Here is a 114762-nt window from a genome sequence, read left to right as displayed (position 1 = left end):
AGCTGAACGTCGCGATCCCCGTCATGGGCACCGCGCTCCTCGAGTCGATCCGCCTGCTCGCGAACAGCTCGCGGGTGCTGGCCGACAAGACCATCGACGGGCTCGAGGCGAACCTCGACCGGGCACGGTCCTTCGCCGAGTCGTCGCCGTCGATCGTCACGCCGCTCAACCGCGTCATCGGCTACGAGGCCGCGGCGAAGGTCGCGAAGTTCGCCGTCGCCGAGGGGCTCACTGTGCGCGAGGCCGTGATCGCACTCGGCCACGTCGAGCGCGGCGAGGTCACCGAGGAGCAGCTCGACAGCGCCCTCGACGTCCTCAGCATGACGCACCCGAACTGACGCCGGCCCCTCGCACAACCGAAGTCACCCCGAGCCGCGAAAACACACGGCTCGGGGTGACTTTCGTTGTGCAGCGGGACCGCAGCGCGAGCGAACGACCGCAGCGCGACCGCAGCGGGACCGCAGCGCGAACGACCGCGCAGCGCTCTACACGAGGTCGGGCGAGTCCAGCATCTCGGTGACGAGCGCCGCGATCGCCGAGCGCTCCGACCGGGTCAGCGTCACGTGCGCGAACAGCGGGTGGCCCTTGAGCCGCTCGATGACCGACGCGACCCCGTCGTGCCGCCCCACCCGGAGGTTGTCGCGCTGGGCGACGTCGTGCGTGAGCACCACGCGGGAGTTCTGCCCGATGCGGGAGAGCATCGTGAGCAGCACGTTGCGCTCGAGCGACTGCGCCTCGTCCACGATCACGAACGCGTCGTGCAGCGAACGGCCACGGATGTGCGTCAGCGGGAGCACCTCGAGCATTCCCCGCTCGACGACCTCGTCGAGGACGTTCTCCGACACCAGGGCGCCGAGCGTGTCGTAGACCGCCTGCGCCCACGGGTTCATCTTCTCGCTGGCGTCACCCGGCAGGAAGCCGAGCTCCTGGCCGCCCACGGCGTACAGCGGGCGGAACACCATGATCTTCTTGTGCTGCTGTCGTTCGAGCACGGCCTCGAGCCCGGCGCAGAGCGCGAGCGCCGACTTGCCCGTGCCTGCGCTGCCGCCGAGGGACACGATGCCGATCTCCGGGTCGAGCAGCGCGTCAATGGCGAGCCGCTGTTCGGCGGAGCGGCCGCGGAGGCCGAAGACCTCGCGGTCGCCGCGGACGAGGGCCACGGATCCCCCGGAGATCACCCGGCCGAGCGCCGACCCGCGTTCCGAGTGGATCACGACGCCGGTGTTCACCGGGATCCCCTCGAGCGAGGCGGTGCGGATCTCCTCCTTCTCGTAGAGGTCGGACATCTGCTCACCGGACACCTGGAGTTCGGCGACACCGGTGTAGCCGCTGTCGACGGCGAGTTCGGCGCGGTACTCCTCCGCCGCCATGCCGATCGACGACGCCTTCACGCGGAGCGGTAGGTCCTTCGAGACGACGACGACGTCGAGTCCGTCGTTCTTGAGGTTCGACGCGACCGCCAGGATCCGCGAGTCGTTGTCCCCGAGCTGCAGCCCGGAGGGGAGCACGGACTGGTTGGAGTGGTTCAGCTCGACCCGGAACGACCCGCCGTCGCCGATCGCGATCGGGAAGTCGAGCCGTTCGTGTTCGATCCGCAGTTCGTCGAGCAGCCGGAGCGCCTGCCGGGCGAAGTACCCGATCTCCGGGTCGTTGCGCTTGGACTCCAGCTCGCTGACGACCACGACGGGCAGGACGACCGCGTGCTCCGCGAAGCGGAACAGTGCCCGCGGATCGCTGAGGAGCACCGAGGTGTCGAGCACGTACGTGCGCTGGGCGACCGATGTGGACGAGTCCGCGGTGTGCTGGTGCTGCGTTCCGCGAGAGACGTTCTGAGAGGTCACGACCCACTCCATCCCCGGGCCGCGATCGGCCCGGTCCATGTCCTCGAACGCGGCCACTGGAGCGGTCCCGAAGCACCGACTGTGGCCGCTTCGATCGGGCGCGGTGCCCGATGGGGCCAAGCTACGTCCGACCTCCGACACGTCGCCACCGACACGCGGTTCCGCGCGTTACGGTCACGTGAACAACGTGACCAGGAGACGGACTGGAGGCGCGGTGCGGGCCCGCACCGCGCCTCCAGTCCGAAGACGGAGCCGCTCTACTGCATCGTCGCGTACGACAGGCAGGCGTCGCGGAACATGTCCAGCGTCTCGTCCGTCGTGGAGGCGAACACCGACACGCGCGCGACGCCGAGCCGCGTCGTCGCGGTGACCCCGTGGTTGTGGAACGCGGCCGACAGCGCCGTGAGGCGCCCCTGCGGCGGACGGAGGACGACGATGCCGGCGCGCTCGCGCGGGTCACGGCTCGACTCCACCGACAGCCCGAACTCGTCGGCGATGTCGAAGACCCGCTCGACCCGGTCGGTGACGCGCTCCTGCACGGCGGCGACGCCGACGGCGGTGAGCCGGTCGAGGGACACGGCCATCCGGGCCTGCGCGACCGGGTCGGTGCGCGTCATCTGGAAGCCGGCGGCCCCGGGGCGGACGGAGGGGACCTCAGTGGGCCACCCGGTCGTGCCGTGCGGGCCGGACAGTGCCGGGCGGAGACGGTTCAGGGCACGGTCACTGAAGGCGGTGAACCCGGTGCCCCATCCGGCGTGCAGCCACTTCTGTCCGCCGGTCGCGACGACGTCGGCGACCTCGTACGGGGCGTCCACGACGCCGAAGCCCTGGATCGCGTCGACGATGAGGAGGCGGTCGCCGATGACCTCGCGGATGCCGGCGAGGTCGGCGAGGTAGCCCGTCTGCCAGTCGACGAGGGACACGGCGACCGCGGTGACGTCGTCGGTCAGGCGCGACTCGATGAGCGCGGGCGTCACCCATCCGGCACCGGACTCGATGACGACCGGCTGCACGCGACCGCCGGTGGCCGAGGCGGCGCTGGCGAGGGCGAGGGGCAGCGACGGGTACTCGTCGGCGGAGACGAGCACCCCGCCGGTCAGGCCGAACGCGGTGTGCAGCAGGCCGGGCGTGGTGGCGGTCTGCGAGACGACCTGGTCCTCGCGGCGGCCGACGAGTCGTGCGGCGACGGTGCGGACGCGGACGTCCTGCTCGTCGAGCGTCTCCATGGCGCCGAAGCGCATGTGCTCCTGGATCGTCCCGAGGACGCGCTGTTCCTCGAGGACCGCGGTCTGCACGGGGCCGAACGCGGCGTGGTCGAGGTAGCCGGGCTCTTCGGCGAAGCCGTCGGCGTACTCGGCGATGTTCACAGGGGCAACCTTCCGTGGGACGAAAACCCTGTGAGTCTACTGGGATGCCCGAGACCGAGCGAACCCAGACCGTTGTGCGCACCGCGCGGCGCGCGGCCCGCGTGCCCGGCGACTGCGCACCGGGGGCCGCGCTGCGCGCTGCGCGCTGCGCGCTGCGCGCTGCGCGCTGCGCTGTCTCAGCCGCCGAAGCGACGGGACCGCAGCCCGAAGTCACGCACCGCGCGGAGGAAGTCGACCTCGCGCAGGTCGGGGTAGAACGCCTCGACGAAGTAGAACTCGCTGTGCGCGCTCTGCCACAGCATGAAGTCGGACAGCCGCTGCTCGCCCGAGGTCCGGATCACGAGGTCCGGGTCGGGCTGCCCCTGCGTGTACAGGTGGTCGCCGATGAGCTCCGGCGTGAGGACCTCGGCCAGGGTGTCGAGCGTCCCGCCGCCCTCGCCGTGCGCCCGCACGATGCTGCGCATGGCGTCCGCGATCTCGCGCCGACCGCCGTACCCGACCGCGAGGTTGACGTGCAGCCCCGTGTGGTCGGCCGTGCGCTGCTCGGCCTGCTCGAGCGCGGCCACGAGTGCCGCGGGGAGCCCTTCGTTCGCGCCGACGTGCTGCACCCGCCAGTCCCGGTGGTCGGCGAGGGTGCCGGCCAGGTCGGCGATGATGCCGACGAGCTGCTCGAGCTCCTCGCCACCGCGGCCCGTGAGGTTGTCGGACGACAACAGGTAGAGCGTCACGACCTCGATCCCGAGGTCGTCGCACCACGTCAGGAACTCGGGGATCTTCGCGGCGCCGGCGCGGTGTCCGTGGGCGGCGGACTCGAGGCCGAGCTGCTTCGCCCAGCGACGGTTGCCGTCCACGATCATGGCGACGTGCTTCGGCTTGACCGCGTCGTCGATCTGGCGGCGGATGCGGCTCTGGTAGGCGCGGTAGAGAATCCCTCGTCCTGCCCACCCGACCTTGCCGCTCACGCGTCGAACATAGTGCACACGGCCTCGGAAGCACCCTCGGCATTCGTTCGGCATCTGCCCATACGGTCGGACCATGCACGCCGAGCACGACACCGGGACACTCCCCCACGTCCCCTTCACCGAAGAGGCCACGAGCACCCCGCCCGAGACGCGTCCCGCCTGGCGCGGCTGGATCCACCTCGGGGCGTTCCCGTTCGCCGTCGCGATGGGCATCGTGCTCATCTCCCTCGCCGGCTCCCCGGCGGCGAAGGTCGGCAGTGCGGTGTTCATGGCGACGTCGCTCGCGATGTTCGGCGTCTCGGCGACCTACCACCGCTTCCCGTGGGGACCGACGGTGAAGCGGGTCCTGAAGCGCATCGACCACACGAACATCCTGCTGCTCATCGCCGGTACCTACACGCCCGTCGCGATCTGCGCCCTGCCGCACACGCTCATGGTCGTGGTGCTGTGGGTGATGTGGTCCGGCGCAGCGCTCGGCATCGCATTCCGGGTGCTCTGGATCGGCGCACCGCGGTGGCTGTACGTGCCGATCTACCTCGTGCTCGGGTGCGCGGCGCTCGGGCTGCTGCCGCAGTTCTTCGCCGCGAGCGTGCCGATGACCGTGCTCATCCTGTCCGGCGGCGTGGCGTACATCGTCGGTGCGCTGGTCTACGCCTTCAAGCGGCCGAACCCGTCACCGACGCTGTTCGGGTTCCACGAGGTCTTCCACGCGCTCACGGTCGTGGCCTTCGCCGCGCAGTGGGCCGGCGTCCTGCTCGTGGCGCTGCACCCCGTGCGCTGACTGCGCGCACGCACACCCGCGCGTTCCTGCCCATCACGGTGCGCGTTCCTGCCCATCACGCGTGCAGTAGGAAGCGCTTCCGCGCATGGTGAGCAGGAAATTCCTGCCTCCTACGAGCGATTCCGCTTCCTACGCGCGATTCCGCCCACTACGAGCGATTTCGCCCCCGCAGCGCGATGCAGCCCCGCCGCGCGGTGTGGTCGTGTCAGCCGCGCTCGGTGTCGTCGCCGACGTCGGCTCGGCCGTCCTCGGCAGCGCGCCGGTTCGGCTCGTCCGTGGCGACCCCGTCGCCGACCCTGCCCCCGACTCCGTCGCCGTGGCCGTCCGGCGCCGTGCCGTTCGCCTCGGCCTCCAGGCGCTCCCGGATCTCGGAGCGGTAGCGGGTGCGGCGGATGCGCCGGGTCATGTCGATGACGAGCAGGATCGTCACGACGGCGACGAGCGCGATCGCGATGAAGCCCGCGACGCCGGGCGTCACGTCCACGTCGGGGACGGTCGAGGTCGGGCTCGGGCTGGGGGTGGCGGCGAGTACTGCCGCGATGGTGCTCACGCGTTCGTGTCCTTGTCGACAGGGATCCCCGCGAACAGGTCGGACTCGGGGAGCTCGGTGGGCACACGGGCCTCGACGAGCTGGTAGTCCTCGGTCGGCCACACCGTCGCGAGGAGGTCGTTCGGCCAGTAGAAGAAGGGGCTGTCCGGCGGCACCTGGCTGGCGTGGGCGCGGAGGGCCGCGTCGCGCGCGTCGAAGTACTCGTGCACGTCGACGTGGCTGGTGGCCAGGTCGGGCCGGTCGGCGAACCGTTCGACCCACTCGCGGAGCTGCTCCACGAGCGGGCTCTCCGGGTCCCGCTCGCGCAGGGCGTCGTAGAACGCGCGGAAGCGGCGGGGGTTCATCGTGCGCTCGTAGTAGAGCTTCGAGACCGACCAGGCGGGCCCGGCGTCCGGGTACTTCGTCGGGTCGGCGGCGTCACGCCAGGCGGCGACGGAGACCTCGTGGGTGCGGATGTGGTCGGGGTGCGGGTAGCCGCCGTTCTCGTCGTAGGTGACGAGCACGTGCGGGCGGAACCGGCGGATCACGCGGACGAGTGCCTCGGTCGAGTACTCCAGCGGCACGGTGGAGAACGTCCCCGGTCGCACCGTCTCGCCCTTCTCGGCGTCCGGCAGACCCGAGTCGTGGTAGCCGAGCCACACGTGGTCGATGCCGAGTGCTGCCTGCGCCGCCGCCATCTCGGTGCGGCGGTACCCGGCCATGTCACGGTGCGCCCGGCTGGTGGCGGGTTCACCGAGGTGCTCGTTGAGGATGTCTCCGGCCTCGCCCCCGGTGCAGGAGACCACGAGGACGTCGTTGCCCTCGGCCGCGTACTTCGCCGCCGTCGCCGCTCCCTTGCTCGACTCGTCGTCGGGGTGGGCGTGGACGGCCATCAGGCGGTACGGCACAGGACTTCCTCACTGCGGGTGAGACGGGGTGTGGATCGAGCGCAGGTGCGGGGACGAGCGCGGGCAGCACACAGCCAGGCGTGAACTACCCTGGGATCAGGATAATCACCCCGGGAGCCCCGAACTGTCCGAACCGCAGCACCCATCGGCACCTCAGCCGTCCGCCGGCACCACCGCGACGCTGGACGACCGCTACGGCCGCACCCCCGGCCGCGCACGTCGGACGCGCTTCATCGGCATCGTCGCCGCTGCCGCCGTCGCGCTGGTGTTCCTCGTCTGGGTCATCTGGGCGGGTCCCGGGCAGACGAGCCACGGCCTCGACACCGACGACGTCGGCTACCAGGTCGTGTCCGATCACGAGACCGTCGTGCACAGTCAGGTCTCCCTCGACCCGGGCACCGCAGCGAAGTGCGCCGTCCAGGTCCTCGACAAGTCGTTCACGATCGTCGGGTGGAAGGAGATCCGGATCACAGCGTCGGATCAGCGCACCCGGAGCGTCAACACTCCTGTGAACACGGTGTCCCGCGGCGTCACCGGCTTGATCCACGACTGCTGGGTTCCCTAGACTGCCCTGATTCGCGGACAAGACCGGCCACTCCGGCCGGTCTTGTTCTTTGCTGAAGGGAATCACGATGAGCAACGACACGCAGGTCACCTGGCTGACCCAGGAGGCGCACGATCGCCTCACCGCCGAGCTCGCGCAGCTGTCCGGGCCGGCACGTCAGGAGATCGCGAACCGCATCGAAGCCGCTCGCGAAGAGGGCGACCTCAAGGAGAACGGCGGCTACCACGCCGCCAAGGACGAGCAGGGCAAGATCGAGGCCCGCATCCGACAGCTCACCGAGCTCCTCAAGCACGCCACCGTGAGCGAAGCGGTCTTCGACGGCACCGTCGAGCCCGGCACGGTCGTCACCGCGGTCATCGCCGGCGACGAGTCGACGTTCCTGGTCGGCAACCGCGAGATCGTCGCCGAGGGCTCGGCCCTCACCGTCTACAGCCCGGTCAGCCCGGTCGGCGCCGCCATCGTCGGCCTGCGCGCCGGCGACAAGGCCACCTACACGGCACCGAACGGCAAGGAGATCGCCGTCGAGGTCACGAAGGTCGAGCGCTACGAGCCGTAGCGCGCACGCGCACCTGCGTTCACGCGAGCGCACGCGCGCTTCGTGAGCAGGAATGGTCGGGTCCCGAGACGGGACCCGACCATTTCTGCTCACCATGGTGGGACAGGTGCGGACGCACCGGCCTGGAGGCGCGTGGCGGCGCCGCCACGCGCCTCCAGGCCGTGCTGCAGACCGTCTAGTGCTCCAGCAGCTCCGGGCGGAAGCCGACCTCGCGGAGGCGGTGGATGACCTCCTGCGCGTGCTCCGGCCCGCGCGCCTCGATCGACAGGTCGAGGGCGACCTCGTTGATGACGAGCCCTTGGCCGTGCCGCGTGTGCAGCACCTCGACGACGTTCGCGCCGGCGTCGGAGATGACCTGCGACACCCGTGCGAGCTGTCCGGGGCGGTCCGGCAGCATGATCCGGATGCCGATGTAGCGCGACGCGGCGACGAGACCGCGGGTGATGACGCGCTCCATCATGAGCGGGTCGATGTTGCCGCCGCTCAGCAGCACGACGGTGCGGCCGGTGTCGCGCACGGCCCCGGACATGATCGCGGCGACGCCGACGGCCCCGGCCGGCTCGACGACGAGCTTGGCGCGCTCGAGCAGCACCAGCAGCGCACGGGCGACGTCGTCGTCGGACACCGTGACGATCTGGTCCACCAGGTCGCGGATGATCGGGAAGTTGAGGTCGCCGGGTCGGGCCACCGCGATGCCGTCCGCGATCGTCGGCTTCGTGGTGACGGTGACGGGCTCGCCGGCCTCGATCGAGCTCGGGTAGGCGGCGGCGTTCTCGGCCTGCACGCCGACGACCCGGATCGAGCGGCCGAGGCGCTCGGACATGCCCTTCACGGCGAGGGCGATGCCGGCGATGACGCCACCGCCACCGATCGGCACGACCACGGTGTCGGCGTCGGGGACCTGGTCGAGGATCTCGAGGCCGAGGGTGCCCTGCCCCGCGATGACGGCGGGGTGGTCGAACGGCGGGATGAAGACGGCGCCGGTGCGGTGAGCGAAGTCCTTGGCGGCGCTCAGGGCCTCTTCGACGGAGTGGCCACGGAGCACGACCTCGGCGCCGTAGTGCCGCGTCGCCTGCAGCTTCGGCAGGGCGACGCCCACGGGCGTGAAGATCGTCGCCGGGATGCCGAGCTCACGTGCGGCCAGGGCGACCCCCTGCGCGTGGTTGCCCGCGCTGGCGGCGACGACGCCCGCTGCGCGCTGCTCCGGCGTCAGCGAGACGAGCCGGTTGTAGGCACCGCGGACCTTGTACGCGCCGGTCCGCTGCAGGTTCTCGCACTTGAGGTGCACCGGCGAGCCGAGCACCTCGGCGAGGAACTGCGAGGTCTCCATCGGGGTGACGCGAGCCACCCCGGCGATCGTCTCGCGCGCCTTCTCGATGTCGTCGAGTGTGGGGATCAGCGTCGCAGTGGAGTCGGTCACGGTCCCATCATCGTCGGTCCAGCCGCTCCTGACGAACCCGTGACGCTCAGTTCGTGCTGGCGGTGCCCTCGGCCGCGGTCGGCTCCGGCTTGGTGCCCGGCGCCGGGACGTCGTCGCCGATCTTGTGCCGACGCCGCCGCATCAACTGCAGCTGCCCGTGCTGGCCGTGCTTCGGGGTCGCCTCGAGCACGTGGTCGGAGTCGAGCCCCCGCCAGCGACCGGTCGAGATCGTCGTCACCATGGCGTTCAGGGTGGCGATGAGCGGTACGGCGAAGAACGCACCGGCGATGCCCGCGAGCCCGGACGCGGCGGTGACGCCGAGCACCACCGCGAGGGGGTGCACCTTGACCGCGTTGCCCATCACGAGCGGCTGCAGGATGTGCCCCTCGATCTGCTGCACGAGCAGGACGACACCGAGCACGAGGACGGCGGCCAGCGGGCCGTTGAAGATGAGGGCGACGAACACGGCGAGGAAGCCGGTGACGATCGCACCCACGACGGGGATGAACGCGCCGAGGAAGACGAAGGCCGCGATCGGGATCACCAGCGGCATCCCACCGAAGAAGAGCCCGACGATGAACGCACCGAGGCCGATGCCGACCGCGTCCACGAACGCGACGAAGATCTGCACGCGGATGAAGCTCGTCAGCGTGATCCAGCCGGCGACCCCGGCGCCGTCGACCGCCGCGCGGGCCTTCCGCGGGAAGAGCCGGACCGTCCAGCGCCAGACGTTCTTGCCGTCGACCAGCAGGAAGATCGTCGTGAACAGGATGATGAAGAGCGCCTCGAAGACGTGCGTGGCGCCGGATCCCGCGCTCGCGACCCCGGAGAGGATCGACGCCGAGTTGTCCTGCAGCCACTTCGTGCCGTCGTCGAGCCAGCCGTTGACGTCGCCCTGGGTGATGCCGAGACCCGAGTTCAGGACGAGGTCCTTGATGTTCGAGTACTGGTCCACCGTGCGGTCACGGAGCGACGGGTACGACGCGATGATCTGGTCGACGACGAGCCAGACGAGTCCGCCGAGGGCCGCGAGACCGCCGAGCAGGCTGATCACGATGGCTGCCCACTTCGGCACGTGGTGTCGCTGCATCCAGTTCGAGATCGGGACGAGCAACGCCGAGATCACGATGCCGACGAGGAACGGGATGAGGATCTGGCTGAAGATCGTCATCAGCCAGATGAAGACCGCGATCACACCGACGACGGCGAGCACCCGCCACGACCAGGCGCCGGCGATGCGCACACCCGTCGGGACGCTCTCCTCGACCACGGGGTCGGGATGCGTCGGCTGCTGCTTTCTGCCCCATGCCATGCCGCGAGTGTATCGATGTGCCTCCTGACAGGTACCAGATACGGCATACACCGGGGTACGCGGCTGTCGGCGGCGATCGGTACCGTCGATCCCATGGTCAGGACCACGCTCTCCGCCGCCGAGGCCCGACGGGTCGCCCTGGCCGCCCAGGGCTTCGGGCAGCCGCCTGCCGATGCCGTCTCGACGCGCTCGCTGAAGGCCGCGTTCGGTCGGCTGGGGCTGCTGCAGATCGACTCGGTCAACGTCTTCGAGCGCAGTCACTACCTCCCGCTCTTCGCCCGTCTCGGTGCCTACGACAAGGCGACGCTCGACCGGCTCACCCTGACGGCGCGTGGTCCCTGGACCGAGTACTGGGCGCACGAGGCGGCCTTCATCGACCGCGACGACCTCCCGCTGTTCCGGTGGCGGATGGACGCCCTGCGGGAGCGCGACGCCGGTCCGACCCGGATCGACTCGGTCACCCGGACCGAGGGCGTCCGCCACGAGCTCCGCGCCCTGCTCCGTGCCGAGGGGCCGATGCCGGCGAGCGCGGTGGAGCACGAGTCGAACGTCCGGCGTGGACCGTGGTGGGGGTGGAGCGACGTCAAGCTCGGCCTCGAGCAGATGTTCCGCTGGGGCGACGTCGTGACGGCGGGGCGCTCCGGCTTCGAGCGGGTGTACGCCCTGCCCGAGCAGGTGCTGCCGGCGGGCACGCTCGAGACCGCACCCGCACGCCCGGCGGCGGTCCTCCGACTGGTCCGGCACGCCACCCGTGCACTCGGCATCGGGACCCGGGCGGACGTCGCCGACTACTTCCGGCTGCGCTCCGACGACACGGCCGCGGCGATCGCCGAGTTGACGGCCGCCGGGGAACTCGTCCCCGTGCAGGTCGAGGGGTGGGGCGAGCAGGCGTGGCTCCACGCCGAGGCCCGCGTCCCCCGACGGCTGACCGCCGACGCCGTCCTCAGTCCCTTCGACCCGGTGGTGTGGTTCCGGCGGCGAGCCGAGCGGATGTACGGGTTCCACTACCGGATCGAGATCTACACGCCCGCCCCGAAGCGGGTGTTCGGCTACTACGTCCTGCCGGTGCTGCAGGACGACCGGCTCGTCGGGCGGATCGACCTCAAGAGCGATCGGCAGCGCGGGGTGCTGCGGGTCCGGACCGCGTGGCAGGAGCCGGGCGAACGGCTCGACGCCGACCGGCTGGCCGAGACGCTTCGGCGGACGGCCGCCTGGCAGGGGCTCGACGGGATCGAGGTCACGGACCGCGGTACGGCCGCTGCGGCCGTCGCTGCGGCACTCGGTGTGCCGCTCCTCCCGCACGAGGCGGCCGACGACGCGGACGCGACTGCGGCTCTCGACCCAGCCGTCTGACGGCCTGGAGGCACGTGGCGGGCCTGGCCCGCGCCTCCCGTCCGTCACCGGTCGCGTCTCCCGTCCGTCACCGGTCGCGTCTGCCGTCCGTCACCGGTCGCGTCTCGGGCCGGCGCCACGCCGGCGGGTCAGAAGCGGTCGAGACTCCCGCGCAGGCGCGCGATGCGGTCCGGCAGCGGCGGGTGCGTCGAGAACAGACGGTCCATCAGGCCGGGACGCATCGGGTCCGCGATCCAGAGGTGCGCCATCGACGAGTTCTGCGTCTGCATCGGCCGCCCGTACGCGCCGAGCTTCTCGAGCGCGCGGGCCAGTCCCTCCGGGTGCCGCGTGGTCATCGCGCCCGTGGCGTCCGCGAGGTACTCCCGCTGCCGCGACACCGCCGCCTGGACGCCCGCGGCGGCGATCGGCGCGACGACGACCGCGACGATGCCGGCGATGAGCAGGATCGGGTTGCCGCCCCCGCCGCTGTCGTTGTTCCGGTTGCGTCCGCCGGAGAGCCCGCTGAAGATCGAGATCCGGAGCAGGACGTCGGCGATGAGGCCCACCGCCACGACGAGACCGAACACCATCGTCGAGACCCGGATGTCGTAGTTCCGCACGTGCCCGAGCTCGTGCGCCATCACGCCCTGGAGCTCCTGGTCGTCCATGATCGCGAGGAGCCCAGTCGTGGCGGCGACGATGGCGTGGTCGGGGTCACGGCCGGTGGCGAAGGCGTTCGGCGACGGGTCCTGGATCACGAAGACGCGCGGCATGGGCATCCCCGTGGCGATCGCGAGGTTCTCGACCGTGCGCCAGAGCCGCGGCTCCGTGGCCCGGTCGATCTCGACGCCACCGGAGATCGCGGTCGCCTGCCGTGCGGCGAGGAAGTACTGCAGGACGGCGTACCCGATCGCGACGACGAGCACGATGACACCGATCGAGACGTTGCCGGCGAGGTACCCGCCGAGGAACCCGAGCGCGCCGATGATCAGCAGGAACACCAGGACGATGAGGACGGTGTTGCGCTTGTTCCGCGCGATCGCGCTGTACACGTCAGGCCGAGGCCGGGTGGGTCAGAACTGGACGCGCGGCGGTTCCGCGATCGCGGCGGGCTCAGTGGTCTCGAAGAACGACGCCTCGGAGAAGCCGCGGCTCTTCGCGAACGACGAGTTCGGGAAGACCCGGATCTTCGTGTTGAGCTCGCGGACGCCGCCGTTGTAGAAGCGTCGGGCCGACTGGATCTTGTCCTCGGTGTCGACGAGCTCGGACTGCAACTGCAGGAAGTTCTGGCTGGACTGCAGCTGCGGGTACCCCTCGGCCACGGCGAACACGCTCTTCAGCGCCTTCTGCATGTGCCCCTCTGCAGTGGAGGCGGACGACGCGTCCCCGGCGCTCAGGGTCTCGGAGCGCGCTCTGGTGACGGCCTCGAAGACGCCCTTCTCGTGCGTCGCGTAGCCCTTGACCGTGTCCACGATCGTGGGGATGAGGTCGGCGCGGCGCTTCAGCTGGACGGAGATGTCGCTCCACGCCTCGTCGACCCGGAGCTTCAGGGTGACCAGCGCGTTGTACGTGACCCAGAGGTAGATCCCGATGACCACGAGGAGGACCACCACCACTCCGACGACGATCAGCGTCGTGATGAGTCCGGTGTCCATGCGGGCGTACTCCTTCGCGCATCGGGATCCTGCGCTTCGGGATCCGCGGTGGTTCTGTGTTCTCTGGTGCTGGGGTGCTTCGGTGCTTCGGTGCTGCGGTGCTGCGGTGCTTCGGTGCTTCGGTGCTGCGGTGCTGCGATCTCGTGGCCACAACCAGCCGGAACCGGCCGCAACGGGCCGGGTTCGGCAGCCGGAACGGCCGGGACTGATTGTACCGAGGCACGACCACTGCTCCCGTCCGTCGATGGTGTTCACGGCCGATTCCCGAGTCGCACACACCGGGCGTCCGGCCTCGTCGGCGTGTCGCCCGTTCGGCGGACATCATCCGTTCGACGTATTGACCGCGGCGGCTCCATCACGTGGGATGGAGCCGGATGAACACGCACGGGGAGTACGTGGACGAGGCGGTGGTCGGGGGCGACCGCCCCGTCCGGCGAACCCGGTTCGTCGTGCTCGCCGCCGGGGTCATCGCCCTCGTCGCCGCACTGCTCGGCGCCGTCGCCGCACCGGCGGCGGCTGCCACCTCCGTCACCTCCGGCGCCGCCGCCTCGTCCGCCCCGGCGCTCGCCGCCCCGTCCCCCTCGGGCACGTCGACACCGGTTCCGCAGAACCAGCTCTCCCCCAGCCCCGGGAACCCGACGACGTCGCCCGTCGGGCGTCCGGTGCAGCCGACGATCGCGGACCCCGGGGACATCACGAGCGGCACCGTCCGGTTCAGCGGCAGAGGCACGGCCGGGCACGCGGTCCGGGTGACCGGTCCGGCGTCGACCGGATCCGGCGGGTGTTCCGCGACGGTGCAGGACGCCGGCGCGTGGTCGTGCTTCGCCCCCGTCCGGTCCGGACCCGGGCAGGTGTTCACCGTCAGCGACCGCACGGCGCCGGACCTCGGCTCGTCGCGGGCGCCGGCCTCGGACGTCATCGTGCCGCCCACCGTGACGACCTCCCGCCCGACCACCGGTCCGGTCAGCGGCACGGGTCTCGCCGGGTCCACCGTCACGCTCTCGGTGTCCGGATCGACCACGGACCACACCGCGACCGTCGGTCGGGACGGCCGGTGGACGGTGTCCCTCGGCGGCGCGGCGGCCGGCAACGGTGACGCCCGGCTCGCGGTCACGGCCACCCAGACCGCGAGCACGGCGAACGGCTTCCGGTCCGACCTCCGGAGCGCCGCGTCGGCACCAGTCACGATCACGCTCGACCGCACCGCGCCGGCCGCTCCCCGCATCACCTCCCCGGGTGCTGGCGACCGGGTGCGCACCCAGGCGTCGACGGTGTCCGGCACCGGCGAGCCGCGTGCGGTGCTGACCGTCTACGTCGACCGCGCGCCCGTGTGCCGTGTCGACGTCCCGGCATCCGGCCGGTGGTCCTGCACGGCGGCCGGGGCGACCCTGCTGCCCGGCTCGCGGACGATGAGCGCGACGCAGCAGGACGCGGCCGGCAACTTCTCGCGGTCCTCGGCCGACGTCGTGGTCCGGGTGGGGCAGCCCTCGGCAGCCCCCTCCGGCGTGGCGACCGGCGCGACGGGCAGCGGCACGCCGAGCGGCCCGGGCACCGCCACCGCCGGCGCGAGCGGGAGCGGCCACGGGACGGCGGGCGCCCACGGCGGCGCCGGCAGCAGCGGCACCGGTGGCTCCACCGGGAGCACCAGCAGCGGAAGCGGCGGCAGCGGAAACGGCGGCGGGACGGCCGGGGCGGGGACCGGTGACGGCGGCCGGCCCGATCCGCGCGGCCTCGGATGGTCCGGACCCGCGGGTGACTGGACCGCCTCCACCGCGTACGACACCACCGTGCCGACCATCCAAGCCGCCTTCTCGTGGCGCACCGTCCTCGTCGCCACCGCGGTCGCCGCCGGGTTCCTCCTGCTCATCGCCGGCCCGCTCGCGCTCGTCGGTGCTGCGGCCCGCGGTCGGCTCCGCAACCCCTTCTCCGCCCTGCTGGGACGCAACCGCCCGCACGCCGAACGACGTCGCGCCGACGACCTGCTCCCCACCTGGGCGTCCATCACCGTGGCCGTCCTGGTCGTCGGCCTGTGCACGGTGCTCGGCGTGGGCGTCTCGCTCGAGGCCCGCTACGTCCGCCTGGCGATCGCCGTCCTGCTCGGCGCCGCGGTGCTCGCGACGACGATCGTGCTGTCGAGCCGCTGGGCCGCCGGCGCCGACCGGGACACGATCGGGTTCCGGGTGTCACCGTGGCTGGTGCTCGCAGCGCTGGTGGCCTGCGGCGTCACCCGCTCCTTCGACCTCTCCCCCGCCGTCATCGTCGGCGCGGTCCTGGTACCGGTCGGTCGTCCGCACGCCGACACCGCGTCGCTCCGGCTCGGCCGAGCGATCGCCGCCGGCGCGAGGAGCGCGACCTGGCGTTCGGTCGCCCTGCTCGTCGTCGCGGCGGTCGGCTGGGTACTGCACTCCCTCACGCCGGGGTCCGGGTTCTGGGGCTCGTTCGTGTCCGAGTTCGCCATCACCCTCTGCGTGGGCGGCCTCGGTGCCGTGGTCACGACGTTGCTGCCGCTCGCGGGTTCCGCCGGGCAGTCGCTGCACGAGCAGTCCCGCGGCCGGTACGCAGCGATCGCCGCCGTGGCCGTGGCACTCGCCGCCGCCGTCTACTCGGGGGCGGCCGGCACGCACGTCTCCCCCGTCGTCCTGACGGCCGTCGCCGCCGGGTGCACGGCGGCTGCGGTCGCGAGCACCGTCTGGCTGCGCGTCCGGCGCGACCAGACCGCCTGAACACGAGAACTTCTCCGCATCGCCGGATCCCGGGCCGCCCGCCGGATACGCTGACGAACGGTGCTCCACGGCACCACGACCGGCCCAGGGAGCGACGATGACCGAGACCCGATCCGACTACGACCCCACCCGCTTCCGCGAGGTCTTCGAGGGCAGCTACACGTACGCGAACGGCTTCGCCCGGAACACGCACCGCTTCGCGGACCGACCCGCGCTCCGCGAGCCGGACACCGACCGGTCGTGGACGTACGCGCAACTCGGCGCCGACGTCGACCGGATCGCCGGCTGGCTGGTGCGGCACGGCGCCGGTCGGGGCACGGTCGTCATGGTCGAGCTGTTCAACTCCCCCGAGTTCGCGATGCTGTACCTGGCGTGCCACCGCATCGGCGCGGTGTTCTCCCCCACGAACTTCCGGCTCGCCCCCGACGAGGTCGCGTTCATCATCGAGGACTCGGCCCCCGTTGTCCTGGTGTACGACGCCGCGCGCACCACCGACGTCGTCGCCGCACTCCGCACCGCCCCGCACACCCCCGACCACGTCGTCGTGGTCGGAGCGACCGAGCAGGACCACACCCCGTTCACCGACCTCCTCGCCGCCGAGCCCGTCACCGCCGACGAGCTCGCCGCGGCCGAACCGCGCAGCACCTACGACGAGACCACGCGGCTCTACACGTCGGGGACGACGGGCCGCCCGAAGCCGGTCCCCCTGCCGAGCCTCGTCGAGGTGCTCAGCGCGCACGACGTCATCATGCACTTCCCGCTCAGCCCGTTCGACAAGACGCTCAACATGTCGCCGCTGTTCCACCGCGGCGGCCTGTACTCGGGCGGCCCGAACCCGGTGTTCTACGTCGGTGCCGAGCTGACGACGCTCCGGCACTTCGATGCCGGCCGCGTGCTCGACCTCGTCGAGTCCGAACGGATCACGTTCCTGATCGGGGCCCCGCCGAACCTCGTGCAGCTCGCGAACGCGCAGGAGGCCCGCCCCCGCGACCTGTCCTCGCTGCACGGCATCGTGACGATGGGTGCCCCGCTCGACCGTGCCGCGGCGCTCCGCTACCAGGAGCTCCTGTCACCGCGGATCTTCAACGGGTACGGCACGACCGAGACGTTCTGGAACACGTTCCTCCGCCCTGAGGACTTCCCGGACGGTGCCGGATCGACCGGCCGTGCCTCCACCGACGACGACGTCGCCGTGGTCCGTGTGTACGCGGACCGGCTCGCCGAACCCGCCGACACCGTGCCCAAGGACGGGTCCGAGATCGGCGAGTTCGCGGTCCGCACGGTGAAGTCCGGGTACTCGTACCGGAACCCCGGGCTCGAGGCGGAGAAGTTCGCCAACGGCTGGTTCTACCCGGGCGACCTCGCCACGTGGGACGAGCACGAGCGTGTGACGATCGTCGGGCGCAAGGACGACATGATCATCTCCGGTGGCGAGAACGTCCACCCGGTGCAGGTCGAGGGTGCCCTGCAGGAGCACCCGGGCGTCGCGGACTCGATCGTGGTCGGCGTGCCGGACGAGCGCTGGGGCGAGGTCGTCACGGCGTACATCGTTCGTGCTCCGGGTCGGCTGCCGGAGGACGACGACGAGGCTGCGGCCGCCCTCGAGGACTGGACCGCCTCGCACCCGGGCCTCGCCCGCTTCAAGCGTCCGCGCCGGTACCGCTTCGTCACCGAACTGCCCTACAACGCCACCGGCAAGAAGGTCCACTACCTCGCCAAGGCGAGCGCGGCGGACGACCAGGCGGCCGGCCTGCTCATCGAGCCGTAGCGCCCGTCACGTGACCGGTCGAGGGACTGGAGGCGCGGGGCGGGCCCGCCCCGCGCCTCCAGGCCCGCTGCTGGTCGGGCCCCACGGAACCGGCACCGACGTGGCGGACCGCTACTCCGCGCGGCGCGGTGCGTTCCGGGCGAACAGCCCGGGGAGCAGGCCGCCGATCTTCGTCCCGATGCACAGACTGACGAAGGTCGCGAGCGGCGTCGCGAGGGACTCCGGGTCGAACGTCGCGACCGCGACGAGGCCGACCGTCCCCGGCACGAGCAGGAGGAACGCCGGGAAGAACGACACCGACGCCGGGATCGCCGGCACGAGCCGCTCCAGCAGACGCGTCGCCACGAAGAGCAGTGCGGCGGTGGCCCCCGTCGCGACGACGCTGCCCCACAGGGGCGTCGTGCCGCTCACGAGCGCGTAGGCGGTGACCATGACCGCCACCGAGACGAGCGTCAGGCGCCATCCGGAGCGGAACACCAGGCCGAGCCCGATCGCCAGGACCACCACGGCGACCCACGAGACCCAGTAGGACGGGACGGCCTCCCAGCCACCGCGCTCGGTGCCGACGCCGGCGACCTCGCCCACGAGCGCCGCCGAGGACGGGTCGACGTGCAACCCGGTCAGTGCACTGCCCGCGGCGATCCCGGCGGCCATGAACCCGAGCATGATCAGCCCCTGCACGAGGCGTGAGGACCCGGTCACGATGTCGGCCGCGGTGAGCTCGAGCAGGGCGTTCGTGATGAGCGCACCGGGCACGAACACCGCCACCGGAGCGCACACCGCGAAGAGCGGGACGTGGTCGAACCCGGTGCCGGCGGCCACGAGGCCGACGACCGCCGTCGACATGAAGGCCGCGAGGAACGGGATGATGGCCACGGCCTCGCGGAAGCGCCGGAGCAGGAGCCCGATCACCCCGACGAGTGCCCCGACCCCGAGCGCGACGAGGATCGCCCACCACGGACAGCGGAACACGACCGCGAGGCCGGCAGAGGTCAGGGCGTTGCCGAGGACCCACGGCAGAGCGGGCGGCGGGACCGTTCCCGCGCGGATGGCCCGGACGCGTGCGGGGATCTCGGCGAGGGCGATCGATCCGCTCTCGAGGCCGAGGACGAGACGGTTCGCACGGGCCGCCTGCCGGGACGACAGCTCCACCCCCTCGGCGTTGACGATGGTCGCGGCACCGGTCGACGTCTCGCTCACCATCACGAGCGCGGGGAGCACCCCGACAGCGAGGGTCGGTCCGACCCCGCCGGCGTCGCGGGCCTTCTCGAGCGCCGAACGGACGTCGGTGACGGAGCTGCCCGCGTCGAGCAGCAGGGCGCCGAGCGTACCGAGCAGCATGCCGACCGGGAGGGTCTCGCCGTCGACGACCTCGACGTGTGCCTCGGGTCGGCCGAGGGCGTTCCGCAGGTTGGCGAGCGCGCTTCCGAAACCGACCACGCGACGATGGTACTGGCGCGGGCGGAGTCGGCCATGCCAGCCAGGCACGGTCGTACACGAGACTCGGCTGGGCGGACACTTTCACGGCGGTCGGGCCGCAACACTGTCCGCCGGGCCGAGTCTCGGCGTGGGCGGAGGTACCCCCGGTGGGACTCGAACCCACAACTCGGCGATTTTAAGTCGCATGCCTCTACCGATTGGGCCACGGGGGCGGGCCGCAACAGCCTACCGACGCACGGAGGCGGTCACCCCGTCGGGGTGACCGCCTCCGTGTCGAGCGTGTCGCTACTTGGCGTCGGCTTCCGCCTTCACCGGCTCGGCGTCGTTCGAGACGTCCTTCGCCGGCTCGCCGTACGCGGGGCCTGCGGCACCGGCGGGCTTGCCCTCTTCCGGAGCGGTCGTCGGCTTGGCGGCCTCGGCCGGGGCGGCGGGCGCCTCGGCAGCGGGCTTCGGACGCGACGCGAACGCCTCGAACGCGGCGCGCGGGGTCTCGCGGTCATCGAGCGACGCGATGTCGCGGCCGAGGAAGAAGCCACCGACCCAGTCGCCGACGACGCGCCACTTGCGCTCCCACGACGGCATCGCCATGCCGTGGTAGCCGCGGTGGGCGCCCCATGCGAGGAAGCCCTTCATCGCGAACTTGCCCGACTGGAAGACGCCGATGCCGAGACCGAGGCCGGCGACGGCGCCGAGGTTCTCGTGCTTGTAGTCGTTCGTCGCCTCGCCGCGGATCGTCGCGACGAGGTTCTTCGCGAGCTGCTTCGCCTGACGGACCGCGTGCTGGGCGTTCGGCACGCAGAACCCGCCGACGCCACCGCCCGTGAGGTCCGGGACGGCCGCGACGTCGCCGCAGGCCCACGCATCGGCGATCACGCCGTTGTCGTCGACCACGCGGAGGTCGGGCTGCACGCGGATGCGGCCGCGCTGCTCGAGCGGGAGGTCGGTGCCCTTGACCATCGGGTTCGCCATCACGCCGGCGGTCCAGATGATGAGGTCGGACTCGATCGCCTCGATCGCGCCGTCGCTGGTCTTGAGCTCGCACACGCCGCCCACGGCCGAGGCCAGCTGCGTCTCGAGGTGCACCGTGGCCCCGCGCTGCGCGAGGTTCTTGAGCACCCAGTGCGAGGTCTCGAGCGAGACCTCGGGCATGATGCGGCCCATCGCCTCGACGAGGTGGAAGTGCGTGTCGTCGAAGGACAGCTGCGGGTAGCTCTTCAGCAGGTCGGTGACGAACGAGCGGAGCTCGGCGAACACCTCGATGCCCGCGAAGCCGCCACCGACGACGACGACGGTCAGCAGACGGTCGCGCTGCGGGCCGGCCGGCAGGTTCGCGGCCTTGTGGAAGTTCGTGAGGATCTTGTCGCGGATCGCCGCGGCCTCTTCGATGGTCTTGAGGCCGATCGCCTCGTCCGCGACGCCCGGGATCGGGAACGTGCGCGAGACGGCACCGGCGGTCATGACGATCTGGTCGTAGGACTCCTCCCACGCCTCGCCCTCGGCCGGGGTGATCGTCGCCGTCTTCGTGGCGTGGTCGACCTTCGTGACCTTGGCCGTGACGACGCGCGTCTTCTTGAGGTGACGGCGGTGCGAGACGACCGCGTGGCGCGGTTCGATGGAACCGGCGGCGACCTCCGGGAGGAACGGCTGGTACGTCATGTACGGCAGCGGGTCCACCATCACGACCTCTGCTTCGCCCGGGCGAAGGTGCTTCTCGAGCTTCCAGGCGGTGTAGAAACCGGCGTAACCGCCGCCGACGACGAGGATCTTGGGCACGGGGAATGATCTCCTTGGGTGGGGGTTGGCCGGGAGTCGAGTCAGACTTCGCCGCCACCCGCCCCGACTCCAGCGTCTGCACCGTCATCATACGCCCGGCACTCACACCGGGAGGGCGACCAGCTCGCGCGCTCGAGCGCGAGGTCGCCGATGGGGTTGACACCGGGTCCGGCGGCGAGGGCGTGGCCGACGAGGGCGTGCAGGCACTTCACGCGGGTGGGCATGCCACCGGCGCTGATCCCGACGATCTCGTCGACGTGCTCGATCGACTCACGATCGGCCAGGTAGGACTCGTGCGCCGCGCGGTACTGCGCGGCGACTTCTGGGTCCTCGAGCAGGGCAGCCAGCTCTGGCATGACCTGGTTGGCCTCGAGGGTGCTGATCGCGGCGGTGGCCGCGGGGTGGCACAGGTAGTACAGCGTCGGGAACGGGGTGCCGTTCGACAGCCGGGGCTTCGTGGACACGACCGTGGGGTTGCCACAGACGCAGCGAGCCGCGATCCCGATGACGTCGCGAGCCGGTCGGCCGAGCTGCGCCGAGACGACCTGGATGTCGCGTTCGGAGGGCGGGTCGAAGGGAGGGGTCGTCACGGGTACGTGAGCCTACCGGAGTCCCGGGGCCCGTCCTACTTCGTGTCGCCGGTGCCCGTCGTGTCGCCGGTCCCGGACACGTCCGGCGCGACGAGGTCCTGCGTGGTCTGCTCGGTGAGCCCGGAGGTGAGCACCGACGACAGCATCGCCTGCACCCAGTCGACCTTCGGCGTCTGCACCGTCGAGCTCACGGGCGTGCCGGAGTCCGTCGTCGGTGTGCTGTCGGCCTTCGTGCTCTCCGTGCCCATGACGAGGTAGCTCTCCTCGCCCGGGTACACGTACAGCAGCCGGTCGCGTGCCTGCGCCTCGATGTAGGCGGGGTCGTCCCAGCGGGCGACGTCCTTCTTCTTCTGCGAGACGTCGGCCTTCTGGCTGGCGACCTCCCGCTGCTGCTGCGCGATCTGCTCCTGCTGCTGGATGAGGGTCCGGAGCGACGGCGCGAGCACGACGACGAACAGCACGATGATCGCGAGCATGAGGAGGCTGAACCCGGAGAAGCGGATCGAGCGGAACCAGGGGTGCTCGGACGTACCGCTCTCCGGCATGGCCACGGGGACGCGGCGGACGCGGGGCTTCTGGCTGGGCACGGCTCGACGATAACCCGGGCGCGGTGGTGCGAGCGGTCGGCACGCGGCTGTTCGGCGCCCTCCCAGCGTCGCCGCAGCGTCGCCGCACTGTCACCGCAGCGTCGCCGACCCGTCACCGACCCTGGAGGCGCGACTCGCCGAGATCGCGTTTCCGCGCGTTTCCGAGATGGCGGACGCCCACGAAGTGCGATCTCGGCAGGCGCAGGCGCAGCGGCGGATGCCCACCGGGGACGACGAGACGCCGCCCTCCCGGAGGAGGACGGCGTCTCGTGTGGTGTTCGGGTTACAGCGCGGCGGAACGCGGGAACGCCGAGCGACCGGCGTACACCGCGGCGTCGCCGAGCTCTTCCTCGATGCGGAGCAGCTGGTTGTACTTCGCGACACGGTCCGAGCGAGCCGGGGCGCCGGTCTTGATCTGACCGCCGTCGACCGCGACCGCGATGTCCGCGATCGTGGTGTCCTCGGTCTCACCCGAACGGTGCGACAGGATCGAGGTGAGCCCGTGACGGTGCGCGAGCGACACGGCGTCGAGCGTCTCGGTGAGCGTGCCGATCTGGTTCACCTTCACGAGGATCGAGTTGGCGGCCTTCTCGTCGATGCCCCGCTGCAGACGCTTCGGGTTCGTGACGAACAGGTCGTCGCCGACGATCTGCACCTTGTCCCCGAGCTCGGCGGTGAGGTGGGTCCAGCCGGCCCAGTCATCCTCGGCCAGCGGGTCCTCGATCGTGGCGAGCGGGTAGTCGCGGACGAGCTCGGCGAAGTAGGCGGTGAACTCCTCGCCCGAGAGCTGCTTGCCCTCGAAGGAGTACTTGCCGTCGTGGAAGAACTCGGTCGAGGCAACGTCGAGCCCGAGCGCGATGTCCTTGCCCGGCGTGAAGCCGGCCTTCTCGATCGCGGCGAGCAGGAAGTCGAGCGCGGCGCGGTTCGACGCGAGCTCCGGCGCGAAACCGCCCTCGTCGCCGAGGCCGGTCGCGAGACCCTGCTTCTTCAGCTCGCCCTTGAGGGCGTGGTACGTCTCGACACCCCAGCGGAGCGCCTCGGAGAAGGACTCGGCGCCGTACGGCACCAGGAAGAACTCCTGGATGTCGACGTTGGTGTCGGCGTGCGCGCCACCGTTGACGACGTTCATCAGCGGCACCGGCAGCGTGTGCGCGTTCGGGCCACCGAGGTAGCGGAACAGCGGCAGGTCGGCCGAGTCGGCGGCGGCACGAGCGACGGCGAGCGAGGCGCCGAGGATCGAGTTCGCCCCGAGGCGGGACTTGTTCTCGGTGCCGTCGAGCTCGATGAGCGCGGCGTCGACGAGGCGCTGGTCGGTGGCGTCGAAGCCCTCGAGCGCCGGGCCGATCTCGTCGAGCACGGCGTCGACGGCCTTCAGGACGCCCTTGCCGCCGTAACGGGAGGAGTCGCCGTCACGGAGTTCGTACGCCTCGAACGCACCGGTGGAGGCACCGGAGGGGACGAGCGCACGGGACACGACGCCGTCGTCGAGGAGGACCTCGACCTCGACCGTCGGGTTGCCTCGGGAATCGAGGACTTCGCGTGCTCCTACGGCATCGATCACGGCCACGGGGTACTCCCTACACGTTCGGTTGGTGATTGCGGAGTCGATCCTACCGATGACCGGTGAACAGCCGGCGCGCATGACGCCCGCTGTGCAGAACTCGCGGCGAGCCCTGCCGCGGACTCAGGCGAGCGGACGGAACTCGACGCCCTCGAGGGACTCCGTGTCCGCCGTGATCGTGGCGAAGGCGTCGAAGCCCTGCGCGACCAGTCCGGCGAGCAGGTTCTTCGTGTTCTTCGTGCGGCGCTCGAGCCGCACGCGACGGTGCGACTCGAGCGCCTCGGACTTGAGCGCCGCGAGCCGGACCGGGTCGACGTCCTTGTCATACACGAGCACGACGGCGTCGGACTCGGCGGACTCGGGCAGCGTGACGAGGTCGACGAGCCGCTCGAACCCGAGCGAGAACCCGACCGCCGGCACGTCCTGCCCGAGGAACCGCCCGATCATGCCGTCGTAGCGACCGCCACCGCCCAGGCTGTAGCCGAAGTCGGGGTGCGCGACCTCGAAGATCGTGCCCGTGTAGTAGCCCATGCCACGGACGAGGGTCGGGTCGAAGCGCAGGTCGACGCCCGGCAGCGCCGCACGGAGTCGGAGCAGGTCCTCGAACGCCTCGCCGTCGAGCCACGCGGCGCCCGCGACGGACTCCCAGTCGGCGGACTCGAGCGCGCGGATCGTGTCCTCGAGTCCTGGAAGCTCGGCGCCGACCGTGTCGCGGAGTTCGGCGGCCACGCCGTCCGGCCCGATCTTGTCGAGCTTGTCGATCGTGATGAGTGCCCGATCGGCGGCACCCGAGTCGGCGATCCCCCACGAGGCGAGCAGCGCCAGGAGGATCCTGCGGTCGTTGATCCGGATCGTCGTGCCGGTGATCCCGAGCGCGTCGAGGGCCGCGGACGTCGCACGGATGAGCTCGATCTCGGCGAGCTGCCCGGGCTCACCGAGGATGTCGATGTCGCACTGCACGAACTGCCGGTAGCGCCCCTTCTGCGGGCGCTCGGCTCGCCAGACCGGAGCGATCTGCACGGCCCGGAACACCGACGGCAGCTCGGCGCGGTGCGAGGCGTAGAAGCGGGCGAGCGGCACCGTCAGGTCGAACCGGAGGCCGAGGTCGGCCAGGTCGAGCGGCGTTTCGGCGTGCTGCAGGTCCTCGGTCGAGAGGCCCCGCTTCATCACGGCGAACGCGAGCTTCTCGTTGTCGCCGCCGAGTCCGGAGTGCAGGCGCGCGGCGTCCTCGACGACCGGGGTCTCGATCTCGTCGAAGCCGTGTCGCGCGTACACACCCCGGATCACACCGAGCACGTGCTCACGCCGGGCCTTGTCCGCGGGGAGGAAGTCACGCATGCCACGGGGTGCCGTCACGGTCGATGCCATGCGGCCAATTCTGACAGACGGGCGACTTCTGGTTGCACGACGTCCAACCTGCTGGTATGCTACATCCAGAACCTCGGTTCGACACACGCCTGATCCGTGTGGTGAACCGATCGCGTGGGCAACGTGCTGCAGTGTGCCCCGCGGTTCGAGCGGGCATTCCGGACGACACCTCTCCCTGGTGGTGACGTCTGCCCGCTCGCGGGCGTCCTCCTTTTTTCGGGTTGGGGGGACGCCCGCACTCTCGCAGTACCCGCACGCTCGGATGTCGGCGCGCCCACAGCGCCCGACCTCTCGCCGGGCCCGAATGTCCGCACGCCCGCAGCGCCCGCACTCTCGCCGCGCCCACGCCCCGCAGCACCCACACGTCCGGAGCGCTCGCACATTCGGGTCCCGACGGCATCACTCCTCGGCGCGACCCGCTGCCTCCAGGTCGGCGACCGCGGCACGCAGGCTCGCGATGGGGTCGATGCCGGTGTTCCTGGCCTCCGCGACGGACGCGAGCACCGCCGCTCCCCACGCACGGTCCACCGCACCCGAGCCCGCACCCGAGCCAGCACCCGGATCCGTATCCGGATCCGTATCCGTAACCGCACCCGGATCCGCACCCGGATCCGTATCCGTAACCGCACCCGCACCCGCACCCGCATCCGCACCCGACGACCTGGGCGCACCCGCGACGACGGACGCGACGACCGCGTCGGCGTCCCCACGTTCCTCCAGGCGTTCGAGCAGTTTCACCGCGCGCTCGAGCGGCGGCATCGCCCTCGGCACCCCGTCGAACAGACTGCGCCGGCCGGACTTCTCCGCAGCCTTCGCCGCACGCCAGACCCGGACGACGTCCTCCACGGTGTCGGCCCGCTCGTCTCCGAAGACGTGCGGGTGGCGTCGGACCATCTTGTCGCGGGCATCGGCGGCGGCGTCCTCGAGGTCGAACGACTCCGCCAGCCCGGCGTGCAGCACGACCTGGTAGAGCACGTCTCCGAGTTCCTCGCGGAGCTCGTCGTCGTCCCCGGAGTCGATCGCGTCGACGAGCTCGTACGACTCCTCGACCGCGTAGCGAGCCAGCGAGGCATGGGTCTGCGCGCGGTTCCAGACGCAGCCCTCGGCGGGGTCCAGCAGGCGGTCGACGACGGCGACGAGGTCGGTTACGGCGGTCATGTCGTCATCGTGCCACGCCGGCCCACCTGGACGGCCGCCGCGGGCAACCGGTATGCTGTACGTGGCGTGTCGGGAAGTCTGGTCGACGGACCATCACCCGATCCCAATTCCCGGAGCTCCATGTCGGCACTCGTCCGTTCCCCCCGCTTCAGCGCCATCGCCCTGCTCACCGCGGCCGTCCTCGGTCTCGTCGTGGCGAACTCACCGCTCGGCCCCGGTCTCGAGGACCTCCTGCACGTGCACGCCCCGTGGGGCTCCGTGGGGCTCGACCTCTCGGTGTCGCACTGGATCAGCGACGGCCTGCTCGCGGTCTTCTTCCTGCTCGTCGCGATCGAGCTGAAGCACGAACTCGTCGCCGGGGAGCTCTCCAACCCGAAGACCGCGATCATCCCGGCCATCGCAGCGGTCGGTGGCGTGGTCGTCCCCGCCGGCGTGTACCTCGCGGTGACGGCGGGCACCGCGTACGGCCACGGCTGGCCGATCCCGACCGCGACGGACATCGCCTTCGCGCTCGGCGTCCTCGCGATGTTCGGCCGGGGCCTGCCCTCGACGCTCCGGGTGTTCCTGCTCGCCCTCGCCGTGCTCGACGACCTCATCGCGATCATCATCATCGCCGTCGTGTTCGCGCACGACACCGACTTCTGGGCGCTCGGCGGCGCCGTCGTGGTGCTCGCCCTGTTCTGGCTGCTCGGCAAGGCGCTCCGCCCCGGGCGATCCGGTCAGGGATGGGTCATCGCCGGCATGGTCGTGCTCGGGCTCCTCACGTGGTGGCTCGTCTACCACTCGGGCGTGCACGCGACGATCGCCGGCGTGGCCCTCGGCCTGGTGCTGCCCCGCCGGCCCGGGCACACCCTGCACGAGAACGTCGAGCCGTGGTCGAACGCGATCGTGCTGCCCGTGTTCGCGTTCGCGTCGGCCGCGGTCGTCGTCCCCTCGGTCGGGATCGGCGAGCTCTCCCCCACGTTCTGGGCGGTCGTCCTCGCACTGCCGGTCGGCAAGGTCATCGGCATCACGCTGTTCGGGTCGGTCGCGACGCGGATCTTCCGGGCTCCTGGGCGCTCGACGCTGTCGTTCTGGTCGATCGTCACGGTGGGCGTGCTCGGTGGCATCGGCTTCACGGTGTCGCTGCTCATGAACGAGCTCGCGTTCGCCCGCAACGAGGAGATCCTCGACGAGGGGGTCCTCGCCGTGCTCGTCGGATCCGGGATCGCGATCGTCGCCTCCGCCGTGGTCGTCAGTCTGCGGGCGCGTCGGTACCGCGCGCGGCGGGAGCTCTCCGAGGTCGAGGCGACGGAGTAGCGCCCCGCGCCGTCCCGCCCGCGTGAGCCGCAAGCGCATGGTGCGACATCCCACGCGTCGAACGACAGGTGGAACGTCGGAAGATGCACACGCACCTGCTGCGTGCGCATGGTGCGACATCCCACGCGTCGAACGACAGGTGGAACGTCGGACGATGCGAGGGCATCTTCTGACGGAGGAGATCCGGCAGCGGATTGCGACCCACCGGACGACACGACGTGCAGTGGACGGCACCACCGACGGCCGGGAGGCGCGGTGCGGGCCCGCATCGCGCCTCCAGGCCGACGGCGCGCACCTGCAGAGCGCGGTGACGGTCGGCCACGACGCCCGCGCTACGCGGCCGGCGTCTCCGCCGGCGCCTTCGACGCCCCGTACACGGCCGTCAGGATGCTCTCGACCCACTCGATGAGCGCGTCGTCCGGCAGGGTCTCGCCGTGCGGCTTCGGCAGCGGGATGCTCGCAGCGTCCTGCTGCGGGAACCACCGGGCACCCGGGTACATCCGCTTGAGCCGGACCTGCGCCGAGTCGGCGAGTTCCTTGCCCGCGACCCGCAGGTTCGACCCCATGACGACGACGTCGGACAGCCCGACCTGCTGCGCCATCCGGCGGAGGCGGGACACCTCGACCAGGGTGAGCACCGGCTGCGGCGGCTGACCGTAGCGGTCGGTGAGCTCGTCGAGGACCATGTCGATGCCCTCGGCCTGGGCCGCGGGGGCCGAGGCGGCGGAGAGCTTCTGGTACGCCTCGAGTCGGAGCCGCTCGGACTCGACGTAGTCCTCGGGGATGTGCGCGTCGACGGGGATCTCGAGCCGGAGTTCGGTCTGCCCCTCGGCGACGTCCCCGCGGAACTGCGAGACGGCCTCACCGATCATGCGGAGGTACAGGTCGAAGCCGACGCCCGCGATGTGTCCGGACTGCTCGCCGCCGAGCAGGTTGCCGGCCCCACGGAGCTCGAGGTCCTTCATCGCGACCTGCATGCCGGCACCGAGCTCGTTGTTCGCGGCGATCGTTTCGAGGCGGTCCTGCGCGGTCTCGGAGAGCGGCTTCTCGGGGTCGTACAGGAAGTACGCGTAGCCGCGCTCCCGACCACGGCCGACGCGACCGCGCAGCTGGTGGAGCTGCGACAGCCCGTACTTGTCGGCCTTGTCGATGATGAGCGTGTTCGCGTTGGCGATGTCGAGGCCGGTCTCGATGATGGTCGTCGACACGAGGACGTCGAAGCGTCGCTCCCAGAAGTCGACCATCACCTGCTCGAGGGTGCTCTCCGACATCTGCCCGTGTGCGACGGCGATGCGGGCGTCCGGCACGATCTCGGCGAGGTGCGCTGCGACGCCCTGGATGTCCCGCACACGGTTGTGCACGTAGAAGACCTGGCCCTCGCGCAGCAGCTCGCGCCGGATCGCGGCGGCGACCTGCAGGTCGGACTGGGGGCCGACGAACGTGAGGATCGGGTGCCGGTCCTCGGGTGGGGTCGCGAGCGTGGACATCTCGCGGATGCCGGTGACCGCCATCTCGAGCGATCGCGGGATCGGCGTCGCGGACATCGCGAGCACGTCGACGTTGGTCTTGAGCTTCTTCAGCTGGTCCTTGTGCTCGACGCCGAACCGCTGCTCCTCGTCGATGATGACGAGGCCGACGTCCTTGAACTGGATGCCCTGGGACAGGATGCGGTGCGTGCCGATGACGATGTCGACGGTGCCGTCGGCGAGCCCGGCGACGGTCTCCTTCGACTCCTTCTCGCTCTGGAACCGGCTGAGCGCGCGGAGGTGCACGGGGAAGCCGGCGAAGCGCTCCTGGAAGGTCTCCATGTGCTGGCGGACGAGCAGGGTCGTCGGCACGAGGACGGCGACCTGCTTGCCGTCCTGCACGGCCTTGAACGCGGCGCGGATCGCGACCTCGGTCTTGCCGTAGCCGACGTCGCCGGAGAGCAGCCGGTCCATCGGGATCGGGCTCTCCATGTCGCGCTTGATCTCGTCGATGGTGGTGAGCTGGTCGGCCGTCTCGGCGAACGGGAAGGCCTCTTCGAGTTCGCGCTGCCACGGGGTGTCCGGGCCGAACGCGTGCCCCTTCGACGCCATCCGCGCCGAGTAGAGCTTCACGAGGTCGACGGCGATGTCACGGACGGCCTTCCGCGCCTTCGACTTCGCGGCCGACCAGTCCGAGCCGCCCATCTTCGACAGGGTCGGGTTCTCGCCGCCGACGTACCGGGAGAGCTGGTCGAGCTGGTCGGTCGGGACGAAGAGCTTGTCGCCCGGGTAGTTCCGCTTCGAGGGCGCGTACTCGAGCACGAGGTACTCGCGCTGCTGCTTCACGGCGTTGCGGCCGCCGGAGCTCACCTCTCTGCTGACGAGCTCGACGAACTTGGCGATGCCGTGCGTCGCGTGCACGACGACGTCGCCCGGACGGAGCTGCAGCGGGTCGACGACGTTCTTCCGTCGGCTCGCGAGCTTCTTCACGGTGCGGGCACCCTGCTGGACGCTCCGACCGTAGAACTCCGCCTCGCTGAGGACCGCGATGCGCGGATCCGGGGTGGCGAAGCCCGCCTCGACGGTGGCGGTCGTCACGATGGCGACACCCGGTTCGGGAGGCGCGGTGAGGCTCTCGGCACGGGCTGCGACCCCGGCGTCGGCGAGCACCTGCACCGCCCGCTCGACCAGTCCCTGGCCCTGGGCGGTCACCACGACCGCCCATCCGTCGTCGGTGAGCTCCTTGACGTGCGCGATCGCCCCGTCGGCGCTGCCGGCGAAGCTCGGGACCGCTTCGGCGCGGACGCGGATGTACTCCCCCGCCTCGGCCGCGGCTTCGGCATCGGTGAGCACGCGCTCGGTGTCGCCTTCGTCGAGGCCGGAGTCGAACGGCGAGACCGTCCACCAGGTGCGCTGCCCGCGGCCGTTCTTGAGCTGCTGCACGGAGAGGAAGTTGCCGGCGTCGAGGTCGATCGGCGCCTGGGCCCCGGCGACGGCGGCGCTCCACGCGGCCTGCAGGAACTCGGTGTTCGTCTCGGCGAGGCTGTGGGCTCGACCGCTCACGCGCTCCGGCGAGAACACCGCGATCACGGCGTCGGTCGGCAGGTAGTGGGTGACCGGCACGAGGTCCTGCACGAGCGCGGGTGCGAGGGACTCCATTCCCTCGACCGGGATCCCCTCGGCGATCTTCGCGAGCATCTGGGAGAGGTTCGGGAACTCGTGGAGCATCTCGCGCGCTCGCTGCCGGACGTCGTCGCTGAGCAGGAGTTCGCGTGAGGCCGTGAGCTCGACCGAGCCGAGGTCGTCTTCGGTGGTGCGCTGGTCGGCGACGGAGAAGGCCTTGATCGCCTCGATCTCGTCGCCGAAGAAGTCGACACGGACCGGGTGGTCGGCCGCCGGCGGGAAGACGTCGAGGATCCCACCGCGGACGGCGAACTCACCACGGCGGGTGACGAGGTCGACGCGGGCGTACGCCATGTCGACGAGCTGCCCGGCGATCACGCCGAGGTCGTTGCCGCGCGAGTCGGTCCGCAGGACGATCGGCGCGAGCGAGGTGAGGTTGCCCGCGAGGGGCTGCAGCGCGGCGCGGACGCTCGCCACGACGACGGTCGTGCGGCGGTCGGCTGCCGGTGTGTCCTGCCACACCGCGAGCTTCCGGAGCGTCGCGATGCGGGTGCCGACGGTCTGCGCGCTGGGGCTGAGCCGTTCGTGCGGCAGGGTCTCCCACGCGGGGAACTCGAGGACTTCGGCGTCGGGGAGGTAGGAGCCGACGGACCCGCGGATCGCTTCGGCTTCACGCCCGGTGGCGGTGATCACGAAGACGCACTGCGGCCCGTTCCGCTCGGCGAGGAGCGCGCCGAGCAACGGCACGCGGAGGCCGTCGACCACCGAGAAGTCGGCGTCACGAGGAGCTGCGCGGAGGACGCGATCGAACGCGGAGGCGCGCGAGAGCGCTGGGATGATGCCCGAGATCGTCACTCAGGACATGGTACCGGCGACCCCCGACAGCGGACGCACCGTGCGCGACGGGCGAACGGGCGTGCGTCAGGACGGCGCGTGCACGCGCTGCTGCGCGGCGACGAGCCCGAGCTCCACGATCGCCTCGACCGCGTCGGCACCGTCGGCCAGCAGGTTCGGCAGCGTCTTCTTCTCCGTCGGGGAGAAGTCGCGGAGGACGTAGTCGGCCGGGTCCTGTCGGCCGGGGGGTCGGCCGATGCCGATCCGCACGCGGGAGAACTCGTTCGTCCCCGTCGCCTTGATGATGTCGCGGAGGCCGTTGTGGCCGCCGTGCCCACCGTTGCCCTTGAGCCGCACCGTGTCGAACGGCAGGTCGAGCTCGTCGTGCACGACGATGAGCGACTCCGGCGTGGCGCTGTAGAACCCGAGCACCGAGGAGACGGGGCCCCCGGAGGTGTTCATGAACGACGCCGGCTTGGCGAGCACCAGACGGGGTCCGCCGGGAACGAGGCGCCCCTCGGCGACCTGGTTCGGGGTCTTGTGCTTCTTGAACGTCGCGCCCATGCGGACGGCGAGTTCGTCGAGGACCATCTGGCCGACGTTGTGGCGGTTGCCGGCGTAACCGGGCCCGGGGTTCCCGAGCCCGATCACGACGAATGACTGATCGGTCATCAGCACAGCACCATCAACGTCGACCAGCGGTCCGCGGAGGGGTGTTACTCGGCAGCGCCGTCGGCGCCCGACTCGGCACCGGCCTCGGCCGAAGCGGCGTCGGCAGCGTCGTCGTCAGCGGTGCCACGCGGGGTGACGATCGCGACGACGAGCGCCTCGGGGTCGGTCTCGAGCTCGGCGCCCTCGGGGAGCTCGAGCTGCGCAGCGTGGATCTGCACGCCGTCCTGGAGGTCCTGGACGTTGACGGACACGTGCTCCGGGATGTCGGTCGCGAGCACCAGGAGCGAGACCGAGGAGAGGTCCTGCACGTGGATGGTGCCCGAGAAGGACTCACCCTCGATGACGACGGGGACGTCGACGGTGACCTTCTCGCCGCGGCGCAGGACCACGAGGTCGATGTGCTCGATGATCTGGCGCACCGGGTCACGCTGGACGTCCTTGACGAGGGCGAGCTGCGCCGCACCCTCGATGTCGAGGTCGACGACCGCGTTGGCGGTACGGACGAGGAGCATCGTCTCGTGGCCCGGCAGCGAGATGTGCTGCGGCTCGGTGCCGTGGCCGTAGACGACGGCGGGGATCTTGTCGGCCGCGCGGAGCTTGCGAGCAGCGCCCTTGCCGAACTTGGTGCGGACTTCCGCTGCGAGCTTGGTGTAGTCGGCCATGGTGTCTCCTGGTCTCGGGGACGACACCGGGGTGCCGGCATCGTGGGGGTCTGTGGTGTTGCAACTCGAACGCGTGCACGCGTGAGGAACGCTCCCAGGACGGGCCGGCTCTCCCACTGCGTCGATCACGGCCGCGCATGCGCGGCCCTCGCCGAAGTCAGTCACCGAGTCTAGCAGCACCCGGCCGGGCGTGTCGGACGCCTCCGTGCCGGGACGGGTCAGCGACCGACGTCGCGACGGTGTCGCTGAGCGGCGGCCAGGAGGTCCCGCGCGCGGTCGCTCGCCGCCTCGGCCTCGTCGCGGACGTGCTCGAGGCGCTCGACCTCGGCGGTCGCGTCGGCCAGCTGTCGTTCGAGTTCGGCACGGCGTTCCTCACCGGCCTCGAGGTCGTTCTCGGCGGAGTCGAGTGCGGCATCGGCCTCGCGGGACTCGGTGCGCGCCGCCGTCTCGGCCTGGCGCGCGGCTCGGCGTTCGGCAGCCGGGTCCGTCTTCGGCGCACGCTCCTGCTTCGGGGCCGGCGTCCGCTTCGCGGCCGGCGCAGGATCCGGCTGGGGTGCCGGGTCCGGCTGGGGTTCCGGGTCCGACTGCGGCTCCGGCTCGGGCTGTGGTTCCGGTTCGGGCTGCCTGGAGGCGCGACTCGCCTTGCGTGCCCGTCTCGCCTGGTCGATGGGGATGGGTGGGGCATCGCTGCCCGACCAGGCGTCCGGGACGGCGTCCGGATCGGCGAGGGCGCCGTCGAGGTCGACGTCGTCGAACCCCGCGCTCTCGAGCGGCCGGACGAGCAGCCCCGACCGGACGGCGGCGCCTGCGTGCGGATCCGCCATGGCCGCCTCGATGGTGGCGCGGACCTGGTCGAGCACCGCCGGGGTCGCCGGGTGTCCGGCATCGGACGCGAGGTCGGCCCCGGCCTGCGCGAGCGCCTCGACCACCTCGGCGCGCTGCTTCCGGAGCCGACGGATCGCGTCGGGGTCGGCGGTCGACTGGGCCTCGCGGATCGCGGGACCGAGGTCGACGGCCTCGTCGAGCGCCCCCTCGTGCGCGAGCAGGTCGATCACCCACGCGGCCGGAGTGGGCTTCCGGAGGCCGCCGATCGCCGTCGCGAGGGCACGGTCGTCCTTCCGGACCGATCGCTGCCGTGCGGTGCGTTCGGCGACGAAGTCCGCGGGCGCGACGAGGAGCAGTTCCCTCGCCACGTCCGCGAACTCCATGCCGACCAGCTTGCCCGCTACCAGTCGTGGACGGTGCCGTCGGCGAGTCGGTTGAAGGGCAGGTAGGCCTGCTCGTACGGGTACTTCCCCGCCTCGTCGACGTCGAGGCTGACGCCGAGGCCGGGCTCGTCGCCGGGGTGCAGGTAGCCGTCGGTGAACGTGAAGGTCTGGTGGAAGACCTGGTTCGTCTTCGGGCCGTGCTGCATGTACTCCTGGATGCCGAAGTTGTGGATCGCCAGCCCGAGGTGCATCTGCGCCGCGAGTCCCACCGGCGAGATGTCGGTCGGCCCGTGGAACCCGGACTTGATCTGGTACATCGCCGCGTAGTCCATCGTCTTCCTCAGCGGGGAGATGCCGCCCATGTGCGTGACGGCACCGCGCACGTAGTCGATGAGCTGGTCGCGGATGATGTCCTTGAAGTCCCAGATCGTGTTGAAGACCTCACCGATCGCGAGCGGCGTCGTGGTGTGCTGGCGGACGAGGCGCAGGGCTTCCTGGTTCTCGGCGGGGGTGCAGTCCTCGAGCCAGAACAGGTCGTAGGGCTCGAGCGACTTGCCGAGCTTCGCGGCCTGCAGCGGTGTCATCCGGTGGTGCCCGTCGTGCAGCAGCGGCAGCTCCGGGCCGAACTCGTTGCGGACCGCTTCGAACACCGTCGGGAGGTGGCGCATGTACGCCCGGGTGTCCCAGTCCTCCATCGCCGGGAACGCGCCACGCTGCGCCGGCTCGAAGTCGTAGCGGACACCACTGTTGCCCTCGGTGGTCTTGTTCGACGCGATGCCGTAGATCGACTCGAGGCCGGGCACACCGGTCTGCACGCGGATCGACCGGTAGCCCTCGGACTGGTGCTCGCGGATGGAGTCGAACAGCTCGGGGAGTTCCTTGCCCGAGGCGTGGCCGTAGGCCATCAGCCCGGTGCGGGAGGCACCGCCGAGCAACTGGTAGACGGGCATCCCCGCGACCTTGCCCTTGATGTCCCAGAGCGCCATGTCGACCGCGGCGATGGCGGCCATGGTCACCGGTCCGCGACGCCAGTACGACGAACGGTACAGGAACTGCCAGGCGTCCTCGATGCGGCTGGCGTCACGCCCGACGAGGAGCGGCACGACGTGCTCGGAGAGGTACGTGGCGACGGCGAGCTCGCGGCCGTTGAGGGTCGCGTCGCCGAGCCCGGTGACGCCGTCGGCGGTCGTGAGCTTCAGCGTGACGAAGTTGCGGTTCGGGCTGGTGACGATGACCTCGGCCCGGTCGATCAGCTGACCGCGGTCCTCCGAGGCCCAGGTGTCCGGACGGCCCGATGTCGGATCGGTCGCCGACCCGCCGTCGGTCGCGCCGGGCACGGGGGCGGCGGGGTTCGTGGTGCTGGTGTCGGTCATGCGTGGACTCCTTCGTCGGAGGGCTCGCGGGCTGCTGCCGCGGCGGTGCGGATGCGGTCGGCCGCGGCGCTCACGGCCGCGACCACGGGTGGGGTGTCGAGGTCGGGGGCGATGACGGCCAGGACGTCGTGCACGTCCGAGTCTGGCCCGGGAGCACCGGCGTCGCTCACGAGGCCCGGCTGCGTCGTCACGTGCAGCCACCACGCGGCGACCGCCGTCGCGGCTCCGGGGCCGATGCCCGCGGCCGGGTCTCGTGCCAGTCGGTGCCGCAGCACGTCGACGACCCGGACGGGCAGCTTCTCGGAGCCGCCCGAGGCGATCTGCCGCAGGGTGTGCTTGATGCGCGGGTTCGCGAACCGCTCGACCAGGGCGGCACGGGCCTCGGTGACCTCGGCGGCGGGCAGCGGGAGCTCGGCCGCGGCCTCGTCCCAGAGCTGGTCGACGGCGGCGCGGCACACCGGGTCGTCCATCGCCTCGGCGACGGTCTCGTGGCCGAGCAACAGGCCGGTGTAGGCGAGGAGCGAGTGCGATCCGTTGAGGAGCCAGAGCTTCCGCTGCTCGTACGGGGTGACGTCGTCGACGATGCGGACGCCGGCGGTCTCCCACGCCGGCCGCTCGATGCCGTCGAAGGCGTCCTGGAGCACCCACTCTGCGAACGGCTCGGTGACGACCGGCACACGGTCCTCGGTCAGGGCTCCGTCGAGGTCGGCGAGCGCCTCGACGTCGGCGTCGGTGGTGGCCGGGGTGATCCGGTCAACCATCGAGCTCGGGAACGCGACGTTCGCCTTGATCCACGTTCGGAGGCCGTCGTCGTCGACCGCCGCGAGCACGGCGTCCCGCAGGACGTCGCCGTTGTGGGTCAGGTTGTCGAGACTGACCAGCGCGATGCGACCGGCGCCGGCCCGTCGCCGGGCATCGAGCCCGGCGACCAGCCTGGCCGGCACGTCGGAGCCGGACCGGTAGCCGTTCTCGGTGACCGTCAGCGTCACGATCGACGTCTCCGGGGACGCGACCGCGTGCCTCCAGGTCGTGTCGTCGCTACCCGGGTGGGCCGCCACGATCGTGTCGACCATCTCGGCGGAGTCGCCGGTGGCGGCACGGGTGACGAGCGTGTACCGGCATTCCTGGGCGGTCAGCGCGTCGGCCGCGGCGGGCGAGCGCCCGGTGAACGCGGTGATCCCCCACGCCGGACCGGAGGCGTGCTGCGTGTACCAGGCGAGGTGGGCGCGCGCGAACGCCCCCATCCCGAGGTGCACGATGCCGGGACGTCGATCGGTCATGCCGACACCGGCACCAGGGACCGCAGGTAGGCCAGGTTGTCGGCGGTGCGGGCCTCGAGCGGGAGATCGGTCGAGAAGTCCTCGATGGTGACCCAGCCGTCGTAGCCGACCTGGCCGAGGGCGTCGAGGTACTCGGACACGGAGGCCTGTCCGGTGCGCAGCGGTGCCCACTCGTTCTGCCAGATCGCGCTGCCGTCGGCCCGCGTGCCCCCGGTGTCGACCCACCGCGCGTTCTTCACGTGGGCGTGGGCGAGGTACGGGCCGAGGAGCTCGAACGCGGCGAGGTGGTCCTCGTGTCCCTCGATCACGAGGTTGCCGAGGTCGTGGATGACCCCGATGTGCGCCGGGTCGAGACCGTCGATCAACCGGAGCGCCGCCGAGGCCGACGGGGTGATCGTCATGTGGTGCAGTTCGACGAGGGCCTTCACCCCGAGTTCGGTCGCGCGGGACACCGCCCACTCGAGGTCGGCGCGGGTGCGGTCGAAGATCTGCGTGTAGGTCTCCCCCGTGCGTTCCTTCTCCTGCCGGTACATCGGCATCGAGACCCGCACCTGGCGGGCACCGAGTTCGCTCGTGACGCGGAGCATCGTGTCCACGCCGTCGTGGTCCGACGCCTGCTGGTAGCCGCCGATGCCGGAGTACTCGAGCCCGGCGCCGTCGGTGATCCGGGCGATCTCACCGACGTGGTCCTCGATGCCGGTGAACTGCCACGTCGACTTGTTGCCCGCCCAGAAGGAGCGGCCGGCCGGCACTTCGGCGCCGTCGGCGGGACGGTCGTCGACGATGCGCCACTCGACGCCGTCCCAGCCCTGTTCGGCGAGGGACTCGGCCGCCTGCGACGGGGTCCAGTCGGGGGTGGACGCGGTGAAGACGGAGAACTTCATCGGGTGGCTCCTTCGTTCGCGGTGTCGGCGGTTGCATGGGCACCGACGACCGGCACCACGTCGTCGTACTTGCCCTGGATGACGTCGTCGATGCGGACCGGCTGCCCGAGGGTCGCGCTGACGTAGAGCCCGCGCACGGTGGCGAGGGACACGAGCGCGTCGTCGACGCCGACCGCCGGGTCCCCGCCGCCACGGATGGCCGCGACGATGTCCGTGTACTGGCGACCGTGGCCGGCGGCGAAGTGGTCCGGCTCGGCCGGCCCGCCGACGACGTGCTCCGGCGGGACGACGTCGTCCTTCTGGTCGACGGCACCGGCGACCGCGGTGGCGTTCGAGGTGGTGGACGCCGACTCGAGCGTCGCGGCGTCCGGCGCGATGTGGAAGTAGGCGAGCCGGTCGTCGTCGACGATCGCGGAACCGTGCGTGCCGTAGACGGCGTAGCGGGCGGAGAGGCCCGGGTAGGCCGCCGTGGTGCAGTGGATGACCCCGAGTGCGCCGTTCTCGAACCGGACCGTCGCGACCGCCGTGTCCTCCACCTCGATGCGGTCGTGGGCGAGCAACCCGGTCTGCGCCGAGATCTCGACCGGACGACCGAGCACCCACACGAGGAGGTCGACGGTGTGCACGCCCTGGTTCATCACCGCGCCGCCGCCGTCGAGCTCCCAGGTGCCGCGCCAGTCACCGGAGTCGTAGTAGCCCTGCGACCGGTACCAGGCGACGCTCGCGACCCCCGAGGTGACGGTGCCGAAGCCCCCGCCGTGCGCCGCGTTCGCCACGACGACGGACGCCGGGTCGAACCGGTGCTGGCTGATGACGCTCGTGACGAGTCCGCGCGCACGGCCGGCTGCGGCGAGCGCCGCGATCGACCGTGCCCGGGGCATCGTGGTGTCGAGCGGCTTCTCGATGACGACGTGCTTGCCCGCGGCGAGCGCCGCTTCGGCGAGTTGCACGTGCATGCCGGACGGCGAGCAGATCGCGACGACGTCGATGTCGGTCTCGGCGATGGCCTGTTCGATGGTCTCGGTGGTGATCGGGCGGTCGACGCCCATCGCCTCGATCTCGTCGGCGGCGCTGGTGGCCGCGGCGGGGATCGCGTCGACGAGGGCGACGACCTGCAGGTCCGGGTGGTGCACGGCGACCTTGGCGTGGTGGCGTCCGATGACGCCGGCGCCGACGACGGCGAGGCGGAGTGGGCTGGCTTCGAGTGGGGTGGTCATCGCAGGGTGACTCCGATCTGGTCGGTGAGCGTCCGGAAGGCGCGGCCGGCGCGGCCGAACGCCGCGGGGCCGGAGAACCCGCCGAGGTGGGTGAAGTCGCTGAGGTGGGGTTCGAGGGACGCGTACCCGGTGTACCCGGCGTCGCGCAGGGCGGTGAGGGTCTCGACGAGCTCGCCGTCGCCGTCGCCGGCGGGGACGACGGACGAGTCGGCGGCGACGGCGTCCTTCACCTGCAGGTAGTCGACGTAGGGGCTGAGCTGGGCCCAGCCGTCGGTGAAGGGCCGGACGCCGCACTGGACGTAGTTCGCGTTGTCCCAGGCGAGCCGGAGCGCGGAGGAGCCGACGCTCTCGACGATGTCGAGCACGCGCGAGGGGACGTCGCCGTAGATGTCCTTCTCGTTCTCGTGCAGGAGGGTGATGCCTTCGCGCTCGGCGAGGTCGGCGAGGGCCCGCATCCGGACGAGCACGTCGTCGCGGACGGCTTCCGGCTGGCGACCCTCGAAGTAGAACGAGAAGATCCGGATGTTCGTCGTGCCGAGGGCGTGCGCCGCGGCGATGGCACGCGCGAGCCGCGAGACCTCGTGCTCGACGGGCTCGTCGACGGACACCTTGCCGATCGGCGAGGCGATGGCGGACACGGTCTGTCCGCGCTCCTCGAACAGGCGGTGGAGTCCGGCGAGCTGGTCCTCGTCGAGGTCGACGACGTTCACGCCCCATGCACTGCGGACCTCGATGGCGCTGGCCCCCAGCGCCTGGAGGACCGCCACCTGGATGGCGGGGTCGGCGTCGATCTCGTCACCGAAACCGGACAGTTCCCAACTGAGCTGGGTCATTGCATTCCCTTTCGTTGTCGTCTGCGGGGCCCCGCCGCCGGTACCGGTCGGACGCGCCAGCGGCCGACCGGCCGTGTCGGTGGGGTGAGGGGCGGGGCGGGCTGGCACCGCGCCTCCAGTCGGTCTGTGGACAAGTCGGCAGACTGCACAGCGCTACTTGACCGACCCGGCCGTGAGGCCGCCCACCAGGTAGCGCTGGAAGATGAGGTACAGGGCGACGACCGGCACGGCGCAGACGATCGAGGCGGCCATCATCTGGCCGTAGATCGGGACGGCTCCGCCCTCTTGAGCGGTGCCGAGCACCTGCAGGACCACGGCGACGGTGCGCGTGTTCGGGGTCGTCATGATCGTGGAGAACAGGACGTCGTTCCACCCGAGCAGGAAGGCGAAGATGGCCGACACGACGATCCCCGGCCACGACAGCGGCAGGACGATCTTCGTGAGGATCTTCGTCGACGAGGCACCGTCGATGCGGGCGGCCTCCTCGAGTTCCTTCGGCAGGCCGCGGAGGTACGTGACCATCACCCAGGTGGAGAACGGCAGGGCGAACGTCAGGTAGGTGACGAAGAGACCCCAGCGGGTGCCGATGATCTGGACGCCCGTCGCGCTGGCGATGTTCGAGAAGACCACGAACACGGGCAGGAGCAGGAGCGTGCCGGGGATCGACTGCAGGGCGAGGAGCCCGCGGAGGATCGTCAGGCGGCCGAGGAACCGGAAGCGGACGAGGACGTACGCGGTGGACACGGCGAGCGCGGCACTCGCGACGGCCACGGCCCCGGCGGTGAGCATCGAGTTCACGAGCCCCTCGCCGAGGGCGACCGTCGACCAGATGTCCACGTAGTTCGACAGTGTGAACTCGGACGGGAAGTACTCACCGCGGGCGACCGCGACGTCGGAGTTCACCGAGCCGAACAGGATGTAGAGCACCGGGACTGCGATGAACGCGATGATCACGGCGATGACGACGATGAGCAGCCAGCGCGGCAGGAGCCGGGTGACGTCGGTGTCGTACGGACGCTTGTGGCGCCGTCCGCGGTCGCCGGTCGTGATGCTCTCGGTGAGCGTCGCGGTGGGGCGGGTGGTGGTGGTGAACGCGCTCATGCTCGTGCTCCGTCGATGTCGGCGGCGATCGGGGCGGTGGCGAGCGTCGCACGGTCGGCGCGGCGCTGCTTCCGGTTGGGGCCCGCGTCGTCCCCGGTGTCGAGCTTGACCGCTCGGAGGTAGACGAACAGCGGGATGGCGACGATCACGAGCGAGCAGATCGCCATCGCCGCGGACAGACCGAAGCGGAACGACTGGAAGCTGGCGATGTACGTCAGGACGGGCATCACCTCGACGCTCGACGGCAACGGGATGCCGAAGAGGACGAACGGCAGCGTGAAGTTGTTGATGTTGTGCAGGATCGAGATGATCACCGCGAGGCTGAGGGGGCCGCGCAGGTACGGGAAGATGATGTACCGCAGCTTCGCCCACCAGGTCACCCCGTCGAGCGCCGCGGCCTCGTGCACCTCGTTGTCCACGGCCTGCAGCCCGGCGAGGGACAGCAGGTAGACGAACGGCCAGCTCGTCCAGATCATCACGCCGGCGAGCGCCCAGTACGAGGCCGAACCGTTCAGCCAGAGGACGTCGGTGTGCAGGATCGAGTTCACGACGCCCTGCGGCTGGAGCATCGTGCGGAAGAACGTGCCGACGACGAACGCCGGGAGCACGTACGGGATCAGGTAGATCGAACGGACGAGTCCGCGGCCGGGAAACCGGTTCTGCGTGGAGATCGCCGCGGCGACGCCGATCGGCACGGTCACTGCGGTGACGAGCACCGACAGGGACACCGAGATCCAGATCGAGTGGAGCAGCGGCGAGTCGGTGAAGGCCTCGGCGAAGTTCGCGAACCCGACGAAGGGGGCGCTGAACCACTGCCGGAGCGTGTACTGGTCGAGGTCGAGCATCGCGATGAACAGGCCCACCAGGAGCGGGACCACGATGACGGCGAGCATGAGGACGCCACCGGGCAGGAGCATCCAGAGGGGACGCTCCCGCTTGTACAGGGGCGTCTTGCCGTGCGGGCGGACGGGCCGCCCCGGCGCCGCCTCGGTGTCGGGCCTGGTCTGCGTGGTGGTCATCACAGACCTCCGTTCTTCTGACGGTCGAGCGTGGACTGGGCGTCCTTCTGGGCGTCCTGCAGGCGCTTCCGGAGCTGGTCGTCGGTGACCTCGCCGCTCTTGAGCGACGGGATGGACTGCACGACGACGTCCACGAGCGAGAGCTGGATGTCCGACCACGCACCGGTGAAGGCGGTCGGCTTCGAGAGCTTCCCGGCGTCGATGATCGGCTTGAGTTGCGGGTTCTGCGCCGCGAGCTCGGCAGCGGCATCGGCGTTCGTCGGCAGGTTGCCGAACAGGTCGTAGTACTCGCGCTGCGCCTTCGGGGCGCTGAGCTGCTTGATGAAGTCGAACGACAGGTCCTGCTTCTTGCCGTAGTCGGCGACGACCCAGTTGTCACCGGACAGGATGCTCGCCGCCTGGATGCCGTCGGCGGGACGTTCGGTCGCTCCCGGCGGCACGGTGGGCAGCAGGGCGAACTCGTACTTGCCGTCGACCTTCGTCCCCGCGAACGAGTTGATCGCGGTGGTGGTCGTCATCGGGAAGAACGCGGCCTTGCCGTCGGTGAACTGCGCGAGGGCCTGGGCGTTGTTCCACCCGATGGCGGCCTTGTCGACGACCCCGTCCTTCGTCACCCAGTCGAAGTAGGTGCGGTAGGCGTTCGCGACGGCGTCGCTGTCGATCTCGGCCTTGCCGGACCCCGACACGATCGTGTTGCCGGCGTTCTGCGCCATGCCCCAGACGAACTTCCACGGGTCGAAGCCGTCGGCGTAGGCGACCGCCAGGCCGTGGCGGTCACCGGTCGTGGTGGCCTTCGCGTCGGCGGTCAGTTCGTCCCAGGTGGTGGGCATCTCGTCGATGCCGGCCTGGGCAAGCAGGTCCTTGTTCACCGCCATCACGAACGGGCGGCTGGCGAACGGGATGCCGATCTGCTTCGAGGAGCTCGGTCCGGAGATGCCGAACGACGCCGGGTCGAACTGGTCCTTCCCGCCGATGGCCTTCCACTCCTTCGCGCCCATCTCGACGAAGGCGCCGGTGGCGTAGGCCGTCGGGGTGAAGGTGGTGCCGATCGCGTAGACGTCGGGACCCTGCCCGGAGATGACGCTCGTCTGGATCGCGGTGAGTTCCTCCTGCGCGGAGGAGTAGGTCTCCCACTGGATGTCGGCCCCGGTGGTCCGCTTGAACGCGGCGGCGGTGTCCTGCTGCCACTGCTTGCGTTCCTTCGGGTAGGTGGTGTCCGCGCCCATCATGACGCGGAGGGTGTTCGGGTCGTCGCCGCTGCCGTTCACCACGGCGCATCCCTGCAGGGACAGCGCGGTGAGGGCGACCACGGCCACGGCACCGATCAGGGTGCGTGTCCTGAGTCTGCCTGTGCTCATGCGGGGGTTTCCTCCTCGAGACCTCCACCCGGGAGCGACGCTGCGTCCCGGGTGCCGGGTGGTCCTGCCCCGGCGTGGTGACCACTGTTCCCCGCGTGGCAACATCCGGCAACCGGTTGCCACTTGTTGCCAGAGCGGCATACGTTCGGCCTCGTGAGCAGCACAGACATCGACGTCAGCGCCGGTTCCGGGGTGGGCGCCGGTCCCGGCGCGGACGCGTCGCGACGCGTCACCATCCGGGACATCGCCGACGCGACCGGGGTGGCGCCGTCCACCGTCTCCCGTGCGCTCTCGCTCCCCGACCGGGTGAACCACACGACGCAGCAGCGCATCCAACAGGCCGCCCGGGAGCTCGGCTACGTCCCGAACTCGCAGGCCCGCGCGCTCACGTCCGGTCGCACCCGCGCGGTCGCGGTCCTCGTCTCGGACATCACCAACCCCTTCTACTTCGACGTCATCCGCGGCACGCAGCACCAGCTCTCCGGCGCCGGGTGGACGCAGCTGCTCGTCGACACCGAGGAGTCCGCCGACGCCGAGATGGCCGCCCTCAGCGCGATCGCCGGCAAGGCCGACGGCGCCGTCCTCACGGCGTCACGACTGTCCGACGCGCAGATCGCCCGGTTCGCCGAGCGCACCCCGCTCGTCGTCGTGAACCGTCGCCCCGCCGGGGTCCCCTCGGTCCTCATCGACACCCCCGGAGGGGTCGAACAGGCCGTGCAGCACCTCGTGTCGCTCGGACACCGCGACATCCTCTACGTCGCCGGCCCGGACAGCTCGTGGTCGAACGAACGCCGGTGGAAGGCCCTCGTGCGCGTCGCCAAACGACTCGGCGTCCGGGTCGCCCGGATCGGCCCGCACGCCCCCTTCGTCGACTCCGGCGCGGCCGCCGCCGACGCCGCCGTGCACGCCGGAGCCACCGCGTGCATCGCGTTCAACGACCTCATCGCGATCGGCATGCTCACCCGGCTGCGGGAACGCGGCGTCCGCGTCCCCGAGGACATGAGCGTCGTCGGCTGCGACGACATCTTCGGCGCCGACTTCTGCAACCCGCCCCTCACCACCATGACCTCCCCCATCGAACGGGCCGGCCGCGTGGCGATCCGGATGCTCCTCGGTCGCCTCGGCGCGATCCCCGCCGACGAACTGCCCGGCGAGCACATGACCGACGCGGTCGCGCTGCCCACCCACCTCACCGTCCGCGAGTCGACCGGCCCCGCGCCCGCCTCGTCCCACCGTCCGTCCTGAAGGAGTCGACGATGACCCGCACCAGCACCGCCACCCCGCTCGCGCCGCACCCCGACCGGCTCTTCGCCGCCGACCCGGGAGCGCGCGCCGTCGCACGGACCGTCTACGCCGCCGTCGCCGACGCGCCGATCATCTCCCCGCACGGACACGTCGACGCGGCTCTCATCGCCGACGACCAGCCGTTCGCCGACCCCGCCTCGCTGCTCATCACGCCCGACCACTACGTGCTGCGGCTCCTGCACGCGAACGGTGTCGGACTGGAGGCGCTGGGTCGCGCCGACCTGTCGGGAACCGGCACCGTGCCTCCAGGCCGCACCATGTGGCGGCAGCTCGCGGAGCACTGGGACGACTTCCTCGCCACCCCCGTCCGCTATTGGTTCGAGACGGAGCTGCACGACGTCTTCGGGCTGACGGAGCAGCCGTCGGCCGCGAACGCGGACCAGCAGTACGACCACATCGCCGCCCTGCTGCAGCAGCCGCAGATGCGGCCGCGCGCCCTGTTCGACGCCTTCGGCATCGAGGTCCTCGCCACCACCGACGACCCCACCGCCGACCTCGCCGCGCACGCGCGGCTCGCCGCCGACCCCACGTTCACCGGCCGGGTGCTCCCCACGTTCCGCGCGGACGCCGTGTTCGACCCCTCACGGTCGGACTGGAGGCACGTGGTCACGTCGATCGGTGAGGCCGCCGGCGTCGACACGGGAACCCACGAGGGCCTGCTGGCAGCACTCCGCGCACGTCGCCGCTTCTTCATCGAACACGGCGCGACCGCCACGGACACCGGGGTGCTCGACGCCGGCTCGACACCGCTGTCGTCGTCGGAGCGCTCGCGCATCCATGCGGCCGCGATGCGGGGACCGTCCGGTGTGACCGCTGCCGAAGCCGTCGCGTACCGGCGCGACATGCTCTACCGGTGGGCCGAGATGAGCGTCGAGGACGGCCTCGTCATGCAGCTGCACCCCGGCGTGATCCGGAACCACCACACCCCCACGCTCGAGCGGTTCGGGCCCGACACCGGACACGACCTGCCCGCCGTCGGGTCCTTCACCGAGCCGTTGCGGCCGCTACTCGAGTCGTTCGGGACCGCGCCCGGCTTCCACCTCGTGCTCTTCACCGTCGACGAGACCGTGTTCTCGCGGGAGATCGGCCCCCTCGCCGGGTTCTACCCCGCGGTGTACGCCGGGGCGCCCTGGTGGTTCATCGACACGCCGGCGGCGATCGGGCGCTACCGGTCGGCGATCACCGACTCGGTGTCGTTCACGAAGACCTCCGGGTTCATCGACGACACCCGGGCGTACTGCTCCATCCCGGCACGGCACGACATGGCGCGGCGGGCGGACGCGGCGTACCTGGCGTCGCTCGTGGTCACGCACGAGCTCTCGGAGGAGGACGCGGTGCGGACGGCTCGGCGCATCGTGTCGGACATCCCGAAGGCGACGTTCAAGCTCTGAGGGGGGCCTCGCACCGTGCGAGGGCGCTGGGGCTTCCCGCTCAGTGGTTCCCGCTCGGTCGTTCTTGCTCGGTGGTTCTCGCTCGGTGGTTCCCGCTCGGTAGTTGCCGCGCGGTGCGAGGTTCCGTACTCCGTGCGAGGCCCGCGGCCTCGCACGGAGTGGGGAACCTGGCACCGTTCGACGTCTGGGCGCCTGACCTCGCACGGTGCGAAGTGAAGGGTCGCCGCGGCTCGCACGGTGCGAGGGCGGGATCGGTCAGACGGTCGTCGACTGGGCCGCGCGGAGGCGGTCGAGGCTGCGGCGCATCTCCACCCCGGCGACGGCGGGGTCCGGCGACCACCGGCACTCGAGCGAGACCGAGCCGCGGTACCCGCCGCCGTGCACGACGTCGAGGAAGTCCCGCCAGACGTCGTCGACCACGCCGGGCGGGTTCCGGTCGGGATCGCTCACGTGGACGTGCCCGATCCGGTCGCCGTGCGCCCGGATCACCTCGAGCGGCTCGGCCTCGTTCCGGATGTGGAACAGGTCCGCGACGACGTCGACCCCGTCGATCCCCGCAGCGTCGAGGAACGCGACGGTCTCGGCGACGGTGTTGAGCAGGTTGGTCTCGGAGCGGCTCAGCGGCTCGAGGACGATGCGGAGGTCGTTCTCGGCAGCGACGTCACGCGCGGTCCGGACGACGTCGGCGAACCGGTGCCGTGCCTCGTCCGCCGGCATCCCGTCCGGCGCGGTGCGTGCGGTTCCGGAGCCGAACACGATCTTCGCCCCGGGCTCGGCGACGGACCGGACGATCGGCAGGACCGCGGCGAAGTAGGCCGTGACGACCACGGGATCGGCCGTCAGGAGCGGGAGGTCACCCGGGACGAGCACCGCGAACGACGGGAAGCGCTCACCCGCGTAGGACTCTGCCAACGCCCACCCGGTGCCGTCGCGGACGACGAGGTTGCCCGCGATCGCAGGCTCGACGTGGTCGGCGCCGGCTCGTCGTGCGGTCTCGGTCAGTTCTGCGCCGGCGACGACGCCGAATCCCGTGAACGACATGGCCCCATGCAACTCGGTGTCCGTCGGCGCTGCTGGTGTTGCCACGCGTTGCCATCCGCTGCCATCCGCCGCCGTCGGTCAGGCGGGTGGCGGTACCACGGGCTGGGTTCGCAGCATGGTCACGCCTGCCAGCCCGGGGTGACGAGTCCGGTCTCGTAGGCGAAGACGACGAGCTGGGCACGGTCTCTGGCACCGAGTTTGATCATCGCCCGGGAGACGTGGGTCTTCGTGGTCATCGGACTGACGAAGAGGCGCTCCGCGATCTCGGCGTTCGTGAGACCGATCGCGACCAGCTGCATCACCTGGCGTTCGCGGTCCGTGAGGACGTCGAGTCCGGGTGCGAGGGAGCTCGGCTTGGCGTGGGTCGCGTACGCCTCGATCAGGGAGCGGGTGGCCCGGGGCGACAGCAGGGATTCGCCCGCGACGACCGTGCGGACGGCCCGGAGGAGCTCGGCCGGTTCGGTGTCCTTCACGAGGAAGCCGGCCGCGCCGCCGCGGATCGCCTCGAAGACGTAGTCGTCCTCCTCGAAGGTGGTGAGGATCACCACGTGCACGTCGTGGAGCTCGGGATCGGCGGAGATGCGCTGCGTGGCGGCGAGGCCGTCGGTGCCGGGCATCCGGATGTCCATGAGCACGACGTCCGGACGTTCGGCACGGGCGGCCTCGACCGCGGCATCGCCGTCTCCGGCCTCGCCCACGACCGTCATGCCCGGTTCGGCGTCGACGAGTGCGCGGAGCCCGGCGCGCACCAGCACCTGGTCGTCGACGAGGAGCACCCGGATCGGGTCGGGAGCATCGGTGGGCAGGGTCATGCTGTGTCCTCTGTCGTTCCGTGCGTCGTGGCGCCTGCACGGGCGTCGGGGTCCGCCGTGATGACGGGGAGCCGGGCCGCCACGCGCCAACCACCGTCCGTGGTCGGACCGGCACGCAGCTCGCCGCGGACCGCGTTCGCGCGCTCACGCATGCCGATGATGCCGTTGCCGGTCGGTCCGATGTGCTGGTCCCCGCTGCCCGCGAGGCGCCCTGGGCCGCCGGGGTGGTCCTCGACGATCAGGTCGACCACTTCCGGTCCGATCGTCACCGACACCTCGGCGCGGTGACCGGGTGCGTGCTTCATCACGTTCGTCACCGATTCCTGGACGATGCGGAACGCGTTGCGGTCGGTCACGCCGCTGATGGCCGCGGGGTCGCCGTCGATCGATGCCCGGATGTCGATCCCGGCCGCACGCGCACGTTCCACGAGGGCGAGCACACGATCGAGCCCTGGCGTCGGGTTCCGCTCCGAGGTGCCGACGACGGCCTGCGTGTCACCGTCGTGTCCGCCGTCGGGCGGCGCGTCCACGGCGCGGAGGACGCCGAGGATCGTCCGGAGCTCGACGAGCGCATCGCGGCTGGAGTCGCGGATGTTCGACAGCGACTCGCGGGTCTGCTCGGGCAGTTCCGAGCCGAGGTGCAACGCGACCCCGGCCTGCAGGTTGATGAGCGACATGCTGTGCGCGACCGAGTCGTGGAGTTCGCGGGCGATCCGGACGCGTTCGTCCGACGCGCGCCGGCGTTCGGCCTCGGCTCGCTGGCGCCGGCGCTCGGCGACGCGCTCCAGCCGGACCCGGACGAGCTCGGACACCGCGATCGTCACCGTGGCCCAGGCGATGCAGAGCAGCACCGCGCTGAGGTCGAGGAGCGACGATCGACCGAGGACGGTGTCGGCCGTCGGGAACACGACGCTGCTCAGCCCGGCCGCCGCAAGGACCCACGCCCGGTGTCCCCGGAGCCACGCGTTCGCCAGTGCCATCGTGAGGGCGGCGACGAACGGCCCACGCGGGCTCACGACCAGGGCGTAGCCGATCGTCGTGGCGAGGGTGACGAGCAGCACCCCGCGTGGCCATCGCCACCGCCACGGGAGGACCACGACCCCGGCGACGAGCAGCGCGACGGCGAGTGGACCGAGCTGGACGGCGTCCACGCCGGCCCCCGGGCCGAGCGTGTGCCGTGCCCACGGTGGTCCGCCGACCGTGCCCGCCGAGCCGGCGCCGGTCGCGAAGCCCGAGGCCACGAGCGTGCCGACGATCTGCACGACGGCCACCGGCAGCACCCGGCCGATGCGCGCGAACCGACGGCGACCGCTCCAGCGGGCGTCGGTCGGCATCGCATCGGCGGCCGTCGGTCGGGTGTCCATGCAGCGAGCCTAGGGTCGGCACCCGCCCGCGTCATCGGGCGGCAGCACGACCTGTGGACTACTCCCACCGGAGTAGTCGCCTGTGGAGGAGGCACCGCTGTACGACCGCGGGAGCAGGCGGAAGTGGGGCTCCCTGGCGGACGCGTGACGCGCCTCCAGGCCCGACGCTGGAAGGGTCGCGACAGCGGCACCGATCCGACCTCAGGAGGTCCCCATGCTCACCACCATCGCAGCGACCGCGCCGTACTGGCACGGCGGCGGGTTCCCGTTCTTCGTGTTCCCCGCGTTCTTCTTCTTCGCGTTCCTGGTCGTCTTCGTCGTGTTCGGGGTGCTCCGTCGGGGCAGCTGGCGCGCCCGGTCGGACGCGCGCTCGGTGCTCGCCGACCGGTTCGCCCGCGGCGACATCGACGCCGAGGAGTACCGCTCGCGGCTGTCCGAGCTCAGCCGGAAGTGACCGACAGCGCGGCGAGGATCGTCGCCACCGTGTCGTCGACCGAACCCTCGATCGACACGTCGACGGCGGCCTCGTCCGGCTGCGGACGCTCCAGGGTGGCGAACTGCGAGTCGAGCAGGGAGGTCGGCATGTACTCGTGGTGCCGGTGCGACTGACGCTCGGCGATGCGCTCGCGCGAACCGTCGAGGAACGCGATGACGAGGCCGGGAGCGTCCTCACGGAGACGGTCGCGGTAGACGCGCTTGAGCGCCGAGTTGGCCATCACGCACCGGCTCCCCGACGCCTCGACCTCGGCGATCCGGTCCGCGCAGGCGACGAGCCACGGCCAGCGGTCCTCGTCGTCGAGCGGGATGCCCTGCCGCATCTTCTCCTTGTTCGCGGCGGGGTGCAGATCGTCGGCGTCGACGAACACGCTCGGTTCACCCTGCGCGGCGAGCGCATCGGCGAGGGCCCGCCCGATCGTGGACTTGCCGGAGCCGGAGACCCCCATCACGAGCACGGGCGGGAGGACAACGCTCTCGGTCATCCCTCCACAGTATTGGTCTGCTGAACACTCATCCCCAGTTGTTGTAACACCCGTGCGGTTCCAGGCCGCCGACCGTAGGTTGAGGTCCAGACGTCAGGACGAAGGAGACCCACGTGGCAGACAACAACGGTCAGGCGAACATCGGGGTGGTGGGTCTGGCGGTGATGGGCTCGAACCTCGCCCGGAACCTCGCATCGCGTGAAGGCAACACGGTCGCGGTCTACAACCGCACCTACGCCCGCACCGAGGAACTCATCAAGGAACACGGCGACGCCGGGTTCATCGCATCGGAGGACATCGACGACTTCGTCGCGTCCCTCACGAAGCCGCGCACCGCGATCATCATGGTCCAGGCCGGCAAGGGCACCGACGCCGTGATCTCGCAGCTCGCCGAGAAGTTCGAACCCGGAGACATCATCGTCGACGGCGGCAACGCGAACTTCCACGACACCATCCGCCGTGAGCACGACCTCCGCGAGAAGGGGCTCAACTTCGTCGGCACCGGCATCTCCGGCGGTGAAGAGGGCGCGCTGAAGGGCCCATCGATCATGCCGGGCGGTTCGAAGGAGGCCTGGGAAACCCTCGGCCCGATCCTGAAGTCGATCGCCGCGGTCGCCGAGGGTGAACCGTGTGTGACGCACATCGGTACCGACGGTGCCGGCCACTTCGTGAAGATGGTCCACAACGGCATCGAGTACGCCGACATGCAGCTCATCGCCGAGTCGTACGACCTCCTCCGTCGCGTCGGCGGGCTCTCCGTCGAGGACCTGGTGCAGGTGTTCGACGAGTGGAACAAGGGCGACCTCGAGTCGTACCTCATCGAGATCACCGGCGAGATCCTCAAGCAGCAGGACGCCGAGACCGGCAAGCCGCTCGTCGACGTCATCCGCGACGAAGCCGGGTCCAAGGGCACCGGCGTGTGGACCGTGCAGAACGCCGTCGGGCTCGGCATCCCCGTCTCCGGCATCGGCGAGGCGGTCTTCGCCCGCGCGGTCTCGTCGAAGCCGACCCAGCGCGCCGCGGTCCAGAAGTCCGTGCAGTCGCGGCCCTCGATCGCCGAGGTGCCCGAGACGTTCGCCGACGACATCCGCGCCGCGCTCTACGCGTCCAAGGTCGTCGCGTACGCGCAGGGCTTCGACCTCATCATCGCGGGGGCGAAGGAGTACGGCTGGGACATCGACCTCGGCAACGTCGCGAAGATCTGGCGCGGCGGCTGCATCATCCGCGCCCAGTTCCTCAACCGCATCGTCGAGGCGTACGACAAGAACCCCACCCTCGAGTCGCTGCTGGTCGACCCGTACTTCGCGAACGCCGTCGCCGAGGGCGAAGCCGCCTGGCGCCGCATCGTCGGGATCGCAGCCGCGTCCGGGATCCCGGCGCCCGGGTTCTCGTCGGCGCTGTCGTACTTCGACTCGCTCGCCTCCGACCGCCTGCCCGCAGCGCTCATCCAGGGCCAGCGTGACTTCTTCGGCGCGCACACCTACCAGCGCATCGACAAGGACGGCACGTTCCACACCCTGTGGTCCGACGACGACCGCCGCGAGGTCGAACAGGAACCGTCCACGCACTGACGCCGCGTCGACCGCGCCCGGAAGGCCTCGCCGATCGGCGGGGCCTTCCGCCGTCGCTCCCGCCGTCGGCGTCGCTCCCGCCGTCGGCGTCGCTCCGCCGTCGGCGTCGCTCCGGCGTTGCGCCGCCGTTGCGCCGCCGTCAGGCGACGATGCGCTCGCGTGCCAGGTCGGCGACGAGCCGTTCGAGCCGGGGGCCACGGCGGAGCATCCGGCGGGAGCCCGGTGCCGAACGGACGAAGAAGGTCGCGACGGCCGCCGAGTCGTCCGGCCGGACGTAGTGCAAGGCGATCGCCCAGGACCGACCGTCGCCCTGCACGTCCTCGAGCCCGACGTGCACCATGCGGCTCCACCGGATGACGAGCAGCCGGGTGGCACGGCGGTCCTCGAGTTCCCACAGGGACGCCTCGGTCGCACCGAACGCCCAGGTCACGCGGTGCCCGAGCGAGACCCCCGGGCGCACGGACTCGATCGATGTCCGGAGTTCCGCCGTCGGTGCTGCCGGGACCAGCCAGACGGTCGGGTCGACACGGCGGATCGCCATCGCGAGCGCTTCGTCCTCACGGCGCCGGCGGACGGACTGCGCACGGACGACGGCGACTCCGATGACGACGAACCCCAGGGTGATCGAGGCGACCTCGGCGACCCCGAAGTACGTCAGGTCCGCGCCGGGTGACAGCGAGACGACGATGATGCGCGCGGTGAGGAGCGCCACCCAGACCCCGACGATGACCCATCGCAGGACGGCGAGGCGACGAGCGGGTGACCACGGCTGACGCTCCTGCCGCCGCGCACGACCGGGGCGCGGAACACGATCGGGACGCCTCAGCACACCCCGATCCTCGCACGGCCCGCCGGTGAACTGCTGGCGCGGCCCGGTGAACGCCGACCGAACCGCCCTCCACGACCTCCGGGACGGTTCGCCGTCCACAGAATCCATGGTTGTCAGCCCGCGCCGGTCCCCGCGACCTACGCTCAGCCTGTGACCACTGACCAGCAGACCGAGGCGACGCCGACGGACCACCAGAACGCCCTCCCGGCGGCACGGTGGTTCGCCGCAGCCGCCGGGCTCGTCGCCGCCGCGTCCTTCTTCGCTGCCGCCGAGCTCGGTGCCCTCGTCCTCGGTGGCGCCGGCAGCCCGCTCATCGCCGTCGGCTCCGCCGTGATCGACCTCGCCCCGCATGGTGCGAAGGACCTGATGGTGTCGCTGTTCGGCACGGGCGACAAGGTCGCGCTCTTCGTGCTGATGGGCGTCATCGTCGTCGTGGTCAGCGCCGCCGCCGGCATCCTCGAGCGGGTGCGTCCGCCGTTCGGAGCGCTGGTGTTCGCGGTCGGGGGTGTCCTGTCGCTCATCGCGGTGAGCACCCGGTCCGGCAGCGGCACCTTCGACGGTGCGCCGTCCGTGCTCGGTGTCGCCGCGGCGATCATCGTGCTCCGTGTCCTCGCACAGCGACTCCGGCGGTGGGAAGCCGCCGCTGCCGTGCCCTCCGTCGCGCCTCGACCGGCGTCGACCGAGCGCCGGGCCTTCCTCGCGTGGGGCATCGCGGCTGCCGCGGTCGCCGTGGTCGTGGGGACCGCGTCGCGGCTGGGCTCATCAGCGATGCAGGCAACAGCAGCTGCGCGCCGAGCGATCCGGCTGCCGTCCCCGGCGACCTCGGCACCGGCCGTCCCCGCGGGCGCCTCCCTCGACGTCGCCGGCATCACGCCGTACGTGACGCCGAACGCCGACTTCTACCGGATCGACACCGCACTCCGCGTACCGTCCGTCGACACGGCGGACTGGCGACTCCGCATCCACGGTGCCGTCGACCACGAGGTGGAGCTCACCTGGGACGACCTGCTCGCGCTGCCGATGGAGGAACACCACGCCACGCTGAGCTGCGTCTCGAACGAGGTCGGCGGCGACCTGATCGGGAACGCCCTCTGGCTCGGGTACCCGATCCGCCACCTGCTCGAGCGAGCCGGACCCCACGCCGGCGCCGACATGGTGCTGTCCCGGAGCGTCGACGGGTTCTCCGCGGGGACGCCGCTCGACGTGCTGCAGGACGACGGGACGGCCGCGCTCCTCGCCGTCGGGATGAACGGGGAACCGCTGCCCCCGGAGCACGGGTTCCCGGTGCGGATGGTGGTCCCCGGGCTGTACGGGTACGTCTCCGCGACGAAGTGGGTCGTCGAACTCGAGGTCACCCGGTTCGCGGACGCGCAGGGTTACTGGACGCCCCGGGGTTGGTCGGAGCGCGGTCCCGTCAAGGTCGAGTCCCGCATCGACACCCCACGCGCAGGGTCCACCGTGAAGGCCGGCTCGCCGGTCGCGATCGCGGGGGTCGCATGGCAGCCGCACACCGGGGTGAAGGGTGTCCAGGTCCGGATCGGCGACGGCTCGTGGCAGGACGCGACCCTCGCGGACTCGGTCTCCGCCGACACCTGGCGGCAGTGGGTGTACCGGTGGACGCCGACGAAGGGGTCACACCGCATCCAGGTGCGTGCCACGAGTGCCGATGGCGAGGTCCAGACGAGTGTCGAGCGGCCGCCGGCGCCGAACGGGGCGTCGGGGTGGCACACGGTCGAGGTGCGCGCGTCCTGACGGGCGGGTGCTGCGTCGGCAGGCTGCTCCGGGCGGGCCGCTTCGGGAGCGCGCGGGCGGCCGGCCGGGGGCGCGAGGCATCGCGTCGGCCGCGAGGTGCCGTGTCGGGTGCGAGGCACCGCCGGATCGCACGGTGTCTCGGCGGCCGCGCGGTGTCCCGGCAGCGTGACGGTGTCCCGGCAGCGTGACGGTGTCCCGGCAGCGTGACGGCGTCTCGGCAGCGTGACGGCCGCTCGGCAGCGCGAGGCGTCTCGGCTGCGCGGGCGCCGGCGCCGGCGGTCAGTCCGCGCGGGTCGCCACGACGCAGGTGCCGTCGACGTCGTCGTCGGACTCCACCGACGCGGCGAACCCGGATGCCTCGAACACCGCAACGGACTCGGCAGCCTGGGCCACCGACACCTCGATCACGACGGAGCCGCCCCGCCGGAGCCACTCCCCCGCACCCGCGGCGATGCGCCGGTGCAGATCGAGCCCGTCGGAGCCGCCGTCGAGCGCGACCCGGTGTTCGTGGTCACGAGCTTCGGACGGCATCATCGCGATCGACGACGTGGGCACGTACGGCGCGTTCACGGCGATGACGTCCACCACGCCACGGAACCGATCCGGCAGGGGCGCGAACAGATCACCCTCGACGACGATGCCGCGGTCGCCGATGTTCTCCGCCGCGGCGCTCACCGCGTCCGGGTCGATGTCGGACGCCACGAGGTCGAGGGCTCCGACGCGACCGAGCAACGCCACCGAGATCGCTCCCGCCCCGCAACAGAGGTCGACGACGCGGTCGTACCGCTGCAGTCGGCGAGCAGCCTGGTCGACGACGACGGTCGTCCGGGCACGTGGCACGAAGACACCGGGCGTCACGCGGATGCGGTGCCCGTCGAACGCCGCCCATCCGAGGACGTACTCGAGGGGTTCGCCGCCCAGGCGTCGTTGCACGAGCGAGCGAAGGCGTGCCGGATCCCCGTCGCCGGCTTCGAGCAGGAGGTCTGCCTCGTCCTCGGCGAAGACGCTGCCCGCGGCCCGGAGCCGGGCCGCGAGCGCGTCACGCGCGGGTGAGGTCAAGCAGCACCGTCGAACATCGACGTCACGGAGCCGTCGTCGAAGACCTCGTGGATGGCGCGGGCGATGAGCGGAGCGATCGGCAGGACCTCGAGCCGGTCCCAGCGCTTGTCCTCCGGCACGGGCAGCGTGTCCGTGACGACGACCCGGTCGATGAACTCGCTCTGCAGCAGCTCGGTCGCGGGGTCCGAGAACACGGCGTGCGTCGCGGCGACGACGACGCCGGTGGCGCCGGCTTCCTTGAGCGCTTCCGCCGCCTTCGCGATGGTGCGGCCGGTGTCGATGAGGTCGTCGACGAGCAGGCACACGCGACCGGAGACGTCACCGACGATCTCGTGCACGGTCACCTGGTTCGGGACGAGCGGGTCGCGACGCTTGTGGATGATGGCGAGGGGCGCGCCGAGCTTCTCGGACCAGATGTCGGCGACCCGCACGCGGCCCATGTCCGGCGAGACGACGGTGAGCGTCGAGGGGTCGAGGATCTCTTGGAAGTGCTGGAGCAGCACGGGCATCGCGAACAGGTGATCGACGGGGCCGTCGAAGAAACCCTGGATCTGCGCGGCGTGCAGGTCGACGCTCATGATGCGGTGGGCACCGGCGGCCTTGAACAGGTCGGCGACGAGACGGGCCGAGATCGGCTCACGCCCGCGGCCCTTCTTGTCCTGACGGGCGTACGGGTAGAACGGCGCGACGACGGTGATGCGCTTCGCCGAGGCGCGCTTCAGGGCGTCGACGATGATGAGCTGCTCCATGAGCCACTCGTTGATCGGCGCCGTGTGCGACTGGATGACGAACGCGTCGCAGCCGCGGACCGACTCGTCGAAGCGGGTGTAGAGCTCACCGTTCGCGAAGGTCCGGGCATCGGTCGGGACGAGCTCGACACCGAGTTCTTCGGCGATCTCGGCGGAGAGCGCCGGGTGTGCTCGCCCTGAGACGAGGACGAGTCGTTTCTGGCCGGTCGTTTTGATTCCGGACAAGTGCGGTGCTCACTCCCTGACCCGCGCGGGGTCGATGTCGGCGACGGGTGGTCGCCGTGTTCTATTCGCCGTTCGCGCGCCGAGCAGCCTCGGCCGCCGGCGAACCGGGCCGGTGTTGCTCGACCCATCCGTCGGTGTTGCGCTGTGGGGCGTAGCTGATGGCCAGCGACCCGGCCGGTACGTCCTTGCGGACGGTCGTACCCGCGCCGGTGTACGCCCCGTCACCAATCCTAACCGGGGCGACGAACACGTTGTGCGAGCCTGTACGGACGTTCGACCCGACCTCGGTCCGGTGCTTGTTGACGCCGTCGTAGTTCGCGGTGATCGTGTTCGCCCCGATGTTCGAGTCCTCACCCACCTCGGTGTCGCCGATGTAGGACAGGTGGGGAACCTTGCTGCCCCGGCCGATCTTCGCGTTCTTCGTCTCGACGAAGGTGCCGATCTTGCCCTGGTCGCCCAGGATCGTGCCCGGCCGCAGGTAGGCGAACGGCCCCACGGAGGCGCCGTCGCCGATCACGGCGAGTGTGGCGTCGACGCGGTTCACGACGGCTCCGGCACCGACCTCGGTGTCGCGGAGGGTGGTGTCCGGACCGACGACGGCACCGGCTGCGATCGCGGTGGCGCCGATGAGCTGCGTTCCGGGGAGGATCTCGGCGTCGGGCTCGATCGACACGTCGAGGTCGATCCACGTCGTGGCCGGGTCCTGCACGGTGACACCGGCGAGCTGGTGACGGCGGACGATGCGGGCGTTGAGCTCCCGTGCGGCATCGGAGAGCTGCGCGCGGTCGTTGATCCCCGCGACGAGCCACGGATCGGTCAGCGTGACCACGTCGACCAGGCCGCCGCGGCCGGCGATGAGGCTCGGCGCGTCGGTGATGTACTTCTCGCCCTGGGCGTTCGCCGTGGTCAACGACGGCAGCACCGCGCGGAGCTGCGTGACGTCGAACGCGTAGATGCCTGCGTTCGTCTCGGTGATGCCGAGCTGCTCGGCGGTGGCGTCCTTGTGCTCGACGACGCCGACGAACGCACCGTCGACACCGCGCACGACCCGGCCGAGACCGGTGGGGTCCGGAGCGATGGCGCTGACGAGCGTGACGGCGTGTGCACCGCCGACGTGCGCGTCAACGAGGCGACGGAGCGAGTCGGCGTCGAGCAGCGGGACGTCGCCGGAGAGCACCACGACGGCACCGTCGAAGTCGGCGGGAAGTGCCTGGACGGCGACCTCGACCGCACGACCGGTGCCGGCGATGTCGTCCTGGTCGACGACGATCGCGTCGGGCGCGCGCTCGACGACCTCGGCCGCGACCCGCTCGCGCTCGTGCCGGACGACGACCGCGACGTGCTCCGGGCTGAGGGACGACGCCGTCCGCAGCACGTGGGCGATGAGCGGCAGGCCGGCGAGGCGGTGCAGCACCTTCGGGGTGGACGACTTCATGCGTGTGCCCTGCCCGGCGGCGAGGACGACGACGGCGATCCGCTGGTCGGTCATGGGTCCATCCTGGCGCACGCGACCGGGTGGAGACGGACCGAACCACGGCCCTGTGCGCAACCGTGCGCAGAACCGCACCTGTGGAGGGGAAGACGAGCCGCGCCTCCAGGCCGGAGGGACGCGGAACGGACGGACTGGCGGACCGTCGGACTGGCGGAGCAGGTGGGCAAGCGATCTTGCCCATCACGACCGAAGTGGAAGGCAGATTCGCGCATAGGGGGTCGGGAAGAACGACCTCCTACGAGCGATTCGACCTCCTACGAGCGATTCGGCCTCCTATGCGCGGAACGACAACCTACGCGCGGAACGACACCCGACGCGCGGAACCGCTCCCTACGCGCGGAACGGCCCCGCGGCGGCCGGCTCCCGCGGCACGAACGCCATGAGCACCAGCCCCGCGACGAGCACGACCACCACGCCGATGATCCCGAACCGTGTCGAGCCGCCGATCGTCACGGCGACGCCGAACAGCGCCGGCGCGAGGAACGACGCCGCCCGACCGGTGGTGGCGTAGAGGCCGAAGAGCTCTCCCTCGCGGCCGGGCGTCGCGAGCCGGCTGAGGTACGCCCGCGACGACGCCTGCACCGGCCCGACGAACACCGCGAGCGTGAGACCGAGGATCCAGAAGCCCTCGGTCGCCGTGCCGATCAGGAACACGCCGAGCCCGGTGAGCACGAGCCCGACCAGCGACACCGTGATGATCGCCCGGGAACCGAACCGGTCGTCGAGCCACCCGGACACGAAGGTCGCGACGCCCGCGACGACGTTCGCGGCGATGGCGAACAGGATCACCTGCGAGGGGCTGAAGCCGAACACCTGCGCGGCGATGATCCCGCCGAAGGTGAACACGGCGCCGACACCGTCACGGAACACCGCGCTCGCGAGCAGGAACGCGAGGACGTTCCGTCGCTCCCGCCACAGCCGTGCGATGTCCCGCCCGAGGTCCGCGTAGGCGGCGAAGACGCCTCCGGTGCGGGTGCGGACCCGCGCGGCCTCGGGCACGGTGACGAACAGCGGGATCGAGCTGATCGCCATCCACACGGCGGCGATGCCGATCGCGATGCGGACGTCCCACTGCCCGGACGCCACGGTCGCGGGGAGCTGCAGGAGCCCGGCGACCCCGGGGACGCCGAAGTCCTGGATGCAGAGGAGCAGGAGCACGACGAGCAGCACGATCCCGCCGAAGTAGCCGGCCGCCCAGCCGATGGCGGACACCCGCCCCTTCTGTTCGCCGGGTGCGACCTGGCCGAGCATGGCGTTGTAGCCGACGCTCGCGATCTCGTACGCGACGGTGCCGATGCCGAGGAGGGCGGCTCCGAGCAGCAGGTACGGCTGGCTCGGCGCGACGAACACCATGCCGCCGATGGACAGGGTGACACCGATGGTCGCGATGAGGACGGACCGGCGGCGGTGTCCGGAGGAGTCCGCGAGGCGGCCGATCGCGGGGGCGACGAGGGCGACGACGATGCCGGCGATGGTCAGCGCGGTGGAGACGACGGCCGCGTTGTGCGCGAGTTCGCGCTCCACGAGTGCCGTCCCGGCGGCGGAGGTGTCGGCGACGAGGGAGGGGTCGACGAACGCCCGGCTCGCCAGGTAGGTGCTGAAGACGAAGGTGGTGACGACCGCGTTGAACGCTGCGGAACCCCAGTCCCACAGCGCCCAGGACACGAGCGCGCGCCGGTCGGTGCGCTGCGGCACTGCAGCCGAGAGTGGAGCCGTCATGCGCGAACCGTAGCGCGTCCGGGTGACGCGCCGGTGGCCCCGTTCCGGGGCACGTGTCGGACTGGAGGCCCGTGGCGGGGTCACCACGGGCCTCCAGTCCGACAACGGTGCGGGGTTCCGGGCACGGTGCGAGCCCCGCAGGCCGCCACCGGTTCCGGAACCTCGCACCGTTCGTCCGCGGGCACCGCGTCCGCGGGCACCGCGTCCGCGGGCACGGCGCGCGCGCCCCGTGCCGCTCGGGCGTCAGGCGGGGACGCCGCCGGGGTAGACGACCGACTTGAGGGAGGCCGGGTCGGTGTCGCTCTCGAGGGCGTCGCGGACGTCGTCGAGGCCGAAGCGTCCCGTGACGAGCGAGTCGAGGTCGATCTGCCCGGAAGCGACCAGCTCGATCGCGACCGGCCACGTGTTCGTGTACCGGAAGATGCCGGTGACGGTGACCTCGAGGTTCTGGATGTGCTCGACGGGCAGCGTCATCTCGGAGTTCCCGAGGCCGACGAGGACCGCAGCACCCGCCGGGCCGACCGCCTTGATGCCGTCGGAGACCGCACGGGGTGCACCGCTGGCGTCGATGAACGCGTCCACCGGCACGAGGTCGGACGCGACCGACACCACGGTGGGGTCGACGACCTCGGTGGCCCCGTACTGCAGGGCGCGCTCGCGGCGTTCCGCGACGAGGTCGCTCACGACGATCCGGGACGCGCCGAACGCCCTCGCCGCCTGCGCGCAGATGATGCCGATCGGCCCGGCGCCGGCGATGAGGACCGACGATCCGGGGACGATGCGCGCCTTGCGGACGGCGGCGATCCCGACCGAGAGCGGCTCGAGGAGCGCACCCGCCTCGAACGAGACGGCGTCGGGCAGCGTGTGCGCGAACTCGGACTCGATGGTGACGAACTCCGCGAAGGCACCGTCGATCGGCGGCGTCGCGTAGAAGCGCATGTGCGGGCAGAGGTTGTAGCGGCCGGCCAGGCACTGGGCGCAGCGGTGGCAGGGCCGCTGCGGTTCGACGGCGACGCGCTCGCCCACCCGGGCCTCGTCGACACCGTCCCCGACGGCGACGATCGTGCCGGAGAGCTCGTGGCCGAGGACGAGGGGCTCCTCGACGACGAAGTCCCCGATGCGGCCGTGCCGGTAGTAGTGCACGTCGGAGCCGCACACGCCGACGGCGGCGACCCGGACGAGCACGTCGCCGGGGTCGACCTCGGGGACGGGGCGGTCCTCGACGGTGAGGTCCTGGGTGCCGAGCAGCACGCTGACGCGCTGGCGCTGGATGGAGGTCATGCGGGTCTCGCTTCCTCGGCCGCAGCGGCGCGGCCGGACGTGGTGGTGGCCGCGGCGCGGCCGGACGTGGTGGTGGTGGCCGCGGCGCGGCCGGACGTGTTGGTGGCCGCGGCGCGGCCGGACGTGTTGGTACTGATGGTGGTGGGGTCGCGGAGCAGGTCGCGGAACCCGATCTCGGCGGCACCGCGGAGCAGGACGTCGGCGCCGAGTGCGGCCGGCGCGATGCGGAGCCGCTCGGTCATCGCCGACATCGACTGTTCCCGGACGGCCGTCTCGATACGGTCCCCGACGTGGTCGAACAGGACACCGAGGAACCCGCCGAGGACGACCACCTCGGGGTTCACGGTGTGGATCGCGTTCCGGAGGGCGGTGGCGAGCGCGGCGACCTGCCGGTCCACGACCCGCTCGACCTCGGGCCGTCGTTCGGCGAGGACCGCGGCGAGCGCCTCCGGGTCGTCCGCCGCGACCCCGGTCACCCGCACCAGGTCGTCCCGCGAGGCCTCGGTCTCGAGACACCCGACGGCACCGCAGTGGCAGCGGATCCCGTTCGCGGCGACGAAGGTGTGCCCGAGCTCGCCCGCGTAGCCGGCTGCGCCGCTGAGGGGCCGGGCGGCGCTGATGACGCCGCCACCGATGCCGCTCGCGCCGCCGTTGAGGTAGATGAGGTCGTCGACGCCCCGGCCGCTGCCGTAGAGGCGTTCGGCCCAGGCTCCGGTGTTCGCGTCGTTCGTCGCGCGGACGGGCAGACCGGTGCGTGCGGCGAGCGGGCCGGCGACGGGTTCGTCGTGCCAGCCGAGGTGCGGGGCGTAGCGGACGACGCCGTCCTCGACGCGGACGGTGCCGGGGACCGCGACGCCGATGCCGACGACCCGGAGTCCTCCGCTGCCGGCGGACACCAGGCGGTCGAGGAGCACAGCGATGGTCTCGACGGCCTCGGCCGCGGTCGGCGGCCCGTCGGAGGTCGCGACGGCTCGGTCGCGGACACTGCCGTCGAGCCCGACGAGGGCGACCGTGACGGCGTCGACCTCGACGGTCACTGCCACCGCGACGACGTCGGCGGACGCCCGGACGACGGGGCTGGGACGGCCGACCGAGGCGGCGGAGTGCCCCGCTGCGGCGGACGGCCCGGCGCCCGAGGCACTGGTCCCGGCGGGCGGCCCGGCGGACAGCCCGGTGGACGGGCCGGTGCCGGCGGCTTCCTCGTGCACGAGCCCGCGCTCGACGAGCTCACCGACGATGGCGAGCGTCGTCGACCGGTTGAGGCCGGTGCGTCGGGTGAGTTCGGCACGGGTGATGGGGCCGTCCTCGTGCACGAGCCGGAGGACCCGCGCGGTGTTGTTCCGGACGGCCGGCGGCCGGACGGCGCCCGCGCGCCCCACCGCCGCGTCGCGCCCCGCCGCGTCGCCCCCGCGCCCCACCGCCTCGGTCACCGGGACCGCGAGAACGCCGCGTCGAACGACGCCTCGGGTGGTGCGATCGTGCCGAGCTTCCGGACGAACGCCAGCGCCTCCGGGGCACCGACGAGCCGGTCCATGCCGGCGTCCTCCCACTCGACGCTCGTCGGTCCGGCGTACCCGATGTGGTTCAGCACGCGGAACACCCGCTCCCACGGCACGTCCCCGTGCCCCGCGGTGACGAAGTCCCAGCCACGGCGGGGGTCGCCCCAAGGCAGGTGCGACGACAGCCGGCCGTTGCGCCCGTCGAGCTGCTTCACCGACTCCTTGCAGTGCACGTGGTACACCCGGTCGGCGAAGTCGAGCAGGAACGCCGCGGGGTCGAGGTCCTGCCAGACGAAGTGCGACGGGTCGAAGTTGAACCCGAACGCCGGGCGGTCCGCGAAGACCTCCAGCGTGCGCTTCGCCGTCCAGTAGTCGTAGGCGATCTCGGACGGGTGCACCTCGAGCGCGAAGCGGACGCCGACCTCCTCGAACACGTCGAGGATCGGCGACCAGCGGTCGTGGAAGTCCTGGTAGCCGGCGTCGATCATCCCGGGCGGCACGGGCGGGAAGCCCGCGACGGTCTTCCAGATGGACGATCCGGAGAAGCCGGTGACGGTGTCGACGCCGAGCGCTGCGGCCGCACGCGCGGTCCACTGCAGTTCCTCCGCGGCACGCTGCCGGACGCCCTCGGGGTCCCCGTCGCCCCACACGCGCGGCGGCACGATGTCCTCGTGCCGCTGGTCGATGGGGTCGTCGCACACGGCCTGCCCGACGAGGTGGTTCGCGATGGTCCAGACCTGCAGGCCGTTGCGCTCGAGGACCGCGCGGCGGTCCGCCACGTACGCCGGGTCCGTCGCGGCGCGCCGGACGTCGAGGTGGTCGCCCCAGCAGGCGATCTCGAGGCCGTCGTACCCCCACTCGCCCGCCAGGCGTGCGACCTCCTCGAAGGGCAGGTCCGCCCACTGGCCGGTGAACAGGGTGACCGGCCGGGTCGGCGTCGTCGGGTTCGTCGTCGGGTCCGTCGTCGGACTGGAGGCACGGGTCGTCTCCGTCATGCTGCTTCCTTCCTCCTGTGGCCGGGTCGGCCCACGCGGCTCCCGTGGCCGGGCCGGCCGCCGCGGCGGGTCACCACGACTCCGGTCGCGCGCCGGACGGCACGGTCGCCGGTCGTTCGACGGTGGACTCGACCGTGACGACGGTGTGGTCGCGGGCCGCGGTCGCGACCGCCTCCATCACCTCGAGCACGTGGTACGCCAGGGCCCCGGACGCCCGGTGCGGACGGTCCGTCGCGATCGCCCGCGCCATGTCGGCGAGGCCGTAGCCGCGTCCGGCGTCGGCGTACCCGGCGGACACCGGCAGCTCCCGCCACTCGCGGTCGTCGGCGGTGGCGATCGACACCGGGTCGGAGAACCGGTTCGGGTCGGGAACGCCGAGGGTGCCGGCGGTGCCGTACACCTCGAAGAGCGGACTGCGCGTGGCCCAGACCTCGAACGAGACCGTCACGGTGGAGACCACGCCGCTCTCGTGCTCGAGGATCGCGACGACGTGGGTGTCGATGTCCACGGGGAGCACCGTGCCGGCGGCGGGACCGGTGGCGATCGTGCGCTCGCGGGTGGACCGTGTGCCGCTGCCGCTGACCCGGACGACCGGTCCGAAGAACGACACGAGGCTCGTGAGGTAGTACGGCCCCATGTCGAGCAGGGGGCCGCCGCCGGGCTGGTAGTAGAAGGCGGGGGCCGGGTGCCAGAGCTCGTGGCCGGGTGCGCTCCACGACACCGCAGCGGCGACGGGGGTGCCGATCGCACCGTCGTCGATCGCGGCGCGCGCGGTCTGGATGCCCGTCCCGAGCACGGTGTCCGGCGCGCTGCCGACCCGGAGCCCGGCCCGCTGTGCGAGGTCGAGGACCGGGGCCGCCTCGGCGGTGGACATCGCGAGCGGCTTCTCGCCGTACACGTGCTTGCCGGCGGCGAGCGCCCGGGTGGCGACGTCGGCGTGGGCTGCGGGGATCGTCAGGTTGAGCACGACGTCGACGTCGTCGGCGGCGAGGAGGTCCTCGACGGAGGAGCCCCGCACCCCCTGGGCGGCGCCGACGGTCCGGGCACGGTCGACGTCGATGTCGGCGACCGCGACGAGTTCGAGGTCGGGCAGGGCCGGGAAGTGCTCGAAGTACTGCTGGCTGATCACCCCGACACCGATCACCCCGACGCGGAGCGGCGTGGCGGCTGCGTCGTCACGCGTCGGCTGCGCGCTCATCGTGCTGCCCACAGGAGTCCGCGTTCGATGATCGTGCGGACCGGCTGCGACTCGACGATCTCGATCCGGTGTCCGGGTGCCGAGACGAAGATCCGTCCCTTCCCCCACTGCCGGGTCCAGATCGCCGGCGCGGTGACCGGCCGGTTCCAGGCGTCCCACTCGCGGGCCTCCTGCGTGGTGGTGGCGAGGACGTCGTCGTACTCGTCGCTGAGGACCCAGTACTGCTCGGTGACGAGGTCGAAGTCCTCGATCCCCTGGGTGATGGGGTGCTCGTGCCCGAGGCCCGTGATGTGCACCGTGTAGGGGACGTAGTTGTCGGACTGCTCCCCGATCCGCTCGGACGGGTGCTTGCCCGCGTGGTGCGCGAACTGCCCGCCGATCATGTGGAGGTAGTCGGCGTTGTCGCGGTACGAGTCCGCGATGCCGCCGTGCCACCCGGCCAGGCCGGTGCCGTTCAGCACCGCGCGCTGCAGGCCGGCGAACTCCTCGGCCGCGATCGTGGTCATGGTGTTGACCTGCACGATCAGGTCGACGGTGTCCATGTACTCCTGGTCGGCGTACACGGCGGGCGAGCCCTCGACCCGGACCTCGAACCCGTGGTCCTGCAGGAACGGGATGAACAGGTCGGTGGTCTCGACGGGCTGGTGCCCGTCCCAGCCGCCGCGGACGACGAGTGCCTGACGCGTGGCCATTCAGATCACCGTCCAGGTGCTGCCGTCGGCGGCGCTGCGTTCGACGGCGTCGAGCACCCGCTGCACGTGCAGCCCGTCGTCGAAGGACGGTGACGGGTCGGTGCCGGCGACGATCGCGTTGACGAAGTCCTTCACCTCGTGACTGAAGGTGTGCTCGTAGCCGATGAGGTGCCCGCTCGGCCACCACGCGGCCATGTAGGGGTGCTCGGGTTCGGTCACGAGGATGCGCTGGAAGCCCTGCTCGCCGGCCGGGGCCGTGGCGTCGTAGAAGCGCAGTTCGTTCATCGACTCGAGGTCGAACTGGATCGCGCCCGCCGAGCCGCTGATCTCGAGTGTCAGGCCGTTCTTCCGGCCGGTGGCGTACCGGGTGGCCTCGAAGGACCCGATCGCACCGTCCGCGGCACCGCCGCCGAGTCGACCGAGGAAGAACGCGGCGTCGTCGACGGTCACCTGTCCGCGCTCGCTCGACGCGGTGCCGGACAGTCCGACGCCGTCGGCGAGGAGGGGACGCTCGGGCACGAAGGTCTCGAGCGTGCCGGACACGGTCGTGAGGTGCGCGCCGGTGACGTGCTCGACCAGGTCGATGGCGTGCGCCCCGATGTCACCGAGCGAGCCGGACCCGGCGAGCGACTTGTCGAGCCGCCACGTCATCGGGCCGTCCTCGTCGGCGAGCCAGTCCTGCAGGTAGAGCGCGCGGACCTGCCGGACGGTCCCGAGCCGGCCGGCCTCGACCAGCTGTTTCGCCAGCGCGATCGCGGGCACCCGGCGGTAACTGAACCCGACCATCGCGCGGACGCCGTTCGCCCGCGCGGCCGATGCCGCGGCGGTCATGGCCTCGGCTTCGGCGACGGTGTTGGCGAGGGGCTTCTCGCAGAGCACGTGCTTGCCCGCCTCGAGCGCGGCGATCGCGACCTCGACGTGGGACGAACCCGGCGAGCAGATGTCGACGACGTCGATGTCCGGGTCGGTGACCACGGCCCGCCAGTCGGTGGATGCGGCCTGCCAGCCGTACTGCTTCCGAGCGGCCTCGGTCCGCTCGGGATCACGCCCGACGACGACCGCCATCTCCGGCTCCGCCCCCAGGTCGAAGAACCGCGGTGCGGTCCGCCACGCCTGTGAGTGCGCGGCTCCCATGAACCCGTGTCCGACCATCGCGACCCGCAGCCGTTGCTGCACGCGTCGTTCTTCCGCCATCCGCTCGCTCCTTTGCGATCACGTCCTTGCCACAGCCAACACTACCGCTTATGTTGGGCGCGGCAACATTTTGTTTCGACGACGAACGGTGACCACCATGGCAACGACGCCCACCCGTGCAGACAAGTTCTCCTTCGGTCTCTGGACCATCGGCTACAACGGATCCGACCCCTTCGGCGGGCCGACCCGGCCCGCGCTCGACGTGGTCGAGGGGGTCGAGAAGCTCGACGAGCTCGGCGCCTACGGCCTGACCTTCCACGACGACGACCTGTTCGCGTTCGGGTCGACCGACGCTGAACGCCAGAAGCAGATCGACCGCCTCACGGGCGCGCTCGAGGCGACCGGGATCGTCGTGCCGATGGTCACGACGAACCTCTTCTCCGCCCCGGTCTTCAAGGACGGCGGCTTCACCTCGAACGACCGGCAGGTCCGCCGCTTCGCGCTTCGCAAGGTGCTCCGCAACATCGACCTCGCCGCCGAGCTCGGTGCGAAGACGTTCGTGATGTGGGGCGGCCGCGAGGGCGCCGAGTACGACGCCGCGAAGGACGTGCAGGCGGCGCTCGAGCGCTACCGCGAGGCCGTCAACCTGCTCGCCGACTACGTCACGGACAAGGGCTACGGCATCCGGTTCGCGATCGAGCCGAAGCCGAACGAGCCCCGCGGCGACATCCTCCTGCCGACCCTCGGCCACGCGATCGCGTTCACCGAGACCCTCGAGCGTCCGGAGATGTTCGGCATCAACCCCGAGGTCGGCCACGAGCAGATGGCGGGCCTCAACTTCACCGCCGGCATCGCCCAGGCGCTGTACCAGGGCAAGCTCTTCCACATCGACCTCAACGGTCAGCGCGGCATCAAGTACGACCAGGACCTGGTGTTCGGTCACGGTGACCTGCAGAACGCCTTCTCGCTCGTCGACCTGCTCGAGCACGGTGCACCCCAGGGCGGCCAGGCGTACGACGGCCCCCGCCACTTCGACTACAAGCCGAGCCGCACCGAGGACATCACCGGTGTCTGGGACTCCGCGGCCGCGAACATGCGCATGTACCTCCTCCTCAAGGAGCGGGCCGAGGCGTTCCGCGCCGACCCCGAGGTGCAGGCCGCGCTCGAGGCCTCGAAGGTCCCGGAGCTCTCCACGCCGACGCTCAACGCCGGCGAGTCCTACGACGACTTCCTGGCCGACCGTTCGGCGTACGAGGACTTCGACGCCGACGCGTACTTCGGCGGCAAGGGCTTCGGCTTCGTGAAGCTGCAGCAGCTCGCCATCGAGCACCTGATGGGTGCTCGTGGCTGAGCTGGTGGCGGGGGTCGACTCGTCGACCCAGTCCTGCAAGGTCACGGTCCGCGACGCGGCGACCGGTGCCCTCGTCCGGGAGGGACGCGCGTCCCACCCGGACGGCACGTCCGTCGACCCCCGCCACTGGTGGGACGCCCTCGGCGCCGCGGTCGCGGACGCCGGCGGGCTCGAGGACGTCGGCGCCCTCGCGGTCGCCGGGCAGCAGCACGGCATGGTCGTGTTGGACGCGGACGGGAGGGTCATCCGCGACGCCCTGCTCTGGAACGACGTGCGCAGTGCGGCCGCGGCCGCGCAGATGGTCGAGGAGATCGGACGGGAGGCATGGGTCGCCAGGACGGGACTGGTGCCGGTCGCGTCGTTCACCGGCACCAAGCTGCGGTGGCTCCGCGATGCGGAGCCCGAGAACGCGGCACGCGTCGCCGCCGTGGCACTCCCCCACGACTGGCTGTCGTGGCGGCTCCGCGGCTACGGCCCGGCGGACGAGAGTCCGCTCGGCCCCGACCTCGACGCGCTCGCGACCGACGCTTCCGACGCCAGCGGCACGGCCTACTGGGACCCGGTGCGCCGCGAGTACGACCCGGAGCTCTTCGCGCTCGCACTCGGTCGTCCGATGCGCCCCGCGTCGATGGGTGACGACGACGCCGTGGTCGTGCCCCGCGTCGTCGCGCCCGACGAGGCGATGGGCACGCTGTCCACCGACGTGGAGCTCCCGGGCGGCGCGGTCGCCCGGACCGGACTCGTCATCGGCGCCGGACTCGGCGACAACGCCGGGGCAGCGCTCGGCCTCGGACTCGGCCCGGGCGACGTCGCGGTGTCCCTCGGCACGAGCGGCACCGTCTTCGGGGTCTCCGACGCCGAGGTGCGCGACCCGAGCGGGACGGTGGCGGGCTTCGCCGACGGGAGCGGGTCGCGCCTCCCGATCGTCACGACACTCAACGCGGCCCGCGTGCTCGAGGTGATCGGACGGTTGCTCGGTGTGGACCACGACGCGCTCGGCGCGCTCGCGCTCGAGGCGCCGGCCGGCGCCGACGGGCTCGTCCTGGTGCCGTACTTCGTCGGGGAACGCACGCCGAACCGGCCGGACGCGACCGCGTCCCTGCTGGGGATGACACCGGACACAACGGACCGCGCCCACCTGGCGCGGGCGGCCGTCGAGGGGATGCTCTGCGCCCTCGCCGACGGCCTCGCCGCGGTGGAAGCGACGGGTGTCACGGTCTCGCGGCTGCTGCTCATCGGCGGTGCCGCACGCAACGAGGCCGTCCGCGTCGTCGCCGCGCAGGTGTTCGGGCGGGACGTCGAGCTCCCCGCCCCCGGTGAGTACGTCGCCGCCGGGGCCGCTCGACAGGCCGCCTGGGTCCTCACCGGGTCGTTCCCGTCGTGGGATCTCGACACCACGGTCGTGCCCGCGGACCCGCACCCGGCGGTCCTCGAGCAGTACCGCGCCGCCGCCCGCTGACGGACACCGCACCACGACACTCCCTGCCCCCGGCGCCGTCCACCACGACGCCGGGGGCAGGATCGTCCCGGAGGACACCCATGCCATTCACCGACCTGCCCCTCGAGGCGCTCCGCACCCACCGTGCGGACGTCCGCCGCCCCGTCGACTTCGACGCCTTCTGGACCGACACCATCGCGGCCTCGCGTACCGCCGGCGCCGGGACCACCCCGGTCCTGGTGCCCGCCGAGACCCCGGTGACCGGCCTCGTCATCGAGGACCTCACCTTCCCGGGCTTCGCCGGCGACCCCGTCCGCGCCTGGGTGAGTCGCCCCGTCGGCGCCGCCGGGCCCCTGCCCGTCGTCGTCGAGTTCCTCGGCTACAACGGCGGCCGGGGCCTGCCCGGCGAACGCGTCTCGTGGGCCCTCGCCGGGTACGTGCACGTCGTGATGGACACCCGCGGCCAGGGCAGCGGCTGGGGCTCCGGCGGCGACACCCCGGACCCCCACGGCTCCGGCCCGCACATCGGCGGCTGGATGACGAGCGGGATCACCGACCCCGCCGACCACTACTACCGCCGCGTGTACACCGACGCCGTCCGGCTCGTCGAGGCGGTCCGGACGCTGCCGGGCATCGACCCGTCCCGCATCGCGTTGACCGGTGGCAGCCAGGGCGGCGGGATCGCCATCGCCGCCGCCGCACTCGTCGAGGCGCACGTCGGACCGGTCACGGCCGTCCTGCCCGACGTCGCGTTCCTGTGCGCCTGGGAGGAGGGCACGGCCGTCGCGGTCGGCGGCCCGTACCTCGAACTGGCGCAGTACCTGTCGGTGCACCGCGAGGCCGCTGACACCGTGTGGGACGCCGCGGCGTACTTCGATGGCGTGCACCACGCCGCCGGCATCACCGCGCCGGCACTGTTCTCGGTCGCGCTCATGGACGACGTGGTGCCGCCGCGGACGACCTTCGCCGCCTACAACGCCCTCGCCTCGACGGACAAGGCGATCGAGGTCTACCCGTACAACGGGCACGAGGGCGGCGGGTTCCGGCACTGGGAGCGGCAGGTGGCGTTCCTGCGCGAGCGGGGCTGAACGCTCCGTCGGCTCGATCACCACGTCGAGACCACGGCTGCCTGCCCGGCGGTGTTGAGTGTGAGGACATGGCGACGCAACAGAACCTGCTCGTGTTCGGCAGTACCGGACAGACCGGACGGCACTTCACTCGGCTCGCGCTCGACGCGGGACACCACGTCCGGGCGCTCGTGCGGACGCCCGCCAAGCTGGCGGTCCGGCACGACGAACTCGAGATCGTGCAGGGCTCGGTCACGGACGACCTCGACCTCGACGCGCTCCTCGACGGTGTCGATGGGGTGGTCGCCATGCTCGGCGACGCCGCGGCCCAGCGCACACGCCAGGTGAACACGACGCTCGTCCGGTCGCTCGTCCCGGCGATGCGCCGCAGCGGGACCCGGCGGTTCCTGTACCAGGCGGGCGGACTGAGCGCGGCGCCGGGGAAGCGACTCTCGCCCGTGCTCCGGCTGATCCGCGGCACGGTCGCCCGCAGCCACGTCGGGCAGCACGAGGACAACGAGGCGGTCATGCGCTACCTCGACGAGGAGGCGCAGGACGTCGACTGGATGGTCCACCGCGCCGGCATCGGCTCGGACGGACCGTCGAAGGGCGAGCTCCACCGGTCGGCGTCGAAGATCAGCATCGGGACGTTCGTCGACTGCGCGGCCTACAATCTCCGGTCGCTCACGGACGACTCGGCCGTGCACACCTGCGACGGCAGTACCTACCGACGGTCGCGCTGAGCAGCGACACCTCCGGGGCCCGCAACACGTGGGTCCGTGCCGGTTCTGGGGATCTGTCCTCTGCGGACGCTCATGCCGACTCGCCCGCGGCCGACGGACGGCCCGCTCCGACCCCGGCGGGCACGGCACGGTCGTTGCAGTTCGCTGCCGCAGCAGCCGGGATCGATGCCGTGCCGACAGTCCGGCCGCCGAGGCCGAAACCGGCCACCAGTGCACCGCACACGAACAGGCAGGCGGTCACCACGAGCGCTCGGTGGAAGCCGACCGTGTCGATCTCCGGCCCCACGACGGTGCTGAGGAACGCGATCGCGACGAGCCCGGCGATCCGTGCCACGGCGTTGTTGACCGCCGAGGCGACGCCGGCGCGGTCGGACGGCACGGACGCGAGCACCGCGGTCGTCAGCGGCGCGACCGTCGTCGCCAGCCCGACACCGTAGACGAGCAGACCGGGCAGCAGTTGCCAGGCGAAGTCGACGGGCGGCCGAGCCGTCAGCATGAGCAGGAACCCGCCGGCCGAGATCGTGCAGCCGACCGCCACGAACACGCGGGAACCGAGGCGCCCGGCGAGCGCACCGATCGAGCGCGCGAGGAGCAGGGACGTCAGCGCGATCGGCAACGTCGCCAGACCCGCGAGCGTCGCCGGGTACCCCGCGACCTCCTGGAGGAAGAGCACGACGACCAGGAGCCCGAGGGACACTCCGCCGTAGATGGCCGCCGTCGCGAGGTTCCCGTTCCGGAAGTCCCCGATCCGGAAGAGGGTGAGCGGCAGCAGCGGTTCCGGAGCACGCCGCTCCCACGCGAGGAACGCCGTCAGGGCGATGGCCCCCGACGCCAGGGAGACGAGCACGACCGGACTGGCCCAGCCGGACTCCTGCTGCTCGATGAGGCCGAAGGCGGCCGCTGCCAGGCCGACCGCGACCAGGACCGCACCGAGGACGTCGATCCTCGGCGCCCCGACCACTCGCGCTCGATCGCGCGATCGGCCGAGCAACGCCACGGTGACGGCGATCGGGATCACGTTGACGGCGAACACGGACCGCCACCCGACGAGGTCGACGAGCACACCGCCCAGGAGCGGTCCGACGACGAATGCGGTGCTCGTCCACGCCGTCCACGTCCCGATCGCGCGTCCCCGGGTCGCCGTGGGGAACGCAGCGGTGATGAGTGCCAACGAGCTGGGGACGAGGAGGGCGGCACCGACCCCCTGCGCCACCCTCGCTGCGATGAGGAGTCCCGCCGTCGGAGCGACCGCGCACGCGATCGACGCCAGCCCGAACAGACCGAGCCCGACCCGCAGGACCCGGATCCTGCCGAAGGTGTCGGCGAGCGAACCGGTCAGCAGGATCAGGGCGCCGAGGGCGAGGAGGTACGCGTCGAGCACCCACTGCTGGGTCCGGACCTGTCCGCCGAGCTCGTCGGCGATCGCCGGCAACGCGACGTTGACGACGGAGCCGTCGAGGAACGCGACGAACGAGGCGAGGATCGCGACGGCGAGGGTCGTCCCACGACTGGGCACGCTGGACCCGTCCGCAGGGCTACGGCGCCGTGAGCTGGTCGTCGGCGCCCTCCAGGCGCTGCGTCGTCAGCCAGTCGAGTGTGGCGTCTGCGACGGTCCGCCATCCGTTGTCGATGGTGAGCGAGTGGCCTCGACCCTCGAACTCCCGGTACTCGGTGACGGCAGCGGTGTTGTCGCTGTACAGGCGGTGCACGGCGAGGGTCACCGACCTGGGGACCGTGTGGTCCTCGCTGCCCGACGTCAGCAGCAGCGGGCCGCGCGGCGCCGCGTGCGTGTCGACCGTCGCCGGGGAGTTGCGCGTGAAGTTCGCAGAAGCGTCCTCGAACAGCGGTCGTCCCGGCCCGGGGATGGTCCATGCGGCGTGCAGGGCGTCGGACTCCTCGGCGCTGATGGCGTTGCCGAAGGCGTACCGGAACTGACTGGCCGTCAGGGAGACCGTCCGTCGCTTGTTCTTCGGGTTGCCGAGCGCGGGGAACCCGGATCGGAGTTGGGAGAACGGCAGGATCTTCACGCCCTTGATCGGTGCCGGGTCGATCGCGACACCGGCGACGGCGTAGCCGTTGGCGAGGAGCTCCTGGGCGATGAGGCCTCCGAAGGAGTGCCCGACCACGATCGGCTTCGCGTCGAGCCCGTCGATCAGGTCGGCGTAGTGCCGGCAGATCTGCTCGATCCCGACGTCGTCGAGTCGGTCCGGGTCGTCACGGGTCGCCTCGACCGTGTCCGAGTCGCCGGGCCACCCGGGCGCGATCGCTTCGTAGCCGTGCTCGGCGAACAGGTCGATCCACGGCTGCCAGGCGGACGAGTGGATCCAGAGGCCGTGGATGAACACGACCGGGGGTTTCGACATGGTTGCTCCTTCGGGTGGAGCCGCCCGTGCGAGGTCCGCCGGGCGGTCACAGGTCTTTGGTCAGGCCGCCGTCGATGAGGAAGTCGGCGCCGGTCACGTTGCCGGCTCGATCGCTGGCGAGCAGGACGACGAGGTCGGCGACCTCGGCCGGTTCGGTGAAGCGTCCGGTGGAGAAGCCACCTCCCTCGGCGATGATGCGTTCCCGCGCCACCTCCGGTGAGACCCCCGTCGCGGCGGCCACGGTCGCCGCGACCCCGCCCTCGCCGAGCCAGAGCGGTGTCGACACCGGCCCGGGACTGATCGTGTTGAACCGGATGCCCTGCGGGCCGTACTCCTTCGAGAGGGACTTCGAGAGGTTCCAGACCGCAGCCTTCGTCGCCGAGTAGTCGATGACGCCGGGATCGGGCAGGAAGGCGTTGACGGACGCGATCGTGACGACGTTCCCCCGTCCCCGTTCGAGCAGCAGCGGGATGGCGGCGCGGGTGGTCCGCACGGTCGCCATGAGGCTGAGCTCGAGCGTCCGCGCCCACTCGTCGTCACCGACCGCGAGGAACCCGTCCGTTCGTGGCGTGACCGCTCCGACGTTGTTGACGAGGACGTCCAGCCCACCGAAGTGCTCGCTCCGTGCGACCAGCTCGGCCGGCCCGTCCGGGGTCGAGAGGTCGACGGGGACGGCGAGCACCTGACCGGAGTCGGACAGTGCGACCAGCTCGTCGGTGATGCTGCGGGCACCGGCGACGACGCGCGCCCCCTCGGCGACGAGCGCCTCGGTGATCGCGAGTCCGATGCCCTTGCTCGCACCGGTGACGACGACGACCTTGTCGGTGAGGTGGAGGTCCATGTCGCGACGGTAGGGCGATCGGGGCCGTCCTGCCTGTCCCCGCTGCTACCAGGGAGGAGCACGAGGTCCACCACGGGCACGAGGTCCTACGAGGGAGCGGTCCTGCCGAGGCGTTCGAGGGCGGTCACACTCGGTGTGCCGGGCTCCGCGTGGTAGAGCCAGATGCTGTGGCCGTCCGTTCCCGGGAGCGGGAGCCGCGCGTAGTGCAGGACGAGACGGCCGACCCGTGGGTGACCGAGGACGTGCACGCCGGTGGACGAACTCGTGACGTCGTTGCGCTGCCAGGCGTCCCGGAAGTACGCGTTCCGCGCGGAGAGCTCCGCCACCAGGTCGGCGAGCCGCGCGTCGTCCGGTCGCTGACCGAACATCGACCGGACGAGCGCCGCGGTCCTCCCGCAGAGCCCCTCCCATCCCTCGTGGAGCGCCCGTTCGTCGTGGTCGGTCAGCAGCGACACCAGGTTGTTGACCCCGATCCGGTAGCTGGGGTTGAGTGCCCCGGCGAGCGCGTTCGCCGCGAGGACGTCGAGGTACCGGTTGTGCACCACCGCGGCGGTCCGGGGCCACGACTCGATGAGCCAGCGCACACCGTCGTCCACGTCGTCGTGCCGGACCTCGTCGACGGCCTTCGTGGGCCGTGCGAGCTCGTGGAGGTACTCGCGTGCGGCCTCGCCCAGCAGGAGCGCCCGCGCCAGCGCGTCGATGACCTGGTCCGACGGTCGCGTCTCCCGCCCCTGCTCCAGCCGGAGGTAGTACTCCGTGCTGATGCCGGCCAGGATCGCGACCTCCTCACGGCGCAGCCCGATGACCCGCCGGACCTGTCCGCCGACCGTGATGCCGACGTCCCCGGGCGAGGTGAGGCTGCGACGTGCCCGGAGGTACGCTCCGAGCGGGCTCTGCGTGGCCATGCCGAATGCTAGCGACGGACCGTGCTCCGGCACCATGCCCGGCGTCGACCAGCCCGCGCCGCGCAACCGGGACCGAACCGCGGCGGGTCCCAGGTCCACCGGGTAGGCAGGGGTGGTCGAGTTCGTCGGAGAACCCGACCTCGGTGGGAGGAGCGTCGATGCAGGTGCGACCGTTCCACGCGGATGCGACGCCAGGCGTCCACCACGTGTTCGACGACTGCAAGGACCTCCCGGAGGGCTGCAAGCGGGTCCGCGGCACGCACGGGTGGCCGATGTGCGTGCAGTGTCTGCAGCGACTGCAGTCCTGACCGGATCACGGACGACGACGACGGACCGGACGGCTGACGCGACCGGCTGACGGACTGGAGGCACGGTGCGGGCCCGCCCCGCGCCTCCAGTGCGATGGTGGACCGTTCCGGGCACGGCGGGCGCTGGTCGCGCACCGAACGTCCGCAGGACGCCGCGTCGTCAGCCGAGCTGCGCGACCAGGGCGACGACGAACAGGACGAAGGACACACCGGCCGCCGTCGAACGGAGCACGTCGATGCGCTCCCAGCGCGTGACGACGGCGCGCCAGTCCGCAGGCGGCCGCCGGGGGTCCCAGTCGTTGACCCCCATGTTGATCGGCACGGTCCCGAGGAACGAGGCGAGCACGAACACCACCAGGGCCGCCGCTCCGGCGATGCGGAGCGGGAGCCCGGCCGCGTTCCCCGCGACGACGAGGACGGCGACCGACGCGGCGACGGTCGGGATCATCAGCACCGGCACCACCACCTTGAGGCGCTGCACGAGTGCGATCCGGGCGCGGACGTGCGCGTCGTCCGGCAGGGACGACAACGCCGGCTGGATGCCCCAGCGAACGATGAACTCCTCACCCGCGAGGAGCCCGATGAGGACGAGCTGCACGATCAGGAGGGTGTTCACGCCGGCTGTCCGATCTCGCGGAGGAGGGCCCGGGCAGCGCGCCCGGCGGCCGTGATGACGGACTCGTCCGGGTCACCGTGACCGGCTGCGGCCTGGACGGCCGCGTTGATGCTGAGCACCGACATCCGCAGCAGCAGGGCGTTCTCCGCCGTCGGCCGGGGAAGCAGCTCCGTCAGTTCGTCGACGAAGGTGTTCAGCGGCGACCCGATCCGGTCCGCGCCGGCAGCGGCGAGGCCCTGGACGACGAGGGGGTTGGCCGCCATGAACCGGATCCCGCGCAGCTTGTCCGCCGAGAACGACCCCACCCAACGCAGGACCGCGGTCTCCAGCAGCTCCGGGGTGCGGTCCTGCGTGCGGAGCCACTCCACGAGCTCGTCGGCCTCGGCTCCGCGCTCGTCGAACAGCGATCGCAGGATCGCCTCCTTCGACGGGAAGTGGTAGTACAACGACGCCTTGTTGATGCCGAGCACGTCCGCGATCCGGCGGAGCGAGGTCGCCTCGTACCCGTGCTCGGTGAACAGCTCGAGTGCGATCTGCTGGGCGCGGCGTCGTGTCTCCGCTCCGGTGCGCCTGGTGCCTCGGTCTGGTGCGTCGGTGTCCACACGACCAATCTACCTAACGACCGGTAGGGAAGCAAGGGGTCACCGCGAGACGGCTCACCGCCCAGGTCGCCGGCTGGACGGCGTCCACACCGGCGTGTCACTGACCGCCTCGGCGATGCGCCGGCTGACGGCGCCGAGCTGACGGACCTGCGCCGCGGTGAGCGCATCGAAGACGACCCGGCGGACGAGGGCCTGGTGACCGGGCGTGGACTGCTCGACCTGCTCGTGACCGGCGTCGGTGAGGACGGCCAGGGTGAAGCGGCCGTCGCCCGGATCGACGACGCGGCGCACCCACCCCTTCGATTCGAGTCGGGTCACGGCGCGGGACAGCCGCGACAGGGTGCAGCTCGCGTACCCGGCGAGGGTGCTCATCCGCAGGGTCCGCTCGGGTGCGCCGTCGAGGGCGAACAACACCCCGTGCTCGAAGTGCGTCAGACCGCTGTCCCGCTGGAGCTGGGCGTCGAGGGCCGTCGGGAGCCGCTCGATCAGGGTCGCCAGGGCAGCCCAGACCTCGAGCTCCTCGTCGGTCAGTCCGGCGGGTTCGTCCTGGTTCGGCATGGGTGGAGGCTAGCAGGGCGACTTGCCTGGGCAAGTGACTTCCCGTACGGTGACTTGCCTGAGCAAGTGAAACACGAACAGGAGCGGCCATGGATCTGGGACTGCAGGGCAGAACGGCGTTCGTCAGCGGATCGACGCAGGGCATCGGGTACGCCATCGCGGCGTCGCTGGCGTCCGAGGGCGTCCGGGTGGTGCTGAACGGCCGGGACACCGCTCGCGTCGAGACCGCGGTCGGACGACTCCGCAGCGAGCACCCCGGCTCGGACGTGTCGGGCATCGCGGCCGACTTCGGGTCCGCTGACGAGGTCGAGCGGCTCCTCGCCCGCCTCGACGCGGACGGGTACGAGGTCGACGTCCTGGTGAACAACGTCGGGCTGTTCGGCCTCGCCGAAGTCGAGTCGATCACCGACGAGGACTGGGCACGGTACCTCGACGTCAACCTCATGAGCGGGGTCAGGCTGTCGCGGCACCTCCTCCCCCGGATGCTGGAGCGCGGCTGGGGACGGATCGTCTTCGTCAGCAGCGAGTCCGGCGTCGACGTGCCGGCCGACATGGTGCACTACGGGGTCACGAAGGCCGCGCAGCTCGCGCTCGCGAACGGTCTGGCGAAGCGCACGCGCGGTACCGCCGTGACGGTCAACACCGTCCTCGGCGGCCCGACCTGGTCGGACGGCGTCGCGGCGACGGTCGAGTCCCTGGCCGCGTCGCAGGGCCTGCCGGTGGACGCCCTGCGGGCGGCGGTGATCGGCCAGAACCGCACGACGTTGCTCGAGCGGTTCATCGAGCCCGTCGAGATCGCGAGCCTCGTCAGCTACCTGGTGAGTCCGCTGGCCTCGGCCACGAACGGCGCCGCGCTCCGGGCCGACGGCGGTGTCCTCACCGGCATCCTCTGACGGCGCAGTCGGCGCGTCAGTCGACGCTCGTGAGATCGGCGCCGCCACGGACGATGTCCTCGGCGACCTCCCGCAGGCCGCGCCCCGCCCCCTGACCGGCCCGCCGGATCAGCTGGAAGGCCTCGTCGATCCGGACACCACGACGGTGCGCGAGCGCACCCTTGGCCTGCTCCACCGTCACCCGGGCCTCGATCGCGTCCGCCACCTGCTCGTCGAGGGTGCGGAGCGGACCGGCGCCGCGCTGACGGGCCAGCGCGGCCGAGGCGGCGTCGGCGAGGAGCTGGAGGAGCACCACGTCGCGGTCGTCGTGCCCGCGGTCGTGGTCCGCGAAGATGCAGAGCGACCCGATGGTCGCCGCACGCAGGCGGATGGGCTCCGCGAACGTCCCTGTGAGGCCACGGTCACGCATCGTCTGCGCGAACGTCGGCCAGACGTCCGCGTGGGTCGTGACGTCGGGCACGTCGATCGTCTTCCCGGAGCGGTAGCAGTCGAGGCACGACCCCTCGTTCGTGCCGAGCTGCGCCTCTTCCGCGTCACTGCTCCGTTCGCTCGTCGACGCGATCACGTGCAGGGTGCTGTCGGCGTCGGCGAGGACGATGCCCGCCTCGGTCGCCGACGTGAAGCGGACGCACGCATCGATGACGCGGTCCATCGCGTCGAGGACGTCGAGCGACGGGTCGAGGACGTCGTCGAGCGCGCTGGTGAGGTCGTCGAACCGGTCGTGGCCGTCGTGCTCTTCTTTCTTCGCCATGCGTCGACCGTACGTCCCTCACTCTGATGGCCGTCCCGAGCAGGAGGAGCGCATCGTCCACCGCGTGATGCGTACACCTCGGGGCCCCTCGTGTTGGACGGCGGGCACCGCGTGTGCGACGGTTTCACGACCCCCGAACGAGTGACCTGTTCGGGCACCTCGACGACGAAGGGACATCCCGTGCACAGCACCTACCAGGGTCTTCCGGACAGCAGCCGCCGGCTCGGGTCCCACCGCGCGTCCGGCCTCACCGACCCGGCTGTCCTGCAGGCGTACGTCGACCACCGCGTTGCCGACCCGTCGCTCCTGTCGAGCTCGACGGGCCCGTCGTACGCGGACTTCTTCGTCACCCCGACCCCGTAGCCGGTCGCACCGACCCGGTTGGCCCGACTCAGCGCGTCGTGTCGAGCAGCACCCGTCCCCCGCGACCGGCGTCGACCAGCTCGTGCGCCGCTGCGGCCTCGGCGAGCGGCAGGACCGAACCGATCGTGACCGAGACCTCACCACGCGCGACGCCGGCGACGAGGTCCTCCATCGCGGCCCGCTTCACGTCCGGGTCGAAGTCGTCGCTGCCGAGGAACCGCACGAGCACGTTCGCGAACAGCAGCGGCGGGAACGGCAGGTCCACCCGGTCCCCGCGCGCGAAGTAGGTGGCGATGACGCCGTCGTTCGCGATGACCGCGGCGTCGAGGTCGGCGTTCGCGTCGAGTGCCACCTCGATGATCCGGTCCACGCCGTCGGGAGCGATCGCGCGGACCGCCGCGACCGGGTCGGCGTCGAGCGCGACGACGTGCATGGACGCCGAGGTCGCCGCCTCGAGGTCACCGCTGCGGCGGACCGTCCCGATGACCGTCGCACCGGCGGCGACGGCGAGCTGTGCGGCGAGGGACCCCACCGCGCCGCGGACGCCCTGCACGAGCACCGTCCGGCCGTGGACCGGACCGTCCGCGAACACCGCGCGGTGTGCGGTGATGCCGGGGATCCCGAGCGAGGCGGCCACGTCGTCGCCGACCTCGTCGGGGAGCGGCACGGCCAGGCGCTCGGGGACGACGACGTACTCCGCCGCGGTGCCGAACTGCCGGTAGGACTGCGCGCCGTGGACCGCGACCCGCAGGCCGACGAGTTCCTCGGCGACGCCGACACCGACCTGGTCGACGACACCGGCGCCGTCGCTGTGCGGGATCACCCGTGGGTACGGCATCGCCGACCCGAGCCACCCCTCACGCTTCTTCGTGTCGCCGGGGTTCACGCCGGAGCGGGTGAGCCGCACGCGCACCTCGCCCGCCGCGGGCTCGGGGGTGTCGACGACCCCGAACCGGAGGACGGCCGCTGCCGGACCCTGCTCGTCGTACCAGACTGCCTGCATCGGCGTGACTGCGTTCATCGGGCGCGTTCCTCTCGTTCGTCCGGCGGTGTCCGTCGGAGTGCGCGCAACAGCCCCTCGAGCTGCTGCAGTCCCGGGGCGTCGAGCCGTCCACCGAGGCGGCGGTCGAGCGCATCGTCGAACGCCGCCTGCGCGCGCTCGAGGACGCCGGCGCCGGCCGGGGTCAGGACGAAGAACGCCGAGCGCCCGTCGCCGGGGTTCGCGAGCCGCTCGCAGAAGCCGTCGGCACGGATCCGCTCGACGAGCTTGCTGGCGCCGCCGCGCGTGATCGACAGGGCGTCGGCGATGTCCGCGACCCGGCAGTCCGGGGTCGATGCGATCACCGACATCGGCTCGAACCGGCTCAACGGCGTGCCGCACGACGCCGTCATCGCGGCGTCGACGTCGGACCAGACCTCGGTCTCGGCGCGGATGAGCGCGTCGAACACCGTTCGGAGGAGCGGCGACCGGGGACCCATGCGACCAATCTAGTTTCCGTGGAAACCACATTGCAACCCGTCGCACGGGTCCCGCTCACCGGGTCAGGCGCGGTCCCACGTGACGATCCGCCGGTCGGCGGACGTCACCTCGCGCACCGGACCGGTGATCCGGAGCACCGTCCGGTCCGTGGCGGAGCCGGGGACGGGCTCTGGACCGGACCCACCGCCGTGCGCGACGATGCCGCCGGAGTCCACCGTGCCTCCAGGCCGTGACGCCGCCGCGTGGGACGCGACCCACACCTCGACGTCACCGGGCTCGACCACGCGACGCAGGTCACGACCGCTGAACGCGAACCGCTGGACCGGCACGCTGAACCGCACCCGGGTCGACTCCCCCGCGGCGAGCGCGACGCGCGCGTAGCCGAGGAGCTGCACGAGGGGCCGTGTGACCGATCCGTGCACGTCGTGCCCGTACAGCTGGACGACGTCGGCGCCGGAGCGGTCCCCGGTGTTGGTGACCGTGACCGTCGCCGTGAACGCGCCGTCCGTCGTGACCGTCTCGTCGACGACGAGCGCGGAGTACGCGAACGAGGTGTACCCGAGGCCGAACCCGAACGGCCGGACCGGGGTCGAGTCGGCGGCGGTGACGTCGGACGGACCGCCGAGCCGCGGGTGCAGGTACGTGTACGGCTGCGCGCCGGCGGACCGTGGCAGCGAGACGGGCAACCGGCCGGACGGCGAGGCGACCCCGGTGAGGAGGTCCGCGATGGCGAGGCCACCGCCCTCCCCCGGGAAGAACGCCTGCACGACCGCAGCCGGTCGCGGACCCGGCCCGTCGAGCGCCCACCCGATCGCGTACGGGCGACCCGTGAGCAGCACCATGACCGTCGGTGTCCCGGTGGCGACGACGGCCTCGACGAGCGCCCGCTGGACCCCGGGGAGGTCGAGCGACTCGGTGTCGTTGCCCTCGCCGACGGTCCCGCGACCGAACAGTCCGGCCTGGTCGCCGACGACGACGACGGCGACGTCCGAGGCGGTCGCGACGGCGACGGCCTCGTCGATCCCGGACCGGTCGGTGCCGCTGACGGTGCACCCGAGCGCGAAGCGGACGGCCGCGGTGCCGAGCGCGTCCGCGAGTGCCTCGCGGACGGTCGGGATCGCGAAGCCCAGCGGCAGGTCCGGGTGCGAGGCGAGGACGTGGTTGGCGAAGGAGTAGCAGCCCTGCAGTGCCTCGGCGCGGTCGGCGTTCGGGCCGATCAGGGCGAGGGACGTGCCGGGCGCGAGCGGGAGGACGGGCGCGGCGACCGGGTCGCCGGCGTCCGTCCGCGCCGCCTCGTTCGACAGCAGGACGAGGGAGCGCGCCGCGAGCTGCTGGGCGAGCTCCCGGTGCCGGGGCGTGTCGAGGTCGATCCCGGTCGGGGCGTCCTCGGCGAACGCGTCCGGGTCGAGCAGCCCGAGCCGCTCCTTCTGCCGGAGCACCCGGAGCACCGCCCGGTCGACGAGCGATTCGTCGACGAGTCCGGCGCGGACCCGCTCCACGAGCGGCTCGAGGTAGGCGTCACCCGTCGGCAGCTCGACGTCGATGCCCGCCTCGAGCGCGAGTGCGGCGGCTTCGCCGCGGTCGGCGGCGATGCCGTGCATGACCTCGAGGAACGCGACCGAGAAGTAGTCGGCGACGACGGTCCCGTCGAAGCCGAGCCCGTCACGGAGCAGGTCGGTGAGGAGCGCGCCGTTCGCGGCCACGGGCACGCCGTCGATCTCGGCGTACGAGTTCATGACGCTCCGGGCGCCGCCGTCGCGGATCGCCATCTCGAACGGCGGCAGGAAGACGTCGGCGACCTCGCGGGGGCCGGCGTGCACCGGTGCGTGGTTCCGCCCCGCCTGCGATGCCGAGTACCCGAGGAAGTGCTTGAGGGTCGCGTCGACCCCGGCGCTCTGCAGCCCGCGGACGTACGCGGTGCCGACCGTGCCGACGAGGTACGGGTCCTCGCCGATGCACTCGTCGACGCGGCCCCACCGGGGGTCACGGATCACGTCGAGGACGGGCGCGAGGCCCTGGTGGATGCCGAGCTGCCGCATCGAGGACCCGATCGCGGCCCCGACCTGTTCGACGAGGTCCGGGTCGAACGCGGCACCCCACGCGAGCGGCGTCGGGAACGTCGCGGCCTTCCACGCGGCGAGCCCGGTGAGGCACTCCTCGTGGACGAGCGCCGGGATCCCGAGTCGGGTCTCGCGCTGCAGCCGGCGCTGTTCGGCCCACAGCCAGGCCGCGCGTTCGTCCGGCTCGACGGGTCGGGTGCCGTACACGCGGGTGAACTGGCCGATGCCGTGCCGGGTGATGTCGGCGAGGGTGCGGCCGTCCTGCGCGGCGGCCATCTCGCCCTGCATCGGGGCGACGACGCCGTTCTGGTCGAGCCAGTAGCCGACGAGCTGGGCGGCCTTCTCCTCGAGGGTCATCGCGGCGAGGAGGGTGGTGACGCGGTCCGCCGCGGGTTCCGGTTCCCGGGTCGTGTCGGCTGCGTCGGCCGCGTCGGCTGCGTCCGTTCCGGCCTGGAGGCGCGGCTCGCGTCCGGCGGTCCGCGTCGCGTCCGCCGTCGTCACCCCTTCACCGCCCCGGTCAGGCCGCCGACGATCCGGCGCTGGAAGATCGTGAAGAACACGAGCGCGGGGATCATCGACATCGACGTGAACGCGAGGACCTTCGCCGTGTCGACGGAGTACTGCGACGAGAACGCCTGCACGCCGAGCGGCAGCGTGTAGCTGCCCTCGTTGTTGAGGATGAACAGCGGCAGGATGTAGCTGTTCCAGCTCGCGATGAACGCCAGGATCCCGACGGTCACGACCCCGGGCAGCGACAGCGGCACGATCATCCGGAAGAAGAAGCCGAGCCGGCTTGCCCCGTCGATCGACGCCGCCTCCTCGAGCTCGTCCGGGATCGCCCGCAGGAACGGCACCAGGATGATGACGGTCGTCGGCAGGGCGAAGGCGATCTGCGGCAGGATCACGCCGGCGAGGCTGTTCGTGAGACCGAGGTCCTTCACGAGCAGGTACAGCGGGGTGATCGCGACGGTGATCGGGAACATCAGGCCGGCGGCGAACAGGGCGTAGAGCGCACCGCGGCCGGCGAACCGGTAGCGGGCGAGCACGAAGCTCACCATCAGCCCGAGCACGACGACGCCGACGGTGGTGCTGACGGCGCTGATCGTCGAGTTGCCGAGCTGCTGCCAGAACACACCGCTGGACAGCACCGAGCCGTAGTTGCCGAACTGGAACGGTGCGGGCAGTCCGGCGGGGCTCGTGGTGATCTGCGAGTTGGTCCGGAAGCCGCCCAGCACGATGTACAGCACCGGGGCGAGGTTCGCGGCGACGAACAGGATCGCCACGACGTAGGTGAGCGGGTTGGCGTGACCCAGCGCCGCACTGGACCGGCGCTCACGCGCGCCCCGTCGCCCGGGGGCGACGATGCTCGTGGTGGCCATCAGTTCTTCCTCTCGGTGAGTGCACCCGCGGTGTCCCGGCGGAGCACGAAGCGCTGGTAGATCAGGGCGACGGCGAGCGAGATGACGAACATCACGACCGCGACGGCGCTGCCGAAGCCGAAGTTGCCGGAGGTCCGGCCGTTCGCGACCATGTACGTCGCCATCGTCGAGGTGCCGGCGGTCGAGGCGATGTACTGCCCCCAGATGATGTAGACGAGGTCGAACAGCTGGAGCGACCCGATGATCGACAGGAACGCCCAGATGCGGATCGTCGGTCCGAGCAGCGGCAGCGTGATGCGGCGCTGGATCTGCCAGTAGCTCGCACCGTCGATCGCGGCGGCCTCGAAGAGCTCCTCGGGGATGCTCTGCAGGCCGGCGAGGAACAGGATCACCGCGAAGCCGATGTACTTCCACGAGATGATCACGAGCAGCGTCCAGATGGCGATGTCCGGGTTGGACAGCCAGTCGGCGCGCAGTCCCCCGAGCCCCATGCCCTGGAGGAGGTCGTTCACGGCGCCGTTGGACTGGAGCATGAGGCTCCAGCCGGTGCCGATGATGACCTCGGAGATGACGTAGGGCACGAAGACGAGCACGCGGATCAGGCCGCGGCCGTGCATCTTCTGGTTGAGGAGCAGCGCGAGCACGATCGCGATCGGCCCCTGCAGCACGAGGGACATCACGACGATGAACCCGTTGTGCATCAGGACGGACTGGAACGCCTTGTCCTGGAAGATGATGACGTAGTTCTGCAGCCCGACGAAGTCGGTCGGAGGGCCGTAGCCCTGCCACTTGAAGAACCCGTAGTAGGCGGCCATGCCGACGGGCAGGATCACGAACGTCACGAAGACGATGACCGCGGGTCCGGCGAGGACGGCGATCTCGGCGCGCTGCCGCCAGTCCGCGACGCGGCGCGTGGACCGCCGCCCGGCGGGGAGCGGCGTACCGCTCCCCGCCGGAGACGTCCCCGCGGCCGTGTCCGACCCGGTGGCCGGAGTCGTGCCGAGCGAGGTGTCGACAGTCATGCTCAGCCCTTGGCCGCAGCCTGGTTGGTGGTCGAGATGATGTCCTTCGCGTCGCCCTTGCCGGCGAGCACGTCGACGACGCTCGTGTTGAGCGCGTTGCCGACGTTCTGGCCGTACAGGGTGTCGAGGTACTGCGAGACGAACGGTGCCTCGTTGTACGCGGCGAGCGCCGACTTCAGGTAGTCGGAGTCGACGACGGACTGCGCGTCCTTGTTGACCGGGATGGCGTTGAAGGCGGTGTAGTAGGCCTCCTGGTTGTCCTTCTGGACGATGAAGTTGAGGAAGTCCGTGCAGGCCTTCTTCGGGGCCTTCGCCGAGCAGGAGTTGCCGTCGACGCCACCCATCATCGACTTCGGGTCACCCTTGCCACCGTCGATGGTGGGGAACGGGAACCAGCCGAGGTCGGCCAGCGGCTTGCCGTCCGGGGTGAGGGAGGCGATCACGCCCGGGTCCCAGGCACCCATGAGCTCCATGGCCGCCTTGTGGTTGGCGAGGAGACCGGCGGAGCTGCCGGCGCCCTGCTGTGCGGCCGTGGTGAGGAAGCCGTCGTTGAACGGCTCGGTCTTGTTGAACGCCTCGAGCTGCTCGCCCGCCTTGGTCCAGCACGGGTTGTCGAACTTCAGCGACTTGGCGGTGCTCGTCAGGGTCTTCTCGCTGCACTCGCGGAGCGCGAAGTTGTAGTACCAGTGCGCGGCGGGCCAGGCGTCCTTCGCGCCGACGGCCACCGGGTCGACCCCGGAGGACTTCAGCTTCGCGATGTCGGCGTTGAGCTCGTCCATCGTGGTCGGGGTGCCGTCGATGCCGGCCTTCTGGAACAGGTCCTTCGAGTACCAGATGCCCTCGGGGAGCACCGCGCCCGGCATCGCGTAGGTGCCGCCGTCCTTCTCGTAGCCGGCGAACGTGCCGGCGCTGATCGACTTCTTCGCGTCGGCGCTGATGGAGTCGGAGATGTCCATGAGCTGCCCCGCGGCGATCATCGCGTCCATCTTGCCGCCGCCGCGCTGCAGGAAGATGTCGGGTCCGTCGCCGGAGTTGAGGGCCGTCTGGAGTTTGCCGTCCAGGTCCTCGTTCTGGATCGCCTGGATCTTGATGGTGACGTTCGGGTACTGCTTCTCGAACGCCTTGACCGTCGAGGCCCAGTAGGCCTTGCCCGGTCCGGTGGTGGAGTTGTGCCAGAAGGTCATCGTGACCTTCCCGCCGTCGCCGCCGTCGGAGGCATCGCTGCCCGCCGAGCAGCCTGCGGCCACCAGTGCTGTCGCCCCGATCAGCGCGATGGCTGCCGCGGCACGGATCTTCCTCGTCATCGTGGAACTCCTGAAGTGTCGTCGTTGACATGGAGCGACATCGACTGCCGCTGCGGAGAGCGTGCCAGGTGGTCGCAACCCTTGTCAATCGATATCGATAACGTTTTCTAGCGCAGTTTCCGTCGCACACAGCGGTACGGTGAGCACATGGACACGGCTCTCGGAGTGCGTCCCGGGCCTTCTCGGGTGACGATCGGGGACGTCGCGCGCGCCGCCGGGGTCTCGATCCCGACGGTCTCGAAGGTGATCAACCAGCGCGACGGCGTCGCACCCGCGACGATGCTCCGCGTGCAGCAGGTGGTGGAGGAGCTCGGCTACGAGACCTCCCTCGTCGCCCGGAGCCTGCGGAGCTCGCGCACCGGCGTCGTCGGCATCCTGGTGCCCGAGTTCGAACCGTTCTCGACCGAGCTCCTCCGCGGCATCTCGAGCGCCACGACGGGCACCGGCTACGAGCTGCTCGCGTACGCCGGCCTGATGACCGGCGCGGACCGGCCCGGGTGGGAACGCCGCTCGCTGTCGCGACTGTCCGGCACCCTCATCGACGGCGCGATCGTGGTCACCCCGACCACCGCGCTGTCGAGTTCGTCCATCCCCGTGGTCGCGATCGACCCGCACACCGGGCCGGAGGGGCACGCCACGGTCGACGCCGACAACGAGGGCGGCGCCGTCGACGCGGTCGAGCACCTCCTCGCGCTCGGCCACACCCGGATCGCGCACGTGCACGGCCGTGCGGACCTCGCGTCCGCCCAGCTCCGCGAGGCCGGGTACCGCCGCGCCCTCGTCGCCGCGGGCATCACCGTCGACGAACGACTCGTCCGGGACGGCGGCTACCAGGAGGACCAGTCCGCGGCCGTCGCGCACGAGCTGCTCACGATGGCCGACCGCCCGACCGCCGTCTTCGCGGCGAACGACTCGTCGGCCTTCGGTGTGCTGCGTGCCGCCGCGGCGCTCGGTCTGCGCGTGCCGGACGACCTCTCGGTGATCGGCTTCGACGACGTCCCGCAGGCGTCGACGACCACCCCGCCGCTCACGACGGTCGTCCAGCCGCTCGCGGAACTCGGGTCCCGCGCGGTCGAGATGCTGCTGACGATGCTGCGCGGGGAGCCCGCGTCGGCGCACGTCCGGCTGCCGACGACCCTGCGCGTCCGGCAGAGCACGGGACCCGCCCCCACGACCACCGCCTGAGCGCGGGAGCACACCGAGCGGGCAGCGCGCACGCCGTCAGCGCCGTCAGCGCGCTCAGCGCGCTCAGCGCGCTCAGCGCGCTCAGCGCGCTCAGCGCCGCAGCGTCTGCTTCGGGTACTCGCCGAACCGCTCCACGTACGACGCCGAGAACCGGCCGAGGTGCGCGAACCCCCACCGGCGCGCCACGTCGCCGACGGTGCCGGCCTGAGCGTCGAGTTCGAGCAGGTCCGCGCGGACGCGGTCGAGCCGGACCTGACGCAGGTAGGTCAGCGGCGAGACGTCGAAGACCCGCCGGAACGACTCCTGCACCGACCGCACGCTCAGCCCGGACGCCTCGGAGAGCTCGGCGACCGTCACGGCGTCGGCCGCGTGGTCGTGGACGTACTGCACGGCGGCGCGGAGCCGTGAGTTGCGCGGGTGACCGAGCACGGCCGGCAGGTGGTCGTGCTGCGGCGGGAAGGCGTCCAGGAACACCTCGGCGGCCATCGCCTTCGCGGCGTACCAGGCGGTGGACTCTGGTCCGCCGACACGCAGCGAGCGGGCGAGCGCCGTCAGGGCTCCCTGCCACCGCCGGGCGGTCTCCGAGTCGGGCTGGCGCCGGTCGTCGAACTGCAGCGGCTGCTCGGCCGCTTCGGTCCGGGTGGCAGCGACACGCCGCACGAACTCGCGGTCGAGGTGGACGAGACGGAGATCGTGGTCGGTCGTCCAGAACGTGTACTCGTGGTCAGGCGGCAGCAGCACCGGGGTCTCGCGCGGCAGGGGGTACCGCTCGCCGAGACGCTCGACCTCGGCGGACCCCGCGCCGATCCACGCGACCACGTGGTCGCCACCGGTGGGGACGGACCCGTGCAGCGACCCGCGGAGCTGCGCGCGCCGGATCGTCACCTCGGTGTCGCCGAGTGCGGTGTAGCGGTAGTCGAAGGCACCGTCCGTCGGTCGCGCGACCCAGTGGTCGCCGCCGTACAGCCCGCCGAGGTCGCGCACGGCGTCCTCGGGGCTGCGTCCGGCGACCTCGAACCGGACGGTCGCCGGAGCACCGAAGCCCTCGGTCTCGTCCATCAGCGGGTCCACCACGGGGACCTCCGTTCCGCGGCCGATGTCCACATCGCGCCACGCCCCTCGTTATCTGGATACGCTGGCAGGGTGAGCGCGGCGTATCGTTGCGCGGAACCGAGCCACACCGAGGGGGCGACCGCGTGAGTGAGATCGACCTGACGGCCGCGATCACCCGGTTGGAAGCGGCCATGGGGGCCCTGCGCGGTCGGCTGCGGGAGCGGCTCCAGGTCTCGGGCACGGACCTGACGGTCCTGCAGTTCGTCGCACGCGCCGCGGCGGCGGAGCGGAGGGTCCGGGTGAAGGACCTCGCGTCGCACCTCGGGCTGAGCGGCCCGGCGGTCACGGGGACCGTCGATCGTCTGGAACGGGCCGGCCACCTGTGCCGCGTCCCGAACCCGGACGACGGACGGAGCCGGTTCATCGAACTGACGCCGGAGACCCAGCGCGCGTACGCGGCCGCGATGGACAGCACGAACGAACACCTGCACGAGCTCCTGTCCTCCTTCTCTGCTCGCGAGAGCACCAAGTACGTCGGGCTGATCGACCGCGTCGTGGAAGCGCTCGAGTACGGCGCCCCGACTCCTTGACGGCAGGCTACGGGCGGCTCGGGGCCACCCCTGGTCGTTTGTCCAACAAGCGCAGTTAGGTAACTTGCCTACCTAGCCTGCCGGACGGATCGCCCTGCTGGTACGTACCTTCTCCACCGGAGGCCCCCGTTCGGGGGCACCAGGACGACGAGGAGGGATCATGGGCAACTACGAATCCGAGCAGGGCGTCGACCCGGTGCGCATCGAGACGTTCCGCCGGATGCGGAAGCGCTGGAAGTTCGGCGAACTGCAGGACGGCGCCGGGCTGTACGAGGACTTCTTCACGGACACCGCGCGCGACCCGCGTCGGCGCTGACGGAACGGCACCTGCGCGGTTTCGCGCTGAGCGACACGTCACGCGTTCGCGGACCCGTGAACTGTCGCTTGGCCCGAAAGGTCACCGGCTGACGGCCTGGAGGCACGGTGCGGACCCGACCCGCGCCTCCAGGCCGGTGGGTGGCGAGTGGCGCCGCGAAAGCGACAGATCGCGCGTCGGCGTCAGGCCGACGGCCGCGAAAGCGACAGATCGCCGCCAACTGGTCGCGGTCATCTGTCGCTTCAATGTGTGGAGACCCGGGACCGACCCGCGCCTCCAGGCCGTCAGGCGGTCGGCGCGGGCGCCGTCGACTCCGCGGTGCGGAGCGTGCACGGCAGGAGGAAGTGCGGCAGGTCCTCGGAGGTGCCGTCGAGCTGCTCGATGAGCGCGTCGGCGGCGCGCGTGCCGAGCTCCGCGCCGGGGGCGACCATCGTCGACAGTCGCGGGTAGTGCTGGTCGGCGTTCGTCTCGGACGAGGCGATGCTGAGCACCGAGACGTCCTCCGGGACTCGACGTCCGGCGGAGTAGAGGCCGACGAGCAACCCCGCCGAGGAGTCGTCCTTCATGACGAGCACCGCCGTGACGTCCGGGGACACTGCGAGCAGGTCGCTCGCCGCCTGCCGGCCACCGTCGCTGCCCGGCCCGGAGTAGACGACGTGCCCGGTGAGCCCTCGTTCGGCGAGGACGCGCGCGAAGGTGGCCTCGGCTCGGAGGTGCGGCGCATAGCCGGCCATCGGGGTGCCCTCGAGGTCCTCGAGGACGAGCCCGAACCGACGGTGCCCGAGCCCCTGGAGGTGGTCGAGGCTGTCCTCGATCGTGGTCTCGAAGTCGATGTCGACGTACGGGAGCCCACTGCTGTCACGGGTGCGGCCGATGAGGGTGAACGGGACGTCGAGCGCGGCGAGGACGGCGACGCGGGGGTCGTCCATCCGCACCTCCATGAGGATGACACCGTCCACGAGCCCGCCGGACACGAGGTCGTCGAGGTCGTCACCCGCCGGGTCGACGGGCCAGAGCACGAGGTGGTGGCCGCGCTCCGACGCACGCTGCGCCGCGCTCATGAAGAACTGCGAGGTGGTCGGGCTGAAGCGGTTGCCGGTGGTCGGGAAGAGCAGCGCGATGATCCGGGTGCGCCGGCTCGCCAGCGCCCTCGCCACGACGTTGCCACGGAACTTGAGCTCACGCATCGCGGCGGTGACCCGCGCGGTGGTGGCCGGGGTGACGTACTTCGTGCCGTTGACCACGAACGAGACCGTCGCGATCGAGACCCCGGCGCGATCGGCGACCTGCTGCATCGTGGCCATGGCGTCTCCTGCTCCGGGTGTGGACCGCTCGAGGTCGTGGTCGTGGTCGTGGTCGTAGTCGCGGCCGTGGTCGCGGTCGCGGTCGCGATCGTGGTCGCGAACGATCCGAGCGGCTCCAGCTTAGCGACGACGGATCCCAGAAAAGCGCTTTACAGGTGAAGCGCTTTTCTGTTAGCTTCTCGCCCCAGGAGCACAGCGACGATGACGTCAGCGGCCTCGTCGGTGCGTGCCAGCCCCAGCATCCGTCAAGAGAAGAGCTCTGCAATGAAGCACAAGTTCACTTCCCCGTCGCGCCGGATCCGCGCCCTCGTCGGCGCCGTCGCCGTCGTCGCCACGATCCCGTTGGTCCTCACCGGGTGCTCCGGCTCCGGATCGGCCTCCACGGACTCGAAGACCCTCACCATCGAGGACTACTACGCGGCCAACTACAACCCCATCTACAAGCAGTGCGCCGCCACGGTCGGCGCGAAGCTGGACATCAACCACGTCGCCGGCGCCGGCCTCATCGCGAAGGTGCTGCAGCAGGCATCGTCGAAGACGCTGCCCGACGTCCTCATGCTCGACAACCCCGACGTCCAGCAGATCGCCTCCTCCGGTGCCCTGTCCGACCTGTCCGCCTACGGCCTGAGCGCCTCCGGCGACGTCCCCGGCGTCAAGGCCGCGAACACGTACAAGGGCAAGCTCTACGGGCTGCAGCCGGCCACGAACTCGATCGCCCTGTACTACAACAAGAAGCTCCTCGCGGCCGCGGGCGTCCAGCCGCCCAAGACGTGGGACGAGCTGCAGGCCGCCGCGAAGAAGCTCACCAAGGGCTCGACCTACGGGTTCGCGATGAGCAACATCAACACGTACGAGGGCACCTGGCAGTTCCTGCCGATGTTCTGGTCGAACGGCGGCGACGAGAAGGACATCGCCACGCCGGAGGCCACCCAGGCGCTCACGTTCGTCGAGGGCCTGCAGAACGACGGGTCACTGTCGAAGAGCTCGATCAACTGGGCCCAGGCGGACGTCAACAACCAGTTCATCGCCGGCAAGGCCGCGATGATGATCAACGGTCCGTGGCAGCTCCCGGCGCTCAACGCCGCGAAGGGCCTCGAGTTCGACAGCGTCCCGATCCCGACCCGCACCGGCTCGGACACCGTCGCCCCGCTCGGTGGTGAGGCCTTCACCGTCCCGCAGACCGGCGACAAGACCAAGATGCAGCTCGCCGGCAAGTTCGTCGGGTGCCTCAACAGCGTGAAGATGCAGAAGGTCATCGCCGGGGCGACCGGCAACGTGCCGACCAACATCGAGGCCGGCGCCGCCTGGGCGACCGACCACCCGCAGGTCGCGTCCTTCGTCACCACCGTGCAGACCGCCCGCGCCCGGACCGGTGAGCTCGGACCCGACTGGCCCAAGGCCGCCACGAAGATCTACACCGCGGTCCAGCTCGCCCTCACCGGGAAGGCCAGCCCCGAGGCAGCGCTCAAGCAGGCGCAGTCGCAGGAGCAGTAGCCAGTTGCACATCGGGAGCCGGCCGACCGGCCGGCTCCCACCCGCGTGGAGGAAAGGACCCCGGCGTGAGCGCCTCGACACAGACACGACCACGGACGACGTTGCCCGTGGTGACACCCCGACCCGGGCAGCGACGAGCCCGGTTCCGATCCGGCTTGACCCGATGGCTCTTCGTGGTCCCCGCCGCACTCTTCGTGGCCGTCTTCTTCGGCTACCCCGTCGTGAAGAACATCATCATGTCCTTCCAGGACTACACGACGGCCACGTTCTTCACGGGCGAGGCCCCCTGGGTGGGACTCGGGAACTACATCTCGGTGTTCCAGAGCTCGGTCTTCACGACCAGCCTCGTGAACACGGCCCTCTTCACCGCCGGCTCGATCGTCCTGCAGTTCGTGATCGGGCTGAGCCTCGCGCTGTTCTTCCGGCGGCACTTCCCGCTGTCGGGCTTCCTGCGCGGGCTGCTGCTGCTGCCGTGGCTGCTGCCCCTCATCGCCTCGAGCGCGGTGTGGAAGTGGCTGCTCGACCAGGACAGCGGTGCGTTGAACCAACTGCTCGGCATGGTGGGCATCGCACCGGTGCCGTGGCTCGTCAGCCCGAGCCTCGCGCTCATCGCGGTGATCGGCGTCAACGTCTGGCTCGGCATCCCGTTCAACACGACCATCCTGTACAGCGGTCTGCAGTCCGTGCCGCCGGAACTCTACGAGGCAGGATCGCTCGACGGCGCCACCGGCTTCAAGGCGTTCTGGTACATCACGTGGCCGAGCATCCGGTCGGTGGTCAGCGTCGTGATCGTGCTCGGGGTCGTCTACACGCTGAAGGTCGTGGACATCATCCTCGGCCTGACCGGCGGCGGCCCGGCGAACTCGACCCAGACCCTGGCGACGAACGCCTACCACCAGTCGTTCATCAACTTCCAGTTCGGCATCGGAGCCGCGGTCAGCAACGTGCTCATCGTCGTCTCGTTCGTCTTCGCGATGGTCTACATCGCGCTCTCCCGGAAGGCGGTCGACGAATGAGCGTCGGACTCGCGAACCAGACCGTCACCGCGACCCGCGCGATCACGACCGAGCGCAGTGCACGGCCGCGGCGTCCGCGCACCGTCAAGGGCATCCCGTTCACGATCCTCGGCATCGTCTTCCTGGCGATCATGGTGTTCCCGGTCTACTGGATGGTCAACACCAGCCTCCAGGCCACGTCCGGGGCAGCCACGGCGACGTGGTTCCCGTGGAGCCCGACGTTCGCCGGGTACCAGGCGGCGTTCGCGCAGCAGGGGCAGAACTTCGTGTCCAGCATGATCATCGGCCTCGGGACGGTCGTGCTCACGCTCGCCGTCGCGACCCCGGCCGCCTACGGGCTCGCACGGTTCCGGATGCGGGGCACGCGGGTGTTCCTGCTCGTGCTGCTCATCACCCAGATGATCCCGGCGATCGTGATCGCGAACGCGCTCTACACGTTGTTCAACAACGTCGGGCTGCTCAACAGCTACATCGGCCTGATCCTGGCGGACAGCGCGGTCCAGGTGCCCTTCGCCATCCTGCTCATGCGGGCCTTCATGGAGTCCATCCCACCGAGCCTGGTTGAGGCCGCCCTCGTCGACGGCGCCAGCGACTTCCGGGCGTTCGTGTCGATCGTCGTCCCCATCAGCCGGAACGCGATCGTCACCGCGGCGCTGTTCACGTTCCTCGGCGCTTGGGGTGACTTCCTCATCGCGCTGACCCTGACGTCGACACCCGCGGTCCGACCGATCACGCTCGGCATCTACAACTACATCGGCTCGAACGTCACCGACTGGGGGCCCGTCATGGCGACCTCGGTCCTCGCATCGCTGCCGGCGGCGGTCCTGCTGATCTTCGCCCAGAAGTACATCTCCGCGGGTGCCCTCGGCGGGGCCGTCAAGTGACGACCCCGGACCGACGCCACCACACACCACAGTCCGAAAGGCACACCATGACCACCACCCCCCTGCGCATCACCGTCTGGGGCGAGAACGTCCACGAGCAGGTCGAGCAGCACGTCGCGGAGCGCTACCCCGACGGCATGCACGGCGCCGTCGCGGACGGCATCCGCGAGAACCTGCCGGACGCCGTCGTCCGCACCGCGACGATGCAGGAACCCGAACACGGCCTCACCGACGAGGTCCTCGCCGAGACCGACGTCCTCACCTGGTGGGGGCACGCCGCGCACCAGGACGTCGACGACGCCGTGGTCGACCGGGTGCACAAGCACGTGCTGTCCGGCATGGGGCTCGTCGTCCTGCACTCCGGCCACTGGTCGAAGATCTTCGGCAAGCTCATGGGCACCACCTGCACGCTCCGCTGGCGCAGCGAGCACGACCAGGAACTCGTCTGGACCGTGAACCCGCAGCACCCCATCACCCGCGGCGTCCCGAACCCGATCGTCATCCCCGAGCAGGAGATGTACGGCGAGTACTTCGACGTCCCCACCCCCGACGAGCTCGTGTTCATCTCGGGCTTCACGGGTGGCGAGGTGTTCCGGAGCGGCATGACCTACCGTCGCGGCCTCGGGAAGATCTTCTACTTCTCCCCCGGCGACCAGGACTTCCCCGTGTACCACCACAAGGACGTCCGCCGCGTGATCGCGAACGCCACCGAGTGGGCACGGCCGGAGCGTGAGCGGGAGATCCCGACGCTCCGCCGCTACGAGCTCGGCGAGTACTTCGACGGGCAGCACTACCGCGGCCCCTTCGACGACGCGCCGGTCGAGGAAGCGGCGGCGTCCGCCGAGGAGCCGGCCGCACCCGAGCACGAAGGGGCGCAGGCGTGACGCCGTTGCGCGTCGTCCAGGTCGGCGCCGGCGGGATGGGCCGGGCCTGGCTCGGCACCGTCGCCGCAGACCCGGACGTCGAGCTCGTCGGCATCGTCGACCTCGACCTCGACGCCGCCCGGGCCGGAGCAGCCGTCGCGGGCGACCCGTCGATCCCGGTCGGTAGCGACCTGACGGCGCTCATCGCCGACACCGGGGCCGAGGCGGTGCTCGACATCACCGTGCCCGTGGCCCATCACCCGGTGACGCTCGAGGCCCTCCGCGCCGGACTCCCCGTCCTCGGCGAGAAGCCCGCCGCGCAGACCGTCGCCGAGGCGCTCTCCCTCGCGGCCGCCGCCGAGGCCACCGGCAGGCTGTTCATGGTGTCGCAGTCGCGCCGGTACAACGACCACCTGGTCGCGTTCCGGCAGCACGTCCGCGGTCTCGGTGCCGTCGGCGGGCTGAGCACCCGCTTCGCGAAGGCCCCGCACTTCGGCGGTTTCCGCGAGGAGATGGACGACGTCCTCCTGCTCGACATGGCGATCCACGCGTTCGACTCCGCCCGGTACGTGCTGGAGCGGGACCCCGTCTCGGTGTACTGCGAGTCGTGGAACCCGTCGTGGTCCTGGTACCGCGGGGACGCGGCGGCCGCAGCCGTCTTCACGTTCGAGGACGACGTCCGCTACGTCTACGACGGGTCGTGGTGCGCGCCGGGTGCGGAGACCTCGTGGAACGGCGACTGGCGCGCATCCGGCGCTGCCGGCACGGCACTGTGGGACGGCGACCACGACCCGTCGAGCGACCTCGACGGCACCCCCGGGAGCCCCGAGGCCGCGCCGAGCGTCGGCAACGAGATCGCCGGGTCGCTGGCCGCGTTCGTGCACGCCGTGCGGTCCGGTGGGACGCCGGACGGCGAGGTGCACGGCAACGTGATGAGCCTCACCATGGTGGACGCGGCGATCGCCTCGGCACGGTCCGGGCGGCGCATCGTCATCGACGAGGTCCTCGAGCAGGCGCACGCGACCGCCGTGGCACACGAGCAGGACCCCGGGATCCGCGAGCGGCTCACCTCGTGGGAGTCGGTGCGGGGTGCGCTGGCGACGGCGCCGGTGCCGTTCCGCTCCTAGGGTGCTGTTCCGCTCCTAGGAGGTCGTTTCGCTCGTAGGGTGCTGTTCCGCTCGTAGGGTGCCGTTTCGCTCGTAGGGTGCAGGAATTTCCTGCCTCCTACGAGCGATTCGGCTTCCTACTGCGGGTGCGATGGGTCGGAACGTACGCAGGGACGGACTGGAGGCGCGGTGCCAGCTGGCACCGCGCCTCCAGTCCGTCTGCCAGCGCGTCAGCGCGGGATGATCGAGAAGAGGAACTTCTTCCGCACCATGTACCACGCGAGCAGGATCAGCAGGGTGTGGGTGGCGAAGCCGATCCAGACGTTGCCCCAGTCGAGGCCCGGGATCGACGCGATCGCGAGCGCGAAGAACACCTGCCAGACGAACACGTAGAGACTCGCCTGCCCGATCGGGATCCAGAGCCAGCCGATGGCCTTCGAGATCGGCTTCCAGAACACCGTGAGGATCGCGTACGACACGATCGCGAAGAACGCGATGTCGACCAGGCGCCCCCACTGCAGGTCGACGCGCTGGTACGCCGTGTTGTACAGGTCGTCGTACATCGACGCGGGGAACGGCGCTGGCGTGAACCCGAACTGGTTGCCGGCCCAGACGTACACCAGGAACAGTGCGTACCCGCCGATGCCGACCCCGACGAGCACCTTGCCGAGCCGTCCGGTGAGCGCACCGATGATCTGCCGTCGGTAGTACCCGAGCACCAGGCCGTGCGTGAAGACCACCTGCCAGGTGAGGAGCGGGAACACCGACTCGAACTGCGAGTTGAGCGGCCGGAACTCCGGGTTGACCGCCTGGTACACGTAGAGCGCCCAGCTGACGACGAGCAGCGCCCACCAGAACCCGCGGCGGATCACCCACATGAACGCCGGGATGAAGAGGCTCAGCACCACGAAGAGCCCCATGATGTTGAACGGCCACGGGCCCATCTCGAGCAGCAGGAACTGCCGGATCGCGTACCACGGCGGCGGGTACGCCAGCAGCTGCATCGCGTTCGGGTAGAGGTCGTACACGCGCCCCTCGGCTCCGACGCCACCCGTGCCGGTGCCGCGGTCCGTGAAGGTCGTGATCGCATCGGTGTCGAGGAACGGCACGAAGCTCAGCGCGAAGACGACCAGGATCACCCCCAGCGTGACGAGGTACTGCTTCCGCGCACGCTTCCACGCCCCGATCGCCGCCGCCCACTCGCCGAACTTCTTGATCGCGAACGGGTACGTCATGCCGAGGACCATGCCGGACAGGAACACGAACATCTCCGCGCCGGTGATCGCGCCGACGGCGTGCAGCGTGATGTACGAGTACGGGCCGCCGATCTCGATGTGGGTGATGACCACGGCGAGGATGATGAAGCCGCGGAACAGGTCGAGGCGCAGGTCGCGCCCCGGTTTGCCGTCGTCCGGGTACCGCCAGCTCGGGAGCAGCCGACCGAAGAGCCCGCTCAGCAGGAAGACGACGGCGAGCCCGACCGCGCACCAGACGATCCAGGCCATCTGGTCGCCGCCGGTGTCGTACTGCTGGGCGGTCGCGGCGGCGCCCTCCTGCGGCGTCACACGGTCGGTGACCGGACCGAACGCGAAGTCCCCGGAGCGCTCGAGATCGGTACGGAACGAGCCCGCGATGCCCGGTACGGCCGTGTCGCGCCAGTCGGCGACGCGGCCCGCGGCCTCGGGCTCGCGGCGGTTCGTCTCGAGGAAGGTCACGCCGCGGATCAGCGGCCGGTCGGCGACCGCGGCGATCACCTGCCGCCACCAGCCCTGCTTCACCGAGAGCTCGGCGTCGCCCCGGAGCGAGTGGTCGTACAACGCCCCGGTGTCGAGCAGCATCGGGCGGTCGTCGGCCGCCGCGAAGCGGTCGTAGAAGTTCTCCGGCTGCTGCTCCTCGTAGCCCCAGGTCTCGTCGAACCGTGCGGCCACCTCGCCGGCCTCGGGCACGTCGTTCCGGGTGAGGGGGACGTCCCGGCCGGCGGCCTCGGTCGCCTTGCCCTTGCCGAAGGAGTACATCGACAGGCCGACCCAGTCCACCGAGGAGTCCCCCGGCCAGTACGGCTCGTACGGGTCGTCGGCCGCGGTGAGCTGCCCGTCGCCGTTCGTGTCGAGCTTCGCAACATCCGTTGCCGACAGGTCCCGCAGTCGACCGGCGGACTCGCCGAACGGGTAGCCCGCTCCGTACGACGGCGACCACACCATGCGGGCGTCGGAACTGCCGGCGTGCACGGCACCGGCGAGCGCACGGAACGCCCGCACGTACTGCGTCGGCTGCTGCCCCCACCGCACCCACGTGCCGTTCATCTGCGGCGCGAACCGGACGAGCACCTGGGTGTCGTACTGGCTGTGGACCTGCTCCAGGAGGTCGTTCGCGGCACGGGCGTCGGCGGCGTCGAGGGACCGGAGCGACCGGTCCGGCTCGAGGCTCACGACGAGGACCGCTCCCTGTGCCGCGGCCGCCCGGGTGGCGCGGAGGAACTCCTTCCGTGCGGAGCGGTCGAGCGGGTACTGGATCTCCACGCCGTACATCGACGGGGTCGCACCGAGCCGACCGGCGTACCCATCGGGAGCGTCGTCGCCCCAGTCGATGTCCGGACCGAACCACGTGGTGCCGTCGGACGGCTGGAGTGCGGCGACCGATCGGGCCTGCACCGCGGACGCCTGCACCGTGGACGCCTGCGCGGCCGACGCCTGCGCCGCCGACGCCGGCAGGGCGCCACCGAGCAGCAGCGTGCCGAGGACGACGAGGAACGCGACCGCCCGAGCCCCCAGACGGCTCACCGGGAGCACGCCAGCGTCCAGATGTTGTGCCCGTCCTCGTGCCGGTGCTCGAGTCGGTCGAGTGCGGCGATCGCGAGCGCGAGGCCGCGCCCGCTTTCCTCGTCGACGTCGGCCATCGTGACCGCTCGGAGGTCCACGTCGGCCGGCCGGCCGTTGTCGGTCAGCACGGCCACGAGCTCGTCCGCGGTGGCGTCGAGCACGACGGTGTAGCCCCGGCCCGCCTCGCGATCGGTGCGGCGGGTGTGCTCGACGATGTTCGCGGCGATCTCGGCGAGGGCCGTCTCGAGGCCGAACCGGAGCCGGACGTCGTCGATCCCGAGGGCGTCCCACCAGACGGCGAAGCGGTCCTGCACGACGTCGAGCGACTCGACGGTGGCCGGGACGTCGAACTCGGTGCGGGCCGCGCTCACAGGGGTCCCCCGACGGTGCTCGACTCGTGCTCGGACTGCACCGTGCCGGGTCCGCGGTAGCGCACGGCCCGGATCACGATGCTGAAGATGAACAGGTCGAAGACCACCCATGCGGTGTTCACGAGCGGGGCGATGCCCGACGCCTGCCCGGTCAGGTAGCGGATCCCGATGAGGACCAGCGCCGCGACGAGGGCGCCCATCGCGATGAGCTGCGGCTTGACGAGGTCCCACCGCGGCTTCTGCTCGGACGTGTCACGGACCTTGGGCGTGACACGGAACCCGAGCGGCTTGCCCCGGAAGACGTTCTCGAACGCGCTCGTGACCGACTCGATCCAGACCGGGAACAGCGCGAGCGAGTACTGCTGGCCGCGCCACGTCGGTCTCCCGGCGGCGACGACCCAGAACAGCAGCTGGTTGAGGACGAGGAACGGGATGAGCCGAGCGAAGAAGTCGACGCTGTAGGCCTGCACCGGCACCACGCCGAACGACAGGCAGAGCACCGGGGCCGCGATGTAGACGATGGCGGCGAACCCGGACAGGTAGCTCCACATCGTCGAGAAGTACATGAGCCGCTGCCCCCACGACAGGCCCTTCTGCACGAGCGGGTTCTCACGGAAGAACACCTGCATGGTGCCCTGCGCCCACCGGAGCCGCTGCACGAGCATGGTCGGCAGGTCCTCCGGCGCGAGCCCCTTGGCGAGGATCTCGTCGTGGTACGCGGACTTCCACCCGAGGCCGTGCAGGCGCATCGCCGTCGCCATGTCCTCGGTCACCGAGATCGTCGCCAGCGGCATGATCGGCTGGGCCTCGTCGTCGCGGTTGACGTCGAGCGCGCGGGCGAGGACCGCGATGGACTCGATCGCGGCGACCGGTGAGGCATCCCGTCGCCCGAGGACGTCGAGCGCGGCGTCGTCGAGCCCGGCGAAGGTGTCCGCCTCGGTCGACATCGCCGCGAGTTCCTGCAGGTCGTTCCGCACGGACTCGAGGTCGGACGCGGCGAACCGGAAGGAGATCGCGTCGATGCCGCGCTGGAACCCGTACGTGACGTCGCCGAGCGGTTCGCCGCGCTGCACCTGGTCGCGTGCGCGGTCGACCACCGCCTCGGCCTCGTCGAGCGCGCCGAGCACCCGCGCGTCGGTCTCCGTCTCGCGGGCCCGGGAGAGGAGCTTCCTGGAGGTCTTGATGGTCCGAGCGACCGACGCCTCGACCTCGCGCACGTACCGGGTGACGCCGAGCTGCATGAGCGCTTCGCGCCGGAGGATCGCGTTCGACCCGCAGAAGAACGCGGCGTTCCAACCGTCCTTCGACTGCTGGATCGGCCCGTAGAAGAGCGGCGCCTGGCTGCCGAGCAGGTCGGCGTCCGGCACGTTCTCGAACCACTGCGGCGTCTGCACGAGCGCCATCTCCGGGTCCTTGAAGTACCCGAGGGTGCGGTCGAGGATCGACGGTTCCGGCACCTGGTCGGCGTCGAGGATGAGCAGGAACTCGCCACGGGTGGCGAGGAGGGCGTTGTTGAGGTTGCCGGCCTTGGCGTGGCGGGGACGGTCGACCCAGTCCGCGCCGCGGGTGATGATCCCGATGCCGAGCGACTCGGCAGCAGCCCGCATCTCCGGGCGGTTGCCGTCGTCGAGGATCCAGGTCTCGTGCGGGTGCGCGATCGCCTTCGCCGCCTGTGCTGTCCGGACGACCAGCTCGACCGGCTCGTCGTACGTGGTGATGAAGACGTCGACCGTGACGTCCGACGACGGCTTCGTGGGCGGTTCGCCACGCTCGCGCAGCCGCCAGGCCCCGATCGCGAAGAGCAGCGAGTCGATGACGCTGTACGTCTCGGCGAGGATGAGCGGCACCGCGATCCACCACGAGTGCCAGTTCACGGACGCGGCCCACCGCCACCCCACGTAGTTGACGCCGGCGATCGAGGCGAGCAGCGCGACCGTCCGCACCGTGACGAGCCGGCGACGCGAGGTACCCGTGGTCAGACGACGGCGGTCCTGGCGGCTGACGTCGAGCGCGGTCACCGGGCGGCCCCGGACGCGGGGTCGCCGAACGTGCTGCGTCGCAAGCGTGCCTCCTGATCGCCCGGCCCCGGCCGCAGCGTGCGCCCGAGGGTTGGTTCCGTCCGGGCGTCGGCTCCGGGTGCCGACGCTGCGGGCGTCCGCTCGGGTCGTCGGGCACGACCAGGGCGTAGGGACCTGTCTACCGCAGGTCGGTGCCGATCGTCAGCCGGACGCCCCGATCTGGGGACGAGTCCCGCCCGTCATCAGCGCAGCGCGGACGAACGGGCGCGCGTGCACACGCCCGCACGCACGCGCAGACGCCCGCACGCACCCGCGCGCCCGAGCGCCCGCACGCACGCCCGCGCACGCCCACTCACGCCGAAGCACCCGCACCTGCACCTGCCCTCAGTCGAACGTCGCCGCGAACCCGATGTCGGCGGCCAACCGCGCGATCACCTGGTCGAAGTACGCAGCTCCGTCCGACACCGAGCCGGCGTAGTGGCCGAACAACTCGAACGAGATCGTCCCGAAGACCGTCGTCCAGGCCATCAGCGTGCGGACGAGGACCTCCTCCGGCAGCTCGATGCCGAGCGTGCGCAGGGTGGCGACCCCGTCGGCGACGGCCGACCCGGCCGCCCCGGGGGCCGCCGTGGGCGCGGAAGGCGATCCGCGCCTCCAGTCCGACACGGCTGACCCGGCTGACCCGGCCGACCCGGCCGACCCGGCCGACCCGGCCGACCTGGCCGACCCGGCCGACACGGCCGACCCGGCCGAACCGGCCGACGCGACCGCACAGGCCGAACCATCCGACGCGACCGAACCGCCCGAACCGACCACGTCCGCGACCACCCGCACCAGCGTCAGCGTCGTCCGCGAGGCGGGCTCGACCGTCTCGCGCGGCGCGACGTAACCGGGCACCGGTGAGCCGAACAGCAGCGCGAAGTCGCCCGGGTGCGCGACCGACCACGTCCGGATCGCCCGGCACGCGGCGACCCAGCGGCGACCGGGTTCGGTGCCCGCTGCGGCGTCGGCGGCCTCGACCGCTGCGCCGAGCTCGTCGTAGTCGGCGACGAGCAGCGCCGTGAGCAGGTCGTCCCGGCTCGGGAAGTACCGGTACACCGCTGAGGACACCAGCCCGACGTCCCGCGCGACCGCGCGGAGGCTCAGCTGCGACGGGCCCTCGGCCGTCAACCGGGCACGCGCCGCGGCCAGGATGCCATCGTGCACGGTCCGTCGTGCGAGCTCACGTGCCGTCGGTGCCATGCCCCCACCATGCCACGAGAGAGCAGTGCACACAAATGAGAGCGGTGCTCTTGCAATCGCGACGGAAGCGGTGCATGCTCGTCCCAGAGAGCGGTGCTCTCGCAGACCACCGCCACCCCGACGAAAGCAGGAAGCCATGTCCCAGCACCACGTCGTCATCGGTGCCGGCCCGGTGGGCCGGCACATCGCCGAACTCCTCGCCGAGCGCGGCGACCGGGTCACCGTCGCCACCCGTTCCGGCCGCGACACCGGGCTGCGCGGGGTCACGCACGTGGCGCTCGACGCCTCCGACGCAGCAGCGCTCACCCGCGTCACCGAGGGCGCGACCGCCCTGTACAACTGCGCCAACCCGGGGAACTACACCCAGTGGGAGCAGGTCTGGCCGCCGCTCGCGACGTCGCTCCTCACCACCGCCGAGCGCACCGGTGCCGTCTACGCGATCACCGGCAACCTCTACCCGTACGGGCCCGTCGACGGCCCGATGCGCCCGGACCTGCCGGACGCCGCGACCGACCACAAGGGCATCCTCCGCGCCCGGCTCTGGGCAGACGCGCGCGCCGCCCACGAGGCGGGGCGGATCCGCGCCGTCGAGGTCCGCGCCGCGGACTACGTCGGCCCCGGGACCGGCGCCAACGGACACATCACCCGCGTGCTCCCGGCCGCGCTGCAGGGCAAGGCGGTGTCGATGATCGGGCGGACCAACCTGCCGCACAGCTTCACCGAGGTACTGGACGTCGCCCGGACCCTCGTCGCGGCCGCCGACGACCACGGCTCCCACGGTCGCACCTGGATGGTGCCGAGCAACGAGCCCCGGTCGCAGCGGCAGGTGGTCACGGAGATGCTCGCCTCGGCGGGGAAGCCTCCCGTGACGGTGCGACGGCTGCCCGCCGGCATGCTCCGTGCTCTCGGACTCGTGTCCCCGATGATGCGGGAGATCTCGGACATGAGCTACCAGTGGACGGCGCCCTACGTCATCGACGACAGCGAGAGCCGGGCGCGGTTCGGCATCGAACCGACGCCGTGGGACGAGGTCTGCCGCCGGACGGTCGCGGGGCTGCGCGCCTGAGCGCGGCGCCGGGCTGCGCCGTCGGCGCCCTCTGAGGCGCTGGCGTCGTGATGTACACATTTGTGCACCACTTGGTGCGTTTTTGTGTACAGTGCGACCATGAGGTTGACCGAACCGCTCGCATCACTCCTCGCCGAGTCCCAGGCGGGGGCACTCCGAGTGCTCGCACGGACGGACGCCGGGATGACCGGACGCCAGGTGGCCCGACTCAGCGGGGCAGCGCAGCACACGACCACCAAGCGCGCGCTCGACAAACTCGAGCGGATCGGGCTGGTCGACGTCGACCGCGGTCTCCAGCACTCGGTCTACCGCGCGAACCGCGACCACCTGCTGTGGCCGGCGATCGCACTCTCCCTCGAGGCGTCGTCCGAACTCGAGCGTCGCATCGTCGGGCTCGTTCGCGACGAACGCGCCGATCTGCTGTCGGTCGCGGTGTTCGGCTCGGTCGCACGCGGAACAGCGGGCGACGAATCGGACCTCGACCTCGTCATCGTGTCCGACAGCACCCCCGCTGCCGACTTCGCCGTCCACCTCGGTGACCGCGTGCACGCCTGGACCGGTAACGAGTGCGCCGTCCTCGACTTCGACCGGGCGCAACTCCACGCTGCGGTCGACGCCGACGACCCCATCGTGGAGTCCCTGCGACGTGATGCGCGAACGGTGTACGGCACCGAGCTCCGCCACCTCCTCGCATGACGCCGCGAACACGCTCGATGTCCGTCGTCGACGTCGCGGCGAGGCGCGCCGAGGCGGTCGCCTACCTCGACGCCGCTCGACTCCTCGCGACGTCGGACGACCACGCCGATCGGAAGGTCAGCGGGTCGAACGCGGTGCTCGGCGGGATCGCCGCGGCGGACGCCATCTGCGGCCACCTGCTCGGGCTGCGCCACGCCGGCGAGGACCACGGGGAAGCCCGCCGCTTGGTCGACACGGCATGCCGTCCAGACCGGCAGCCCGGCCTGCAGCTGAAGCGGCTGCTCGACGAGAAGACGAACTTCCAGTACTCCGCCTCACGGGTCACGGACACCCAGGTCCAGACGCTGCTGACGGCGCTGGAGCGCCTGGTGGCACGGATGGACGAACAGCTCCGCCGCTGAGCCGCCCCACCCCGTCGGGCGCACGCTTTCCGCACGCGACGCACGCCGGGCAGTGGAACGGGCTCACCGCGGACTGGAGGCGCGGTGCGGGCCCGCACCGCGCCTCCAGTCCGAAGGTGGTCGCGTCAGACGCTCGCGTCAGATGACGAGCAGCCGCGAGAACTGCGCCGGCGACAGCCGCTGCGCGGCGCCTCCGGCGGCGGGTACCCGCCAGAGCCCCGGCGTCGCACCGGTCACGGCGTCGACGAAGAGGTCGCCCGCAGAGTCCGCGGCGCCGATCCACAGCCCGTTCGACTGTGCTGCCACGCCGCTCGTCGTCACCTCTTGGGTGGTGCCGTCGGCGTTCCGGGCCCACAGGTGCGTGACCGTGTGGTCCGCCGTGCAGGCGTTCGGGCCGCCCTCCGCGATCGCCGCGCACCACTCGGCACTCTGCCCGAGGACGAGCGAGTCGTTGTTCGTCGCGCTGTACGCGTAGGCGAGGCGAGAACCGACAGAGGTCAGCGACGACGAACCCGCCGGCAGCGCCCACCACGAGTGGTAGAACGTGCCGCCGGACGCGCGGTAGCTGAGGTACAGCGTGCCCCGGCCGTCGGCGAGCAACCCGGCGAAGGTACCGATCGACATCCCGCCGGCCACCGTGATGGTCCGGGTGCTGACGATGCCACGGGGCGACGCGGTCACGACCGTCCCGCCGGTGCTCGTCGCCGTGACGGCGGAGACGGATCCGTCGCGACCGACGGACCAGGCGTTCCGGCTCGAGGGGAGCAGGGCGACCGGGTTGCCGCCGGTCACCGGGAGCTTCGTGATCGCGCCGGACACCGAGTCGACCCAGTAGAGGTTGCCGGCGACGTCCGATCGGAGGTCGGCGGTCAGGTGCAGGCCGGTCGCGAGGGTCCGTGCCGCGCCGCCACCGGACGGGTACAGGAGGATCGACTTCAGGTCGGCGGAGGGCACGAACACGTCGCCGATGTCGTCAGCGGTGAACCCGGCGCCCTTCGCCGCGACGGTGGTCGTCCGGCCGCTGCCGGAGGTCGGGAACCGCACCAGGGCGCCGGAGGCGTCGAGCGCGAAGAGGGACTGCGCGACCCGGGTCGAGCGGGGCGCGGTGTAGCCGACCCGGACGGCAGGACCGGCGCCCTTCGCACCGGTCGCCCGAACCGTCAGGGCGTACCGCGTGCCGGCGATCAGGTCGCCGAAGCGGTCCGACCGCGCGGCGGCGGGGAGCAGGTCGACGCCGTGGTCGGGCTGCCGCTGCGACGGGGAGATCGTCACCTTCCAGCCCGTGACGGCTGCTCCGGTGCGCGGGGCGTTCCAGGTGAGGGTGGCGCCGTCTCCGGCCCCGCTGACCTGGACGGAGGTCGGGACTCCCGGGAGTCTCGACGGGGGTGCGGCAACGGCGGGCGTGATGCCCCCGATGACGAGCGCCGCCGCTGCTGCGACGGTGAGCGCTGCTCTGTACACGATGGTCCCCTGTCTTCTCCGTGGCATCCCTGCGTCACGGCTCCGGGTATCCCATCACCGTCCGGGCTCGGCGGACCCGTTCTCCCCTGATCGTGCGGTCCACGGTGCGCCATCCCGCAACGGGGACGCGCTGCGGCGGGCGTGCGGCGCGGCGCGGCGAGGGACGGCGCGGGGTGGGGCGGCGCGGGGTGGGGCGGCGCGGGGTGGGGCGGCGCGGGGTGGGGCGGCGCGGGGTGGGGCGGCGCGGGGTGGGGCGGCGCGGGGTGGGGCGGCGCGGGGCGGCGCGGGGCGGCATGGCGTGGCGTGGCGCAGGGTCTCCCATGCGCGGAACAGCCCATCACGCCCGGAATGGGAAGCGGAATCGCGCATAGGAGGCAGGAAAAAGCTGCCTCCTATGCGCGGAACTGCCTCCTACGAGCGGAACGGCCTTCTACGCGCGAAACAGCCCACACACCCCACACCCGCACAGGCGGGCGGCCGGGCAGGCGACGCAACGACGGGAGGCGCGGTGCCGGTGGGCACCGCGCCTCCCGTCGGGACGCGATCAGCTCGGGTCAGCGAGCGCTCAGTAGCGGGGCTTCCGCGCCGGGCGGTCGTCGCGGTCCTCGCGCGGGGCACGGGGTCCACGGTCGTCGCGGTCGAAGCGACGTGCACCGCCGCCACCACCCCGGCGGTCCGGCTTGATCTCGATGAGCTTGCCGCTGATCCGGGTGTCCGTCAGGCGGTCGAGCACGCCGCCGTCCATGTCCGCCGGGAGCTCCACGATGGAGAAGTCCGGCTGGATGCGGATCGCGCCGAAGTCGTCGCGGCGGAGGCCACCCTCGTTCGCCAGCGCGCCGACGATCTGGCGCGGCTCGACGCGGTGGCGACGGCCGACCTCGATGCGGTAGGCGGTCATCGGCTGCGAGCGGCGGGGGCCGCGGTCGCCACGGTCGGCACGGTCGCCGCGGTCCTCACGGCCGCCGCGGTCGTCGTCACGACGGTCACCGCGGCGCTGGTCGCGGTCGACCTGGTTGCGGAGGTCGTCCGACGCCGGGTCGAGCAGCAGCGGCGACTCGCCCTGCGCCACGACCGCGAGTGCCGCGGCGACGTCGTCGGCCGGGACGTCGTGGTGCTCGACGTAGTGCGCGATGATGTCGCGGAACGCGGTGATCCGGTCCTGCTGCTCGAGCGCGCCGCTGATGGCGTCGTCGAAGCGGGTCAGGCGCGTCTCGTTGACGTCCTCGATCGTGGGGAGCTGCATCTGCGTGAGCGGCTGCTTGGTGTGGCGCTCGATCGCCGAGAGCAGGCGACGCTCGCGCGGCGTGACGAAGCTGATCGAGTCACCCTTGCGGCCGGCGCGACCGGTGCGGCCGATGCGGTGCACGTAGGACTCGATGTCGACGGGGATGTCGAAGTTCACGACGTGCGTGATGCGGTCGACGTCGAGGCCACGGGCGGCGACGTCGGTGGCGACGAGGATGTCGAGCTTGCCGGACTTCAGCTGGTTCACGGTGCGCTCGCGCTGCGCCTGGGCGACGTCACCGCTGATGGCGGCGGCGGCGTACCCGCGGGCACGGAGCTTCTCGGCGAGCGTCTCGGTCTCGCTCTTCGTGCGGACGAAGACGATCATGCCCTCGAAGTCCTCGACCTCGAGGATGCGGGTGAGCGCATCGACCTTCTGCGGGTACGACACCATGAGGTACCGCTGCGTGATGTTCGCCGCGGTCTTCGTCTTCGTCTTGACCGTGATCTCGGCCGGGTCGTTGAGGTACTGCTGCGAGATGCGGCGGATCTGCGCCGGCATCGTCGCCGAGAACAGCGCGACCTGCTTGTCGTCCGGGGTCTCGGCGAGGATCGTCTCGACGTCCTCGGCGAAGCCCATCTTGAGCATCTCGTCGGCCTCGTCGAGCACGAGGTACTTCAGCGCGGACAGGTCGAGCGTGCCCTTCGCGATGTGGTCCATGATGCGACCGGGGGTGCCGACCACGACGTCGACGCCACGACGCAGGGCGGACAGCTGCACGCCGTACGCCTGGCCGCCGTAGACCGGCAGGACGTGGACGTTCTTGATGTGGGAGGCGAACTGCTCGAACGCCTCGCAGACCTGCAGTGCGAGTTCGCGCGTCGGGGACAGGACGAGGGCCTGCGGCACCTTGCTGCCGGCCTCCATGCGGGACAGGATCGGCAGCGCGAACGCCGCGGTCTTGCCGGTTCCGGTCTGCGCGAGGCCGACGACGTCGCGCCCCGCGAGCAGCGTCGGGATGGTCGCCTCCTGGATGGCGGAGGGCGTTTCGTAGCCGATGTCCTTGACGGCCTTGAGCACCGGGTCGCTCAGGCCGAGGTCGGAGAAGGTCACCACGGGCCCCTCGTCGGTGGTCTCGGTGGTGGTGGCGGTGTCCGTGCTCATGCGCAAACGGTATCTCGAATACGCCGTTCGCAGTGACGGACGGGAGGAACGGGGCGGGCCGGCACCGCGCCTCCAGGCCGTCTCCTGGTCACCTGCGGGGCGTCGGCCGCGCGCTCAGGCCGGGTCGCCCCGGCCCGTCGCGCCGATGCCGAGCACCGTGTCGGCGCGGTCGTTGAGCCGCTCGAGGAGCCCGGCGAGCGTGTGCAGCTCCCCCGTCGCGAACGCCTCGGTGAGGTCGTCGAAGACCTCGGCCCCGGCGACGTCGAGCGTGTCGAGCAGCTTCCGCCCGGCCGGCGCGATCGACACGAGGCTGGCGCGACCGTCGGCGGGGTCCGGCGTGGTGCCGAGGTACCCGGACTCCACGAGGGACGCGACCCGCCGGCTGATCACCGGGCGGGACAGACCGGTGGCGTCGGCGATGGCCATCGAGCGCACGGCGCCGACGTGGTCGACGGCCCGCAGGATCACGCGGGCGGTGGGGTCGAGACCGCCGCGGGACTCGATGAGCGAGGACCGCAGGGTCTGACGGACCCACAGCCGGTCGAGCTGGGCGCGCATGAGCCGCTCGGCGTCGTCCCGTCCGGCATCGTGCTGCCCCGTGTCGTCCCGCGCGTCGGTCACGCCGTCAGCGTAGCGCGCACATTTAGTTGCTTGCTGGAAGCAATAGATGTAGCGTTGCGCGGTCTGCAAAGTTACACAGCACGAAAAAGGAGTTCGATGACCGCCACCGCACCCGTCACGGTGCAGCACGGACGGCACGCTGCCGAGGCCACCGCGGCCTCCGGCGCCCCCGGCCAGCAGCCGCTCATGACCCACCGCCAGATCCTCCTCGTGATCTACGGGCTGATGGCGGGCATGTTCCTGTCGTCCCTCGGCCAGACGGTGTTCGGCACGGCGATCCGGACGATCGGTGACGACCTGCACGGCCTCGACCAGCAGGCGTGGGTGACGACCGCGTACCTCATCACCTCGACGATCGCGACGCCGATCTACGGCAAGCTCTCGGACATCTTCGGCCGCCGTCCGCTCTACATCTTCGGCATCGTGGTGTTCATCCTCGGCGCCGTGCTGTCGTCGATGTCGACCTCGATGCTCATGCTCGCCGGCTTCCGCGCCGTGCAGGGCATCGGCGCCGGTGCGCTGATGTCCCTGCCGCTCGCGATCATGGGCGACATCCTCGCCCCGCGTGAGCGTGCCAAGTACCAGGGCTACTTCCTCGCCGTGTTCGGCATCTCCTCCGTGATCGGCCCGCTCATCGGCGGCCTGCTCGCCGGGACCTCCGAGATCCTGTGGATCACCGGCTGGCGCTGGGTGCTCCTCATCAACGTGCCGATCGGCATCGCCGCGCTCATCATGGTGATCGTCTTCCTGCACCTGCCGAAGGTGCACGGGGCCGACGCCGCGAAGCCGAAGGTCGACTGGTGGGGCGCCACCTCGGTCATCGTGACCCTCGTGCCGCTGCTCCTCGTCGCCGAACAGGGCCGCACCTGGGGCTGGGGCTCCCCCGCCGCCATCGCCTGCTACGTCGTCGGTGTCGTCGGCCTGATCGGGCTGCTGCTCATCGAGTCGAAGATGGGCGACGCGGCGATCATCCCGCTGAAGCTGTTCCGGTCCGGCACGTTCTCGATGGCGACCGTCATCGGGTTCCTCGTCGGCTTCGCGATGTTCGGCGCCATGCTGACCATCCCCCTCTACCTGCAGATCGTCGTCGGCCTCACCCCGACGGAGTCCGGCTTCGCGACGCTGCCCCTCGTCGGCGGCCTCATGATCGCGTCGATCACCTCGGGTCAGATCGTCGCCCGGGTCGGCCGCTACCGGATCTTCCCGGTCATCGGCACGGGCCTGGTCTCGGTCGGCTACGTCGTGCTGACGTTCATGACGATCGACAAGCCGCTCTGGTTCCTGATGATCGGCATGTTCCTCATCGGTCTCGGCCTCGGTTCGGTCATGCAGTCGCTGACCCTGGCCTCGCAGGGCTCCGTCGAGGCCCGGGACATGGGCGTCGCGACGTCGTCGGCCACGTTCTTCCGCCAGATCGGTGGAACGCTCGGCACCGCCGTGCTGCTCTCCATCCTGTTCTCGGTGATGCCGGCGAACATCCTGCACGCCACCGCGAACGAGAAGGACCTCGGCCCCGCGCTCGACGCGGCGCTCAACCCGACCGTCGCCACCGCGAAGGCGAACCAGGGCGCGATGGACAAGATCTGGACGCCCGTCGTCACCCCGCTGACGAAGACCGTGCAGTCCCAGCTCGACGCCGCCGTGGGGAAGGCCGACCGGGCCGCCGTCGCACAGGTCACCGAGCAGGTCACCGCGGCCGTCCAGCAGCAGGTCGCCGCCGGCACGGTCCCGGCAGCCGCCGCCCCGTCGGTCATCGCCCAGCAGGTCACCGCGGCCACCCCGGCCGCGGAGTCCGCCGCACGCGACGCCGTGGCCGTCCAGGCGCACGCCTCCGTGCAGGGCGACACCGTGTCCGTCGACTGGTCGAACGCCGCGCAGCGCTCGTACTGGGTGCAGGAGCTCACCCCGGAGCTCGCGAAGAAGATCGACGACGGCAGCACCCAGAACGACAGCGCCACGAGCACGAACGACACCTCGTTCCTGACCGGCGCCGACAGCCGCCTCACCCGGCCGTTCATGGCGGGCTTCAACGCCTCGTCCGTGACGATCTACTGGGTCGGCCTCGGGGTCATCCTGCTGGCGTTCGTCCTCACCTGGTTCTTCCGGGTGCCGCCGCTCCGTCAGCGCTCCGCCCTGCAGGAGCGTGCCGACGCCGCGGGGTCGGCCGAGGCCGAAGCGGAGCTCGAGGCATCCGCCGGCATGGCCGCCGCCGAGGCGGGTTCCTTCACCGGTCCGATGACCGGATCCACTCCGACCCAGCGTCGGTGACCGACCGGGGCGTCCGTCCGTGCCCCCTTTCCGGGCGGGCGCCCCACCAACCAGCACCATCCGCATCCGCACCATCCGCAGACAGGGAGTCCTCGTGACCACCACTCCGGCAGCGACCACGGCGACGGAGCCGTGCACGCTGCGCGAACGGAAGAAGCAGCAGACACGGCAGGCACTGCACGACGCAGCGCTCACGCTCGTGTCGGCGCACGGCCTCGACGGGGTCACCGTGGAGCAGATCTGCTCCGGGGCCGACGTGTCACCGCGGACCTTCTTCAACTACTTCACCTCGAAGGCGCACGCGGCGCTCGGCCTCGACACCGTCGAGGTGCCGCCGTCCGCCGCGGAGTGGTTCGCCACCGCCGACGGCAGGCTCGTCGACGACCTCTGCGGACTCGTCGCCCGGACCGTGCCGCTGTCGCAGGATCGCCGCCGCATGAAGGAACTGCTCGTACTCCGGCCCGAGATGACCCCGATGGTCATGCAGTGGATGGCCGAGTCCCGGCAGTCGCTCCTCAGCACGGTCGGCGCCCGCACCGACGAGCAGACCGCCCGCACCGCGGTCGCGCTCGTGATGTCGGCGCTCACCGAGGTCGCGCACCGCGAGACCGTGCGCGACACCGACGAGCTCGCGGCGCGGCTCCGCACCGTCGTCGGCGAGATGGGCGCACTCGCCGCCGTCTGAGCGCTGACGGCGGCCTGGAGGCACGTCACGGCCCCGCAACGCCGGACGCGTCGTCGGGTGCGGGATTGCGGGAAACCCCGGGGCTGCGTGGTCCCACAGGTCGCGTTCGGCATCCCGCAGGACTCCTCCTGGGCGCCTCCAAGCATGCCTACGCTCCGTTGCACCGGTCGTACCCGACGACCGGCTCCGGCTGTCACCAGCCGGCACGCACGTCGAGGAGCCCCACCCGATGAAGCACCGTCAGAGCTGCCGCACCGCGGCCCTCATCACCGCCGCGACCGGCACCGTGCTGGTCTCGAGCGCCTTCGGCATCGTCCCCGCGATGGCCGTCGGCGCGACCACGTCGACCGCGACGTCGACGTCGACGTCCGCACCCGCCGACGCGTCCACGTCCGCCGTCACGAGCACGACGAAGGCGACGACGCCGACGACGAGCCCGGCCGCGCCGACCACGACGGCACCGCCCGCCAAGACGCCGACCGCCACGCCGTCCGTCGTGGCGACACCGGCGGCCGCAGCGTCCCCGGAGGCCGCCGCACCCGCTGTGCCCGCAGCACCGGCGACCCCGACTGCACCCACCACCACGGGTGCCGACGAGACCCCCGCCGTCAGCGAGGCGCCCGCCGCGTCCGAGACGGCCACGCCGTCCACGCCGACCGAGTCGCGCCGACCCTCCACGCCGACGTCGAGCCCCACGCCGAGCACACCGGCGGACTCGCACAAGCCGGGGAAGCCCGGCCACGGCGACGACCGTGACCAGGCACCGACCTACGCGACGGCGTCGTCGCAGGACTCCCCCGTCGTGCTCCCGGCCGTGCAGGCCGGCCACCGCTTCCACGCCGACCTCCGGGCCCAGCACGCGGACGACGCCGAGTACACGATGACCACGGTCGAGGGCTCGCCCGTCGACCTGCCCGACGGCCTCTGGTTCCGGAACGGCGTCCTCGGTGGCACGCCGACCATCGCCGGGACCTTCACCGCCCAGGTGACCGCGACGAACGACTGCGGCTCGGCGAGCCAGTGGATCCGGATCACCGTCGAGACCGGCGAGACCCAGCACCTCGGCGCCGCCGTGTACAGCGTCCCCGCTGCCGCCGACGACGAGTACACCTGGGTGGCACCGGACGGCACCACCGCGCCGGGGCCGATCAGCGCCGACGAGGGCGGCTCCGTCACGATCGTGCCCTGGGCGTTCGACGCCAACTGGAACCGTGTCGACGTGACCGACCTCGCCGAGGTCACCTCGGACTACGACTCCGACGTCATCGTCAAGACGGCGACCGGCTTCACCGTCACCTTCGCGCACGCGTCGCCGCACGTCATCAGCCTGACCGTCGGCTGCGTCACCACGCAGTTCACGGTCGAGGTCGTCCCCGTCCCCACGACGCCGACCGAGCCGACGACGCCCACGACGCCGACCACCCCCACCACGCCCACGACGCCCACGACGCCGGCCACCCCGACGACCCCGGAGACGCCGACGACGCCCGAGACCCCGACCGAGCCGGAGACCGACGTCACCGCGATCCCCGTGGTGATCCAGGAGACGCCCATCGTCTCCGGGACGATCGACCCGGTCGCCACGGCGACACCGGTCGCCACGGCGGACCAGCTGGCCTACACCGGGGCGGACACCTCCGCGCCGATCGGGTGGGCTGCCGGCCTGCTCGCGGCCGGGCTGGCACTCCTCGGGATCCGAGGCATCCGCAGCGTCCGGCGGAGCCGGCACCGCGGCTGACCGACCCGCGTCGCGGTGCGCAACGACGCGTCCCGCGACGCGCACCACGACGACGACGGCGCACCCTGCAGCAGGGTGCGCCGTCGTCGTGTGCCGCGGTCGCGGACGGACCGGCTCAGGCGTGTGCCAGCGGGTCGAGCTGCTCGGGCGTCGCGTCCGCGGCCTGCGTCGACCGGCTGAGCGCCTCGTGACGCTCGTCCTCCGCGAGGAGCGCGCGGCCGGCTGCGGTCCCGTGCTCGAACGCGTCCGGTCCGACGAGCAGCCGGAGCGGCGGTTCCGCCATCGCGACGACCCGCAGGACCAGACCGGCGACGAGGTCGGGGTCGCTCGCGCCGATGCTCGTGCCGCCGTGCATCTGCGCGGACACCCCGACGGTCGACTCGTACTCCGGACGCACCGGGGCGACGCGCATCGACGGACCGGCCCAGTCCGTCCGCATCCCACCCGGTTCGAGGACGGTGACGCGGACGCCGAAGGGGGCGACCTCCTTCGCGAGGACGGAGGAGAACCCGCCGACGGCCCACTTCGCGGTCTGGTAGGCACCGAGGCCCGGGGTGGACATGCGGCCACCGACCGAGGACACCTGCACGATGTGCCCGGAGCCCTGTTCGCGCATGACGTGGACGGCCTCCCGGCTGAGGGTGACGACGCCGAAGAGGTTGGTCTCGACCTGGGCCCGGAAGTCGTCGGGGTCGGCGTCCTCGATGCTGGCGAGGTTCGCGTACCCGGCGTTGTTGACGAGCACGTCGAGCCGGCCGAACCGTTCGACCGCCGTCTGGACCGCTGCCCGCGCGGCGTCGGCGTCGGTGACGTCGAGGGCGACGGAGACGAGCGCGGCGCCCGGTGCGGTGCGGCCGGAGGCGGTGAGGTCGTCGAGCGCGTGGAGGTCGCGGACGCCGGCGACGACCTGGTGTCCGGCGGCGAGCGCCGCGGTGACGATCGATCGGCCGAGGCCGCGTGCGGCACCGGTGACGAGGATGACTGACATGGAGTTCCTAACTGACTGTTTGGTTGACAGT

Annotated in this window: 100 protein-coding genes and 1 tRNA gene (1 of these 101 running past the window's edge); 33 read left to right on the top strand and 68 right to left on the bottom strand. The window is 71.4% G+C overall.

Annotated features, from left to right (window positions below):
• A protein-coding gene (locus DEJ28_RS04350; protein ID WP_111116407.1) for a class II fumarate hydratase crosses the window boundary here: on the top strand, window positions 1–338 show its final stretch. It extends 1081 nt beyond the left edge of the window; 338 of the gene's 1419 nt are visible here — the last part of the coding sequence; its start codon lies beyond the left edge, outside the window; the stop codon is at window positions 336–338.
• Between the two features lie 147 nt (window positions 339–485).
• On the opposite strand, the gene phoH2 is transcribed toward DEJ28_RS04350, so the two are convergent.
• The 3 genes from phoH2 to DEJ28_RS04335 form a co-directional block, all read right to left on the bottom strand.
• Window positions 486–1853: an RNA 5'-3' helicase PhoH2 gene (gene phoH2 / locus DEJ28_RS04345; RefSeq protein WP_258368135.1), complete on the bottom strand. Its 1368-nt coding sequence runs from the start codon at window positions 1851–1853 to the stop codon at window positions 486–488.
• A 245-nt stretch (window positions 1854–2098) separates the two neighbouring features.
• Entirely contained in the window at window positions 2099–3208 is a 1110-nt protein-coding gene (locus tag DEJ28_RS04340; RefSeq protein ID WP_111116406.1) for an aminotransferase class V-fold PLP-dependent enzyme, read from the bottom strand.
• A gap of 176 nt (window positions 3209–3384) precedes the next feature.
• Complete coding sequence (locus DEJ28_RS04335) at window positions 3385–4170, bottom strand: isoprenyl transferase (protein WP_111116405.1); 786 nt, start codon at window positions 4168–4170, stop codon at window positions 3385–3387.
• Between the two features lie 73 nt (window positions 4171–4243).
• Between DEJ28_RS04335 and trhA the strand changes: the two genes are divergently transcribed.
• A complete protein-coding gene (gene trhA, locus DEJ28_RS04330; protein WP_111116404.1) occupies window positions 4244–4951 on the top strand; it encodes a PAQR family membrane homeostasis protein TrhA in 708 nt (235 codons plus the stop codon).
• A gap of 205 nt (window positions 4952–5156) precedes the next feature.
• On the opposite strand, the gene DEJ28_RS04325 is transcribed toward trhA, so the two are convergent.
• Complete coding sequence (locus DEJ28_RS04325) at window positions 5157–5501, bottom strand: hypothetical protein (protein WP_111116403.1); 345 nt, start codon at window positions 5499–5501, stop codon at window positions 5157–5159.
• Entirely contained in the window at window positions 5498–6388 is an 891-nt protein-coding gene (gene mca / locus DEJ28_RS04320) for a mycothiol conjugate amidase Mca (RefSeq protein WP_111116402.1), read from the bottom strand. Before mca ends, DEJ28_RS04325 begins: the two co-directional genes overlap by 4 nt.
• Window positions 6389–6416: 28 nt before the next feature.
• On the opposite strand from mca, the gene DEJ28_RS04315 reads away from it, so the two are divergent.
• Window positions 6417–6953: a DUF4307 domain-containing protein gene (locus tag DEJ28_RS04315; RefSeq protein ID WP_111116401.1), complete on the top strand. Its 537-nt coding sequence runs from the start codon at window positions 6417–6419 to the stop codon at window positions 6951–6953.
• A 67-nt stretch (window positions 6954–7020) separates the two neighbouring features.
• Entirely contained in the window at window positions 7021–7509 is a 489-nt protein-coding gene (greA, locus tag DEJ28_RS04310) for a transcription elongation factor GreA (RefSeq protein ID WP_111116400.1), read from the top strand.
• Window positions 7510–7684: 175 nt separating this feature from the next.
• Here greA and ilvA read toward each other — a convergent pair whose 3' ends face one another.
• Window positions 7685–8929, bottom strand: coding sequence for a threonine ammonia-lyase (gene ilvA, locus DEJ28_RS04305; RefSeq protein ID WP_111116399.1), 1245 nt, complete (start codon window positions 8927–8929; stop codon window positions 7685–7687).
• Window positions 8930–8975: 46 nt separating this feature from the next.
• The gene (locus DEJ28_RS04300) at window positions 8976–10241 is read right to left on the bottom strand and encodes an AI-2E family transporter (RefSeq protein ID WP_258368131.1); all 1266 of its coding nucleotides are present in this window, start codon (window positions 10239–10241) and stop codon (window positions 8976–8978) included.
• 93 nt (window positions 10242–10334) lie between these two features.
• Here DEJ28_RS04300 and DEJ28_RS04295 point away from each other — a divergent pair, with 93 nt between their 5' ends.
• Entirely contained in the window at window positions 10335–11594 is a 1260-nt protein-coding gene (locus DEJ28_RS04295; protein ID WP_111116397.1) for a winged helix-turn-helix domain-containing protein, read from the top strand.
• Window positions 11595–11722: 128 nt separating this feature from the next.
• On the opposite strand, the gene DEJ28_RS04290 is transcribed toward DEJ28_RS04295, so the two are convergent.
• Window positions 11723–12625, bottom strand: a complete 903-nt coding sequence (locus DEJ28_RS04290) for a M48 family metalloprotease (protein ID WP_111116396.1) — start codon at window positions 12623–12625, stop codon at window positions 11723–11725.
• A 21-nt stretch (window positions 12626–12646) separates the two neighbouring features.
• Window positions 12647–13228 (bottom strand): LemA family protein, encoded by a 582-nt coding sequence (locus DEJ28_RS04285; protein WP_181433771.1) that lies wholly within the window; start codon window positions 13226–13228, stop codon window positions 12647–12649.
• Window positions 13229–13602: 374 nt separating this feature from the next.
• On the opposite strand from DEJ28_RS04285, the gene DEJ28_RS04280 reads away from it, so the two are divergent.
• Together DEJ28_RS04280 and DEJ28_RS04275 are read left to right on the top strand one after the other, a co-directional pair.
• The gene (locus DEJ28_RS04280; RefSeq protein ID WP_111116395.1) at window positions 13603–15951 is read left to right on the top strand and encodes an Ig-like domain-containing protein; all 2349 of its coding nucleotides are present in this window, start codon (window positions 13603–13605) and stop codon (window positions 15949–15951) included.
• Between the two features lie 97 nt (window positions 15952–16048).
• The gene (locus DEJ28_RS04275; protein WP_111116394.1) at window positions 16049–17719 is read left to right on the top strand and encodes a class I adenylate-forming enzyme family protein; all 1671 of its coding nucleotides are present in this window, start codon (window positions 16049–16051) and stop codon (window positions 17717–17719) included.
• Between the two features lie 111 nt (window positions 17720–17830).
• Here DEJ28_RS04275 and DEJ28_RS04270 read toward each other — a convergent pair whose 3' ends face one another.
• The 8 genes from DEJ28_RS04270 to DEJ28_RS04235 all read right to left on the bottom strand — a co-directional run bounded on the left by DEJ28_RS04270 (window position 17831) and on the right by DEJ28_RS04235 (window position 26196).
• The gene (locus tag DEJ28_RS04270; protein ID WP_111116393.1) at window positions 17831–19159 is read right to left on the bottom strand and encodes a threonine/serine exporter family protein; all 1329 of its coding nucleotides are present in this window, start codon (window positions 19157–19159) and stop codon (window positions 17831–17833) included.
• Window positions 19160–19297: 138 nt separating this feature from the next.
• Window positions 19298–19371 (bottom strand) — tRNA-Leu (locus tag DEJ28_RS04265).
• 73 nt (window positions 19372–19444) lie between these two features.
• Entirely contained in the window at window positions 19445–20932 is a 1488-nt protein-coding gene (locus DEJ28_RS04260; RefSeq protein WP_111116392.1) for an NAD(P)/FAD-dependent oxidoreductase, read from the bottom strand.
• Between the two features lie 41 nt (window positions 20933–20973).
• A complete protein-coding gene (locus tag DEJ28_RS04255; protein ID WP_111116391.1) occupies window positions 20974–21522 on the bottom strand; it encodes a DUF501 domain-containing protein in 549 nt (182 codons plus the stop codon).
• Window positions 21523–21557: 35 nt separating this feature from the next.
• A complete protein-coding gene (locus tag DEJ28_RS04250; RefSeq protein WP_111116390.1) occupies window positions 21558–22109 on the bottom strand; it encodes an FtsB family cell division protein in 552 nt (183 codons plus the stop codon).
• Window positions 22110–22392: 283 nt separating this feature from the next.
• Window positions 22393–23676 (bottom strand): phosphopyruvate hydratase, encoded by a 1284-nt coding sequence (eno, locus tag DEJ28_RS04245; RefSeq protein ID WP_111116389.1) that lies wholly within the window; start codon window positions 23674–23676, stop codon window positions 22393–22395.
• Window positions 23677–23793: 117 nt separating this feature from the next.
• Window positions 23794–25038, bottom strand: a complete 1245-nt coding sequence (gene hisS, locus DEJ28_RS04240; RefSeq protein WP_111116388.1) for a histidine--tRNA ligase — start codon at window positions 25036–25038, stop codon at window positions 23794–23796.
• A gap of 399 nt (window positions 25039–25437) precedes the next feature.
• Entirely contained in the window at window positions 25438–26196 is a 759-nt protein-coding gene (locus tag DEJ28_RS04235) for a MazG nucleotide pyrophosphohydrolase domain-containing protein (RefSeq protein WP_220034642.1), read from the bottom strand.
• A gap of 120 nt (window positions 26197–26316) precedes the next feature.
• On the opposite strand from DEJ28_RS04235, the gene nhaA reads away from it, so the two are divergent.
• Window positions 26317–27495, top strand: a complete 1179-nt coding sequence (gene nhaA / locus DEJ28_RS04230) for a Na+/H+ antiporter NhaA (RefSeq protein WP_111116387.1) — start codon at window positions 26317–26319, stop codon at window positions 27493–27495.
• Window positions 27496–27827: 332 nt separating this feature from the next.
• On the opposite strand, the gene mfd is transcribed toward nhaA, so the two are convergent.
• From mfd to DEJ28_RS04170, 12 genes are all read right to left on the bottom strand, one after another.
• The gene (gene mfd / locus DEJ28_RS04225; protein ID WP_111116386.1) at window positions 27828–31439 is read right to left on the bottom strand and encodes a transcription-repair coupling factor; all 3612 of its coding nucleotides are present in this window, start codon (window positions 31437–31439) and stop codon (window positions 27828–27830) included.
• Window positions 31440–31505: 66 nt separating this feature from the next.
• Window positions 31506–32090: an aminoacyl-tRNA hydrolase gene (gene pth, locus DEJ28_RS04220; RefSeq protein WP_111116385.1), complete on the bottom strand. Its 585-nt coding sequence runs from the start codon at window positions 32088–32090 to the stop codon at window positions 31506–31508.
• Between the two features lie 44 nt (window positions 32091–32134).
• Window positions 32135–32752, bottom strand: coding sequence for a 50S ribosomal protein L25/general stress protein Ctc (locus DEJ28_RS04215; protein WP_111116384.1), 618 nt, complete (start codon window positions 32750–32752; stop codon window positions 32135–32137).
• A gap of 218 nt (window positions 32753–32970) precedes the next feature.
• Window positions 32971–33960 carry a hypothetical protein gene (locus DEJ28_RS04210; RefSeq protein WP_111116383.1) on the bottom strand — a complete coding sequence of 330 codons (990 nt, stop codon included), beginning with the start codon at window positions 33958–33960 and terminating at the stop codon, window positions 32971–32973.
• A 17-nt stretch (window positions 33961–33977) separates the two neighbouring features.
• Window positions 33978–35333, bottom strand: coding sequence for a D-mannonate dehydratase ManD (gene manD / locus DEJ28_RS04205; protein WP_258368130.1), 1356 nt, complete (start codon window positions 35331–35333; stop codon window positions 33978–33980).
• Window positions 35330–36613 (bottom strand): mannitol dehydrogenase family protein, encoded by a 1284-nt coding sequence (locus tag DEJ28_RS04200; RefSeq protein WP_111116382.1) that lies wholly within the window; start codon window positions 36611–36613, stop codon window positions 35330–35332. The genes manD and DEJ28_RS04200 overlap by 4 nt, the downstream gene beginning before the upstream one ends.
• On the bottom strand, window positions 36610–37497 hold the full coding sequence (locus tag DEJ28_RS04195; protein WP_111116381.1) for a sugar phosphate isomerase/epimerase family protein: 888 nt from the start codon (window positions 37495–37497) through the stop codon (window positions 36610–36612). Before DEJ28_RS04195 ends, DEJ28_RS04200 begins: the two co-directional genes overlap by 4 nt.
• On the bottom strand, window positions 37494–38714 hold the full coding sequence (locus tag DEJ28_RS04190) for a Gfo/Idh/MocA family oxidoreductase (RefSeq protein WP_111116380.1): 1221 nt from the start codon (window positions 38712–38714) through the stop codon (window positions 37494–37496). Before DEJ28_RS04190 ends, DEJ28_RS04195 begins: the two co-directional genes overlap by 4 nt.
• Window positions 38711–39547 carry a sugar phosphate isomerase/epimerase family protein gene (locus tag DEJ28_RS04185; RefSeq protein ID WP_111116379.1) on the bottom strand — a complete coding sequence of 279 codons (837 nt, stop codon included), beginning with the start codon at window positions 39545–39547 and terminating at the stop codon, window positions 38711–38713. The genes DEJ28_RS04190 and DEJ28_RS04185 overlap by 4 nt, the downstream gene beginning before the upstream one ends.
• A 153-nt stretch (window positions 39548–39700) precedes the next feature.
• A complete protein-coding gene (locus tag DEJ28_RS04180) occupies window positions 39701–40648 on the bottom strand; it encodes a carbohydrate ABC transporter permease (protein ID WP_111116378.1) in 948 nt (315 codons plus the stop codon).
• Window positions 40645–41667 carry a carbohydrate ABC transporter permease gene (locus DEJ28_RS04175; protein WP_111116377.1) on the bottom strand — a complete coding sequence of 341 codons (1023 nt, stop codon included), beginning with the start codon at window positions 41665–41667 and terminating at the stop codon, window positions 40645–40647. The genes DEJ28_RS04180 and DEJ28_RS04175 overlap by 4 nt, the downstream gene beginning before the upstream one ends.
• On the bottom strand, window positions 41667–43025 hold the full coding sequence (locus tag DEJ28_RS04170) for an ABC transporter substrate-binding protein (RefSeq protein WP_181433770.1): 1359 nt from the start codon (window positions 43023–43025) through the stop codon (window positions 41667–41669). Before DEJ28_RS04170 ends, DEJ28_RS04175 begins: the two co-directional genes overlap by 1 nt.
• 153 nt (window positions 43026–43178) lie before the next feature.
• On the opposite strand from DEJ28_RS04170, the gene DEJ28_RS04165 reads away from it, so the two are divergent.
• The gene (locus DEJ28_RS04165) at window positions 43179–44270 is read left to right on the top strand and encodes a LacI family DNA-binding transcriptional regulator (protein WP_502866942.1); all 1092 of its coding nucleotides are present in this window, start codon (window positions 43179–43181) and stop codon (window positions 44268–44270) included.
• Between the two features lie 11 nt (window positions 44271–44281).
• On the top strand, window positions 44282–45721 hold the full coding sequence (uxaC, locus tag DEJ28_RS04160; RefSeq protein ID WP_111116375.1) for a glucuronate isomerase: 1440 nt from the start codon (window positions 44282–44284) through the stop codon (window positions 45719–45721).
• Window positions 45722–45976: 255 nt separating this feature from the next.
• Here uxaC and DEJ28_RS04155 read toward each other — a convergent pair whose 3' ends face one another.
• From DEJ28_RS04155 to DEJ28_RS04145, 3 genes are all read right to left on the bottom strand, one after another.
• The gene (locus DEJ28_RS04155; protein WP_111116374.1) at window positions 45977–46762 is read right to left on the bottom strand and encodes a sugar phosphate isomerase/epimerase family protein; all 786 of its coding nucleotides are present in this window, start codon (window positions 46760–46762) and stop codon (window positions 45977–45979) included.
• A gap of 119 nt (window positions 46763–46881) precedes the next feature.
• The gene (locus tag DEJ28_RS04150) at window positions 46882–47574 is read right to left on the bottom strand and encodes a response regulator (RefSeq protein ID WP_111116373.1); all 693 of its coding nucleotides are present in this window, start codon (window positions 47572–47574) and stop codon (window positions 46882–46884) included.
• The gene (locus DEJ28_RS04145) at window positions 47571–48938 is read right to left on the bottom strand and encodes a sensor histidine kinase (protein ID WP_111116372.1); all 1368 of its coding nucleotides are present in this window, start codon (window positions 48936–48938) and stop codon (window positions 47571–47573) included. Before DEJ28_RS04145 ends, DEJ28_RS04150 begins: the two co-directional genes overlap by 4 nt.
• 214 nt (window positions 48939–49152) lie before the next feature.
• Here DEJ28_RS04145 and DEJ28_RS04140 point away from each other — a divergent pair, with 214 nt between their 5' ends.
• On the top strand, window positions 49153–49392 hold the full coding sequence (locus DEJ28_RS04140) for an SHOCT domain-containing protein (protein ID WP_111116371.1): 240 nt from the start codon (window positions 49153–49155) through the stop codon (window positions 49390–49392).
• Here DEJ28_RS04140 and DEJ28_RS04135 read toward each other — a convergent pair.
• Window positions 49379–49918, bottom strand: coding sequence for a gluconokinase (locus DEJ28_RS04135; protein ID WP_111116370.1), 540 nt, complete (start codon window positions 49916–49918; stop codon window positions 49379–49381). The two genes, DEJ28_RS04140 and DEJ28_RS04135, sit on opposite strands and share 14 nt — an antisense overlap.
• 113 nt (window positions 49919–50031) lie before the next feature.
• Here DEJ28_RS04135 and gnd point away from each other — a divergent pair, with 113 nt between their 5' ends.
• Window positions 50032–51489, top strand: coding sequence for an NADP-dependent phosphogluconate dehydrogenase (gnd, locus tag DEJ28_RS04130; protein WP_111116369.1), 1458 nt, complete (start codon window positions 50032–50034; stop codon window positions 51487–51489).
• A gap of 139 nt (window positions 51490–51628) precedes the next feature.
• On the opposite strand, the gene DEJ28_RS04125 is transcribed toward gnd, so the two are convergent.
• Window positions 51629–52318, bottom strand: coding sequence for a hypothetical protein (locus DEJ28_RS04125; protein WP_146248879.1), 690 nt, complete (start codon window positions 52316–52318; stop codon window positions 51629–51631).
• Window positions 52319–52468: 150 nt separating this feature from the next.
• On the opposite strand from DEJ28_RS04125, the gene DEJ28_RS04120 reads away from it, so the two are divergent.
• The gene (locus tag DEJ28_RS04120) at window positions 52469–54070 is read left to right on the top strand and encodes a molybdopterin-dependent oxidoreductase (RefSeq protein ID WP_111116367.1); all 1602 of its coding nucleotides are present in this window, start codon (window positions 52469–52471) and stop codon (window positions 54068–54070) included.
• A 279-nt stretch (window positions 54071–54349) separates the two neighbouring features.
• On the opposite strand, the gene DEJ28_RS04115 is transcribed toward DEJ28_RS04120, so the two are convergent.
• The 10 genes from DEJ28_RS04115 to DEJ28_RS04070 all read right to left on the bottom strand — a co-directional run bounded on the left by DEJ28_RS04115 (window position 54350) and on the right by DEJ28_RS04070 (window position 66173).
• Window positions 54350–55129: a putative protein N(5)-glutamine methyltransferase gene (locus DEJ28_RS04115; protein ID WP_111116366.1), complete on the bottom strand. Its 780-nt coding sequence runs from the start codon at window positions 55127–55129 to the stop codon at window positions 54350–54352.
• Window positions 55126–56103 carry a ribose-phosphate diphosphokinase gene (locus DEJ28_RS04110; protein WP_111116365.1) on the bottom strand — a complete coding sequence of 326 codons (978 nt, stop codon included), beginning with the start codon at window positions 56101–56103 and terminating at the stop codon, window positions 55126–55128. The genes DEJ28_RS04115 and DEJ28_RS04110 overlap by 4 nt, the downstream gene beginning before the upstream one ends.
• A 61-nt stretch (window positions 56104–56164) precedes the next feature.
• Window positions 56165–57592: a bifunctional UDP-N-acetylglucosamine diphosphorylase/glucosamine-1-phosphate N-acetyltransferase GlmU gene (glmU, locus tag DEJ28_RS04105; protein ID WP_111116364.1), complete on the bottom strand. Its 1428-nt coding sequence runs from the start codon at window positions 57590–57592 to the stop codon at window positions 56165–56167.
• 333 nt (window positions 57593–57925) lie between these two features.
• Window positions 57926–59314, bottom strand: a complete 1389-nt coding sequence (locus tag DEJ28_RS04100; protein ID WP_111116363.1) for an MFS transporter — start codon at window positions 59312–59314, stop codon at window positions 57926–57928.
• Window positions 59315–59557: 243 nt separating this feature from the next.
• Window positions 59558–60595, bottom strand: a complete 1038-nt coding sequence (locus tag DEJ28_RS04095; protein WP_111116362.1) for an NAD(P)-dependent alcohol dehydrogenase — start codon at window positions 60593–60595, stop codon at window positions 59558–59560.
• Complete coding sequence (locus DEJ28_RS04090) at window positions 60592–62025, bottom strand: ROK family transcriptional regulator (RefSeq protein WP_258368129.1); 1434 nt, start codon at window positions 62023–62025, stop codon at window positions 60592–60594. Before DEJ28_RS04090 ends, DEJ28_RS04095 begins: the two co-directional genes overlap by 4 nt.
• Window positions 62022–63089: a sugar phosphate isomerase/epimerase family protein gene (locus DEJ28_RS04085; protein WP_258368128.1), complete on the bottom strand. Its 1068-nt coding sequence runs from the start codon at window positions 63087–63089 to the stop codon at window positions 62022–62024. Before DEJ28_RS04085 ends, DEJ28_RS04090 begins: the two co-directional genes overlap by 4 nt.
• Before the next feature lie 70 nt (window positions 63090–63159).
• The gene (locus tag DEJ28_RS04080; protein ID WP_111116418.1) at window positions 63160–64287 is read right to left on the bottom strand and encodes a Gfo/Idh/MocA family protein; all 1128 of its coding nucleotides are present in this window, start codon (window positions 64285–64287) and stop codon (window positions 63160–63162) included.
• Complete coding sequence (locus tag DEJ28_RS04075; RefSeq protein WP_111116361.1) at window positions 64284–64979, bottom strand: ThuA domain-containing protein; 696 nt, start codon at window positions 64977–64979, stop codon at window positions 64284–64286. Before DEJ28_RS04075 ends, DEJ28_RS04080 begins: the two co-directional genes overlap by 4 nt.
• The gene (locus tag DEJ28_RS04070; RefSeq protein WP_111116360.1) at window positions 64980–66173 is read right to left on the bottom strand and encodes a Gfo/Idh/MocA family protein; all 1194 of its coding nucleotides are present in this window, start codon (window positions 66171–66173) and stop codon (window positions 64980–64982) included.
• Window positions 66174–66270: 97 nt separating this feature from the next.
• Here DEJ28_RS04070 and xylA point away from each other — a divergent pair, with 97 nt between their 5' ends.
• From xylA to DEJ28_RS04050, 4 genes are all read left to right on the top strand, one after another.
• Window positions 66271–67464 carry a xylose isomerase gene (xylA, locus tag DEJ28_RS04065; RefSeq protein ID WP_111116359.1) on the top strand — a complete coding sequence of 398 codons (1194 nt, stop codon included), beginning with the start codon at window positions 66271–66273 and terminating at the stop codon, window positions 67462–67464.
• Window positions 67451–68923: an FGGY family carbohydrate kinase gene (locus DEJ28_RS04060; RefSeq protein ID WP_502866941.1), complete on the top strand. Its 1473-nt coding sequence runs from the start codon at window positions 67451–67453 to the stop codon at window positions 68921–68923. The genes xylA and DEJ28_RS04060 overlap by 14 nt, the downstream gene beginning before the upstream one ends.
• 80 nt (window positions 68924–69003) lie before the next feature.
• Window positions 69004–69990: an acetylxylan esterase gene (locus tag DEJ28_RS04055; RefSeq protein ID WP_111116358.1), complete on the top strand. Its 987-nt coding sequence runs from the start codon at window positions 69004–69006 to the stop codon at window positions 69988–69990.
• A gap of 68 nt (window positions 69991–70058) precedes the next feature.
• Window positions 70059–70712: an NAD(P)-dependent oxidoreductase gene (locus DEJ28_RS04050; protein WP_111116357.1), complete on the top strand. Its 654-nt coding sequence runs from the start codon at window positions 70059–70061 to the stop codon at window positions 70710–70712.
• Between the two features lie 70 nt (window positions 70713–70782).
• Here the strand turns inward: DEJ28_RS04050 and DEJ28_RS04045 are convergent, their stop codons facing one another.
• The 7 genes from DEJ28_RS04045 to DEJ28_RS04015 form a co-directional block, all read right to left on the bottom strand.
• Window positions 70783–72228, bottom strand: a complete 1446-nt coding sequence (locus tag DEJ28_RS04045; protein ID WP_111116356.1) for a DHA2 family efflux MFS transporter permease subunit — start codon at window positions 72226–72228, stop codon at window positions 70783–70785.
• Window positions 72229–72247: 19 nt separating this feature from the next.
• The gene (locus tag DEJ28_RS04040) at window positions 72248–73075 is read right to left on the bottom strand and encodes an alpha/beta fold hydrolase (protein ID WP_111116355.1); all 828 of its coding nucleotides are present in this window, start codon (window positions 73073–73075) and stop codon (window positions 72248–72250) included.
• A 46-nt stretch (window positions 73076–73121) separates the two neighbouring features.
• Window positions 73122–73916: an SDR family NAD(P)-dependent oxidoreductase gene (locus tag DEJ28_RS04035; protein WP_111116354.1), complete on the bottom strand. Its 795-nt coding sequence runs from the start codon at window positions 73914–73916 to the stop codon at window positions 73122–73124.
• Window positions 73917–74002: 86 nt separating this feature from the next.
• Window positions 74003–74821 carry a helix-turn-helix transcriptional regulator gene (locus DEJ28_RS04030; RefSeq protein ID WP_111116353.1) on the bottom strand — a complete coding sequence of 273 codons (819 nt, stop codon included), beginning with the start codon at window positions 74819–74821 and terminating at the stop codon, window positions 74003–74005.
• A gap of 468 nt (window positions 74822–75289) precedes the next feature.
• Window positions 75290–75745 carry an anthrone oxygenase family protein gene (locus DEJ28_RS04025; protein WP_111116352.1) on the bottom strand — a complete coding sequence of 152 codons (456 nt, stop codon included), beginning with the start codon at window positions 75743–75745 and terminating at the stop codon, window positions 75290–75292.
• The gene (locus DEJ28_RS04020; protein WP_111116351.1) at window positions 75742–76347 is read right to left on the bottom strand and encodes a TetR/AcrR family transcriptional regulator; all 606 of its coding nucleotides are present in this window, start codon (window positions 76345–76347) and stop codon (window positions 75742–75744) included. Before DEJ28_RS04020 ends, DEJ28_RS04025 begins: the two co-directional genes overlap by 4 nt.
• A 54-nt stretch (window positions 76348–76401) precedes the next feature.
• The gene (locus DEJ28_RS04015; protein WP_111116350.1) at window positions 76402–76905 is read right to left on the bottom strand and encodes a MarR family winged helix-turn-helix transcriptional regulator; all 504 of its coding nucleotides are present in this window, start codon (window positions 76903–76905) and stop codon (window positions 76402–76404) included.
• Window positions 76906–76994: 89 nt separating this feature from the next.
• Here DEJ28_RS04015 and DEJ28_RS04010 point away from each other — a divergent pair, with 89 nt between their 5' ends.
• Window positions 76995–77798, top strand: a complete 804-nt coding sequence (locus tag DEJ28_RS04010) for an SDR family NAD(P)-dependent oxidoreductase (protein ID WP_111116349.1) — start codon at window positions 76995–76997, stop codon at window positions 77796–77798.
• 16 nt (window positions 77799–77814) lie between these two features.
• On the opposite strand, the gene DEJ28_RS04005 is transcribed toward DEJ28_RS04010, so the two are convergent.
• A complete protein-coding gene (locus DEJ28_RS04005) occupies window positions 77815–78549 on the bottom strand; it encodes a GAF and ANTAR domain-containing protein (RefSeq protein ID WP_111116348.1) in 735 nt (244 codons plus the stop codon).
• A gap of 180 nt (window positions 78550–78729) precedes the next feature.
• On the opposite strand from DEJ28_RS04005, the gene DEJ28_RS04000 reads away from it, so the two are divergent.
• Entirely contained in the window at window positions 78730–78912 is a 183-nt protein-coding gene (locus DEJ28_RS04000; RefSeq protein ID WP_146248878.1) for a hypothetical protein, read from the top strand.
• Between the two features lie 28 nt (window positions 78913–78940).
• Here the strand turns inward: DEJ28_RS04000 and DEJ28_RS03995 are convergent, their stop codons facing one another.
• From DEJ28_RS03995 to DEJ28_RS03970, 6 genes are all read right to left on the bottom strand, one after another.
• Entirely contained in the window at window positions 78941–79933 is a 993-nt protein-coding gene (locus DEJ28_RS03995; protein ID WP_220034641.1) for an alcohol dehydrogenase catalytic domain-containing protein, read from the bottom strand.
• Window positions 79930–80391 (bottom strand): MarR family winged helix-turn-helix transcriptional regulator, encoded by a 462-nt coding sequence (locus DEJ28_RS03990; protein WP_111116346.1) that lies wholly within the window; start codon window positions 80389–80391, stop codon window positions 79930–79932. Before DEJ28_RS03990 ends, DEJ28_RS03995 begins: the two co-directional genes overlap by 4 nt.
• A 63-nt stretch (window positions 80392–80454) precedes the next feature.
• Entirely contained in the window at window positions 80455–82953 is a 2499-nt protein-coding gene (locus tag DEJ28_RS03985) for a beta-xylosidase/alpha-l-arabinosidase (protein WP_258368126.1), read from the bottom strand.
• A complete protein-coding gene (locus tag DEJ28_RS03980; protein WP_111116345.1) occupies window positions 82950–83831 on the bottom strand; it encodes a carbohydrate ABC transporter permease in 882 nt (293 codons plus the stop codon). Before DEJ28_RS03980 ends, DEJ28_RS03985 begins: the two co-directional genes overlap by 4 nt.
• A complete protein-coding gene (locus DEJ28_RS03975) occupies window positions 83831–84853 on the bottom strand; it encodes a carbohydrate ABC transporter permease (protein ID WP_111116344.1) in 1023 nt (340 codons plus the stop codon). The genes DEJ28_RS03980 and DEJ28_RS03975 overlap by 1 nt, the downstream gene beginning before the upstream one ends.
• A gap of 2 nt (window positions 84854–84855) precedes the next feature.
• The gene (locus tag DEJ28_RS03970) at window positions 84856–86157 is read right to left on the bottom strand and encodes an ABC transporter substrate-binding protein (protein WP_111116343.1); all 1302 of its coding nucleotides are present in this window, start codon (window positions 86155–86157) and stop codon (window positions 84856–84858) included.
• A 147-nt stretch (window positions 86158–86304) separates the two neighbouring features.
• On the opposite strand from DEJ28_RS03970, the gene DEJ28_RS03965 reads away from it, so the two are divergent.
• Window positions 86305–87342 carry a LacI family DNA-binding transcriptional regulator gene (locus tag DEJ28_RS03965; RefSeq protein WP_111116342.1) on the top strand — a complete coding sequence of 346 codons (1038 nt, stop codon included), beginning with the start codon at window positions 86305–86307 and terminating at the stop codon, window positions 87340–87342.
• 90 nt (window positions 87343–87432) lie between these two features.
• Here the strand turns inward: DEJ28_RS03965 and DEJ28_RS03960 are convergent, their stop codons facing one another.
• Window positions 87433–88416: an AraC family transcriptional regulator gene (locus DEJ28_RS03960; RefSeq protein WP_146248877.1), complete on the bottom strand. Its 984-nt coding sequence runs from the start codon at window positions 88414–88416 to the stop codon at window positions 87433–87435.
• A 122-nt stretch (window positions 88417–88538) separates the two neighbouring features.
• On the opposite strand from DEJ28_RS03960, the gene DEJ28_RS03955 reads away from it, so the two are divergent.
• Window positions 88539–88985: a MarR family winged helix-turn-helix transcriptional regulator gene (locus DEJ28_RS03955; RefSeq protein ID WP_111116340.1), complete on the top strand. Its 447-nt coding sequence runs from the start codon at window positions 88539–88541 to the stop codon at window positions 88983–88985.
• 160 nt (window positions 88986–89145) lie between these two features.
• Window positions 89146–89301 (top strand): hypothetical protein, encoded by a 156-nt coding sequence (locus DEJ28_RS03950; RefSeq protein WP_181433769.1) that lies wholly within the window; start codon window positions 89146–89148, stop codon window positions 89299–89301.
• A gap of 284 nt (window positions 89302–89585) precedes the next feature.
• On the opposite strand, the gene DEJ28_RS03945 is transcribed toward DEJ28_RS03950, so the two are convergent.
• Window positions 89586–90605, bottom strand: coding sequence for a LacI family DNA-binding transcriptional regulator (locus DEJ28_RS03945; RefSeq protein WP_181433768.1), 1020 nt, complete (start codon window positions 90603–90605; stop codon window positions 89586–89588).
• Window positions 90606–90869: 264 nt separating this feature from the next.
• On the opposite strand from DEJ28_RS03945, the gene DEJ28_RS03940 reads away from it, so the two are divergent.
• From DEJ28_RS03940 to DEJ28_RS03920, 5 genes are all read left to right on the top strand, one after another.
• The gene (locus DEJ28_RS03940; RefSeq protein WP_111116339.1) at window positions 90870–92099 is read left to right on the top strand and encodes a sugar ABC transporter substrate-binding protein; all 1230 of its coding nucleotides are present in this window, start codon (window positions 90870–90872) and stop codon (window positions 92097–92099) included.
• 155 nt (window positions 92100–92254) lie between these two features.
• Window positions 92255–93115: a carbohydrate ABC transporter permease gene (locus tag DEJ28_RS03935; protein ID WP_111116338.1), complete on the top strand. Its 861-nt coding sequence runs from the start codon at window positions 92255–92257 to the stop codon at window positions 93113–93115.
• Entirely contained in the window at window positions 93112–93999 is an 888-nt protein-coding gene (locus DEJ28_RS03930) for a carbohydrate ABC transporter permease (RefSeq protein ID WP_111116337.1), read from the top strand. The genes DEJ28_RS03935 and DEJ28_RS03930 overlap by 4 nt, the downstream gene beginning before the upstream one ends.
• Before the next feature lie 47 nt (window positions 94000–94046).
• The gene (locus tag DEJ28_RS03925; protein ID WP_111116336.1) at window positions 94047–94883 is read left to right on the top strand and encodes a ThuA domain-containing protein; all 837 of its coding nucleotides are present in this window, start codon (window positions 94047–94049) and stop codon (window positions 94881–94883) included.
• 5 nt (window positions 94884–94888) lie between these two features.
• Window positions 94889–95989 carry a Gfo/Idh/MocA family protein gene (locus DEJ28_RS03920; protein WP_111116413.1) on the top strand — a complete coding sequence of 367 codons (1101 nt, stop codon included), beginning with the start codon at window positions 94889–94891 and terminating at the stop codon, window positions 95987–95989.
• A 209-nt stretch (window positions 95990–96198) separates the two neighbouring features.
• On the opposite strand, the gene DEJ28_RS03915 is transcribed toward DEJ28_RS03920, so the two are convergent.
• The 4 genes from DEJ28_RS03915 to DEJ28_RS03900 all read right to left on the bottom strand — a co-directional run bounded on the left by DEJ28_RS03915 (window position 96199) and on the right by DEJ28_RS03900 (window position 102418).
• Window positions 96199–98748, bottom strand: coding sequence for an OpgC domain-containing protein (locus tag DEJ28_RS03915; protein ID WP_258368125.1), 2550 nt, complete (start codon window positions 98746–98748; stop codon window positions 96199–96201).
• The gene (locus DEJ28_RS03910) at window positions 98745–99158 is read right to left on the bottom strand and encodes an ATP-binding protein (protein WP_181433767.1); all 414 of its coding nucleotides are present in this window, start codon (window positions 99156–99158) and stop codon (window positions 98745–98747) included. The genes DEJ28_RS03915 and DEJ28_RS03910 overlap by 4 nt, the downstream gene beginning before the upstream one ends.
• Window positions 99155–101176 (bottom strand): glycosyltransferase, encoded by a 2022-nt coding sequence (locus tag DEJ28_RS03905; protein ID WP_502866940.1) that lies wholly within the window; start codon window positions 101174–101176, stop codon window positions 99155–99157. Before DEJ28_RS03905 ends, DEJ28_RS03910 begins: the two co-directional genes overlap by 4 nt.
• A 384-nt stretch (window positions 101177–101560) precedes the next feature.
• A complete protein-coding gene (locus DEJ28_RS03900) occupies window positions 101561–102418 on the bottom strand; it encodes a TetR/AcrR family transcriptional regulator (RefSeq protein ID WP_111116334.1) in 858 nt (285 codons plus the stop codon).
• A 136-nt stretch (window positions 102419–102554) separates the two neighbouring features.
• On the opposite strand from DEJ28_RS03900, the gene DEJ28_RS03895 reads away from it, so the two are divergent.
• The 3 genes from DEJ28_RS03895 to DEJ28_RS03885 all read left to right on the top strand — a co-directional run bounded on the left by DEJ28_RS03895 (window position 102555) and on the right by DEJ28_RS03885 (window position 104581).
• Window positions 102555–103484 carry an NAD-dependent epimerase/dehydratase family protein gene (locus tag DEJ28_RS03895; RefSeq protein ID WP_111116333.1) on the top strand — a complete coding sequence of 310 codons (930 nt, stop codon included), beginning with the start codon at window positions 102555–102557 and terminating at the stop codon, window positions 103482–103484.
• Window positions 103485–103583: 99 nt separating this feature from the next.
• Window positions 103584–104180: a nucleotidyltransferase domain-containing protein gene (locus DEJ28_RS03890; protein WP_146248876.1), complete on the top strand. Its 597-nt coding sequence runs from the start codon at window positions 103584–103586 to the stop codon at window positions 104178–104180.
• A complete protein-coding gene (locus DEJ28_RS03885) occupies window positions 104177–104581 on the top strand; it encodes a hypothetical protein (RefSeq protein WP_111116331.1) in 405 nt (134 codons plus the stop codon). The genes DEJ28_RS03890 and DEJ28_RS03885 overlap by 4 nt, the downstream gene beginning before the upstream one ends.
• A 138-nt stretch (window positions 104582–104719) precedes the next feature.
• Here the strand turns inward: DEJ28_RS03885 and DEJ28_RS03880 are convergent, their stop codons facing one another.
• The 3 genes from DEJ28_RS03880 to DEJ28_RS03870 form a co-directional block, all read right to left on the bottom strand.
• Window positions 104720–106042, bottom strand: coding sequence for a fibronectin type III domain-containing protein (locus DEJ28_RS03880; RefSeq protein ID WP_181433765.1), 1323 nt, complete (start codon window positions 106040–106042; stop codon window positions 104720–104722).
• A gap of 565 nt (window positions 106043–106607) precedes the next feature.
• Entirely contained in the window at window positions 106608–108431 is a 1824-nt protein-coding gene (locus tag DEJ28_RS03875) for a DEAD/DEAH box helicase (RefSeq protein WP_111116766.1), read from the bottom strand.
• Between the two features lie 114 nt (window positions 108432–108545).
• Window positions 108546–109052, bottom strand: coding sequence for a MarR family winged helix-turn-helix transcriptional regulator (locus DEJ28_RS03870; protein ID WP_111116765.1), 507 nt, complete (start codon window positions 109050–109052; stop codon window positions 108546–108548).
• A 96-nt stretch (window positions 109053–109148) separates the two neighbouring features.
• Here DEJ28_RS03870 and DEJ28_RS03865 point away from each other — a divergent pair, with 96 nt between their 5' ends.
• The 3 genes from DEJ28_RS03865 to DEJ28_RS03855 all read left to right on the top strand — a co-directional run bounded on the left by DEJ28_RS03865 (window position 109149) and on the right by DEJ28_RS03855 (window position 113743).
• A complete protein-coding gene (locus DEJ28_RS03865; RefSeq protein ID WP_111116764.1) occupies window positions 109149–111320 on the top strand; it encodes an MDR family MFS transporter in 2172 nt (723 codons plus the stop codon).
• 94 nt (window positions 111321–111414) lie between these two features.
• On the top strand, window positions 111415–112005 hold the full coding sequence (locus DEJ28_RS03860) for a TetR/AcrR family transcriptional regulator (RefSeq protein WP_111116763.1): 591 nt from the start codon (window positions 111415–111417) through the stop codon (window positions 112003–112005).
• Between the two features lie 229 nt (window positions 112006–112234).
• The gene (locus tag DEJ28_RS03855; RefSeq protein ID WP_181433807.1) at window positions 112235–113743 is read left to right on the top strand and encodes a hypothetical protein; all 1509 of its coding nucleotides are present in this window, start codon (window positions 112235–112237) and stop codon (window positions 113741–113743) included.
• Between the two features lie 115 nt (window positions 113744–113858).
• On the opposite strand, the gene DEJ28_RS03850 is transcribed toward DEJ28_RS03855, so the two are convergent.
• Window positions 113859–114731: an SDR family NAD(P)-dependent oxidoreductase gene (locus DEJ28_RS03850; RefSeq protein WP_111116761.1), complete on the bottom strand. Its 873-nt coding sequence runs from the start codon at window positions 114729–114731 to the stop codon at window positions 113859–113861.
• Window positions 114732–114762 lie beyond the last annotated feature (31 nt).

The sequence above is a fragment of the Curtobacterium sp. MCPF17_002 genome, from assembly GCF_003234115.2.
Taxonomy (GTDB): domain Bacteria; phylum Actinomycetota; class Actinomycetes; order Actinomycetales; family Microbacteriaceae; genus Curtobacterium.
Note: the sequence above shows the minus strand (reverse complement) of the source record. Positions and strands in the feature narration are given on the sequence as shown.

What these genes read in the sequence shown, in the direction of transcription:
- DEJ28_RS03865 (WP_111116764.1), top strand. Translation starts at nt 109,149, where the DNA reads ATGACCGCCACCGCACCCGTCACGGTGCAGCACGGACGGCACGCTGCC.
- DEJ28_RS04150 (WP_111116373.1), bottom strand. Translation starts at nt 47,574, where the DNA reads ATGACCCTGCCCACCGATGCTCCCGACCCGATCCGGGTGCTCCTCGTC.
- DEJ28_RS04080 (WP_111116418.1), bottom strand. Translation starts at nt 64,287, where the DNA reads ATGAGCGCGCAGCCGACGCGTGACGACGCAGCCGCCACGCCGCTCCGC.
- DEJ28_RS03990 (WP_111116346.1), bottom strand. Translation starts at nt 80,391, where the DNA reads ATGGGTCCCCGGTCGCCGCTCCTCCGAACGGTGTTCGACGCGCTCATC.
- DEJ28_RS04210 (WP_111116383.1), bottom strand. Translation starts at nt 33,960, where the DNA reads ATGGAGTTCGCGGACGTGGCGAGGGAACTGCTCCTCGTCGCGCCCGCG.
- DEJ28_RS04170 (WP_181433770.1), bottom strand. Translation starts at nt 43,025, where the DNA reads ATGAGCACAGGCAGACTCAGGACACGCACCCTGATCGGTGCCGTGGCC.
- DEJ28_RS04050 (WP_111116357.1), top strand. Translation starts at nt 70,059, where the DNA reads ATGGCGACGCAACAGAACCTGCTCGTGTTCGGCAGTACCGGACAGACC.
- DEJ28_RS03895 (WP_111116333.1), top strand. Translation starts at nt 102,555, where the DNA reads ATGTCCCAGCACCACGTCGTCATCGGTGCCGGCCCGGTGGGCCGGCAC.
- DEJ28_RS03850 (WP_111116761.1), bottom strand. Translation starts at nt 114,731, where the DNA reads ATGTCAGTCATCCTCGTCACCGGTGCCGCACGCGGCCTCGGCCGATCG.
- DEJ28_RS04180 (WP_111116378.1), bottom strand. Translation starts at nt 40,648, where the DNA reads ATGAGCGCGTTCACCACCACCACCCGCCCCACCGCGACGCTCACCGAG.
- DEJ28_RS03945 (WP_181433768.1), bottom strand. Translation starts at nt 90,605, where the DNA reads ATGGCCACGATGCAGCAGGTCGCCGATCGCGCCGGGGTCTCGATCGCG.
- DEJ28_RS04195 (WP_111116381.1), bottom strand. Translation starts at nt 37,497, where the DNA reads ATGAAGTTCTCCGTCTTCACCGCGTCCACCCCCGACTGGACCCCGTCG.
- DEJ28_RS04300 (WP_258368131.1), bottom strand. Translation starts at nt 10,241, where the DNA reads ATGGCATGGGGCAGAAAGCAGCAGCCGACGCATCCCGACCCCGTGGTC.
- DEJ28_RS03995 (WP_220034641.1), bottom strand. Translation starts at nt 79,933, where the DNA reads ATGAACGCAGTCACGCCGATGCAGGCAGTCTGGTACGACGAGCAGGGT.
- DEJ28_RS04295 (WP_111116397.1), top strand. Translation starts at nt 10,335, where the DNA reads ATGGTCAGGACCACGCTCTCCGCCGCCGAGGCCCGACGGGTCGCCCTG.
- DEJ28_RS03875 (WP_111116766.1), bottom strand. Translation starts at nt 108,431, where the DNA reads ATGAGCACGGACACCGCCACCACCACCGAGACCACCGACGAGGGGCCC.
- DEJ28_RS04095 (WP_111116362.1), bottom strand. Translation starts at nt 60,595, where the DNA reads ATGACCTCCATCCAGCGCCAGCGCGTCAGCGTGCTGCTCGGCACCCAG.
- manD (WP_258368130.1), bottom strand. Translation starts at nt 35,333, where the DNA reads ATGACCGACACCAGCACCACGAACCCCGCCGCCCCCGTGCCCGGCGCG.
- DEJ28_RS04085 (WP_258368128.1), bottom strand. Translation starts at nt 63,089, where the DNA reads ATGACGGAGACGACCCGTGCCTCCAGTCCGACGACGGACCCGACGACG.
- DEJ28_RS03885 (WP_111116331.1), top strand. Translation starts at nt 104,177, where the DNA reads ATGACGCCGCGAACACGCTCGATGTCCGTCGTCGACGTCGCGGCGAGG.
- DEJ28_RS04235 (WP_220034642.1), bottom strand. Translation starts at nt 26,196, where the DNA reads ATGACCGCCGTAACCGACCTCGTCGCCGTCGTCGACCGCCTGCTGGAC.
- DEJ28_RS04070 (WP_111116360.1), bottom strand. Translation starts at nt 66,173, where the DNA reads ATGGCGGAAGAACGACGCGTGCAGCAACGGCTGCGGGTCGCGATGGTC.
- DEJ28_RS04155 (WP_111116374.1), bottom strand. Translation starts at nt 46,762, where the DNA reads ATGTCGTTCACGGGATTCGGCGTCGTCGCCGGCGCAGAACTGACCGAG.
- DEJ28_RS04055 (WP_111116358.1), top strand. Translation starts at nt 69,004, where the DNA reads ATGCCATTCACCGACCTGCCCCTCGAGGCGCTCCGCACCCACCGTGCG.
- DEJ28_RS04005 (WP_111116348.1), bottom strand. Translation starts at nt 78,549, where the DNA reads ATGGCGAAGAAAGAAGAGCACGACGGCCACGACCGGTTCGACGACCTC.
- DEJ28_RS04275 (WP_111116394.1), top strand. Translation starts at nt 16,049, where the DNA reads ATGACCGAGACCCGATCCGACTACGACCCCACCCGCTTCCGCGAGGTC.
- DEJ28_RS04140 (WP_111116371.1), top strand. Translation starts at nt 49,153, where the DNA reads ATGCTCACCACCATCGCAGCGACCGCGCCGTACTGGCACGGCGGCGGG.
- DEJ28_RS04215 (WP_111116384.1), bottom strand. Translation starts at nt 32,752, where the DNA reads ATGGCCGACTACACCAAGCTCGCAGCGGAAGTCCGCACCAAGTTCGGC.
- xylA (WP_111116359.1), top strand. Translation starts at nt 66,271, where the DNA reads ATGGCAACGACGCCCACCCGTGCAGACAAGTTCTCCTTCGGTCTCTGG.
- pth (WP_111116385.1), bottom strand. Translation starts at nt 32,090, where the DNA reads ATGACCGATCAGTCATTCGTCGTGATCGGGCTCGGGAACCCCGGGCCC.
- DEJ28_RS04280 (WP_111116395.1), top strand. Translation starts at nt 13,603, where the DNA reads ATGAACACGCACGGGGAGTACGTGGACGAGGCGGTGGTCGGGGGCGAC.
- DEJ28_RS03970 (WP_111116343.1), bottom strand. Translation starts at nt 86,157, where the DNA reads ATGACGAGGAAGATCCGTGCCGCGGCAGCCATCGCGCTGATCGGGGCG.
- DEJ28_RS03980 (WP_111116345.1), bottom strand. Translation starts at nt 83,831, where the DNA reads ATGGCCACCACGAGCATCGTCGCCCCCGGGCGACGGGGCGCGCGTGAG.
- DEJ28_RS03965 (WP_111116342.1), top strand. Translation starts at nt 86,305, where the DNA reads ATGGACACGGCTCTCGGAGTGCGTCCCGGGCCTTCTCGGGTGACGATC.
- DEJ28_RS04035 (WP_111116354.1), bottom strand. Translation starts at nt 73,916, where the DNA reads ATGGACCTCCACCTCACCGACAAGGTCGTCGTCGTCACCGGTGCGAGC.
- DEJ28_RS04075 (WP_111116361.1), bottom strand. Translation starts at nt 64,979, where the DNA reads ATGGCCACGCGTCAGGCACTCGTCGTCCGCGGCGGCTGGGACGGGCAC.
- DEJ28_RS04175 (WP_111116377.1), bottom strand. Translation starts at nt 41,667, where the DNA reads ATGACCACCACGCAGACCAGGCCCGACACCGAGGCGGCGCCGGGGCGG.
- DEJ28_RS04200 (WP_111116382.1), bottom strand. Translation starts at nt 36,613, where the DNA reads ATGACCGATCGACGTCCCGGCATCGTGCACCTCGGGATGGGGGCGTTC.
- DEJ28_RS04010 (WP_111116349.1), top strand. Translation starts at nt 76,995, where the DNA reads ATGGATCTGGGACTGCAGGGCAGAACGGCGTTCGTCAGCGGATCGACG.
- DEJ28_RS03925 (WP_111116336.1), top strand. Translation starts at nt 94,047, where the DNA reads ATGACCACCACCCCCCTGCGCATCACCGTCTGGGGCGAGAACGTCCAC.
- greA (WP_111116400.1), top strand. Translation starts at nt 7,021, where the DNA reads ATGAGCAACGACACGCAGGTCACCTGGCTGACCCAGGAGGCGCACGAT.
- uxaC (WP_111116375.1), top strand. Translation starts at nt 44,282, where the DNA reads ATGACCCGCACCAGCACCGCCACCCCGCTCGCGCCGCACCCCGACCGG.
- DEJ28_RS03940 (WP_111116339.1), top strand. Translation starts at nt 90,870, where the DNA reads ATGAAGCACAAGTTCACTTCCCCGTCGCGCCGGATCCGCGCCCTCGTC.
- DEJ28_RS04185 (WP_111116379.1), bottom strand. Translation starts at nt 39,547, where the DNA reads ATGACCCAGCTCAGTTGGGAACTGTCCGGTTTCGGTGACGAGATCGAC.
- phoH2 (WP_258368135.1), bottom strand. Translation starts at nt 1,853, where the DNA reads ATGGAGTGGGTCGTGACCTCTCAGAACGTCTCTCGCGGAACGCAGCAC.
- glmU (WP_111116364.1), bottom strand. Translation starts at nt 57,592, where the DNA reads ATGACCGACCAGCGGATCGCCGTCGTCGTCCTCGCCGCCGGGCAGGGC.
- DEJ28_RS03900 (WP_111116334.1), bottom strand. Translation starts at nt 102,418, where the DNA reads ATGGCACCGACGGCACGTGAGCTCGCACGACGGACCGTGCACGATGGC.
- DEJ28_RS04190 (WP_111116380.1), bottom strand. Translation starts at nt 38,714, where the DNA reads ATGACCACCCCACTCGAAGCCAGCCCACTCCGCCTCGCCGTCGTCGGC.
- DEJ28_RS04040 (WP_111116355.1), bottom strand. Translation starts at nt 73,075, where the DNA reads ATGTCGAAACCCCCGGTCGTGTTCATCCACGGCCTCTGGATCCACTCG.
- nhaA (WP_111116387.1), top strand. Translation starts at nt 26,317, where the DNA reads ATGTCGGCACTCGTCCGTTCCCCCCGCTTCAGCGCCATCGCCCTGCTC.
- DEJ28_RS03930 (WP_111116337.1), top strand. Translation starts at nt 93,112, where the DNA reads ATGAGCGTCGGACTCGCGAACCAGACCGTCACCGCGACCCGCGCGATC.
- DEJ28_RS04135 (WP_111116370.1), bottom strand. Translation starts at nt 49,918, where the DNA reads ATGACCGAGAGCGTTGTCCTCCCGCCCGTGCTCGTGATGGGGGTCTCC.
- DEJ28_RS04030 (WP_111116353.1), bottom strand. Translation starts at nt 74,821, where the DNA reads ATGGCCACGCAGAGCCCGCTCGGAGCGTACCTCCGGGCACGTCGCAGC.
- DEJ28_RS04145 (WP_111116372.1), bottom strand. Translation starts at nt 48,938, where the DNA reads ATGGACACCCGACCGACGGCCGCCGATGCGATGCCGACCGACGCCCGC.
- DEJ28_RS04285 (WP_181433771.1), bottom strand. Translation starts at nt 13,228, where the DNA reads ATGGACACCGGACTCATCACGACGCTGATCGTCGTCGGAGTGGTGGTG.
- DEJ28_RS04100 (WP_111116363.1), bottom strand. Translation starts at nt 59,314, where the DNA reads ATGACGGCTCCACTCTCGGCTGCAGTGCCGCAGCGCACCGACCGGCGC.
- hisS (WP_111116388.1), bottom strand. Translation starts at nt 25,038, where the DNA reads ATGGCATCGACCGTGACGGCACCCCGTGGCATGCGTGACTTCCTCCCC.
- trhA (WP_111116404.1), top strand. Translation starts at nt 4,244, where the DNA reads ATGCACGCCGAGCACGACACCGGGACACTCCCCCACGTCCCCTTCACC.
- DEJ28_RS03855 (WP_181433807.1), top strand. Translation starts at nt 112,235, where the DNA reads ATGAAGCACCGTCAGAGCTGCCGCACCGCGGCCCTCATCACCGCCGCG.
- DEJ28_RS03950 (WP_181433769.1), top strand. Translation starts at nt 89,146, where the DNA reads ATGGGCAACTACGAATCCGAGCAGGGCGTCGACCCGGTGCGCATCGAG.
- DEJ28_RS03890 (WP_146248876.1), top strand. Translation starts at nt 103,584, where the DNA reads ATGAGGTTGACCGAACCGCTCGCATCACTCCTCGCCGAGTCCCAGGCG.
- DEJ28_RS03975 (WP_111116344.1), bottom strand. Translation starts at nt 84,853, where the DNA reads ATGACTGTCGACACCTCGCTCGGCACGACTCCGGCCACCGGGTCGGAC.
- DEJ28_RS04015 (WP_111116350.1), bottom strand. Translation starts at nt 76,905, where the DNA reads ATGCCGAACCAGGACGAACCCGCCGGACTGACCGACGAGGAGCTCGAG.